This window comes from Sphingobium sp. BS19 (assembly GCF_027925545.1).
Classification (GTDB): Bacteria; Pseudomonadota; Alphaproteobacteria; order Sphingomonadales; family Sphingomonadaceae; genus Sphingobium.
On record NZ_BSEF01000017.1, the window covers coordinates 1 to 95,367 of the forward strand.

Here is a 95,367-nt window from a genome sequence, read left to right on the forward strand (position 1 = left end):
GATTTCATCGAGCCGTGGAAGACCACCACGTTGATAGGCTGGATGTGGAAGTGCGGTAACGCATGGAGCTAACCAGTCCTAATTGCTCTTTTCGCGCTTGAGAGTCCCACCATCAATGACAATGCTGGTCCAACCAGTAACGTCGTTGACGGTGATAAGGATAATCTTCGCAGCCCGATAAACAGGTCTATACAATATGTGCACGGCATCGATTAAAACCCGAACCCAATTACGCTTATGCGCCTGCTTCATTGCTTGGTGACCATAGCGTCTGTGACCCACCCGATCCCATCTCGAACTCGGCCGTGAAACCAGACCGCGCCGATGGTACTATTGCTCAAGCACTGGAAGAGTAGGTCGTCGCCAGGCATTGAAGCAGGCGCATAAACGTAAACACAGTTCGGATCAAAACCCATTCATGATGACAAAAACCTACACCTCGTAGCTTTCTAACTGGAAGAGCTTGAGGATCAAACCCAGTGTCGCGGGATGGAGCAGCCCGGTAGCTCGTCAGGCTCATAACCTGAAGGTCGTAGGTTCAAATCCTACTCCCGCAACCACCGAAACCGACATTCCACAAAGCCCCGACGCCAAAGCGTTGGGGCTTTGTGCATTCTCGGCCAACCGACGCTGTTCGATCCACTCCAGGATCCGGCCAAACTCGCCGTAGAGCATGGCGTTGACCTCACCGCGCTTCGCTCCGGGCGTGAGGTCGATGCGCTCGATCAGCGCCCGCAACGCATCGGCGGCTTCCTGGCGCTCTTCCGGCTGCGATAGTGCGTGCGTCAGTCGCTCGACCTTGCGCCGATAAATCTCGGAGATGTTGGGATGGATGTCTGGAACATCCACCGGTGCCGCAGCGAGCCGGGCGCGGATCGCATCCTCCTGCGCTTCCAATTCCAAAATCTCATCGACAAGCGCCCGTGTGCCCTTGCCTTCCTTTGCGAGTGTCACAAGGCCCTTGATCGCCTTGAGGACTTTCTGCAGGTCGGTTCGATCAGCGATTTCCGACGCGCGGCGCTGGTGGTTGATCCGGTTGCTCTCCTCGACATAGGTCCGAATGGCTTCTGCCGCGACATCGGGGGTCATCATCCGATCGCGCAGACCATCAAGGACGCGCGCTTCCAGCTTGTCGCGCGTGATGCTATGCCCGTTCGCGCAGCTTTTCGTATCAACATGGTTCGAACAGGCAAACCGCCCCTGCCCGCGAAGGGAATAAGGACCGCCGCAGCAGCCGCAGTAAACCAGGCCGGACAGCAGGCTTTTCGGGCGATGCGTGCGATTAAGAGCTGTATGGGCGGAGCGTGTTGCCTCGATGACGTCGACATATTGGATCGCGATATTCTCTTGCCTCGCCTTCACGGCCTGCCAGAGTTCTTCATCCACGATCCGCAGGTCGGGAACCTCGGTCACAATCCATTCGGATTTGGGATTGATGCGGGAGACCCGCTTGCCGGTTTGCGGGTTCTTCAGATAGCGCAGCCGGTTCCAGACGAGCTTGCCGATATAGAGTTCATTGTTGAGCAGGCCGGTGCCGCGCTTGGCGTGGCCGCGGATCGTGGTCGATGTCCAGAGCTTGCCCGTTGGTGCTGAAATCCCGGAGTCATTCAGGCGGCAGGCAATTGCGTGGGGGCTGAGCCCGTTGGCGAACTGTCGGAAAACCTGGCGAATGACTTCAGCTTCGGCGGCATTGATGCTGCGCTCACCGTGGACCGGTTCGCCTTCGCTGGAGAAGCGCCGCACGACGTCATAGCCAAAGCAAAGCCCGCCCCCGGATTTGCCCTTCTCGACGCGGCCGCGCAGACCGCGATGGGTCTTCTTTGCAAGATCCTTGAGGAACAGCGCGTTCATAGTGCCCTTGAGGCCGACATGCAGTTCAGAAACTTCACCCTCGGCCAGGGTGACGATCTTCACACCGGCGAACTGGAGATTCTTGTAAAGCGTGGCGACGTCGGCCTGGTCGCGCGACACCCGATCCAACGCCTCGGCTAGCAGAATGTCGAAGCGCCCCATCTGAGCATCCTGCAAAAGTGACTGGATGCCAGGACGGAGTATGACGCTCGCGCCCGAGATCGCTGCATCTTTATAATTAGCGACAATCCGCCAGCCTTCGCGCGCCGCCTGTTCACGGCATATCAAAAACTGATCGTCGATCGATGCAGGGCTCTGCTTATCGTCGGAATAGCGGGCATAAAGCGCTACGCGGGGCATTTGGAGTCTCCAGAGATGAGCTTTGGGGCAGTCTACAGATTTGACCATTCTTGCCAATCTTGGGCCACGATCAAAATTGGAGCGCGATTCTATACTGCCCTGCGGTCGGCCAACGTCGATGGGCGGGGCTTGGAGATCGTGATCAATCGACCCTCGCGGCGTGCTACCGTAGGCTTTAGTCGGCTATCTGCCGACATATATTTACGACGCTGGTGCAGTCCGTCTTCTGCTAATCCGGCGGGATTCGATCAACTTATGCCGTTCGCCAGCTAGCGCGTGAACGCCATTCTCGTCGGAACCCATCATTCCGTTTCCATCAACTGGTCTGGCACCAGTGCCCCTAAATGCGGACATTCGCACCGGCGGCGGCGTGGGCTGAATCTTGACATTGGTTCATCACTAACTGTGCTTCTTCGATACAATCGTTCATGATGCGTAGTGACCACAATACTGAGCTGGGCCACGCCTTGCGCATCGGCCATCTTCTTGTACTAGTGCACTGATGACGAGCCCTGAATCCGACCTAGCCGAACAACTTTCTTCAATCGATAGCATTAAGATATATCTGACGGGGCTTGTCGATGCTGCATTTGATGATCGCAAAGGAGCCCCCGTACGCTTGACCTTCGTCGGCGGAGAATTTGCCAAGCGTGTTGGCGTACCGTTCGAACGCCATCTGAACGCCCTGGCAGACTGCGAAAAGGTTGTTTTGCCAAAGACCCGGCGTCGCCTTGCCACTTTTGTCGAGGCCTATTGCCAAGACACCTTCGTAATCACCGAGGACCCAGCCGGGGTCTATTTCGTCGCGCCGCTCGGCGCCGGCGGTTCGGATACGAATGTTGTTTCGGACGTAGCGCCGCTACGCTTCCACCGTGCAGTCTGGGCGGCGTTCATTCGTCCACTCGATGGCAAGCGCCGCTTCCTGAACCTCGAAAAAGTTGGCTTCACCGATGCTACTGAGATGCCGGCGCTAGGCAAATGGCTCGAAATTGCCGAAAATTATGTCCTAGGCGCGCCGTCCGACGCACCGGTCGACGGCATCGAGGTCCAGCGCCGCGTGGAGCAGTGGGCGAGCGATGTTGGTGCGCCGGTTTCGAAGCTAATCATGGCAGCAAAGCCTGTACGCGCGGTCGCGCATCCGCGCGGGGGCTCCGGCCAGCTCGAACAATTGCTCGCGATTGTCGATATTTTGCCGCCTGCAGTAGCTGCTGGCTGGTCAATCCCCGTCGCCGTGCTCAAGCATCTTCGCGACGCTCGCTAGGCTGGCGCTCTTCGATGGTCCCGCTAAAGCGGCTTTACTTGCTTTGCGGCTTCGACGATCCTGGTGTCGAGCGCCAAGCATCCGAGCTTCAGAAATCCTATCAGGCCGGATCTGTGCGCATCATCGGCCGGACCTATCCAGTGAAAGCGCAGAAGCGCGCCGCGTATTTGCGCGGGCTGGTCCACGCTGCCAACAACGTAATCTTCGGCGAAGGCAGCGCGACCAATTTCTGCCGTAAGCTGGACCAACCTTGTGCGCTGGAAGCGAGTAAGGGCAAGCGAAGTCGAGCCACCTGCGAGCACGCCAAAACCAACGTCAGCGCCTGTGCGCGCTCGCGCCCGCAGATTGTCGTCCTTATCTGCTCCGACCAAATGTTCGACGAAGCATTCGACCATCTCGGGCGCGGCGTCCTGTTTCTACGCCTTGCTAGCCCCCAGCTCCCCGCGACTAAGGATCTCAAGGCTGCGATCGATGACTTTGAACCCATCGTTGAGGGCGTGATGGCTGCCGTAACTCAGCGCGTCAAATCGCTCTATGCGCCACTAGCACCTGATCGTAATTTTCAGCGGGTTGGCGGCCACGCTATCGCTAAGGCAGTACAGGCTGACCCCGCACGCTTTGCAGAAATTCTCTCCGATTATCATGTAGCGCTCTATCGTAGCGATTTCGCCAATCCGAAAAAGCCCGGTATTACCGGCGCCTATATGCTCGATGCGGATACCGGCTTTCAGCAGGATCATTTCCACAAGACTGTTCAGACGATCGGCCTAGAAAGTCGCAAAGACGGCTTCCATCTGCTCAATGCATATCACGTCTACGGGGTAAAGAGCGACCCCGGGTTCCATTTTGACGTAATGAACGTAAATGGACGTGCAATTGGCCACATATTGCAGGATGTAGTGAGCGGGAAATCGAGCGTACGTGGAGATCTCCATTTAAACGCTACGCCCTGCGACCGGCTGGTCTAGCAGGGGGTGTTTTAGAGTCCTTCGCGAAGGACTGAGACGAGCTTCAAACCTGCGCCTGCACAGTACGATCTCCGCATATACGCACCTAACACCGGTTACCCGACCGTAACGTACCGCAGAGCGACCCACAAACAGCCCGAATCGCAATCCGAACCGACCAGTAATTCACTCATGTAAGTCTGTAGATGGCGTATACGCGGCAAATTGTCAACGTATGTCACGCTGACAGCCCTGCACCGTTCATTACAAGTCACACTTACCACTCGGAAATGGAAGCCGTCTCCACAGCCATAGCACGCGTAATGGCGTGCTCCTAGCACTGGTCGGCGGCCCGAAGGACCAGCGAAAGCGCGATCACCTCCGGATGGGTATTCTCCGTACGCGACGCACGCAGATAGAGATTGAACAGAAGGATCGTCTCGTCCCGGGTCCAGTCCGGATTGTGCCTCGCTTCCCTCCCGTTGGATCCGTCAGGCGTGGTCGCTATTTCATGCATTAAGTCAATACAGCCGCAGGCGACAGGCTTGGCAACACATATGGCGGAAAAGGCCTGGCCGATGCAATAAGCTCGTGACCTGCAAATCGCCGTCGTGTAGCGTAACCAGCATGATATGGGGCCGGGCGTAACTTGATTATTTACTTGGACAACATGGCCGCGACACCCATCGATCCGCGCGTTGTGGAGCGTCACGGCCTTGCCATGCTCTCAGCACCGGGCAATGCGAACAGTTCGGAGCACGCCGCGGGTGTGCAGGCGAAGCGTGAGCTGGACGAAGCCGCTGAGGCCCTGCTTCACACCCTTGGGAGTGATGCCGCGGACGTCACGTTCACCCCTGGCGCATCTCCAGCACTCTGGCTCGCTATCGAAGACACGATCGCTCGTGCCGGCAAACGCCTCCCTCGGATCGCCGCGACAGCGGTCGAACACCCCGCTCTCCTCTCATCATTGCACCGGGCTGAGCGGGATGGACGCGTTCACCTGACCGTGCTTCCGGTCGACGGGGTGGGGGCACCCCAAGTCGAAGCCATCGAGCGCGCTCTGAACAATGGAGTGGATCTCCTATGCACCATGGCGGTGAACAACGAGGTCGGCACCGTCACCGATCTTGAAGCCATCGGCGAGCTGGTCTCGCGCAGCGGCGCGCGACACCTGATCGATGCCAGTCAAGCCGCCGGGCGCATCAACATGAAGCACGTCGTCGCCGCCGATCTCGTCGTCGTCAGCGGAGCCAAGCTCTACGGTCCCCGTCGCGCCGGCGCACTCATAGGCACGTTGGCAACTTCGTCAGCCGCCTTGGCCCACGACGTATTCGGCAGCCCCGACGTGCCATCGGCGGCGGCGCTTGCCTTCGCTGCGCAACTGCGAGTGGAGGAGTCCGGCGACGACGAAGCGCGCCTGCTGCTGATGCGCGACGCACTTCAGGCGCACCTGCTCGATGCGGTGAAGGGGCTAAGAATCAACGGGAGTCCCAGCCAACGGCTGGCCGGGAGCCTGCACGTCTCAACCCCTCACGTGCCAGGAGATGTCGCCGTCAGCCGTCTGTGGGGTCGTGTAGCGGTATCGACCGGCGCGGCTTGCCAGTCCGGCGTGCCTGGGCCCTCGCATGTCCTTATGGCAATGGGTCTTTCCGACTGGGCGAGGGAGGGTGCGGTGCGCATCGGTTTGGGTAAGATGAACACGGAGCAGGAGGTCGAGGAGGCTGGAGCACTTATCGCCGCGGCCCTCTCTTCTGCCGAATCCGTCCGGAGATATGCATGAACGCCGTTGCCATCCGCCCCCGCTTCAGCGGGCATGAGACGTTCGCGTGCCGCTTCGCGTGGCTCCCCAAGGCGGTGCGTCTGATCGCGAGAGATCCCGCAGCACTCCAGGACGACGAGCGAGCGATCCTCGAGCTGGGCCTCGGCAAGAACATGGTGCGATCCCTGCGGTTCTGGCTCGATGCGTTCGGTGTAGCCTCGGCGCGGGGCGGCACTTGGAAGCTGTTGCCGTTCGGTGAGGCCGTGTTCGCGGAAGATGGCCTCGATCCCTACATCGAACGGGTCGAAACACAGTGGCTTCTGCACTGGCAGCTAAGCACGCCGGTAGAGAGCCCCCTCTTCGCGTGGCGCCATATCCTATACCGCCGTATGCGACCCGACTTCACTCGCTCTGAATTGCTCGCGGAGATGCGTCTCGAGGGTCAGCGGCTCGGATATGGGCATTCTGACGTGACCTTGGTCCAGCACGGCGACATCTTCCTTCACAGCTATCTTGGTTCACTGAGCTCGGCCTCGCCGGAGGACGCCCTCGACGGGCCGCTCGTAGATCTGGGTCTTGTCGCCAGGCTTGGCCGGCGACGCGGTGGTGTCGATCGGATCGAGCCTGTGTTCGCGCTATCGCGCATCCCCATCTCCGAGATCGGCGCCGCGGTCGTCGATTATGCGATCGCTAGCTTCTGGCAGGAACGGCACGGCGCGGAATCCGTCGTCTCATTCAGGGATATTGCGCACGCGGAAGGCTCCCCAGGCGCAACGTTAAGACTCGAAGCCGACGACCTGCGCGACCATCTGGACCGCACAAATGCTCTGTGGAGCTATCGGCCGTCCGGCGATTCTGGAAGCGTCACGGCCGTCCGCACACCCGACCCGGATGCAAGACTCCGGGAGATCTACGCATGAGCCGTGCGACGACCGTCGGCGATTTCCTAGGCCAGCCCGGAATGTTCTACCGGTCGGTGGCGCTGGAAAGAGATGTCAGCGATCCAGCTGCGGGACGCTCGTTCGTCTTGACGCCTTGGCTCGAGCGCGTCGCCTCCGAAGTCATCACCGGACTGCAGGAACGCTCAACCCGCAGGGCCTGGCGCGTGATCGGCGACTTTGGAGTGGGTAAGTCTGCGCTGGCCCTGGCGCTAGTCCAGGCACTCGACCCTCGGCTGAGCGACCAAGCAATGCCGGTGTGCCAGCTTGCTGAGTCCATTGGCGGCGCGCCCCGCATGTTTCCGCTTCTCGTTACCGGGTCGCGTGACGGGCTTGCGTCTGCCCTGACATCCTCAATCCGCAAGGCCGTCGCCACGAAGGGCCTACTCGGCACGAAAGCATCAGGGGAGGTGCTAGCGGTCGAGGATCCCTTCGCAGCGATCGTTGAGTTGCGCGACAGGCTGCACGCCACAGGCCAGTTCGATGGCCTGCTACTTGTCGTCGACGAGATGGGCAAGTTCGTTGAGAATACGGGCGATGACGATGGCGCCGACGTTTACCAGCTGCAGGCGCTAGCCGAGGCGGCCTCTCGCTCTGGGGACGTGCCGCTCTCTGTAATCCTCATCCTCCATAAGGGCTTCCAATCTTACGGCGAGGACTGGCGCGCCGCGCGACGGACCGAGTGGCAGAAGGTAGCCGAGCGTTTCGAGGAACTGGTATTCGACCATCCCCTCTCGCATACGGCCGCCCTTCTGTCCGCGGCGCTGGGCGTCGAGGAAGCTTTACTGCCAGCAAAGGTCCGCAAGGCGCACGACGATGCCGTCCGGCGCGTCCGCGCACTTGGTTGGCTTGGACCTCGTAACGGCGCCGCCGCAGCCGGCTGCTGGCCGGTCCATCCCTCCGCTGTCCCGGTCATGGCGCGGTTCTTCGCGACCTTCGGCCAGAACGAGCGCTCACTGTTCGGTTTCGCCGCAAGCGAGGAGCCGAACAGCCTCAGGGCGTTCGCCGCAGCGACGCCGGTGGTCGATGGCCTCTACGGGATTCACCATTTCTTCGACTATGTCGCCTCGTCCTTCGGTCATCGTCTTACCTCACGTGCAGGAACGGGCGAGTGGGATCGCATCGGTGCGGTCCTTGAACGGGCGGCTGATGCAGACCCGATCGAGACCGCGGTCCTCAAGACCATCGGCGTTCTGAATCTGCTCGATGCCCCCGACCTAGCGGCGACCATGGATAGCGTTCGAGACGTCCTCGTACCGGCGTTCTCTGCGGACGAAGTCGGGAGCGCAATCCGTCGGCTGGCGGATGGAGGACTGCTGTTTCAACGCCCAGGGCGCTTGGAGCTACGTCTATGGACGAGCCGCCGTGTCGACCTTTCGGCGATCTGGGCTGACGCGGAGCGCGAGGTCGATGCGAAGCAGGTTCTGCGCGAACTTCCCAGGCATCTGTCGGCCCTGCCCATCCGCGCGCACGTCTTGGCGCGCCGGCACTCGGTGACGACAGGAACCAACCGGCGGTTCGCGGTTAGGTGCACCTATGCCTCCGCCCTCGCGGGGTATGCCGGACATGGCGATGCGGACGGCGGTCTGGTTGCGGTGATCTGCGGCAGTGACGATGAGCTGCGCATCGCGCGCGCATGGGCGGCAGAGGTCACCGCGGAGCATTCGACGATGCTGGCTGCGGCTGTCCCGACGAATGGTGAGTTTGGTCAACCGATGATCGACCTGCTTCGTCACAGATGGGTGGTGGCAAACGCAGCTGAACTGAAAGAGGACGCCTACGCGGCCGCGGAGATCGAACGAACAGTCGCTGAGCTGGAGAGGAAGCTTTGCGCCTCGATTGAATCGGCGCTGGGGTTGCGAGGCCATGCTCCGAGCGATCCACTGGACCTGTTCTGGAATGGCAAGGCGCAGCCGCTGCTGAATCCTGCCCACGTCCGCATCTCGACGCTGTGCGACGCGGTCTACTCTGAGGCGCCGAAAGTCGAGAACGAACTCGTAAACCGACACGCGCTGACGACGGCCGGTGCCGGCGCGCGACAGCGCCTGATAGACTCTATGTTCGATCGGCCGCTCGATCCCGAGCTGGGATTCAAGCCAAACAAGAATCCTCCCGAGCGCGCGCTCTATCTCTCGTTACTGCGGCGAGGAAATGTGCATCGCGAGGAGGGCGGTGTTTGGACTTTAGCCCCTCCACCCCTCGACGCCGATCCATTGCGGCTACGTCCCGCGCTTGACGCGATGCAGGCTCGGCTCGCGAACGATGGCGACCGTGTGGCGCTCATCGACCTCTATGCCGAGATCGAAGCGAAACCCTTTGGTGTCCGGCGTGGCCTGTGCTCGCTGCTTCTCGCCATAAACCTAGTCGCGGCGGGATATCGAGTGGCGTTGTTCGAGCGCGGAACCTACTGCACGAGGCTCGACGGCGCCGCGTTTATGCGCATGCTCAAATCGCCCGAACACTTCACCCTCCAGTGGGTGTCGCTCGAGGGGGTCCGCGCCGACGTCTTCCACCGGATCGCGGCCCTTCTCGGTCAGCCACCCGTGGAAAGTGGCATCAGGACCGTAGTTGATCCGCTGATCAAATTTGGCGTGGAGCTGCCTTTCCACGTCCAACATTCATCTGCACTGAGCATCGAGGCGCGCAACGTCAGAAAGGTCCTTTCCCAGGCGCGGAGTCCCATCGACCTAGTGTTCGATGAGCTGCCAATTGCTTGTGGCAGTGAACCGTTCGCGCCGAATGCCCGTCCCGATCGCGAGCTTGCGACCCGGTTCGTGAAGCGACTCGATGCCGCAGTGACGGAGTTGCGCAGCTGCTACCCCAAGTTGCTTGAAGGAATGCGGATCGAGGCGCTCGCGGCGCTGGACGCACCGGACCGTGCCGCGATCATCGACCGAGCCGCAGGGCTCGTCTTCAGAATTCGCGAGCAGCAGCTGCGGACGTTCGCCACCAGGCTGGCCGACGGCGCGCTTGGCGAAGACTCGTGGACTGAGGCTCTCGGCGGCGCCATTATCGGCAAACCTCCCTCGCGCTGGCTCGACCATGACGTCGAGATGTGGCGATCGCGCCTCGCGGACTTGGCTGCGCACTTCCGGCGCGTCGAGGCCGCCGCCTTTGGCGAGAACGCTTCCAAGCGCAAGGCAGTTCGCGTCTCCTTGACCCGCGCGGACGGCGAGGAACGATCGGTCATCGTCGATCTTGATGAGCTGAGCTCCGACCAAGTCATCGCGATCCACAGCATCGAGCGGATGGCGGCGGATGCTAACCTAAGCTTGGACACCGTCGCCGCGTTGCTGTCGCTCGAGAGCATGCAGCATGACGACCAGGTCGTCCCCGAACCGAATGCAAGGACGGCCAGTTGAAGACTCGTCACATCCTCAGCCTCTCCGGCGGCAAGGACAGCGCGGCGCTCGCCGTCTATCTTCGCGACCGCGTCAGCGATATGGAATATATCTTCCACGACACGGGCAAGGAACTGCCCGAGACCTACGACTACATGGCGAGACTGGAGAGCATCTTGGGGCAGCCCGTTACGCGGACCACCCCGGAGGACACTTTCGAACACTGGCTTGCGGTTTACGGTGACATGCTGCCTTCGAACCACCGGCGGTGGTGCACGAAGATGCTGAAGCTGAAGCCATTCGAGAATTACATCGGCGACGATCCGACGATCAACTATGTCGGCCTGCGCGCCGACGAGAACCGGACCGGCTACATCAGCACCAAGCCAAACATCACTGCCGTCTACCCGTTTCAGGAGGACGGCCTCGTCCGCGCCGACATCATGCGGATACTCGAGGACAGCGGTCTCGGCCTTCCGCCCTACATGGAGTGGGGCCGCTCGCGGTCAGGTTGCTACTTCTGCTTCTACCAGCAGAAGATCGAATGGGTCCGACTCAAGCGCAAGCATCCTGACCTGTTCGAGAAGGCCAAATGGTATGAGGAGCGCAGCGCACTAGTCAGCGACGGCTTCACATGGTGCAGCAGGGAGTCGCTTGCAGAATTAGAGCGTCCGGAGCGCATGGAGGCGATCGAGCGCAACTGGGAGAAATCCAATGCGAACCGCGTAGCTCGCCGAGAAAACCTGCCGCTTTCCGCAGTGATTGCCGGTGCCGAAGTCGATGACGTCGAGCCGGAGGGCTGTCTGATCTGCTCGTTATGATCGGACGGTCCCTTATCGGAGGAGCTTATCGATGCGATTGCCTTGCCAAATGATAAACCTCATCCTTGGGGTTTACGCGGCTGATTACGGACTTCATTATCGCAGTGGGGCCGATACTAGGGAATGCGGCATCTTGCTCTTAGGCAAGGCTCGGCTGGGGTGGACAATAATCAATGGCGTTTAAGTTTGCCGCTCGGACAGTCCTGGAACTTGGCAAAGAACTGATCAGTTCGGATGAAGTCGCAATTTACGAGCTGATCAAGAATGCTGTCGATGCCGATTCTCCAAAGATCGAGATCGAAGCGCAAATCGTGCTGCGGCATAGCAGTTACGCTCTGGCGTTAGAGGAATTGGACGAAGGCGCTGCTCCAGAGGACGTGCTTGAAATCGTGCGCGATGGCTTGATCGATAGCGCTCCGCGTGCTGCAGTTGCGGAGTTCATGGTTCGCCTCGAGCGATACCAGGGTGATGCGAACCGTTTCAGAGTGGCGCTGATAGCCAGTTATGCGCGCTACAACTGGATAAAGGTCACCGATCGTGGCGGCGGCATGTCGCTGGAGGACCTAGACAAGGTCTTCCTTACTATCGGAACGCGCTCACGCCGCGCTGAAAATATGGAGGGTGCTCAGTTTCTGGGCGACAAGGGCGTGGGTCGCCTATCAACGATGCGCCTAGGCGACCGTTTGCTTGTTACCTCCGAGACTGCGGAACAGCCTTTTATCGGTCGGCTTCGAATAAATTGGGGTCTGTTCTCCCACGAGCGCGAGGTCCCGATCGAAGAAATCAATATCTATCCCGTCGCGGGACCAAAAAAGGGGAAGCCAAGCGACCAGGGAACTGTCGTGCAGGTGTCGATGCTCAATGCAGACTGGACGCCTGGCCGTTTTGACGATGTGATCCGTGGGCGCGTTGCGAGGATGATAAATCCGTTTACTGGCCTCGCGCAGGATAAGCTGATCGTCCGTTACAATGGCAGCCGCGTCTTGGTGCCTTCCGTCCCGCAGAAGCTGTTAGATGCAGCGCATGCGGTCTGCACGATCCGGTTCTCGTTCGAGAAGAGCGAGAATGGGCAGAGCGAGCCAGTCCTCAAGGTTTCGACGCATTACCGGATGCGCGACAAGGCGCTCTCCGCGACATATCGTGGCGCCGAAATCTACTCCATGGCTCAGCGCGATTCAAAAAAGCGTGGAAAAAAGGGCCATGCGGCTTTCGAGAATATTCGGATCCGTCCTCAAGCGTTGATCGATCTCGGGCCTTTCGAAGCAGATATATATTGGTATAATCGCCTCGTCGTTGACGCGATCGAAGGCCTGACAGAAAAGCAGCAGGCTACCAGAAACCTAATCACCGAGTGGGCCGGTGGTCCCATGCTTTTTCGTCACGGCTACAGAGTTCTACCTTATGGTGAGCCCGGCGATGACTGGTTGGCGCTGGATCGCAACGCGTTCGGCGAATCCGGCTTCAAGCTTAACAGAGGCCAGGTAATCGGCCAGGTTTTGATCCATTCGTCACATTTGGCGCTGAGCGAGCAGACGAATCGCCAAGGCCTCATCGAATCGGATGCGGAAGCTGCCTTGCGCAAGATGCTCATGGTGGCGGTTCACATCGACATGCGTCAATTGATCAACTCTGCCGATACGCTGGAAAAGACCTCAAAACGCGACGAGATTGCCAATGCTCAGCAGTTTCGTCGCACGCATGACGAACTCGGCGATGCGTTGAAAAATCTGCAGAGCAACCTGTCTGGCGACCAGCTTCCGTTGGCTCGTGAGGTAGGCCTCAAGGCGCGCGATCTGATGGATCAGTGCTCGACAATGGTCGCGACGTTGGACAAGTCGGTTGCTCGCTCAGAAAGCGACCGAGAAAAGTTCCTCCATCTGGCTGGCATTGGCCTGATGACTGAGTTTATTTTTCACGAGCTTGATCGAGCGGTCAGGCATACGCTTCGCGTTCTGGCGTCTGCTGCCGCACAAGACAAGCAAGCCGCTATGCGTTCGCTTGAGGATCAACTGGTGACACTCCAGAAGCGCGTCTCTGCGTTTGACGAAATGACGGGCGAGAAGCGCCAGTCGAAATCCACTTTCAATGTAAATGAAGTAATTGCCTTTGTACTTGCCGGGCATGACGAGCAATTTCGGCGGCACATGATCAAAGTCCATTTCGATCCCGAACGCCCACTCATCATTAAGGCCGTTCGTGGCATGGTGGTCCAGATAATCGAAAATCTTGTCGCCAACGCTGTCTACTGGCTAAAGATGCAATATGAATACCAGACGGGCTTTAACCCCGAACTGTGGATCGAGGTAGACCCAGACCTGAAAGCGGTAACCGTGGAGGACAACGGTCCCGGTGTTGATCCAGAGCGCTCCGAGACGATATTTCAGCCCTTCATTAGTTCGAAGCCGCCGGGCCAGGGGCGGGGTCTGGGGCTCTATATCTCGCGCGAACTCGCGGAATATCACGGTTGGACCCTCTACCTCGACAAAGAAGTAGGCCGCCATCGCAAGGAGCGGCTCAGTATGTTCGTCCTCGATATGGGTACCAACAAATGATCGCAGACACGCGCATAATCACCGCCATCAAGGCGAGCGGCATCAAGAACATTTTGCTGCTAGACGACGCCTTCGACGTTCCTGCTCTCGATGAGGGCGATTATGGTCCGCTTTATGAATTTCTCGAGAGTGCCGATGGGAAGAACCTAATTGTCGAGCTGGGGGTCGATGAAGACTCGCTGCGATCCGCCCTTTCCCAAATGAACAATGGCGAATATGTCGAAGACGAATTGATTAGTGTCGTCTCGAAGCTGCATCGCCAGTATATCCTGACGCGAGACCCGCGATTTGATCCCAACGGGGTATTCTCAACAAGGCTGAGCAACAATCTACAAGACGTCGATCCGCTGCTGGAAATGCTTGGTCGCTGTAAGGACGTAAAATTGTCGCTCGTGGGCCGCAATACGCCTCATGGCGATGCGGAGGCGCCCTTGCCAGACCTGATCTTCGCGGACTTCTATCTAGATGGCGACATAACCTCGGGCATGGAGCCGACGGAGGAAGAAGGCAAATTAGCCAAATCCGCATCGATCCAGCGTCTCGAAGAGTTGCTGAAGCCGTCAACGGCGGCAAAGCGGCATCCTTCGGTGATCCTGATGTCGTCCAAGAATGTGCGCGCCCAAGCCGAAGACTACCGTCGTGGTATATCAGGCGACGAGGGTAAGGTCTTCGCAAGCCGCTTCGGTTTCATTATGAAATCTGAGATCGTCAAACTCGCGAAGGCGGCCGACGAGGCGCCGCAGAAGCCAGCGAGCATTGAGGTTTCGGACCCTTCGGCAGATGTGCTGCTGGACATCATTCAGTCGCATCCATTCGGAGGAAAGCTGCACGACGCACTCAAATTCTGGCTCGATAGCGTAGAAAAAGGCAGGCTCGCGATGAAAAGCGACATCGAGCAGCTCACGCTCAAAGAGTTTGCTTATCTTGTCCGATTCCGGTTGGACCAAGAAGGGCTAAGCCTCTTCGATTACCTTGAATGGTTCTTCGGCGAATGCCTTCTAGGCGCAATCGGTGTCGCTGCAGCCGATGTCATCAAGCGCCCCACACGTGAGCAGCTCGACAAACATGCGGCGCTGATCGACGGTGCATATGACAAGGACAGAACGACCAAGATCGCGGAACTCTACCATCTCGCGCGAGTCGATCCGCGGCCCGCAACGAACAAGGAAATGCGATTAGGCGACCTTTACATTGATCCCGTCAAGAGGGGTATTCCGACGCTTTGGGCATTGCTCACGCCGGACTGCGACTTAGTTGTTCGAGGAAACGGGAAAATGGCCGCCCAGCAGATTTTGACCGTCAAAGGTCAGTTGTTACCGTATGACGCGCCTAAATCGTCACTTGCAGAATTTATTATCATCAAGGGCGTACAATATAGTGTTGAGTGGCAGCTAAAGGACCTGAAAACGCGGGACTCGGTGGCCGGCCTCGAATTTGTTGGAACGCTAAGGCCGATTTATGCGCAGGATCTCCAACGCAGGGCGCTGCAGGATCTGGCAAGGATTGGCCTCGGAGTTGCACCTGTGATCCGTATGGCAGGGACGGTCGCGCTAATGGTGAAGTTGCACGACAAGCTTACGAAAATCGACATTGGAGATGCGGATTTTTGCAAATGCGACATTTACCCCAGCCGCGGCGGTTCAGACGCGACGCGCGCGGTTCTTACTCGCAAGGCGGCGGATAACTTATTAGCGCGGATGGGCAAGCTCGATCGAGATTCCCTTGGCGACGAGGCAAAGAGCAGCATTCGAACTATCCTTAGCAGATCTGGCTCGGATGGATTGCGGCGGGCACTGACAACAGGTGTCGCACTCGAGCAAGAGGTCGCTGGCGGCGTCGTCGTGACCGAAAAGATGACTGCCGCAAAAGGATGGTGCGGAATTGTTGTTGAGATGGACGTGGCGGGCAACGCTTAAGATTGAGAGATGCTTTCAAGGTAAGATCGACCACTTGGCGTCATCTTAGACAGACCGTCCGCTATCGGGCCTTGCCGAGCAGCGCTTGGGCGGCTGAAACAGGCGCGTTTCTGCCGCAGAATTGTTGTCTGCTCAAGCGCTCCAAATGTCGGCTTCCCTGATTTTGTCTCTCGAAGCGGACATTCTGGACAGTCTCAACATATGCATTCACCCCACTCCCATTTGAAACCCTTAACCTGCGCGCAAAGATGCGGCATACCCAGATCGTCGTGCCATTTCGCGGCACGCTGCAACAGGCCCAACCCACTGACCCGGCCCCGAATACACGGAAGAATGCCGGCGCTAAGACAAAGGCCTCGTTCCCACAGCCAGGCCTCAATCTCGGCAAGAGTGACTTTGCCCGAATTGCCTACATTCATTATTTTACCCCGCGTCAATGTTGCAACCCGCTTCGGAAGTAGCCGGTCGCGCTCGGCAGGGTCCGCTTCCGGCTCGATGACTAAATGTCGTAACACGTTGTTGGCCCGGCCTGACAATGCGGCACGGTTGGTTTGAATAGCTTCCTCCCGGGCACGCACCTCCTCACGTGACATGACATCGCGCACCCGGCCGATGCTGATCCCAAATGCTGCGGCAATTTCGCGCTGTTTCATGCCTTTGGCTTTCATGGCAATCATACGCTTTCCGCGCTCCTCTGCATCGCTTGGCTTCTGTCTGGGTTGCCGCATCGCAGGGCGTTTCACCTCGATAATGCGAACACCGTCCCAGAAGCGAATGCTGTGCAATGACTCATATCTGATCGCATTCATTGCCCATGTTTTCGCAGCGTCAACATCTGGCACGTCAACCAGCCTCATCGATGGCTCGCCCTCGTTAAAGATAAGATAGAATGCAAACGCAGGCACAAGATCGTCCTTCGGAAAGACCGTGATTTTCAGATAAAATCATTCCGTGGGCAAGATCGCAATTGCACCGCCGTTCGGCGCAAAAATACGCCGACACCAGCAAGGAGTATCAGCATATTTGCCGTAACATTCGCCCGAAAATGGTTCATCTGATGTTGAAAGGGCTGGACAGGCAAACCTCATTCGCACGATTTTGGCGGGACGTCCGTGCGCTTCTCTCGCTGCTGTCGCTCCTGATCAAGTTCGCGCGCGATCTGACGACCCAGGAGGCGGGCAAGTCGCAGGATGGCGGCATCCGCTTCGGTAGAAAGACTGGGAGGTGCATCTCGACTGGGCCGCTTCTTCTTCATCGCGGCTGGGTCCAGGATTTGAAGTACGCCCATTTGTTGGAACCGTAAAACAAAGCCCGATGGAGGGGGGGAGGAAAGGAGGGGGCAAGATACTTGCGGTGGCCATGGGCGATTGGTCCACAGTGATCGAGGCGGATCGGTTTCCAGTCGGATGAACCTGTGCTATTTTTCCAGATGGAAAGGCTCTGCAGATGCAGGATTTTGATCACGTCGAACAGGCAGATGAGGCGCGCGCGCCATCGCCGCGTGCCGCCGATTGGTTTTGGCGACCATGGTATGCGAAGCTCTATTGGGCAACGGCGCTGCTGTACTGGATTAGCCTCGAGATCATGATAACCATCCCGTATGACCGGACGAATACCTCCGTGGCCAACACCATGGTGCTGCTCATTTTCGTCTTCAATCCGATCACGGTCGTGGCGGCTCTCGGCTATGGATTTTTGAAAGCCAAGGTTGCTTGCGGAGAATGGGTGATTACGCCAGGACCGGCTTCGCAAAGACCTGTCATGGATCCCTATACCGATCCATCCGATCCGAGATCGGGCGATATGCATCTTCGACACATCGGCGTGATTCAGGACTGACATCATGGATCCCGGCGCTCCTTGAAGCTGGCATCCCCGTCCGCCATTCCGTGGTCGCGATCGAAAAGCAACCGCCCCGAACTGAGGATCGACGACTGCTCCATCGAGGTGACCGGACCGGTGACATCGACCGTACCCCGTCCTGAATCGGCCTGCTGCAAATACCGGTTACGAATCCCGTCATTGCCGAGAACCCGTTCGCCCAGTTCTCTGGCGAATGCCTCTTCTGGACGCCCTGAGCGAGAGGCTGCTTTCTCTGCGGACGCGATCGCCTCCCGAACATCATAATTCACGACGTCGATTGATGATCGGGCCGAGACGGCCGCTATCCCTCTATCGGAAATGTCAGCGTTCACTCTGCCGCTCAACGAGCCTGTGGCGCTACCTTTGCCACTGTCTTTTTCTGCGCCGCCTCTACCACCGGTACCAACTCCCCTAGATGCTGAAGCTGTGAGATCACCCGAGATGCTCTGGCTATCCGCTGTCGAATGCTCCGCGGACCTCGAGAGCGACCGTTGCCACCCGGTCTGAACCATGATCGCGGTGACATCGCGTTCCAGTGTATCGGCAACTTGCGGTTTCAGCCGCCAGTCACCCCGCCGATCCATCTCGAACCCGCCGCGCAACCAGTCGGCCATGGCGGCCTGGCCTTGCGCGCCGCTGCCCAGGAAATGCTCGATCGTGTCAGGCCCCGCCTGCTTGCCGGCTTCGAACCGCGTACTGGTGTCGTTGCGCGCAGATTGGCTGAACCCGGTGCTGCTGGAGACGAGCAGATCATTATGCGCAAAGCTGAACCGGGCGTGCCCGCCATTGGCGATCGCGCCAAGCTGGCTTTCGTTGATGAGTCCCCCGCGCCACAACTGTGCGGCCAGTTCCGGCGTCAGGTTGAGGCCGATGTCGCCATTCTGATCCATCGCGATCTGGCGCTTCGACAGCTCCACGCCATGAGTGCGCAACAGAGCCTGGGTGCGGGTGAGCCGCTCCTTGTCGACGATGCCGGTCAGTCGCTCGTTGCGTGCGCGATCGGCGATGCCTTCCGCACCGCCTTGCGCCATATCGACTTGGTTTCCGGCAGTGCCCGCCAGCGCGCGGATGAAAGAATCCAGACGCGCGGCTTCGCGCGCCGACACGCCAGCCGCAGCAGCGCCTTGTGCAAAACCGGCATTATCCGCCTGACGCCGCTGCTCACCGATCTGGGCGGAGCTGCGCACGCCATCAGGACCGATCTCGCGCTGGGCATCAAGCTTGCCCGACCGCTCGGCAAAATCATAACCGGCGGCTTCGCGTGTGCGGCCATAGACGCTGGTCCCTTCACGGGTCGCCTCGGCCGTAGCGCCGTCTGCGGTTCCCACCTGCACGGCGGCATTATAGCTTTCCAGGGCGCGGAGCACCTGGGCCTCGTTGCGCCCGGTCGAACGCGACAACTGGCTAATCGCGGTCGATCGCGCTTCACCCGAAAGCGCATTGATGAACCCGATGCGCCGGCTGGTCTCGGTGACGGAAAGGCCGAGCATCCCTGCGGCCTCGCGCTGCCCCTGATTATGCCCGGTGCGATGGGCCTGTTCCGTCGCGACATTGCCGCGCTCGACCGCCGCAACCCTGTCGCCGGCATAGTCCCGTCGTCCTTCCATCGCGCCAGCCTGCGTCTGCGCGGCAGTCAGGTCATTGCGCAGCATCTGTTCCTGATCGAAGGCGTTGGCCGTGATCTTGGCGAAGGTTGGATCAGCACCGGCCTGGGCGATCACGGTCGACGCCTTGAGCGCCGCATCCTTTGCATCATAGCCACTGCGTTCAAAATGCCGCTGCGCGCCCGACTGCATCATCTCATAGGCTTGGCTGTCGCCGAACGCCTTCCACTGCACCATATTCTGCGCGAACGCGGCAAAAGCGCGTTCGCCGCCCTGGCCTTCGCCGAAATAGCTCGTGCCAAGCTTGCGCAGCGCATCTCCCTGCGCAAAATTGTGGATCGCCGAGGTCGCCGCATTGGCCCGGATCGCACTGGCCGTGGCAGGATCGTTCAAATCCCGCCCGGCAAGGGCAGGAGAGAGCCCGCCCAGTTCCCGCGCGGCATCGGCCCGGCCAAGCCCGAACGCCGCAGTTCCGGTCGCGCCGCCGCCATGTTCTCCGATGACCGACCCGGCTGAAGAAAATGCGCGATCGAGCCCAAAACTGCTGCGCTCGCCAAAATCGCCGAACCCCGCTGATGTGGAGCGTCGCGCCATCGTGCCACCGGCCGAAGCTTGCGCTTCGAGCGCGGAGGCGTAGCCCTCGCTTGTCCCGACGGTTGCCGCCGCCATGCTGCCCTGGCCCTGGACACCCAGCATACCCGACGTGAAGGCGGTGAACATATTGCCCGAGAAGCGGAACACAGTGAACACGAACGCGCCTGCCAAGCCCGCCGCTGCTGTTCGGAACGAGCCGAAGATAGCGAGCGCCTTCATCGCGGCCGATGGCGCAAGGATCCAGCTATCGGCCGCGACGTTGGTCGCGCGCAGTTCGGCCAACACGTCCATCGCCCGGCCCAGGGTCAGCTGGTAGATGCCGGCATCGATCACGCCCCACAGCGCGACGAAGACGAACAGGCCCAGCGCAAAGCTTGCGACCCGCAGGTTGATCGGCGTCAGGATGAACAGCAGCGCGATCGGCATCATCATCAGCATGATCGCGAACACCGAAGCCCGGATGGTCGGCATCCACTCATTGGCCGTCGAAAGCGTCGCAAGCCCGTTGGACTCGATCGCCCGGTTCGCCATTACCCGCGCGGTCGCCGCCGGTGAATCCTCGAACAGGACGTCGCCGACGGTCTGGCCGAGCAGGATGTTGGTGAGGAATTTTTGCCGGCTCATGGATTGGCCGAGCATCATGTCACCCAGCGCATCGATCTGCTGGCGGCAGCGATCGCGCTGGCTCGCCTGGTTCACATCGAACCCGGTGCGCGCGCAGACCTGGTCGCTATAGGCATCGAACAATGTGGCATCCGACAGGCGGTCGGCGATATACGCCCAGGCTGCATCGCAGCTCATCGTCGTTCCCGCTTTGTCGCTCGGCGTGAAGACGGTCGAGAAGGTCGCAGGGCCCGCCATCGCCGCAAAGGAGGCAGGGAGGTCGGTCGAGGTCCGGAACAGCTGATCGTCATCGACGCCATAGGCCGGAGACACACGCGCCACTGGATAGCATTGGCGCACATAATCCTTCACGCTCGCGTCGAGGAAGGTATCGACGATCGGGCTGCGCGGCGACACTGCGTTGAGGAACAGGTCGAACGCATGGCCGCCTGCGCCAAATTCCAGCTTGGCATTGGGATCGGTGGTGTTGTCATCGATGGTTTCAGCCAGCGCCCGTTCCATCAGATTGGTGACGCCAGCCACCAGCACGATGAGATTGGGAACGTCGCCGACCGGCTGATAGGCATTGCGTACCCGGTCATAGATATGGACGGTGCCGGTCGTGGCGATCATGCCTGCAAATAGGCCGATGCCGACCAGCATCTGGAACCCGAAGGCGACCAGGCCCATGCCCGATCCCCGGATACTGGCGATGACCGCGCCGAACGCGATGCCGGCCACCGCGATGATGACGACCAGCGTCTCATAGCGGGGATCACCAAAGATCATCGCCACCAGGTGAAACGCATCGACGGTTTCGGAGAAGCCGTCCCAGGTGTGATAGCTCGCATCGATGGCCAGAGCGGGTGAGGCACTCAGCAGGCCGAACAGGACGCATGCCAGGCGAATGAGTTGGCGCATGGCTCGCCTCACCGGTTGCGGTTGGCGTTGGCGCCCGCGGCGTCGCGGGCATCGCGGTCACGCTGGCGCACGACCCCGGCATAGCTTGCCGACAGGTTCGCCTGGCTCATGGCAGCCATATAGGACTGGCGCATCTGCGCGCGCTGGCGCAGCACCTCATCGCGCAGCTCGCGGAGCTGCTCGATGCCCTTGGTCAGAATGCGGGTCTGGCAGATGTTGGTGTTTTCCGCGTCTGCCGCGCCAGCTATGGTCGCGCCGCGCTCGGCGTTCTGGAGCGCGAAGTCGATAGAGCGGGTGAGATCGTTGAGCATCTGATAGGCAAGGGTCAGGGCGACCAGTTCGTCGGTATCGGCGATCACGCTGTCGGTGAGGCCCTGCCGCACGCCCCATTCGAGCAGGCGATAGACCGGCAAGGTCCGCACATTGGCGATAAACTGCTTTTCCTCAGATGTGAGCGCCGCGCGTGTCCGGATCTTGACGGCGATCGCGTCCATCCGCTCGCGCGCCAGCACCAGTGCGCCGCGCCCGGCGCCGTTCACCGAGCAGTCCGAGACGGTCGCGGGAATGTTGAGCGCCCGGGTCGGTACGCGCCCGGTCAGGAAATCATCGGCGCTTTCGGTGTCCTGGCGCGGGCAGGCGGGGATGGCCGAGAAAAGCGGCACTTTGTCGTTAGCGTCCCAGCGCATATAGACGTCGCCCACGCGCGCCCGCATCACGCCTGCCCAGTCGGACGCGCCGACGCGCGCGGCGGCATGGGCGAGCAGTGAGCCGGTCTTGAAGATGTCGGTGACCTCGGCCGGGCAGTTGGCGAGGGCATCTTTCAGATCTTCGGTCGGATTGCCCTTATTCGCCTGGATCTTCTCGCGGCTCTGCTGCCAGCTATTGGCATAGCCTTCGCGGATCGACTTGTAGCCGGTCATCTCCTCGACTATCCCCGACATGTTATCGTCGCCTTTGGCGATCTGGACCATGCGGTTGGCGAGACGGCAGTCGTTCACCTGGATGGAATTGAGATAATTGGTGGCGGCTTCCATCTTCGAGATGATGTTGCCCATCTTCTCATCCAGGGTTTCGAGCAGATATTGAAAAGCCACGGCCGGCGCGGCCTGCAGAATCGTTTCCAGCTTCTGGACCAGATAGTCGGGGTCGAGAAACGACATGCCGCCTAAAAACATGTCGATGCCGCCGCAGCCCGCCTTCACCTTGGGCAGGGTCAGGCTCATGAGATAATCGTCGTGCACATCGACCCGGCCCGACATGCCGCCTGCGGTCACATAGCCGCGGGTCTGGTCCTCGAAGCTGCCGGGCGAAGTATAGGTGACATTATCGAACCAGCTTTCGGCCCAGCCTTGCGCATAGGCAGGGGCGGCGTGACCGCACGAGGCGACAATGATGGAGAGCGTAAGGATCAGACGATGTGGATGATGTCCCATGGCAGGCTTCCTCATGAAAATGGACAAGCGACGCCGCCCCGCCATGATCAGCGTCGCTTTCGGCTGGAGGAGGTCGGCGCCCTCACGCCGACGATCCCGGTAAATTTCGACATGGCGCGCACGCCGACTGCTGCCCTGGTGCCCGTCAGCATCCGGGCGGCAAGCCAGGCATTGCGTGCGATATTGGCGCCATGATCGGTACCGATCGCGATCGGCACCATGCGGTTAGGGTCGCTAAGCGGGCGCGCCCAAGCGACCGGGTTTCCGACCCACGGCAGGCCCAGGCGCCCGGAACGCAGCATGGCTTCCTCTTGCCCCAGCGCCCGAACCTGCCAGCCGTAGCGGGCGCGGAACGTGGACAACTTTCTCCACAGATCGCCGCAGGGCAGGCAGCCTGGCGATGTGCTCATCTCGATAGTGTAGAGCGCGGCCTGGCCACGCAGCATGACGTCGAAATCGGCAGGAAAGTCGCGCGTGGCCGGCACGCGCGCGAGCCAAAGCCGCATGTCCGCAGCTGTCGAGACCGGATGAATGGCCGCTCGCCTCGCCAGATCCCGATCTGTGTGCAGCGCATCGGCCATTGATTGCATCTGCGCCCAGACCGCCATCAGCACCCAGGCGAACCGGGCTTTCCCGAAGCGCGTCACGGCCTGGGCTCCCGGGCGTCGATGAGGTCGCCGCCGATCACGCGCGGATCAGTTGAAGAGACCGGCCCGTTGGCGAGCGCATCGAAGAAGCCATCTTCCTCGCCGGCTCCCGTCAGCCATTGTTCGGGCCGGATATCGCCGCTCAGTAGTCTCACGGCCTGATAGGCCATCTGCGCGAGATTGGGATAGGTTTCGACCCCCGCGGCGATCACCATGCGCTGGGGACTGTTGCGGCGAACGATCATGGTTGTCGGCGTCACCTCGACCCCGAAGCGCTGTTTGAGGTCAGGCCTCCTATCAAGATCCATGAGGCTGACCTGCCAGCCCATTTCGTCCTGGAACCGCTGGACGATCGGCCATTGCACCTTGCAATAGCCGCAGGACTCCCGGGCGAACATGACGAGCGCAAATTCGCCGGCATGCGCGCGCAGATAGTGGCGGCGGACCTGATCCTTTTGCGCGCCGAGCGCATCGCGGGCTTCGCCTACCATCGGATTGGCGGCGCGGGCATTGAGTTCGGGGTGGGTCAGCATGGCAAGCTGGGTGACGCCGGCAAAGGCGCGCGCCTTGCGCCGGGCGAAGTCCTGCAGCCGCCAGAAATCCGCGACCGCGTCGATGGTCAACACCGTCGCGGCATAATCGCGCTGCTGTTCGATCAGCTTGGCGATCCGGGGCGGCGCCCATCTGGCCAATTCAACCATCGGCGGAATGACGGGTTTGGGGACGGCATCATCTGGAGCCTTTTCCGCAACGTCGGATCTGGGCGTCTCATACCACCAATAGCCGCGCGCCCCGCGATCGCCCGTACCGGACGATGTGGCCTGCGCACCTGCGAAGCTGACCGGCAGCAGCAGGAGCGGGGCGGCCAGCGGGAGGAGGCGCTTCACAGCAGCTTCTCCATGCGGGTAAGCCGCTCGATCGCGACCGGGCCATAATAGCGGCTATCATATCCATCGGGATGGCTTGAGCCGACGAAGATCATGCCATCGGGAATGCGCGGACTTTGCGGCCGCCAGTGGTCGAGCGCCTTGCCGCTGCGCGCTACAGGCTTGGCGACGCCCATGAGCTGGCCATTGCAATGATAGAAACCGTTGCGGCCCGTACCCAGGGTGGCGGGCTTCTCGACCATGACGATCCGGTCGCCGGGCATGCACAAGGCATATTTGGTGACAGCGACAGGTGCGGGGCCAGCGACCGGGTCGGAGAGCATGAACGAGACGAGGTCGCCGCGGCGGACCGGGCCGGGCGAGCGGTGCACAACCCAGGCATCGATAGAGGGCGTCATGACCAGAGTGATCTGCGGCATCGCCCACCAGGCGAAGAGACCAATCGGCAGGACGATCCCATAGGCTTTGAAGAGCTGCCCCGGGCGCGCCGGTTGCCCCAGACCGCTCGCGCCCAGCGCAACGGCGGCGCGCAGCGGCAGATCCTTAAGTTCGTGCCAGACCCGGTTACCGGCGCGCCATGCGAGCAAGAGCATCCTGCACCTCCGCCTTGCCGCCAAGGCGGCCATATTCCTCCAGGAGCCCGGACAGGGCGGCGTCGCCCAGCACGAGATGCGCCGCGCGGGGGCTGGCCTCGTCGCGCTCGCAATAGGGCTTGGTCGGATCGCCAGGGATCATCGCCAGCGCGGGTACCTGTGTGACGCGATGTTGCCGGAAGACCAGCGGATCGACGATCAGCTGCACGTCGCGCATGGCGCAGGCCGGACCTTCGCAGCCCTGATCGATACGCAGGATCGCGGCAGACAATTTCGCCATCGGCGCTACCTGCCGCATCCCGCCTGGCATGCCGCGAAAGGCCATCACGCCGCCAACACGTTCAAGCTGCCCTGCATAGGTGCGCAAAGTTTCGACCGGCATGGACGATGACACGAACAGGACCGGGACCCGGTTCTTCCCACCGTTGGCTGACATGACCCCGGCCAATGCCGCCTCTTCGGGTTGTTCGAGGCCGAGCGCTTGGGCGATCCGGTGACTTGCAACGGCTCGCTCGGTCTCCAGCGCTTGGCGTGCGGCCGCAACATCGGACTGCACACGGTCCGCCATGGCCGGGTCATGCTTGTGCTGGCTCATCCCCTTAAAAGCTCGCCGTTGCGCCGCTGCGTCAGTTTTGGCGGGCAGAACGGGCGAAGGCGGCGCGGATGCCCTGGTTTTGCCGACAGCGCGCTTTACGCGTTCGAGCGCCGCGTCGCCCTGGTCCTCAATCCGCGTCCGCGCATTATCGCTCGTCGGCTGACCGGCCGGGGTCTGCGGTTGGCTCGCCTGGAGCCATGCGGGCGCAAACACGATCCCGGCCAGAAGCAGGGCGCGCCTAGTTATTGATCGTCTGCATATGGGCATCGATCTTGTCCTTCATATCGATCTGGATGTCGGATTGGGCACGCGCCTCGATTTCCGTGTAATATTCGGAGAGGTCCATTTTGCTGAAATCGAGCGCCTGGAATTCTTCCGGTGTAAAACCGCGGCAATAGGGCTGCTTGGCGGTGCCCCAGCCAATGGCGCTAAAGGCCTTCAGTTGCGGGCGACCCTGTTCCTGGATGATACGGCCAAGCTTGGTGTTGAAGCAGCAATGGCCCCGAGCCTTCTGCACGCAGATGCCAAGGATGCTCGATGAACAATAGCTGCCGACCTCATGGCACATGCCCGAACCGCGCAGCATGCCCACTTCCATATCCTGTTGGTCGCAACCCTGGAGCAGCAGATCGATCATGACATTGACCGCAAGGCTGATCGCGATCGATGTGGGATCGATGCCGACGATGATCGCATTGGCGCCCGCGCTCGCCGCCTGGCTTGCGGTCGCGCCGGCCCTGAAGGCGGTGTAGGCTGCTTTCATGCCGGTGAAGACGCCCTTGGCGACCGCGATCTTCGTCGTGATCGACGAGATCGAACCGCCCATGCCGTCCTTCACGATTTTCCCCTTGTCCTTGCAGCAATTCTGGAAGGTCGTGCTGAGACCGGCAGGGCGGCAACGCGCCGCACGACCGGAAAAAATCTCGATCGTGCCAAGGCAAGTACCATCGGCATCGACGCCGCCGTCGGCCTCGACGCCCGGATCATCCACCACGGGCTCCTCGACGATGGGATTGGCGCCAGTGTCGATACAGGCATTGGCCGAGCAGCTTGGCGCGCCGCCGCTCGCGGGCACCGCGCAGGCATGCTGATCGCCCAGCGGGCAATGCATGACACCTGTCCCATCGGCCTCACAAAGGGTTTCGCCAATGGGGCACATCCATCCGCCCGCGCCGGTGAGGTGACAGCTTGCCGTTTCGCCGTCGTCGGCCGCGTCGCCATTGCCATTGCGATCGACCGCGCAGAGCTGCTGGGCGAATGCGGCGCTGGGCATCAGCGGGACACCGCCAACGAGAAGGATCATCCCTAAGAGCAAGATGCGTCCGCGCCTCATCGCACGGCACTCGTGCAGACCATGTCGGCGCCGCCCAGGCGTACCGTCTGCATCATCACCACCGCTTCGGGGAAATCATCGATGCAGCCACAGCCCTGGACCAGTTCCTCGCCCTCGCCCGCGGGGCAGACATTGCTGTCCTGGCAGGCGTGATAGAAACTATCCCAGCCTATGGGGTCGGTCTGCTTCGCGCCCGTCACGCCATCGGGTGCGACGGCTGCGTTGGCCTGCGGCTTGCGGGTCTTGCAGATCGGCTCGCAGGCATTGACGGTGCCCAACACCGGCAAGGAAAAATTGCGGGTCGTCAGGCTTTCGCTGCCATCGGCATGCTTCACCCGGTCAGCGAGCAAAGTCTCGGTCGAATGATCGATGATATAAGCGCCGCGCGAGAGATCGGGCTGCGGGGCAGCGCCTAAATCGACCGTGCAGGCGTAGCGGCGCTGGCGCTCGAAGAAGGCGCGGCTGACCTGCGTCGCGCAGGCGCCGGTGCCGATCAACCGGGTCTGGGGCAGGGGGCTAAGCCCGGTCTTGACGCCGTTGCGATAGGTGACGACGCCATCGACCTCTTCGTCGTCGAGGCGGCATTTATCATTGGCAGCATAGCCCGAACAGGTGTCGACAAGCTGCTCGCTCGTCTTGCAACCCGCGTCCACCGTCGCTTCGATTGCGGCATAAGCTTCGCCGCCATCGGCGACCGCGACACGCAGCCAGATATCGTGATCGCCTTGCGTGAGCTTTCCTGTGAGATCGAGATTGGGATCGACATAGAAGGCGCTCTTCTTCTCGCATTTGCCCGGTGGCGGTCCGGTTCCACTCCAGCCATCGGGACCTGAACCGACCAGTTCGCCATCGATCCGTATCTGCGCCCAGTCGTCACCGCCAAAGCGAGTCAGAAGTACCTGCTGTAGCCTTTGGGCATCCTTGACCCGCAGCGTCATATGAAAATCGATGAGGGTGCAGGATCCACCTGTGAGGCTGTTGTCGACGGGCGAACCCATGACAAAGGTGCGGCTGCTTGGATTTGCAGCAGAGGTTGCGTAGCCGCCCGACACGCGATCGATGATCATTTCGGCGGTTACTTCTTCCTGTGCGATCTGCCGGGTAATGGTGCAGCTTTTGATGACCTGCGACGTGCCGGTTCCAGCCGAAGACGCGGACAGCGCTTGGAAAACACTGCTCGTCTGCGCGGCACCATAGGCGTCGCTCGCCATGGCGCCCGGATTGGCCTTGTAGGCTGTGGCGCCAATCCGGGGCTGCGCCGTACAGGATGTGGTTTGCGCGCCGGTATAGCGGATGAGCGGGCCATCGATGGACGCCTGCGCGATGCCGATACGCGGATCGGCCGTGGTAAGCGCGCCGACCACGCCGCCGCCCAGATCCTTGAGGATCGAGGCCATATTGCCCCAGACCAGATTGCTGCCACAGCTATTATTGACGCAGTAACAACCGGCCAGATCGGTCAGCTCGACCTGGGCCAGCTTCAAAGATCCGGACGCGGACGCGTCCCAGCGGAAAAAACGGCACGCGTCCCAGCGGCCCGGCGTGCAGGAGATGATCCCGTTCGCGCAAATCCCCGAGGTGGGAACAGGAACGGTCAATGCCTCATCGAACCTCCCGTCGAGATCGCTGTCGCGCGCAATGCTGAGCGTGCCGATATCGCCGGTGGCGTTTGGTTGGGCGAGCAGTTCGAGCAGTGTCGCGCTCTTCTGGCAGGCAAGGTTGGGCGTGAAAGTCTTTGAGGAATCCACGGTGGCGATCGGCGCTCCGGCCATACCCGGCGTCACATAATGGCCAAGCAGCGCGTCGCTGTCCGCGCTCTTAGCCCGCGCGGAGGCCGCCGCAGCGCGGGCGCGGTCCTGCGCCGTTTGCGCATGAAGCGGGGCAGGCAGGGCGAGCGCTGCGACAAGGACGAGGGTGCCTGGCCTCATGGCCAGTTCTCGCCCGGGGTAATCTGCCGCGACCCGCGCCGCAGCCGGAACAGCAAAACCGCTGGAACAAGCCCGGCACGCTCTGCCCGGAATACAGCTTGGCCTTCAAAAACGGTCAGCGTGGCCACGACCACATGCAGCGAGGAGGGGCACGCCGCATGATCGTCTGCATTTGTGGCCACGCCGACCGTCCGACCAATGCCGCAGGAGGGATGCGACACTGGCCTGACCGCAGGGGGTACGCCTGGCCTGGTGGAATGACGGGCAGACCATCGGCTGGGGCCAGGCGCTGCCATGCGGATCGGGACAGGCGATCTGCTCATGGCGTCGAAACCCCGGCGCAGCAGATCGTCTTTTCAAACAGCATGAACTGCGCATTGTCCTTGCCCGGCGCATGCTTGGCGCTGGTCCAAAGCGTGCCGGGCCGCCCGACATTGACGCACTGGCCGCCCTTGACCGGTTCCATGAGCTGGAACTTGTAGCGGCTCTTGGTCCAGACCGGTTGCGGGATGAACGAGCAGCCGTCCGCTGAACTCACGGTAAGGGCGCCAAGCCGCCCCATCATGAAGACGCCGCGCGCGGCGAGCCCCGCCCAGGCCTCGACGCTGTCGCCAAAATGGATGTCGCCGGCTACCGGATAAGTGGCGCCCCAGGACCCCATGCACCAGAAGAGCGGATCGACGACCTTGCCGGCCGCGGCCGCGGCGCTGTCGGCCATGCAGGCAAGGCCTGCGGCCGGATTGCCGAACAGGATCGCCTCGGGCTGGATGATCGCGCCCAGCGTTGCAGACTGCCAGGTCGGCAGCACCTCGGTGATCAGCGCCACGTCGAAGCCGTCATCCTCGACGCAGGGCAGGTCGGTGAACATGTCGAGCATCTTCCAGACCGGCGCGATATAATAATGCATCTGGGCGAACATCTTGCGGGTATTGGTGCCGTCCGCGATGCTGGTCTGGCTGCCCTGCAGCCTGCCGCCGGTCGGCATGAGGTCAGCGCCCAGCGCCATCATGCAGCCCGGCTCCGTCGCCACGTCGACCATGCGATTGGGCGACCAGAAACTGACCTTCACGCCGAACCAGAAGGTCACGCCCTTGCGGCAGGCACATAAGGGTTTGGAGGCGGACTGCGCATCGAGCGCCTTGCCGAGCGGATCGCTCGGACCCACCTTCACGCCGCCGATGGTGATCGGGAAGATGCAGTTCCAGCGCACCTTGGTGATCGGGTTGAAGACCGTGCCCGCCTCACATTTGGAGGCATAAGCGGGCGAGGCGAGCGCCAGTGCTGCAAAGGCCGAACCGCATATCAGGATTTTTCGGATCGCGAGCATGTTCATCGCGCGATGCTCCGCGGACTGGGGGGCATGGCGACCTCGGTCAGCACCAGCTTTTGCCCCGTCTGGGCGACGATCACCGGCGCGACCGTGAGGCCGAGCCGTGCCTTTACGCGCTCTTCAAGCAGGAACAGCGCCCGACCGTGACGCTCACCCAATGTGATCGCATCGGCATCTGTATCTCCCGCCTGGGAAAGACCACCGGCGGCAAGCAGGATGAAGTCGGCGGGCCTTGCGGTACGCAGCGCCCAGGCCAGATCGCGCGGATGCACGACGATGAGCCGCTGGGGCAGCGCAACATAGGCAAGGGGATTGAAGCTATACCCTTTGGCATAGAGGAGTTTTCCGCCCGGCAGCCGGATATCCTGATCGAGCGTGTAGAAGGGCACTACCGTCCGGTTGCGATCGGCGCGGGCGATACCGAGCGCGGCAGGTTGCATTGCCGACCAGCGCTCGCGCGGCCCAAAAGCGGTTTTCATGTCTGGAACATGCGCGGCGCGGCCTTCGATCTCGCTCAGCGCATCGGGTTCGGCGATCGGCCAGGTGCGGCCGATGGTGCTGGTCGCAGCCGGTACGGACACGGGCGTCATCAGCCCCGTCATCAGCGCCAATGGCGCCAGGGCCGACAGGGCAGGAAGGCGACCGCCAGGGCATATGGATCTAGCGACCATGGCGCCGTCTCCAATATGGCGGACGGTTCTCGCGCCCCTCGCCGATCGCGGCGCTGATAAGGGCCGCTGTCGCAATGATCGCTATGGCCGCGCCAAGAAGGCGAACGACCGCGGGCATGGCGGGCAATTGCCAGGCGATACAGGACTGCACGAGCGCAAGGCCCTGGCTGCCGACCAGGAGGCGGATGGGCCCTGGCGCGGGCGTGCTTGAGAAGATGCCGTTCACGCCCGCCTCCACCGCTGGATGAAATCACGAAGGCGTTGGGCGATTGCGTCCCAGGGAATGAGGATCAGGCCCGTGGAGCTGGCGCCCATTCCGGCGCAGATGCCGATGAAGATGGCTTCGACCAGCGGAACCTGGAGGATCCACGCCGCCGCGAATGCGCAAAACACGGCATTGGCTATGCCGCCGGTTACCAGCAGGGCGTAGCACAGCCGCGCAAAGCGGCGTTCCGCCTGGATGACCGTGACGATCGCCTGCGCAACCGCGTCGATACCAAGCGCCCGGTCGCTCACGCCGCGCGCATAGGCGAGAAGCCCATGGACATCGTCTCCTACGTCAAGACCATGATCGAAGCCATTGGCGTGATCTGCCTTCATCGCGCCCTCCATTGCCTGAAGCGCGAGCACAGCATCCCGCATGCGCCCGACAGGCCGATCAGCAGCATGCCGCTCGCACAGCAGGCGGTAGCCACGAGGATGCCCGCGCGAATGGTCTGGAGCGGCGGCTGATCGAGCGCGATCCCGGCTGCGATGACGAGACTGCCCATCATGCAGGTTTCGATGGCCACCAGCCGCACGCGCCACTGGAAGGCGGCGGCCTCGGCGCGCCTCGCGACGCGCGCCTCGATCATCGCCTCGATCGCCGGGTCGTTTTCCCAGTCGAGCGCCAATTGATCGGGATGGGCCACAGGCTTGTGCGTCATGCCGCCCTCCCGTCCGGGCGGATATCTCCGCCCAGCACCTGCGCGGGATCGACACCGGCCAGGTCGCACACCGCCTCAAGCGGATTGCGACCCGCCCGCACGAGCGCCTCGAACGCGGCGACCTCATTGGGCGCAGAGGTGTTGATCCAGTAGCTGAAGGGATCGACCACCAGCCGCGCTATCCCCAGGCCCAGCGGACTGTCGATGAACACTTCGGAATAATTGGGTTTGGCGTTCCTGACCGATTTCAGGAGATCGAGGACGAAGCCCGAATAATCGAGGATCTTGTTGTCCACCGCCTTGTCATAAGTGGAGCCCTGCAACAGGAATTTGGTGGCGGCATTTTCCAGGATCACCTGTCCGGTGCCGCCAAAGAGCATGAGGTCGTTCATACTCTGGAGCACGATGCCAAAGCTGCCCTGATATTTGCGTGCGCGCCGATAGCCCTGGCCAAAAGCCTCGGCGAGGCGGGAGAGATCCTGCCCGTCGCTGCGGGTCATGAACTGGGCTGCCTCGTCGCACAGCACGAAACGGGGTTTGTCGCGCGCCGAGAGATAAAGCTCCTGGGTGACCGCGTTCACCACCACCATCACGATCACGTTGAAGAGATCCGGGAGCGCCTTTAAACGTTCGAGCTCCAGCACCACGAACTCGTCGCGCGAGATGTCGAGCGTCGAGGGACCGTTGAAGAAATGGCCATAAGCACCCTGCGACCCGAAATCGCGCAGGTTGAACGCCAATTCGCGCGCGACCGGCACGAGATGGTCGACCCGGTCGAGATCGGAAACGGCATTGGCGGGATAGTGCCCGAGCCAGTCGCGCACCGCGTCGATGCCGTCTTCGCCCCGCCCGCTATCGACCGTCCACTGCACGGCGGACTTGAGCAGGTTCCATTCCGAGGTTGTCACCGGCTTGCGGGTAGAGGCGTTCGCCATTTCCGCGACGATGGCGACGGCCATCGCGATAGCCGATTGCTTGTCCTCGCCATCGAGCGCGAGCCCCATGTCGAAGGGATTAAGCACCAGGCGCTCCTCGCCGATGTCGATATAACGGCCAGAGCAGAGCGTGCAAAGCTTGCGGTAACTGCCACCGATATCGATGATGCGGATGAGCGCGCCTTGCGCATAATATTGCTGGCACAGATTATTGAGCAGGAAGCTCTTGCCCGCGCCGCTCTCGGCCGAGACGATGAAATTATAATTATTGATCCGCGGGTCGAAGAGATCGAGCGTGATGAGCTGGCCCTTGCGTCCGACATAGAGAAGGGCCGGGCGGCCGCCGCCGCGAAAATCGGTCTGCACCGGCGCCATCAGGCTGGCGGCTTTGACTGGCATGCGAAAATCGCGCTCCAGCAGCTTCAATGTCTGCTTCTCGGGATAGAGGCCGAAGGGCAGGCTGGCCGCGAGCAGCACGGGCAGCAGATAGCTTTCCTCCTGCACCATGAAGGGCAGGGGTTCTGATTCCCACAATCGCTTGGCGCGGGCGGCCAGTTCTCGCGCCTGGGCGCGGTCACGGCCGAACACCCACATCGTCGGGATTACCGAGACGAAGCGGCTGTTCGACGCCTCATCGAGAATCCAGCCAATCTCCTCGATCTGCTTGCCGACCTCGACCGCAAAGCTGCCGGCCGCCTTTTGCGCCGAGAGGATCTGCGCGCGCTTGTGAATCTCGAACTGCGAATGGTCGAACAGGACCGAGAGGCAATAGAGGAACGGCCCGCCAATTTGGTCGCTATCCTCGGCGCTCCCGCGCATCCCGCCCATGAGCCGGTTGGCACGTTCGGCGGTAATCCGGCGCGCCGGTGCCTTGGGCGTGAGGCAACGGGCCACCTGGTTGCCCAGAAACACTTCCGGGCCCTCGAAGCAGAGGTCCGGGCCGGCCTCGATAATCTGCCGCGCGATCGATGGCGCGGGCATGCCGCCCATGCTTTCACTGAGGAACACACCCGGCGCGGCTGCGAACACGCCGTTGAAAATCCGGCGATAGAAGCTGACAAGCGCGTCGGGCGGCAGACGCCGGATGCCCATCTTCGCCAGCTGCTCTTCGACCTGGCGGCGCAGGTCCGCGCCGAGCTTCACCCGCGTCTTTATCGAGAGGAACAACCGGAAGTCGCGCACCGGGATGGCATGGAGCGCATCGAGGCCCCTGGTTCCGCCGCGCAGATAGTCGGCGGTGCGCCGGGCCGAGGCCTGGACCAGCGGGTCGGGACGGACCTTCATATCGAGATAGGCGTCGAGCGCCGGATCGATCAGCGGATCGGCAAAGGTGATGAGCTGGAGAACCGTCCCTTCGGGAAAATGGATATTGAGCAGCCCCAGCAACGCCTGTTGCACATGGGCGAACATATAGGCGGAAGGGACAAGCTCCCAGGCCTGGCCCCAGCCATCGTCGATGCAGAGGAAAGCTTCCTCCTCCTCGACCCAGGCGACCATCGGCAGGAAATCCGAATAGGCGTCGCGGGTCACGGCGGCGCGCAGGCGCTGATAGCTCAGACCCTTGTGGGCGGGCCGCGCGGTCATGGCCGCTTCTCCGGATGGACGGCCAGCGGGGTGGCCTCTGCGGTTGGCGCGTCTGCGCTGCCCGGCTCGCGCTCGCGCAGCGTGCGCAGCACCGGTGGCGCAGGCGTTCGCCCGCCCGGTTCCACCAGATAGTCGCCCACGACCCAGGCCGGGCGATCGATGATCGAATAGACATAGCGCGCCATATAAAGCCGGTCGGGACGCTGCTTGTCCGCATAGGGGAGAATCAATGTACGGATCGTTCGCGATGGGCGCAGCATCGGCGATTGCGGCCCCTCGATCAGCGCGCCGACATGGCCCTGGCCAGGTTGCGCCATTGCCACAGCTGTCGCCGCAGCCGCGGGGCGGCCCTTGTCCCTACCGCGGGCTCGCTTCTTGTCCGGTGCGAGCAGCTTGCGGTTATGGGTGACGGCGGGATCGGATTTGGAGGCGCGGCCGGCGAGCGCATCGGCATAGGCCTGATCGGGATGGATGCATTGCCCATGGTCGCTATTCTTGCACGAGAATTTCTCGCTATAGGGCGACATCACCGAACCCATCGTCGCGCAGCCGGGCAGCGCAAGACATGGCAGGACAAGGAGGCAGGGTCGCAGCATCTTCATCATTGTGTCTCCCATGGGCGCGGACATCAGAATTTGGCTCCCGCGCCGGGTTTGATTTCGAGGGTGGTGCCCTCCTGGATCACCACGACCACATCCTTGGCGGCACCCACTTCGACGATGGGACCAGCCTGGCGGGCGAGATCGAGATAGAAGTCGGTGAGCTTGTCCGAGGATTTGGAGAGCCCGCCGGCAATGCCTGTCTTTGCAGCATCGCCCGCATCAAGCGTGCGCACTGTTCCCAGCGCCGAGGTAGAAGTGTTGCCGAACGTGCTTTCGACTGATTGCGAGATGCCGCTGATCGTCCCGGCAATGAAGGCGCGCGCCAGCGTCGCCCCGGCGCGCGTTACTACCTTGCCAGACAGGCCCTTCTTGCCGTCGGTATCGACAAAGAAGCCCTTGACCGGCTGATCGACGATCGAATGCTCGTCGAAATCCACGCAGGAGAGCGATACGAGCTGCACCTCAACCCGCTCCTTGGCGAGGCTTCCGGTGGCGTTGCCGACCACGAAGCAGCCGGCAAGGTTGGCCTTCACCTCATTGGGCAGGACCGCGGGCGCCTGCACCCGCGCGATGATCGGTTCAGGATTACTGGTCGCGTCCCGGCTTGCCAGCGCGTCGATCCCCGTCAGGAGCCGCGCCTTCATGAAACCAGGCGGTAAATAGATCGTCCGATTCTTTTTTTTGGACGATGCGGCATTGTCGGCCCCGCCCTGGGCCACGAGCTGACCGGTCGCTGTGCCGATCGCGCCAACCGTCTTTTCGACCGGCGGCGCAGGCGGGGCAGGCGGCGCAACCGGACCGGTGGGCGGCGCTGGCAGCCTGTCGGCATCCGCGCTTATGTCGCCGGTCTCGGGCGGATAGGGCAGGGCAGGAACGTTGCCGGGCAGGGCGGGCGGCAGATCGCCATCGATAGTCTGGCCGCCCGGCGCTCCGGGGGCATGGGACCCGGGAACCACCTTGCCTTCCTCGATCGCGCTGACCCTGTCGCCCAGCAGTTGCTGGCCATCGAGAACCTTTTTCAGGTCACCGCGCAGTTTCACCTCGAGGCTGTCGCCGCGCAGCCCTGCGCCCATGTTGAGCGATGCGGCAGGATCGGTGGGCTTCACCTCCTCCTTGCTGCCCGATGCGGCATAAAGGCCGATCCCGAGCGCGCCGACGGCAACACCGACGGCGAGCTGGCGCGCGCGCAGCTTCTGCCGCGCCGACATTTTGGCCCATTGCGCCTTCCAGTCGAGCAAGGCCGGGGACGGACGGCGCACGGCCTCCTCCTTTTGCCCGGCGCTCTGCGCGGCAAGATGCGTCTGATAGGGGGACAGGGTTTCGGGGGAAGGGGCGGGGGCTTCTGGGCGCTCCCTGTCCATCTCGCCGCTCATTGCCCGGCTCCCCGGCGGACCACGACAAGCCGCGCCGTTTCACCGGCATCGAGATGGACCCGGTCCAGCGTGATCGAGAAAATGCCTGTCCCCAGGACCGGATCGACCAGCAGGCGCTCGTCCAGCGTCACCGCTGCCGTGGTTCGCACATGATATTGGGATGCTGAAAGCCCGGCGCCCTCGACGGCGATGCGGCGTTGCTCGCTGATCGACAGGCCCGGAACGGTCGCGATGGCAATCGCGCTACCGGATGGCGCAACCTCGCTGAACGAAGCGGGAATGCGATCATCGAGCAGGGCCATGGTGATCGAGACGGCGCGGTCCTCATCCGCCAGCGCAGCCATCAACGCGCTATTGGCCTGCGCGCGCTGCCGGGCGCCGGGGACAAGTACTATCGTCTGCGCCGGAATTTCCGCCGGTTCGGCATAAAGCGGGTAGGTGGCGCCGTTGCAGTGCACGAAGAATTCGGAAGGCTGCGTCACATAGCTGCGTGTTATCTGGCCGCCATCGTCGATTTCGCGGGCAAGGAACTTGATCCAGGCGTCAGATCCGCCTTTCTCGACGGCAAGACCCTTCTCGGCCGAGAATTTGATATCCTCGATCTCGCCACCCTCGCACACGACATGGTTGATGTCGCGGTTGGAGAGACGGATCCGACTGGTCTGGTCGGGCAGCGCGTGGAGCGTCTGGCCTGAGGCTGGCACGGCCATTAGGAGTAGCGCGGACAGGGCGGCGCATGCGCCTATGCCGTAATTAGCGTGTTTCGACATCGAACTGCTCCTCGGAAAGACGCGTCAGCCAGAAACGGCCATTTTCGATGCCGTAGCCGATGCGTAAAATGCCCCGGAATTTGCGGATAACGCCGCCGATCACCCGGACCTTCTCGACCGGCACGACGATCTCATGGGCGGTCCATCGAACCGGCTGATCGTTGCGGATATAGGTGGCGATCGACAGCGTCGGATTGTTCGCCAGTTCATCGAGTATGGCGTTGAGGCTGTCGCGCATCGCGCCATAGGCGGACGGGTGGACAAGCCCCAGCAGCTCCTGGAATTGCCGGTCGGCTGAATAGGCCGACCATGTGCCCGAAAGCGCGACGATGTTGCGCGTCATGGCGACGATATAGGCTTCGGACGGTGTGTTGCCCGAGACATGGAGGTCGCCGGTGGCGCCGAAGGGGACGATCACGGTCCGGGCATTCTGGTTGGTCGTGTAGATGACCGCGCCCAGCACGGCGGTGACGCCGAACATGCCCGCGATCGCGACCTTCAGCAACCGGTTCTCCTCGAACAGGTTCGCCGACCCCTGCAGGTAGCGATGGATGCCGTAGCTCGCCGGTTTACCCAGCAGCGGATCCTCCTCGCTCTTTTTGCGATGCAATAGCCCCATGGCGCTCACTCGAAGAAGCGGGTCTGGGTGGGACCCGGATAATGGGGAAAGGAAACAAGGCCCCAGCGCCAGGCAAGATGGGGGAGATAACCCCTGGGCTTGGTCCGCTTCCACGGAATGAAAAGGAGAAGGGCAGCGATGAGCGCCCAGCCGACAAGTCCGCCTACGATCGCGGCCACGAATATGCTCGAGGTCGCGAGCAGGAACTCGTCCGATCCGAACCACAGGATCTGGACCGGCCGATGCAGATATTGCGGAAGGCGTTCGTCCATTTGCCCTTCTCCTCCTGCTTCATGACACCTGCGAAGGTGTCGGTTTCCAGGGACCGACCATCGATCCCCAGCCTGTTGCCGGTGCGGCATGCGCCTGGCGGGTCAGCCAGGCCGCAGCCGCGCCGCGCGTCTCAGACGACCATCCCGAAGGTCTGGAGAATGGAGTCCGCCTTGATGAGGCAGACGGCCGCGACAATGGTCGGGATGCCGATCATGATGTTCGAGAACAGGCGTGAGACGCCGAACAGGAAGGCGGCGACGCCGCCTACAAATCCCATCGGACCCTTCACACCCTGGTTCACGACGATATCGTATATGTCGTAACCAAGATCGCCCTGGGCCGGTGCCGAGAAGGCTTGGGCCGGACCACCCACCAGAGCGATCGCACCTAAAGGGAGGCCGATATTGGCCACCGCCAGGACCTTGCTGCCAAATGTACGCATCATTGCATTGCTCCAAAAAGGAGCCGTCCAACCAAAGCCTGCCGGCATCGAAGGAAGATCGGTGTCGGCCGGGGCGTCGGTGGACGGCTCCATGAGCCCGCCGCCGCCGGCATCCTGGTTCATCCGCGCAGGCCAGCTGGGGCCAGAACGGATGCCCTCCGGAAAGAGAGTGTGGTTCGCTGCGATGGCGCGCCTGCGTTCAGCGCCGCGCATCGGAAACTGCCTTTGCAAGCTTCGGCTTTGCGTGCCGATCGAGGAACGCCTCGAGCTCGGCCTGCTGGAAGCCCGATATGAGCTTGCCATCGACGATCAGCGTCGGCGTTCCTGAGACGCCGATTTTGGCGACGAGCTCAGCATCTTGCGCGACCCTGGCGCGTCCCGCTGCGCATTGGCGCAGAACGGGCGGTGTCTGTCCTGAATAGGCCGCCCGGAATGCCGCCTCGCTATCGGGGGAGCAAAAGATATGCTCCGCCTTGGCGGCTGCGGTCGGGTGGATACCGCTCACGAAGAAAATGAGACGCCTGACCGTCTTGCCTTCGGCGGCCTTGGCGCTCCAGAAGCGGTCGAGCGCTTGGCAGTAAGGACAGTCGGGGTCGGTAAATTCGATGACCGTGGGCGCATCTGCCGGGCCTATCGCCAGTGCCTTGGCAGGATCGATGGCCTTGAGACGGCGCGCCGCGCCCTGTTCCTGCGCCAGCGCGGTCAGGTTGACACCGTTGCGGTCGTAGACCGTCGCGAACAAAAGATGCTCACTGCGCGGCGCGTAGTAGATGATCCGGCCGCCGGCGGTCGCCTGATAGATCGGACCTTCGACCGGCGCTGGACCAAATTCTTCGAAGCGCAGGTTCGTGAAGGTCTGTTGCAACTTGACCTGGGCTTCATTGGCCGCGTCGCGAAGCGTAGCCGCTTCGCGCGTGATCGGGGCAGGTTCTTTTCTCTCGGACGGAGCGGCTTGCGCTCCTGCGCCATGAAGAGGCATAATAGCCGGCAGGAGTGCGACGAGCATTGCCGCGCGACTGGAACATGTTCTGGTCATAACCGCGAAATCTCCCAAAAGGGGGATCGGAACGGATGCGGGCTGCCGATCGCTCGGAAATTCTCACCCTTGCTGCCGTCTCGACAGAGGCTTGAGTGGCGGGGAAACCTTGCTTCTCGCAAGTGACAGGGAATTTCAGTTCCGGTTTAAGGTAGTTCAGTTCCGGCTATCGGAAATCCATTTCCGGAAACCGGAAGTATAGTTCCGGTTTCACCTTTTGTTCCTTTGGCGAAATGATCGACATTGCACAGCGTCGTTAGACCGGCATTTGGATCGATCGCGGAAGAATCGCTGTTTGTGGTGGGAGAGCGAATATGGGGAGTCAGCAATCCAGGGCGTACAAGCTTCAGCTTTCCGCTGAGGGCATTCACCTGTTTCTCCAGTGCCACTGCCGCTTATGTCATCTGATCGGCGATTTCTTGCCCTATGGAACGACCCTGTTCGTAGCGGTCGATCTTCTTCATCGATGCGACGAGACCGAGCTTTTATCCGAACTGCTGGATCCTCAGCTGGATCGGCTTGGTGGGCGTAATGTTCGACATGTCGGAACATCCTCCACCCTCTCGCGGCTTATCGGGGATATCGTCAGCACAGCAGTTCACTCCGAAGCCATTCATCCTTCGCCCCAGGTGTGGAAACTCTTCCTTTCAGCTCTAGTGCACATGCAGGGAACCGAGGATGCGCGGGTCATACGATCATTCCGGGATATGCCCGGCAAAACAGGACGGTCTCCTCATCGTTCTGAAGGATAGTCGCCTGCGCGATACTATTTTTCGCAAGCAGCGGAAACTGGTCTCGTAATATCGACCTTCTTGTAGTTGACGCACAGTTTTATTTACAACAAATTGCCGAGCACAGGCGATGTGATTTGTGATTTTGAGCCGCTGCCAGGGGGACCTGCAGATGACGCCTCAAAGTCCACAAACAATCGATGGCGGAATATTATCGTTGATCAAGGAGCTTTCCGGGAAGCTTATCGAGCGGCGTCGCCGCAGAGACCGGATTTCTCAACACAGCCTGGCAAAGGCCGTCGGCTGCAGCGAACGCTGGATCCGCGAACTTGAGGGTGGAGCTGGGGCACCTGCGCTTGAGGATCATATTCGCTGCGCGCATTCGCTGCGGATGACCACGCCTCATTTGTTCATTCCCTTGCTTGCAACGGAGCACAATATGGACTTGCCGCGTGAGCTTTTGCTTCAAGATGACCTGTGGGAGCTCGAGAGAGATATTCTTGAGGTCGTGAGCCGACATCAGGCCGCAGCAGTCGCGCGCCGTGCCTCGCGTGCCGGATCTGTCACGCAACCTGACCAGTACCGTTAGAAGTCGGTATGTCTCCGGAACCCGTGGTGGCTGAAAGAGCCTATCTCCTTCTCAAGTCCGATATCATGGCGGGGCGCTTCCCGCCAGGAAGCATGCTCATAGAAAGGGCGTTGGCAGCGGAATACGGCGTATCCGTGTCGCCATTCAGGGACGGAGCCCAGCGCCTGGTCGGCGAGCATATGCTCGAAATCGCCTACGGTGGTGGCTATCGCCTGCTTCATCTGACGCCAGACGGCCTGCGAGACCTTTACCGCTGGCACGGTCATCTCCTGCGCCTCGTGCTCAAGGGAACGCGCCTGTCTGTAGGCGGTGCCTCAAGGCCCTATCTTCAACCCGATATAGATGGCCAGTCATTGGCGAAGGCGGCGACTGATTTGTTTCTGTCAGTCGCACGGGCTTGTCACGACGGTGAACATGCAACGGCCCTGAAGTCTGCGACCGAACGACTCCATATGGCTCGCCTGGCGGAGTTTCGCGTGTTGCGCAACTTGACCTCGGAATTGCGGGCGGTCGAGATCGCGACCACTTCCGGTCAAGGTTCAGACCGTTTTGAGGTCCTTTGGGCTTATCACAGGCGCCGAATTCGTCGTGTCGGAAGAATTTGTGAAAGCATCACTTCATGATCATGTGGTGCAATATGAATACGTTGTCTCAGATCATATAGGCTACATTTTGGTTGAATAGCATAATAGTACCGACTGGTTGCACAAGCGAGACCTTATAAGATGGCTGATCAATTGGGGTCTGACTTACCATGATTGGGCTGCAACGAGTGCAGCAGTCCAAAGAAGGAGGTAAGTATGGAACGCGACAACCATCTGGAAGCCGACCTGGTCGACCTGGGAGCGGTGACCGAGCAGACGAAGGGCAACAACGGCGTCGACATCGACCAGGCTCAGCAGCGGCTGCAGTCCGGGCTTTCCGACGACTGAAACGGTGGCGCGCAGGCCATGCTTGCGCGCCATACAGCTAGAGAATTGCTCATGGCCTATAAGCTGCGATCGGGTGTCTCCTATGTCTGGGTCGGACCTGCCCCGGTATTTCTGGATCTCTATCATAACCGATATTTCAAATTGTCACCCAGCGGGGCAGCCGCACTTAGGCGGCTGGAACGGGGTCAGATGGCCATACCCGGCGACGCCGAGATATTGCTCGGATCCGGCCTCATTTCCGCAACAGAATACCCTTCCATCGTTGCACCAACCGGGAATATGCCCGCAATCACTGGGTCTTATTTTGACCAGGCGAGGCGTCCGTCCTTGGGACATGTCATGGTTGCCGTGATCGACCAGCTATGGGCTCTCGCCATAATACGCTGGGTCGGGCTGGCGGCGGCTGTAGCAAAGCTGGAACGCCGGATACAGCGAACGCATGGTCATGAACGTCACGATGATATTGGCCGTCTGGTCGGATCCTATCGGCTCATTGATCTGCTTCTTTCCGCTGAAAACCGTTGCTTGGTGCGATCATTCGCGCTCGCCAGGTCCCTGACGAGATATAGCGTGGTGTTCAATCTCGTGATCGGCGTCCGTACGGGGCCGTTCGGTGCACATTGCTGGATTCAGAAAGGCGAAAGAAGCGTCAGCGACCACCGCGACAAGGCACGTGAATATGTGCCGGTGCTCATCCTGTGAAGCGCGTTCGCTATCTCGCATTGTCCGGGTCCGGTAATCTCGTCCACATGCGCGCTGTCGAAGTAGCAGCGTTGGCCGGAATGGAGGTGGCTATAAATCGGCCAAATTTCCTGCTGCTTGCCGATCAACCGGTGGGAGTTTTTAGCCAGCCGGGAAGAACGGCTTTCCTGCTAGGGTGGATCTATCGCCGCGATGGCGCGAAGATGTCAGTCGATCCCCTCAATCCTGCAGATGCTCAGGACGTATTCACCATAGAAGGGGCGATCCATCTCGAGAAATATTGGGGCTCATATGTTGCGATCCTACACGATGAGGATCACGACGACATCACGGTGGTGCGTGACCCGTCGGGGGGCATGCCATGTTACTATATGAAATCGCAGGGCGTGACGGCAATTGGTTCAGATATGGCGTTGTTTCGTCAGGTCGGCCTTTTGGGCTCCGCCATCGACGATGAGCAACTGGGTCGTCATCTGTATTTCCCAAATTTGAGAACAAGTCGGACATGCCTGGCTGAACTGAATGAAATTCCGGCGGGTTTTCAATTGGACATTCAGCTTGGTAAGAGCGAGCTGGCACAACGGTGGAACCCCTGGGATTATGCCAGGCGACAGGAATATTATGGCGAACCGGCTGCGGCAATATCGGATCTGCGAGCGACACTGACCTCCACAATAGGGGCATGGGTCTCACGATTTCCAACGCTTGTCGTGGGACTATCAGGTGGACTCGATTCATCGATAGTAGCGGCAGCAGCCGTTCAGGCGGGGGCGAAGGTCACAGGCCTGACCCTTGTGACCGATGAAACTGCTGGTGATGAGCGCTATTATGCGCGCGCAATCGCAAATTTCCTGCACATCCCAATGGAGGAGGTGTTTTTCAGCGCCGACGATACAGATCTTGAAATGAGCCATGCCGCTCATTTGCCACGGCCGTTGGCCCGATCCTTCGCTCAGTCAGGAGACCAAGCCTACCTGGCTGTCGCCAGCGCGGTAAGTGCCGATGCGTTTTTCACCGGGTCGGGTGGCGACAACGTGTTCTGCTTCCAGCAATCAGTCCTTCCGATCGCAGATCGGCTCCTCTTTGAAGGCGTTGGCCGTGGGGCAATGGTGACGGCTGCAGAAGTCGCTGAGATGGCAGAGACCAGTATCATACGCTGCGCGGCCTTAGCTGCACGCCGCGCGTGGCTGCGCAAGCCACAATATCGCTGGAAACCGAAGGCTGATTTGCTGAGTCGGGATTTTGTGAGCCGCTTAGGCGCGGAATTTTCGCATTCATGGCTTGAGGTGCCAATCGGTGAGCTGCCGGGCAAGGCAGCGCACATTGCTTATCTCATCCAGATCCAAAACCATCTCGAGGGATTCAGAAGAGAAACGGTCCTGCCGATGATAAACCCCCTCATGTCTCAACCGATCGTAGAGACGTGCCTGCGCATTCCCTCCTGGTACTTTTGCATGGGAGGAGAAAATAGATCGATCGCAAGAGCGGCGTTCGACTCCCGTCTCCCTGACTCGATCCTTCACCGCAGAACGAAGGGCGGCCCTGATGGCTTCCTGCAACGACTGGTCGAACGTAATCGGAGCAAAATTAAAGATATGCTGCTGGGCGGACATCTTGCAGCGGCCAATATCATCGATCGCTCAGCAGTGGACGCCGCAATTAAGCTGGAAGGAGACAGGCACAACCATATGCATTTCCGAATCCTCGAACTCGTTGATGCAGAAGCATGGGTAGCCGCGATGAAGTCGTCATGACGATATCCTATGGTGCCAAATTTTTTTGAGCCGCCATCGCCCGCCACCGATCATAGGTTGATTTCTTTTTGGCTGACGGATCCTCCTCATGTTTCAGCCAGAATTTGAACCAGTCTATGTTCCTTTCATAGATAGCAAAACGGTGGGCAGGGCCGTTCTTGATATGGTTTTCATTCGGGAAAATATATAAATCCGTTGGGCGATTTTTTGCCTTGAGGATCCCGTAGCTCTCCATCGCCATCAAATATTCGTTGTCCGAAATCTGCATCAGGATTGGCAAACTGAATTTATCGACGTTGCGTTCGATAGACGTCGTTGACCAGAAATGCGTTTGATCATGGTTTAGGGGTGGGTACCCTATAGCGATCAGTTGCTTTGCCCATGCCGAGCCGCCATAGATTTGCGTTGACTTCGGTTCCTGAAAGCCGGTCGAAATGGATGCGGCCGCGAACCGGCCAAGAGCGTTGACCAATGCAAATTGCACGGTAGAAACTCCGTCGCTCAAACCTGTGATACCTATACGATCGGTATCAATGCCGACGTGAGATTCAACCAAGGCGATGCCGTTCATCAAGGCGGAATGCACACTGCGTCGGTCATTCCAGTCGCGTTGATTGATGGTTCTTGCATCCAGCGCTGTTCGAATCGAGCCATCCTTGATCGTCATATAGTAGTCGGCAGGTCTCTGTAGGCTTAGGACTGCAAAGCCCTGTTCAGCGAGTGGAAAAATCGGATATTCGTCTCCGACACCGCCACGCAAAAAGCCCCTCGTGAGATACTGGACCACAATCAGCGGGATTTTCGATTGGTTAGAATGCTTCTGCGGCAAGACCAAATCTCCGAAGCATTCGATGCCGATAGAGTTTTTCCAGCGCAGGCGCTTTACTCCTCCCATCTGCAATCTGCGAAACGACGGATTGGGGTCGAACAAGATTGTTCTTGCGCCGCTACCTGAGTTGATACGAATGATACGCCGCGGCTGATTGGACGCTTCGTGAAGGCAGATAAGCGTGTCGGAAGCCAACTCGCAACCGGTGATAAGGTCTTCGGTCTTCAGCGTTGCCTTCGGGGCAGATTTCATGTCCCAGCTGTAGAATTGCAACTCGCTATTGCCCCAGCCCGCCCGCCGGAGAAACAACAGCCTTTTTGCTCCCCCAATCCACCACATATTCTGAATTCCGCTCGTACAAGCGGGATCATTGCAGCGCTGGCGGCGGCCATCAGCATGTTGAATCCATAGGTCTATGGGGGATGAAAGGCTGGTCCGATCCCGCCGCACCAACTGAGCCGCGAGGCCTTTGCTCGCCGGAACTGAGCGAACAAGCGCCTGTGACGTGCGATCATCCTGACGTTCGACGCGCTCGGACATTTCTTCAATCGTCGCGAGACGCAGGTCCGTGCCGCTGGCTGTCAAAGATTGAAATCGGATCGGTATGGGGGCAGGGAGGGAAGGACGGGCTTCCCTATTAGGTACAAAGCTGTCGTCATAGAGAAAGCCGGCGCGGCCTCGCTGATCGATATCAGCCTCCAATCTCGCGGCTTCTGGCTCGTTGCCAAACAACAGCCTTCCATCGGACGACCATCGTATCTCGCGAACGGCTGTTTCAGAGGTCGTGGTAAAGACCACGCTTGCGCGATCGACCGATACGACACGGGCCTGCGGGATGCCGGAGACCTGAACCAGATATGCCAGATACTGGCCGTCTGGCGACCAATGCGGATTATTGATAAGGGGCGTACCGTTGGTTGTGCGGAAACCGCGAATGTTTTGCACATCATTGATAAGGCCGCGGCTCATGTTCAGAATTTTCAATGGTCTCTGGCTTTGGGAGTCGATGGTGACCAATGCCTGACAATAGTCATTCAACGCCGGATCTGCCCGGCTGAGGACAAAGGCGAGATGCTTGCCATCGGGTGATAGCGCCAACGGGCTTTTGGGCAGATCGGTGCCGAAGTTCGGCCCGATATCGCGCAGACCGATCAGATCGGTTGTTGTGACACCGCGATTGTCCGCATGCCCATTTGCATCATCGTCAAAAAGATTACGGCAAACCAGCGGGGTTTCAGTGGCGGCTACCTCTGCATGAGAAGCCGCCACGATTATGCCGGCGCATGTCGCCAACAGGCCAAAACACTTCACGGCCCTTCACCAGGATTTCGAGATCGAAAAGCTGATATATCGACCCCATGGTGAGTAATTCGCGGAATCGTACGGCGCCTGACTGACCTGGGTTGTCGCAATCACAGATGGCTTGTTGTTGAAGATATTTTGTGCGGAAAGTGAGATGTCCATGCCGCGAAAAATCGGCGTTGAAATGTCTATTTTCAGCCTGGCAGTCAGATCGACTGTGGTCATAGAAGCGACGTCATATGTCGCCGTCGCGCGTCGATCTTCCACGCCACCGATATAGTTCAAAACCGGGGTTAGCCTGAAAGGTCCCTGGTCCCATGTGAACCCCGCGCTGCCCCGCAGATGCGGTGGGAAAAACAAGGTGCCGGCCAGTTCGCTTTCCGGCTGCAAAGCACTCAGCCGCTGTTGACTTTCGATATAGCTCGCATTTGCCCAGAAGGAGATATCTCCCATCTGACCGATGTCGGCATGATGGCTTAGACTGATATCGACACCGTCGATTTTCTGACGTGCCGCATTGGCATATTGACTGTAAATGATTGCTCCCACTTTCGCAGGGTTCCAAGAACTGCTGGAATTGTTGAAGAACAAGGCTCCGTCGAGCGCCGCGTTGATCTCATCACCGGTCGGGTTCAGGCTAACCAGATCAGCATAAATCGGATTGCTGAGCGCCTGGGTGATGTAAGTGACCGGGGTCACGATCCGGTTCCGATAGCGGATCGAATAATAGGTTATCTCGATCTTTGAATGGGGTGAGATTGCGGGTTGAAGTATCGCTGATGCGGTCCAGTTCGTGGACCGCTCCGGTTTCAAATCAGGGTTTCCGCCGCCGCTGTACAGTCCAACTGTTCCTGCCGGAAAGCCAGTTCCGCCAAACACCCCAATATTGTAGACGCTTGCGCCGCGGACACTATGCAATTGGTAGAGCGTCGGTGCCTTGAACGACTTGCCCCACGACACCTTGAACATCATCCCATAGCCCGTCGATAGCACCGCGCCGAGCTTCGGCGTCGCCACATCCCCTATTCCAGGATAGTCCTCGTAACGAACCGCGCCATTGAGAATGAGCGATTGGAGGAACGCACCGCTATCATCTGATCTGACAATCGGAGCGTTGATTTCAAGGAACCCGTAACGGTTATCCTGACTTGCTCTGATGCTCTGGCCGTTTTCGACCAGCCGATTATAGGAGTGGAGGAAATTCTTGCGATATCCACCGCCCAGTGCAGCTTTGATCGCACCTGCGCCGAGATCGAACAACGTCCCTTGGGCGATGCCCTCGACACTAAATGCCGTGTTGCAATAACAGAGTTCGGTTCTTGTGAGAACACTGTTCCAGTAGTCATCGGACTTTGCGAGAGTTCGATCTGTGGCATACACGCCCGAAAAATTTACTTTCCAAGAATTGCTGACGTCCAGGCTGATGTTGGGTGCCACGCTAAGTGTTCTGGTTTCCGTTACTCGGCGTAAACCCTGTATTCGATAATCACCAGCTACCGACGATGCAAATGCCCGATCCGTCGTGCGTTCGCCATACAATCCATCGATGCTGAACGTCACACCTGGCACGAGGTCTTGGTGGCCGCTAAACAACATATTATGGCGATCGAAGCCTGGATACAGGGTCAGGCCCGGCGAGCGAGCCGCTGCATATCCACGTTGACTTGATAGAATCGGCGTCGAGTGCCCGAAGTCATAGGCCAAAATGAATCCGCCGGTCTTCCAGGTTGTGCCGCCGGTAACACTATAATTTTGCTGTACGTTCCCGCCATCGGTGGAAGCTCCCCAATAGGCGCGGGTTGTCAGTCCGCGATAGTCCTTGCGCAGAATGATATTGGCGACACCAGCGATGGCATCGGACCCATAAATGGCGGATGCGCCATCAGTTACAATTTCCATCCTTTCCACAGCAGCAAGAGGAATGGCCGAAATGTCGATTGACTGAACCGCTGTGTTGAATGCCAGTCGGTGGCCGTTGAGAAGCGTGATGGTTGCATCGGAACCCAGGCCGCGCAGGTTGATCGAAGTGCCTCCTCCCAGATTGCTGCCAACGCTTTCTGGTACATTCTGTCCAATTCCTGGATTTTGCCCCGCGCCTGAAGCGACCGGCAAGGCTCGGATCGCCTCACCCAGGCTATTATATCCGTTGTCGAGCATTCTTTCGCGATTGATAACCTGCATTGGCGATGGAGAGGCGACTCCCGCAATCAGCGATCCTGTAACCACGATCTCGGTATTGGCGGCATCATGGTTTACCTCCCTAGCGACTTTTGAAGATCGCTCCCGGATCAGAATGGCTCCATCACGCTCGACAGCCGTCCAAGATGTTCCCTTCAGAACGATTTCCACCGCTTCGAGCGCGGTATAAATTCCGTTGAGTGCGGGAGCCCGGTGCCCCTTGACCGCCTCAGCAGGAAAGATGATGTCGTGGCTGGTTGTGCGGCCGATGGCGCGCAATGCCGCGTCGAGATTTTGCTGTTCGAGGTTCCAGTTCAGCTTCTGCTCCGGTTCGGCCAGCGAGGGCGTGGCCGTGCTCATCAGAGCCAGAGCGAAAACCGAACTGACCGAGCGCCATCTAACCTTGCTCATCGTTGTCCCCTATATTTTCCGGCGTGGTTCAAAGCCGGTTCCATTGGGAGTAGCGACGAGCGGGTTGCGCCAATTATGATGGTATTCGACAATTTCCTTTCGAAGGCGTGGGGCAGTGGCGCGCAAGATGAATGGAACTGGGGCTGCTCATGACCATCAAGCCCAGCATGTCACCGAGATTGCGCGCCAGCCGTGCGCTATCAGAGATACGAAAACTTCCCGATACGCGAATGTCCTCTATATCGGGTGACTCGCTGACCAGCGGAATAGAAGCATAGCGGTTTGCTTCCGCGAACAAATCCCCGAGGCGAACATTAGTGAAATTCCTCAAGCCATTGGGCCAGTCGCTGTCGTTAACGTCCACCTCTCTGATCTTTGTGGGCACGGCGATGGTATCATTCTCAAGTTCAACCTGCTCACCGGGTATGAGTTGGACTGGCCGCTGGAGATGCGCCGCTCTCGCGGCGGATTCGATCTCGACGTCAACCGCGCCTCTCACCAGCCAAACAACAACGTGATTGCCCGGCAGAAGGTCGACGTCGAAAATTGTACCTCGAGCTACAACCTTCCCACGGCCGGCATGAACCGTGAAAGGCCTGCCGTCATGGGCGACGGTAAAGCGCGCGCGGCCACGCAGCAGTCGGAGGTTTCTTTGGATATCGTCAAAATTCACGAGCACCAGGCTATTTGTATCGAGCGTGATGACGGAGCCATCCTTGAGATGAAAGGATTGAATATCGCCGGTGGCGGTAACAAGCGTTGCCATGGCCTGATTGGAGGACCGTGACGCGTCTTTCGTGGCGAAATGGGTCGTTGGCTCGTCGTGAATCGGGGCACTCCGCGCCCAATGCGCGACAAGGGCCGTCGCTCCAAGCAAGCCGATCAGCAGCAGGGCATATTTTGCTGCTTTCGTGCCAGACCTGTTTTGCCGGGTGTCGACGTCAAGCGTCTCGTTTATCGTCACCGCCGCATCTTCGGGCAACTCTTTCAATCGCTTGCCGATACTGTAAGCTTCGGCGATGCGGTTATAGGCGGCACGGTGAAGCGCACCACGCGCTAGCCACGCCTCAAAATCCTTCCGTTTGATCTGAGCTTCTTCCGGATCGCGCATGATTGCGAACCAATCGGCGGCCTCCTCCCTCAGTTGTCCATGGCGACGCGGCGGATCGGTGTCTTCCATCATTCCTGTTCCAGAGCCGCGTCGATATGGGCGAGGGCGCGGGCCACATGATATTGCACAGTTGGAATGGAAATTCCCATGTTTTGCGCGATTTGCCGGTAGGTTAGTTCGTCAACACGATGCGCCAGGAAGATTTCCCGGGTTCTTTGAGGAAGCTCATCAAGCGCGCGCCGGTAGATCCGCATCACGTCTTCGGCCTCCATGCGGGCGGCCTGGTCCGGCGGTATTGCGATTTCAAAGTCCTCGCCGATCGGCACGTGAAAGGCCGAGAGGCGCGTCTCAAGTCGTTTGTAGCGATCCAGTAGGAGATTTTGCGCGATGCGCTGAAGATATGCGGCCGGTCGGGGAAGCTCGGCTCTCGCCATACACCCGACGAGACGGACAAAGGATTCCTGAACGAGATCACCTGCATCATCCCGCGAACGCAGGCGCGCCTGAAAATAGCGTCGCAGCCTCGGGGCTTCAGTTTCGTAGATATGCCGAATGTCGCTGATATCCGGTCCGGTACTTTGCTGAGCGGCATCCTCGCTCAACCCGTTTGGGGAATTGCAATTATTTGACGACATGAAATCACGATTCCTCACAGCACGGCAGAGATCCCCCGGCCCAAGCCAGGAGTTATCTTAAGTGAGGTGAGCCGTATCGCTGTCGGAACAGAGCAACGCCGGCGCTCGACCCGTATGTCGAGCTTCGAGATACCTACAGGACAATCCTGCGAGTGGCTGCCATAGTCCACTCGTTTAGCGATCATGCCTTGGTATCGGCGTTCGATCAAGCCTTGGAGAACGTCCGGTCGGCAAATATTGCTGCCCACATTTTGGGACAGGTTTCCAGCAGATCGCCTCCATCGAAGCGTTAATTGACCGGAAAGCGCATCGCATATAGATATATGCGAGGAGTTAGCCATGCAGAAAGTTGATCAATTCGATTCGTTTGATCGTCGGCGCGAAAAGCAGCGCGCCCGCGAGCAGGATGATCACGACTTGAAATCTGGTGTCATCTCGCCCGAGGCTTTGGGGCAGCGCAACGGCTTTTTCTCCGGTGTCGATTTTTCCCGCGCCTCTGTGCGCCGTTCGCGGCGGGGCGCTGCCTGAGCGACAATCACTTAGATCCAGCTGCCGTTCTCGATATTGCTTCCCACCTCGTTCTGGAGGATGGCGCATTCGTCATAGGCGGACAGGCATTGAACCTCTGGGCGGAATTTTATTCCGCAGCCGAAGAGCTTCATCTTTACCGCCCATATACCTCCAAGGACATCGACTATTTCGGACGGCGTGAAGCCGCGCAAAAGTTGGCGCAAGCGCTCGGAGGCAAGGTGCTTATCCCGGAGGTCGACAATCAGACACCCGAGACCGCGATTGTCGAAGCGGTGGTGGACGGAATATCCATCCGTATTGATTTTTTGGGGCATGTCCTTGGCGTTCGGCCCAAGGAACTGACGGCTGGCGTTGCCGAAATTATCGTGCCCTACGAACGCGCTGGCCTGGCAGGGCAGGTTGCAATCCCTGTGATGAATCCACTCCACTGTCTGCAAAGCCGGATTGCCAATCTAAATATTCTGAAACGACCCGATGATACCGCCAGACGGCAGGCTGCAGCAGCTCCGATTGTGCTACGGGAATATATCAGCCACGCCCTGCGCGACGGCGATCATCGGGAGGCGACCCGTACTCTGCAAGGGCTGTTCCGTTTCCTCTCTCAAGATCCGTCAGGACGACAGGCGCATCGTTTGGCAGCCCGGGATCCCCTCGACGTCATGGTGGCGTTCGTGGATGATGACCGTATCGACGCTCGTTATCGTGAGAAGATATTGAGACCCGCCATTGTGAAGATCGAGAGGCAGCGATCGGCGATTGGGCGCGCAATCGCTGCGCTGACCTCCCGCCGGGAGAAATAATGGGCGTTGAGATAAGAGACCAACGCCTTGCAGCTTGATGAAGTCTCATGATCGCTTTGCGCCGCTTGAAACGATGGTGTGTCTCTTCCGGCTATTCCCCTTCGAATGCCGATTTCGCCGCGGTTTCCGCATCGATTTTCAACTTTGCGATGCGTCCAGAGCACACCTCATGCACAAGTTCTCCAAGTATCTGAATCCTGCCTTGAAGCCAGATGAGCTCTTCGGATGAAATCTCAAAATGCTTCGAATGTTGGCCCTTGCGATAGGCGTCCTTCAATTTCTGATACATAGCGCGTTCGGCGTGGGTTGCACGAGGCCAGGCATCAAAGAGCCGCCTGTCCAATCCTTCCGCCATCCCTCTGAGAAAGATAATATTTGTGCTACGCGGAGCATAGAATGTGAGGGTCGTCAGAACGCATCTATAAAGTTTTTCAGTTGCTTGATGAAAATCGAATGCTGCGTCGCTGAACCAACTTCTACCCTGGCTGACCTCAGCGAGTGCAAAGCGCCTCATCGCACCCGGAAACAAATCTTCGAAATATTCTTTCGCCATAAGGTAGGCTTGTTCAGGCGTCTTTGGCTTGGCCTCCGCCAGCGATCGATCATCAGATTGATAAAGGATCACGCCATCCCTGGCGATCTCGGTGAACAGAAGCCGCCCATGAGACAGGCCATCATTCACCTGCTGCAACGTATGGACAATGAAATTGACCGGCGTGCGGATGATCTTCTCGACCTGATAGGCGTCGAAAAGGCGTTGCTCCGTCTCTTCCCAGTAGCTGACGCCGTCGGTCAGCTCCTTCTGATTGACGATCACCAGGATGTCATAGTCGGAGGTAAACTGGTTGGCGTCGAATGGTGCATCGACCCAATCGCCCCTCGCATAGGATCCGAAAAGAATGACCTTAAGGATCCTGGCGGACTTACGTCGTCCCGTCGCGTCCTGTGTCGCCTCGCGAAATCCCTGGAAAAGAATTTCCACGACGCGATCGAGTTCGCGCTGCTTGGTCATCGGCAGATGATTGAGGTCAGTCCGCATTAGTTCAATCTCTAATCCTGTTATCAAGGCCTGCCAAGCGCGTCACCGAACCCATTCTACTACGACCCCGAGGTCGAGTATCTCCCATGCCCGATCAGCTGTCACTGCGATTGCCTCCCGGCATGATGCCAGGGCCAGACAGGAACGAGCACCAAGAGACAAGCCGATACTGCGCGTCTCGCTGTGCAATTTCCCACCGACATCAGCCTGGATTCGATCGACGGGTACGACGTCAATGTCCAGCTCTGCCAGCATCGTCTGTGCATCTGCAACATTGACACCTTGGTCCGCAAGCTTTGCCAACACCTCATGGTAGTTTACCGCCGACACCAGAGCACCGCTCAATCGCTTCTCCACCTGATCGGCACCCGGTTCGCCAAACAGGAGACATAAAAGCGCCGATGCATCAAGAGCATAAACGGCATTTGCTCCGCTGTCAGTCACGGGCCGCCTCGGCCCGCCGCTCGGCGATCAACGCCTCGGAGACAAGGCCCTCTTTCGGCGCAAAAGCACGCAGGCGCTCCTGCGCCCGTCGCAAGGCGGAGCGCGCAGGTCGAATACGAACTTCTTCGCCATTGAGTTCGAACAGAACCGTGTCGCCATTCTGCAAACCCAAGGAACGGCGGATATCAGCGGGAAGGGCTATTCGCCCTCCTGCAATGACCTTGCCTCGCAGGACAGTCATGCCACTTGCATCCTCGCTGGTACTGGTGCGGCAGCTGTACGTTATTCGGCTCTTGGGTATAACGGTGTCGCCGAGGTCAAAAGCAGAGATTTCAGCCCCGAGATTGAGGCAATGTCCGATCAGAATATCGATCGCCTCCTCCACCGCCTGTTTCGTCGGGTCAGCTAGTTTCAGATCAGTGCATCGACCATCGACGGGGTCATCCCCGCGCACCAGCGCGCCTAACTCCTCCAGCCGCGTCGAGCGACGATGCGCCGTTGACGATGCATGGTCCGTGGAAAGACACGCCTGATAAATTCTTTCACCCTCGATCTCAGCAAGATAGACCTGGAGCAAAGAACCCAGATAGGGGCTGGACGATAATTTGGGCCCCATCTTCTTGAGGATTGCAGCTTGCATTTTCAGAATCGTTCGGCACGCGATTGCCCGGCAGGATAGAGGCCAGCCGCCTTGATCCCCAATTTGCGCCGATGTGTTCGACGCGGGCATCATGCATGACTTCCGACGGAGCGAGGGGAAGACCACTCTTGCGTCCATCCTCTGCCGGGCATGTCTGAAAGAAGGCCGACGCCTGTCATAAATAGCCTGCCATTCGAAAGCTCGTCGTACCTTTCCGCGCCACGACCAGATGATCGTGGACGATGACGCTGAGGCTGGACGCAGCCTTGACGATCCTTTCGGTCAAATCCCGATCCGCCCGGGACGGCTTGGAGCAACCGGAGGGATGATTGTGGACGAGGAGAATTGCCGTTGCCTCCAGGTCCAGGCAACGCTTCAGGATTTCGCGGGGCCAGGCCTGAACGGCCGACACGGTCCCGACGCCCATCACCTCGTCCGCGATCAGCTCGTTGCCCGCATTGAGGAACAGAACCCGAAACCGCTCGATCGGGTCATAGGCCATTTGCGCCCTCAAATAATCGAGCACAAACTCATCGCTGGAAAATATGGGCCGCTGCATGAGTGGCCCCTTCAGCATCTGTGTCATCGCACGCCTGAAGCTGAGGAAGGTTTGTTCGACCTCGATCGAGCCGTCCAGCAATTCGATCCTGGCCGCCGAACGCGCTGAGACAGTCTCACCAAGAGAGCCAAAGCGAGCAAAGAGGCGTTCCGAAAGTTCCTGCGCGCGATCAGGACAGGTAAGCCCGATCAGTTCTTCCAGGGCGCGTCGGCACCCAAACGTGTCAATCGTGCCTTGTGCCGCCAGGTGGCGATGATCAGGCCCAGTTGGGCGAACCAACTCCATACCGCCAGCGCCTGCATGTAGGCACGGGGAACCACGCTGGGCGCAATCATCAGTGCAACATGAATGATGACTTCGGCGCCCAGCATCCCGGCGATCCAGATCGGCCAAAAACGGGTGCTCCGAATTGAAAGCCATAGGAAAATGCCCAATATAAGCAAATCGATGATCAGGATGCCGGCTTCGACGCCCTGAAACCGGATTCCGAAAGGAGACGCGACAAACACAGTCAGGCTTGCGCCACCTAGCAGGGTGGCCGCACCGATACGCTCGGGTTGGCCACCCTTGATGAAGGCATAGGCGCTGCTCAGAAGCAGAAGAGCCAGGAACAATATTTGTCGCGTCATGACGTAGAGGAACGACAAATGTCCCGCTCCGTCAATTTCTCCCGGCGGTAGCATCATACCGCTCGGAGATGCTGTCCCTGGGCGGACGACCCTGCCCTTGCCACCTTCAGAAGGTCGCCATAGCTGGTCTCCGGCAATCCCATCGCGTCACTGGCATGTTTGAGATTGGCGTGGGTGGTGACTATCTTCTCGCGCGTTTCTGCAACGAGCAGCATAGCCGAGGCGGAGCTTTGGATGGCGTCCTGGCCGATCATGGCCGAGAGGCGGGCATCCAGTCGCGCAAGCGGCAATGCTGCATTGAGTTCGGCGATACGGGCGGCTGCGATGTCGATGGCCTCTTCGGCAGCGAATAAACGCTCGGCAACATGTTTGGCGACGGATTGGCGTTGAGCACGCATGGTTTCTCCTTCCCGCCCATCGGGGCAGGTCATGGTGATGGATTAGAGGATGTGCTGCTCTATTTTGCCACAAGGTCGTTGAGTACCAACAGCAGGGATATTCCGGCCCCTACGGCAAACAGCATCATGGGCGTGAGGATCGCGAACACGATCAGGGTGGAAGGTCCGTTCAGGTCATTGCGTTGCCTCCCGGCTGCGCGGAACGGCACGATGTCGAGCAAGGAGGAGGGCTGTTTGCGAACGCCATATCGGCGTTGTCCTTCTGCGAACAGATCCTCGAGTTCCTCTTGCGCTGGCTGTGCGTCCGCCTTGGTTTCGGTAGACGCATTTGACCCACAATGGGCTCTGCCGGGAATAGTCATCGGATAGGGGGGTATAATCTGCCCCCCCTTTCCAACCTCCCAGTCCACGAAAAGCTGGGCTGCTTTCCATCGCGAGACGTTCCCGAGTATCTGCCGGGTTTCCAGAATATGGTTGTTCACGGTATGAGGGGACAGGTTCAAGGCCCGCCCGATCTCCTTGGACGATAAGCCTTTGGCGGCTTCTCGCAGGCAATCGCCCTTACGCGCGCTGAGCCGCTCAAGCCGGTCTGAATAGTCTTCCTCGTTCAAGGGCGTGTCCCTTCGCCAGTTCGTGGCGACCGGAATTGGCGTCCTCTCAAATCATTATATTCGATTTTATTTTGCCGTCAGTATCCGGTTGCAGCCATTCTGCTTCAAACAAAAACCTTTCGAAAACATAGTCGTTCTGCATCGGGTTTAACAGATTGTTTTGCAAGCAATCCGAACCGGTCACGCTACGGCAGCGACGCCAGAGGATCATAGCTGGCGATAGGCTTGGCGCTTACGAACCCATCCCATCGTCCCCGGATACATGACGTTCGGCCGGGCGCTGCTCTGCAGCGATCGAGCCTCGCGAAGGAGAGAGGAGGCAAGGCGAGCGGAAGAGCCCAGAGGGATCCGGTTGCCATGCAATATTCTGAAATTCCTGCTCTGCTGCAAGATATTAAAGCATATCTTGTGACCGGAGGCTGGCCGCCTTCACGCCGTCGGCGTCGCGCGCATCTGCTGGAGCGTCTCGATGCCATCACAGCGCAACTGGACGCGGGGCCGCATCCAGCAGTTGCAGTCGCTAGGAGCAGACTGGAAGGCGCACCGGTGCTGCGCATCGATGCGGACGAGCCCCATATCGAGGAGACGCCGGAAGGCGTGTGGGTCAGGGGATGGATATGGGTGGAGCAGCAAGCCTTGGCGTCCTGCGATTCGATGCGAATGACGAAGCTCCGCAACGCGATTGCGGATTTGCCGCAGCAAACTCGCGCCGTTTTCCTAGCCCATTGCGTCGAGGGTTCTGCCTATCCGGCGATAGCCCGCAGGCTGAGGCTCGAAGTTGCTGAGGTCCAGTGCGAACTGGCATCGGCGCTTTTGATACTCTCGCAGGCCCTCGACGAGACATGAAGGACAATCCGCCAGTGCGGCTGACGCCGATGAAATCTCTTGAACTGGAATTTGAGGGTGCTTCCCTGTGCAGTAAGCTGGGCGGAACATGGCAGAAAGATCGAGGCCTATGTCTGTGTCCGGCCCATGATGACCATAACCCCAGCCTGTCGATCCGCGTTGGCGAGCGCGCATTGCTCTTCAAATGTTTTGCGGGCTGCGACAGGAGAGACGTCCTGCGGGCAATCCGGCATTTACGCCCGCCCCATTCGGAGCGACATATTTCGGCTTTGTCGAGCAACCTATCTTTGCCTCAAGCGGGGGCAGGTCCCGCCCTGCGCATATGGGACGCATCGGCAAAGCTCACCGGCACGCCCGCGCAAACCTATCTGTCGAAACGTGCGCTCGCGCAGCCCTGGCATGATTTGCGCTATAATTCACGCACGCCGCTGGGAAGAGGCCGGAGCGCGGAGTTCCGGCCCGCAATGATCGCAGCCGTGCGCGAGCGGCGTCGGATCGTCGCCATTCACCGCACCTTCCTCGATCCGAGAGCCGCCACCCGGGCAAGCGATCTGGCCGATCCCCGCATGATGCTCGGGCGTCCTGGTCGCGGCGCAGTACAACTTGTACCTCCCGGCCCGGTCCTCGGCCTGGCCGAAGGCATCGAAACCGCGCTGGCGGCGATGCAACTGCATGGGATTCCGGTTTGGGCGGTTCTTGGGGCGGAACGGGCCGGACACATTCTGTTACCCGACTGGCTCGATCGGCTCGTCCTGCTGTTCGACAGGGATGCGGCCGGTTGGAAGGCGAACCAAAATGCGCGCCTTGCTTATAAACGCCCTGGCCTGGAGATCATCAGCGCATGGCCACCACCGCCAAACAATGATTGGGCGGACGTCCTGGAAGGCCGGCCGCGCGCTGCCTGATCACTATGAAACGGAGGGCTGCCCTGCAATGCCAGGAACAGGGCAGCCGACGCCGTTCAACCGTTCAGACGATCCTTGATCGCCTTGGCAGGCGTGAACGTCAGCTTCTTCGAAGCCTTGATCGCGATGGTTTCGCCGGTGGCCGGATTACGGCCTTCGCGCGCCGCTATGTCCTTCACCTTGAACTTGCCGAAGCCGTTCAGGGAAATCTCGTCGCCTCTGGCCGCCGCGTCGGCGATCGCGCCGAATAGGGCGTCGACGAGTTTGCGTGCATCCGCCTTGGTCAGTCCATGATCGGCGGTGAGCGCTTCAGCCAGCTCGGAATTGTTCATAAACTTCCTCCTGAAATTATGCAGCTGCCGTGTCTAGCGCCACGGCATCGTGCCGTCACGCGTCAAAACGGCGCAAACGGAAGGAGAGGGGGAAGGGACCGGATGCGCGGTTCGATGTGCGGGCCGCAGCTTTTGCGGAGTTTGTTGCATGACCAAGCCATCCATCCTCGTCCCGGCAACCCATCTCACCAAGTCGCCCGTCAATGTGCGCAAGCGGACCGATCCGCGCGCTGACGCGGAACTCGAAGCCAGCATCGCGGGACATGGCCTCATCCAGAACCTCGTCGGGGTGCCGGTGTCCCGCAAAAAGGGTCATTATCGGATCACGGCCGGTGGCCGACGCCTTGATGCAATCCATCGCCTGATCGAGAAGGGGACGCTGCCGTCCGATCATGAGGTGCCTGTCCTTATTCTTACCAACACGAAAGACGGCCGTGAAATCAGCCTCTCTGAAAACTATGACCGGCTTCAGATGTCGCCTGCCGAAGACTGCCTGGCATTTCGCGATCTGATCGAGATCGAGGGTCGCAGCACAGCGGAAATCGCCAAGCGCTTCGGCATCGAGGAACGTTTCGTAATCGGGCGCCTGCGTCTTGCTAACCTCGCCCAGCCTATCTTCGAGGCGCTTGAAGCTGACGAAATCACCCTCGATATCGCCAAGGCCTACGCGACCACTGCCGACACCGGTCGCCAGACGGCGGCCTGGGAAGCGTTGCGCAACAGCTATTCGCGCGACAACGTCAATGAAATCCGACGGGCGCTCAATGGCTACAGCTACCGGGCGAACGATCCCAAGGCCCTGTTGGTCGGGCGGGATGCCTATATCGCAGCTGGCGGCCGTGTTGAGGACGCGGATCTGTTTTCCACCGCTGCCGACGAGCGCTGGATCGACACCCATATCCTCGATGAATTGGCCGAGGCGCAACTCACAGCTCAGGCCGAGGCGATCCGCGAGCGTGAGGGTCTGGGAGAGGTCCGCGTCGTCGCCGGTGCTCATATTCCCTATATGGAAACCTATGCGCTGCAGCCACTGACGGGCGCTGCCGAGCTGCTTACGGACAAGCAGGAAGCGCGCAAGCAGGAGATCGAGGATGAGATCGCGGATATCGAGCGCCTTGCCGAAGATGAGGATCATGAATCCCATGATGACGAGGAGCAGCGCTATGCCGCGCTTCAGGCAGAACTGACGATGATCGTTGACCGCGCGCCGGTGCTTGACGCTGAACAGAAAGCGTCTGCGCTCGCCTATGTCGTGCTCGCCGCCGATGGCACGCCGCAAATCCATCACCAGCTTTATGTCGCGCCGGTCTCCGATGAGGAGAGCGGCGAGGCCGACAATGACTGCGACGAGGGTGATGACGACGCCGGCGACGAAAGGCAGGATAACAGCATCGTCGGCGACGCTCGTCCGGCGATGAGCCAGCGCCTTCGCGAAATGCTGGCGATGATGAAGACAGAGCTGCTGGCGGTCCACGTCGCCAGCGATCCCGCGTTCGCGTTGAATCTGGGCACCTTCATCATGGTCGACCGGGAATCCCGCCTGGGATCCTTCGACATCCCGAGCGATCTACGGGCCTCCGCGCCGTCCCGACTCCTCGCCGACTTCAAGCCGACAACGGCCGCCGCCGGTGAATGGACGAAACTCGGCGAGGCGCTCGATCGCAGCTGGCTTCAACACCATACCGTTCCAGATCGCTATGAAGCCTTCTGCGCCCTTGCCGATGCAGCGCGCGCGGCCTGGCTGGGATGGGCGATCGCGCGCACGCTTCACGCGGTTCCTGCAGGACGCCGCGAGGCAGGCTTCCTCGATCATCTGGGGCGCAAGATGGGTATCGATGTCGCGGCCTGGTGGCGGCCGACGGCGCTGACCTATTTTGACAAGCTGACCAAGCCCGGCATCCTCGCTTTGTTCGAGGAGATCGGCGGACTGGAACTTCGCATGCGCTATTCCGGGTCGAAGAAGCACGATCTGGCCGCATCGGCCGAGCGGCTATTTGGTGGCGATGTCATCATCGAGCCTGAGATCCAGCAACGGGCGCTGGCCTGGCTACCTGATGAAATGCGGTTCGCCGTGCCGGAAAAATGCGCAGCGCCGACCGCGTCTGACCATAGCGGGAGCAACGTTGCGGACGGGGTGAACGAGGAAGGCGCCAGCGAAGGCGAAGAAAGCTTCGCGCAAGCCGCCTGAACACGGCCGGGGGCATGGCTTCATCCCCGCCCTCGGCTTCGGCCTTGGATAAAACTATTCAATGGTCCGAATGACTGACAGATGTCGATGTTAATTGCCTTCAGCGAGTTGCCGCTTGCCGTTTGCAGGGGCGCAGAGAATCGTCGAACTGACGGCCAAGCCGCGGTAGGCGATCATTTAATTCAGGCCGCAGCATTTCTTGTACTTGGCGCCTGACTCACAGGGGCATGGATCGTTACGCCCGGTCTTTTGGCGCTTGATGGTAACCGGTCGATCAGGGTCATTTTCAATCCGCCACTGGTGCAGCATTTCGACCCAGATCGGTATCAGGTCAGGTGCTTCCTTATCCCATCGGTCTTCCACAGTGAGAGAGAGCGTTTTCGTGCCATCGGCAAACGCGCGCAGCTCGCGGATGCCCTCGATCGCGGCGCGGCAACCGGCATCATCGTCTTCGAGGATGCGCTGCCATCCAGACGGCGCAAGATCCATCGCCTGCCCAAAGCCTTCGATCCACAACTCCCATAATGTCTCGTCCGACCGTGTGTCGATCTCCAGCACCGGTTCGAAGCTGCCCGGCTGGTCCAGGCAGGCCAGGATGACATGATAGTGGTGCATGACGAGATCGGTGAAATGTTGCAGACCGCCCATTTCGCTGAACTGCAGCATGCCCGTGCCGTCATCACCCGCCCAGATCTTCTTCAGCCATTGGCTGGGGGCAAGCAGATCGGGGCTGACGAGGATTCCGGTGAGGAAGCCGTCCAGTTGCGACAGCAGCATGCAATCCTCGCCCTGGTCAAACAGCAGCCGGTCGAGTTCGTCGAGATAGTCGGGTGGAATAGCCATGCCCTTCCATAGCCGCGCGCCGATCTCTCGTCATCGGCTCTGATCAGTCGCCCAGACAATCCAGGGAACGAAATGAAGGAGAGCGGGAAGGAACAGGAAGATTGTCCTTTTCTTGCATGAGGTGCCCATGACCTTGCCCCAACTTGCCTTGTCGCAGTCCCAGGATGCGCCCAGGCGCCTGTTCGCGGTCGCCCGTTCCCTTGCCCACCGCCTGCGCAATGGCGGCATGGTCAATCGCCAGTCGCTCAAGCGCATGATGACCCAGGCGTTCGGCGAGAACGACGCTGCTGGCGGCTGGTCGATGCGCGATGCCTATGATGCGCTCGAAACCGCGCAGGTGCTGTACCTCGCCGATCCGCAAAGCCCGCTTCTTGCAGGAACGCCTGCCGACATCTTCCAGCGACTGCGGCAGTTTGAACGGGCATTGCCCACCCAGACCTACCGCTCGGAAAAGCAGATCGACCTCCAGCAGTTCAGCACGCCCATCAGCCTCGCCTGGCTTGCTGCCATGGCAGCGCGCTGCCGCTCGGACGATATCCTGCTCGAACCCTCGGCCGGCACCGGCATGCTGGCAGTCCATGGCGCACGCGCAGGCGCGCGGCTGCTGCTCAATGAGCAGGATTCCGCACGCGCCGACCTGCTGTCCCGAAGCCTGGGCCAGATCGTGACGGGCCATGATGCCGAACATATACAGGATCTGCTGACCACCGAGCAGCTTCCCACGCTGGTGTTGATCAATCCACCCTTCAGCCGCAGTACGGGCCGCGGGATCGATCGCCATGCCGGTGCGCGCCATCTGCGCGGCGCATTGGCGTCCCTCGCACCTGGCGGGCGCTGCGTTGCTATCATGCCGGCGAGCTTTTTTCCCGAAGGCTCGGCAGCACCTGGCTACAATATAGTCGCAGAGCTTGTGCCGCCCCGCGTCGAAATCACCATATTGGGTCGCCCCTATGCCAAACATGGAACGGGGATCGATGTGCGACTATTGGTCTTCGACAAAGGATGGGTCGGCGAGCCGGAACGCCACGTCGCTGGCGACCTCGAAGCTGCACTGGCTCTTGTCCTCGCCATCCCAGATCGGCTCGATCTCCGGCAGCCGCCGCCTCTCGTTCCGCCACCAGCCGTTGCTCTGTTGCCCGCCCGACCCGTCATCAATATCCCGGCCAAAACTCTCTTTGCCCCTATGGGCGTCCATAGGCTCGCGCCGCCGTCTCGGGTCGCAGCGGTGGCAAATGATGCGCGGCCTGTCACCTACATGGTTCGGGAGGAGCCGCTTGCTCCCGGCGAGACCGTGGGCATTTATTCAGCCTGGCGGCCCGCCCGGATCGCTATTGATGGCGTTTCCAGCCATCCTGATGACCTTGTCGAATCCATCGCCATGGCCTCGGTGTTCCTGCCGGTGCCGCGCTATCGGCCCCTTCTTCAGACCCGGGCAGTTAGGGCGCTATCAGAGGCGCAGCTTGAAACCATCATTTATGCCGGTGAAGCGCATGCACGCGATCTTGTCGGCTGCTTTTCGGCCAACCTTGCCGGTGATCGCCTGATCGAGGACAGGGATGGCAAACTCTATCGGACCGGCTTTTTCATCGCCGATGGAACTGGTGTGGGCAAGGGGCGCGAGGCGGCGGGTATCATTCTTGATCAGTGGAACCGCGCCAATCGCCGCGCAATATGGATTTCCATGGCCGATCTTATCGAGGACGCCCGCCGCGACTGGACGGCGCTGGGCGGGCTTGCCATCGATATTCAGCCCATTTCAAACTTTCCGCTGGGCACGTCCATCACGATGGAAAGCGGCATCATCTTCCTGACCTATGCCGCCCTGCGCTCCGCGCGCCACGATACAGCCTCGCGCCTGCAACAGCTACTGGACTGGACCGGAGAGGATTTTGCCGGGGTGATCGTCTTCGACGAGTCTCACGCCATGGCGCACGCGGGCGGGACCGAGAATGATTTCGGAAAGGCGCAAGGCTCGGAACAGGGCCTGGCCGGCGTCCGGCTCCAAAATGCGCTTCCGCGTGCCCGCATTCTCTACATGTCTGCAACGGGCGCGGCCAGGCCAGACAATCTCTCCTATGCTGTTCGCCTGGGCCTCTGGGGACCAGGCACTGCATTTGCGACGCGCGACATGTTCATGAAGGCCATGGAAGAGGGTGGTATCGCCGCCCTTGAGGTCGTGTGCCGGGATCTCAAGGCCATGGGCCTCTACACGGCCCGGGCGTTGAGCTTTGCGGGCGTCGAATATGAGCCGTTGGAACATGCGCTGACGCCAGATCAGATTTCGATCTACGATGCTTATGCCGATAGCTGGAGCATTATTCATCGCGGATTGCGCGATGTGCTGGCCGAGATCGGCATAGTCGACAGGATATCGGGCAAGACCCAGAACGCCCGGGCGCGGGGATCAGCCCTCAGCGCCTTTGAATCCGCGAAATTGCGCTTCTTTTCCAGTCTCCTGGTCAGCATGAAAATGCCCTCGCTCATCAAGGCGATAGAGCAGGAACTGGCCTTGGATAATGCCGTGCTGGTACAACTCGCGAGCACGGGCGAGGCTATCATGGATCGGCGTCTCTCCGAACTCTCCGCGCAAGAACGAGCGATGATGGATATTCAGGTTTCGCCAAAGGAGACGTTGATTGACTATTTGAAGAATGGCTTTCCCGTGCGCCAGATGCGGGTTTTTCGGGCCGACGATGGCGCGATGCGCGCCGAACCGATGACCGATGCGCAAGGCCATCCGGTGCTTTGTCGGCAGGCGATAGCCGCACGTGACGAACTGATCGAGGAACTATGTGCGCTGCCCGGGATCCCGACCGCGCTCGATGCACTTATCGCGCATTTCGGAATCGACCGCGTTGCCGAGATTACGGGGCGCTCGCGACGCATCGTGACCGACACCACCGGTCGACAAAAAGTCGAGAGGCGTGGCGCGCGCGCCAATCTGTTCGAGGTTCAGGCGTTTCAGGATGGCCGCAAGTCCATCGCCGCCTTCTCCCTGGCCGGTAGCACGGGGCGATCCATGCATTCCGATCGGGGTTGTTCGAGCGCACATAAGCGCCGCACGCATTTTTTGCTGGAACTTGGCTTTCGCATCCTTTCGGCGGTGCAGGGCTTCGGTCGCAGCCATCGGACCAACCAGCTGACGCCACCCGTCTACCGCCCGCTTACCACCGATTGTCGCGGGGAGCGGCGTTTCCTCAGCACCATCATCCGCGGTCTGGAAGCGCTCGGCGCATTGACCAGGGGGCAGCGCCAGACGGGATCGCAGAATCTGTTCGACCCTTCCGACAACCTGGAATCGGACTATGCCCGCGATGCGCTCGTCCAATGGTTCCATCTTCTCTATGAAGGCAAGCTTCGCAGCGTCTCGCTCGCCGACTTCCAGGACATGACGGGCCTTGAACTTTGCGACGAGGGCGGGGAACTGCTGGAACGCCTGCCGCCCATTCACCGCTGGCTCAACCGCATCTTGGCGCTGCGGATCGCGACCCAGAATAGCATCTTCGAGGAATTTTTGGGGCTGGTCGAGGACCGCGTCGAGGCCGCGCGCGCAGTCGGTACGCTTGACCTGGGCATCGAGACGATCCGCGCCGAGAAAGTGCAACTTTTGTCTGACCGGCTCCTGCGCACAGATCCTGTGACCGGTGCCGAGACGAGGCTTTTGCGGCTGAAACTGCACCGACGCTCGCCGGTTACCAGTTGGGCTGCGCTGCAACTCGTCTGCAAAGGCACCGACAATATCGCGTGGCTCCATAATGCCCGTTCCGGTCGGGTTGCACTGTGTATGCCGACTTGGCCGGGACAGGACGAAGAGGGCGAATGGATCGAACGTTGCTATCTCATTCGTCCGACCGGTCAGGCGCGCATGGTTGTCGCGGCCTTGAGCGGCAGCCACTGGCACCAGATCGATCGTGACGCATTCCAGGTCTTTTGGGAACAGGAAGTAGCCGAAGCGGTGAAGAATCTCATGGTCGAAACCATCACCATGGCCACCGGCCTGCTGCTGCCAGTATGGCATAAATTGCCCGAAGATGACGTGCGCGTGTGGCGGATCGATGATGGCGCGGGGAGTTCGATCCTGGGGCGCATCATCCATCCAGCCGCTCTCGAACGGATCGAACGAGAGTTTGGCCTCGATGGCACGACAGCTCTTGGTCCCGTCGAAATCATCGATGGTGCGCGTTCCGCCGGCGGAGTGTCTATTCCAGGTCTCGGTCCGGCAAGGCTTGCCCGGGTTCATGTCAACGACAGCCCGCGCCTCGAAATACGGGACTATCGGCCAGAGGATCGGACCTGGTTGAAGGCTTGTGGCGCATTCACGGAGGTCGTCGCTTTCAAGACCAGATTGTTTTTACCGCCCGAACGGGCAGGCGAGATACTCGCGCGGATCATTGCGGAACGTGGCTGACACAAGACGGGTCAGCACTTGGTGGCTATCGCTCCGCGTTTTAGAACTCAGAGCAGGCGAAGGGCGGATCATTGGACCCACACTTCGCCTGAGCGCCTTACTCCGCGGAAGCTTTCGTTGGCGTTTCATCCGCCACATGGTTTAACTTCAACGTCCGGCGTCGGGTCCCTTTCGCCTCCGCAGATGCAGATGCTTTGGGCTTTGTGGCTTTGGCCCCGGTTTTCGTTTTGCCAACCGACTTTACGGCTTTCACAGTCATCGGCGCAAGCGTCACTTCCTGCGAGGCGGGCGATGTCTTCGTGCCGGCGCGGGGGGACTTCCGGGAAGTTGATGTCTTCCTGGCTGGTTTTGCCGACGCCATTTCGGGCAGCACTGGCTCAGGCTTAGCCTCGACTGGAACGATATCCTGCTGAGCGTCAGGCTCGGCAGCCGCGGCCTTGACCCGCCCGCGCTTGGGCTTTTCGGGGCTGGAAGGTGCCGGCACCGCTTCGACAACCGGCGCCGCTTCGACGACCGGTGCTGCCTCTTCAACTGGCGATGCTTCCTCCACCGGTGCCGTAACCTGCGTTTTTGCGCCGACCCGGCGTCCAAGTCCGAGCTTTTGCGCGACGATGCGCCGCTGTTCCGAATAGGCGGGCGCGACCATGGGATAATCCATGGGAAGATTATAGCGCTCGCGATACTCGGCCGGTGTCAGACCATTCACCGCCAGATGCCGCTTGAGGGTTTTGTATGGTTTGCCATCAAGCATGCTGATGATGTGCTCGCGTGAGCCAAGGCTCTTGCGGATCGAGACCGCGGGAACATGATCGGGCGCTACTGGCGGGGTTTCCACCTGGGCCTTTCGTTCCAACGCGCCGCGTGTCGCTTCAATGATTCCGGCAATCTCGCCGGCCGGAACCTGATTGTTGGAGAAATAGGCGCTCAGTAACTGCACCGTCATTGCGGTGAAATCAGACTGCTCGGTATCGGCCACGAAGGAACTCCCGGTTGAGGAATGAAGGGAAGATGCCGGATATCACCGGATGAGGATTGCAGCAGCTAAACGGGAATATGCTGCATTTGCAAGCCGGGAATGAAGGGCGTTCATCCGCACCGCAAAAGGAGAGGGGGAAGATCAAAGGGGGAGAACGACCGGTATCTTGTATCAAGGAAAGGCGTGCCATGTCCGACCGCGTATCCGCACATATCATGATCGGCGGAATAATTCCCCGCTCGCAATATCCCGATTTCGTCCAGGCGATCACCCACGATAATCCTGCTGTCGATTGGGACGGCACACCATTCGATCCCACATATCTTCCCGCAACCGACCCTCTCACGCTCATGGATCATGAAGTGGCCAATGGATGCTTCGAGAAAATCGAAGAAAGCTGCCGACGTCTTGGTCTCCATTATGTCCGATGGTCAGACGGATTTTGCGGAAGCTGCCCCTTTGTCCGCGTCATTTACCGGGGCCATGGCGAACCGCAAAACTTTGTCACGACGCAGGGTGACAAGAAGGTCTTTTCGATCGCGCGCATCCGGGAACTGGGAAGCATCGCGGCAATCGAAGCTGAATACAGACTGGCGCGTCTGAACCCGCCGCCGCTGGTGCTTGTCGATGAAGTGCCGAGCGATGAAGCAATGACAGAGACAATCCATGGCTGACCATTATGTTCAAGGATCCTTCGCGTTCACCTGCACGGCGCGTGAAAGCGCGCTGATCGAGGAGGCATGGCAGCACGCTTCCGATCTGCTGGCTGACCTTGCTCCAGGCGAACCGAGCGCCGAATTTCTCGCTGCGTTCATGCCGACCGATCTCGCCAATCCGTTCAACGGCCTGCTTGAGATTTTCGATGATCCCGACTTCCCGGACTTCGGTGCCGAGATCGAGATAGCGGGCGCAGCCCAGTGCATTGTCGCCATCTATGGCACGACCGACTTCCAGCCAGGTCCGATTGCTGAACTCATCCGGCGCTGTTACCAGGAGAGCTTGGAAGTAGCGCCTGTCGGGTTCGTCTGGTGCTATGGCTGTTCGCGCCCCCGCCGCGACAGCTTTGGTGGAGGATGGTGCGCGATATTCGCCGATCATGTCGAATTCGCCAGCACCCAGGAAGAACTGGCGCGACGGCTGGGCAAATCCGCCGCGACCTCAACGGCAGAAGCGTTCGATCCATGGATTGACGATCCCGAATATCCCTCGGCCGACTGGCAGGCCGAGGTCGCCAATGGCGATACGCGACTTGGCTATTGCGACTGGGTATTTGCGAGGACTGAAGCTGCTGGCAGCTAAAGTCCCATAACCGGAGCGCCGCTGGCGTAACGCGCCTCACTTCCCCCGATCTTCTTAAAGCAACAAGGATATCATGATGACCGACGCTAGCGCGCCGGGCGCGTCCGCGCGCCTCTATAGCCAAACCGAGTATGATGAACGCGGCAATTTTCATTATGAGGGCGATCTCTATCGCGCCGGTGAAGCGTTGCCATCGCTCGCGTCCCGGATCGAACGCCATCTGGCACAGCATTTTACCGGACCCGTCTTCGCGATCCGCACTGAGAAATTTTCCGGAGGGCGCAAAGTCATTGCGGAGATACTCGATTCCCCTGCCGACCTGACCGGCCGTGATGCGCAGAACGCCTTCATTGTCGAGGTGCGCGATCAGATGGAACGGTTCGGGTTCACGCGGACCAATCCGTTGCAGGATTTTTGGTCATGCAGTTTCTACTGCGAGGTCCGCATCGGCCAGGCCTATTGGTCGGCATTGGCAAAACGTCAGGGTATCCGCAATCCCGTCGACCCAGTGATATCATTGGCGGCGTTCAAGAAGCGCATCAAAGCCGGTGATCGGTTGAAGCTGATCGACGCGCCCGCCGGTCATCGACTTCTCGGGACGACCCGCGAAATCACGAAAGTGCGCTCCGGCGACCTTATCCTAGAAGGTCGTTCCTACCTGTCCTTTCCCCGGGCATCCTCCTTTGCCTGCGACGGCCGCCTGATCAGGATCGCCATCGGTTCGCAATATGGTCCCGACGATCATCTTCTCTACGAATGGCAAAAGGCTTCCTGAGTACGACCTCACTATCCGCTCAAACGCCGATCGGCCGCAAACAGCGCTTCAGAGGAAAATCCGTCGCCATCGGCCACCCGGCGCCGTTCATCTCACAATCAAGCGTGGAGGCCTGCGTGCACCAGCCGCATACCAAGGCCATGGCGGCGCTATTGCGCCGTAGCCAGCCGCGCTATGATCTCTATGCCGTCTTCGGTGACTGCATGGAGGCCATGGCGATCGCTATGGCCAACAGTGTCGATGTGCATCAACGCGAACCGCGTGAGGTTCGTTATCTGGATATCGTTAGGCGCTATCGGCCGGATGTCATCGATCTGTTTCCGCAAATATTGGGCGAACTGGTGCAGGCGCTCGAGGCTGGGCCTGGCGACGTGCCGGGCGCCCTGTTTCACGACCTCGAACTTCGCAGCAAGGCGCGTGGGCAATATTTCACACCCTATACGCTCAGTCGCTTTATGGCGCAGGCGGTTGTTGGCGATCCTGAAAATGTGAAAGAGATTATTGCCCAGCATGGCTTCGTGACCGCCATGGAACCAGCATGCGGCGCGGGATCGATGGTAATCGCGCTGGCCGAGGCTATGGGCGATATCGGCCATAACTATCAGCGTCACCTGCACGTGACGGCGATCGATATCGATCCGCGTGCGATCCACATGGCCTATGTCCAACTTTCTCTGCTTCATATCCCGGCACATCTTATGGTCGGCAACGCCCTGTCTGGTGAAATATGTGACCATTGGTTTACACCGGCCCATATTCTGGGTGGATGGGATGCCCGGCTCGCCGTTCGTCGATGTCACGAGCCCCTGGCCGCGACGGCGCCACATGTTACCAAGAAGCCAGGTCCGCCCACACCAGCGCGAGACGCGGTTCCGCCATTGCGCGAAGCAAGGGCATCGCAGCGATCCATGCCCCGACAGTTGAGCCTCTTTTGATCTCCCACATCTCACATCATAGGAGAGTGGCATGTCCCGACATGTCCATATCGACGCCCTGGGCCGGATACCGTCTGGTACAACAATCATTACCCTGGCCATCTGCGGACCGCGCGGCGGCATGCGTGCGGTCGAGGATATTTCGATTGATGAGGCCGAGAAGATGATGGCGCAGCTTCAGGCCGTCGTTGCTGCCGCCAAAGCCGAGACCGTCATCGACCCGGTGGATTGCTTCATGCAAGATGTCATCGACCGGCTCGGCGATCCGGCTCTCGCGCTCGATCCTTCGTTTCGTTCATGGTGTGCCGGAAATCATGGCCTGCTCAGTCCCCGACAGGCCGCTGAACGCTGGTGCTGCTGGCGCGTCGCCTGAGAGATCATTGCGGTCGGGATCATAGCTGGTTTGCCGGGCCTGCGTGAGAGGTCAATACAGGATGAGGCCCGTTCCTGGAATGAGCTGATCCAGAAAATCAAAATCGCGCCGGTTTCCGGTCAGCAGATCACATCCAGTCGCGGCAGCCTGTAAAAACAGCAGGGCGTCGTTCAGCAGGGCGATCGAATGCGGTTGACCGGAAAACCTTGTCACCATTCCTGCCAACATGCCGGCCTCTCCGAACACGCGCGAAGACGGCGCGCTCAGGCGATGCTCAGGGATATCGTCGATCGTCCGTCCCAGCGTCTTGAGAACCGAAGCCGTGCGTTTGTCGGCAGGATCGAGCGCGCCCATCAGGTGGGTCATCTCGGCAAGCGCGACGCGGGAATGATTGACGATCCTGTTCTCCAGCAAGGAGTCTACTTCAACTAGTGTCTTGCCCTGAAGCACATCAATATAGACGCAGGTGTCGAGCAGAAGCTCGCGGCCTATGACAGCTGCTCTGTGAGCGAGCGGCAATTCAGTTTCGGGGCGTCGCGACAGCCTGGCAGCAGATCGCTGCGGCCTGATCCTGCGCAACGAGGCCTTGCGATCAAATCCCAAGCGCAATATCCGCCGGGATCGCACCCTTCCGGCTCACAAGCCTGGCTCCAAAATCATCCTCAAGCGCCACCTTGGCGAGGGCATATTCGACGAGATCGGTGGTCGAGGCGATGCCGCTGCGCATCTTGGCGCGATCGATGAGTTCACGCGGCACGCGCGCGCCGACCGCACTGTTCGTGCCCGACAGCAAGCCCGCCGCCTTCGCAGCGGCCACGACCGCTCCATGTCGCTGGGACAGATGATCTTCGTGCTTCGCCGTCATCACAGACTCCTTTCGTTCAACATATACACTATTTTGTAAAACGCGCAAACGGCCGTCATCACTGCTGCCGTCGGTCGAGGTCTTGCGAAACCGCGATCGCATGACCCGAAAAAGGGGAGGTGAGGGGTGGGGATGTGACAGGGGCCGAGAAGCGCCTGTCGCTCTATATCTCAAGGAGACGATTTCCATGGCGACTCTTGCCCCCATGACCGACAGCCCCCGGCTCAAGGCTCCCTATCGGATCGATGTCTCGCGCGGACATATGAGCAGCCGCGTATCCTCCGAGTGGTTCTCACGCCCCGACGACGAGAAATATCTCTCGCTAACCAGCCTTTATGACGCCGTGCGCACTCGCGCGGACCGTGCGACCACGCGCATCGTCGAAAGCCGGTCGATCCGGGTCGAGGCAAAAAGCGACAATCCAGAGCGGCTGATGCTCATGGCGCCGGGCGATGATCGTCCGCTTGTGCCGACCAACTGGTCCTTCGGCCAGGTGGCAAGTCTCGTCGGTGCTCCGGCCTCCTATCTGCGCCAGTTGCCAGCCGCGCTTGCCGGCATCAATCTCCAGCATGGGCTGATCAACCACCGGGGCGAGCAGGTCAAACTGCTCCAGACCGAGAATGGCCGCCCCGAATTGCGAGCGGCTACCGGATCGGAATATGGCAGGATCTTCGACTGGGAACTGGTGCAGGCGGTGATGGCCTTTGCCGGCGATGGCGTCGGGGACACAAGGTGGAAGGTGCCCGGAACCATCGACTGGGGCAGCATGACCTATAACCCTCATGTCGATATCACCAGGGAGACGACCACACTTTACGCATCGGACCGAGACATTTTCCTGTTCCTCGTGGACGATACGCACCCCATTGAGGCGGGCAAGCTGCCTAACGGCGATCCCGACCTCTATTTTCGCGGTTTCTACGCCTGGAACAGCGAGGTTGGCTCGAAGACCCTCGGGATCGCGACCTTTTACCTACGCGGCGTATGCGCCAACCGCTGTCTGTGGGGTGTCGAGAATTTCGAGGAGGTCAACATCCGCCACTCGAAATTCGCCGCCGCCCGTTTTGCGCATCAGGCCGCGCCGGCGCTTGAGCATTTCGCAAACTCATCACCCTCGCATTTCATCTCCGGCATCAAGGCCGCCCGCGAGCGGATCGTCGCGCGCAAGGAGGAGGACCGCGAACCCTTCCTGCGCAAGCGCGGCTTTTCAAAAGCCGAGACGGCGAAAATCATCCAGACCGTGCTCGCCGAGGAAGGCCGTCCGCCTGAATCCATCTATGATTTTGTCCAGGGTATAACAGCGCTGGCCCGGTCGAAGCCGCATCAAGACAGCCGCCTCGACCTGGAAAACAAGGCCAGAAAGCTGCTCGAACAGGCGATCTGACGCCCGGCGATACCACTCCCATTCCTGCTTCACCTACTCACGGCCATCCCGGACACGCACCGGGATGGTCATCGTCATGAAAGGATGCCGCCATGCGCGCCCATTCGTCCCATTCCCTGCCACAATTTATCGTCGACATCGCCTTCTTCAGCGGCGGCGAGCAATATGCCACCGAGACCTACGTCGTTCCCGCATCCACCTGGTTCGCTGCGGAGCAACAGGCGCTGCAGATGTCCGTGAACAGCGTCTATGACGATGCGCGCATTCCCGACCTCAGCCGAACCGCTACCGTCCGCGCCGTCTGATCTCTACGCGCGATCTTTTCCAATCGGGCGCTTGTGCTGCGGAAATTAGCGGTATGAGCGCCGATCCGGCTGCTTTCGATCCCGCCTGGGTTGCTTACTGAACAGCCCACGGCTCCCGTCAACGCAGGCGCAAGTCCTCGCATCGGTATGCGCGGGCTATCCGGAGCGGCCCTGAGACCACGTCTGCGCCCTGTTCTCCGCCAAGGGTCTGAGCGCCGCCTTCTGTCCGCGCGTGCCGCGAGACCGTAGCCGAGCCCTACGTCGGTCGGGATCGTGTACGCCTCGCCACCTCACCCAGGAAACATGTTGATGACCCGCTACACGCTCTCCCATCTCGAAACCGCCGCGTGCTTGTGGGAGGCCGTCATCGAGCTTCGCGACCACCCGGCGGTCGCGCCCCATGCCGTCGATCTGGCACTCGCTCTGGGCAAAAGTGTCGATGCGCTGGGGACCGCGGCGCTGCGCCTTGTCGTGGTAGGCTGGGTCGATGCAGTGGAGGCCGCATGGCGCGCGGTCGAAGGCGAATATCCGTTGTCGTTCGACTGGGATTTCGTGCCCCGCTGGATTGCCGACGCGATCGACTGGTCGGATCCTCGCCATCCGGTTATCCGCAGAAAGGCACCCGGCCCCACTGCCCCAGTGACTTCGACTCCGCCCATAGGAGGTGACCCGGCTTCCAACCGCGAGGACCATCTCGCGCTTCTCGCGCGTGCGCGCACTGCCCTGGTAGCGCCCGATACTCTGGATCCACCGGCGCATTACGCCCTGATCAATGCTATCCGCGCCAGCGAAGACGCGATCGCCGCTTGCCCATTTCCATGGCCGATAGAGGTCCACACGGCAGTGATTGAACATCGGCATGGAATGAACATCCACGTCGCGGCCGATGAGATGGCTCTCGACGCGGAAATCGCCGCTTATTGCCGCGAATATTGGAGCGAGATCGACGATGCCCGCAATCCGAATGATCTGTCAAACACACAAGCAATATCAATCTATTTCGAATGTCATCTGTCGGAAAGCTGCACGAAGGATCGCGTGCGCCTTGCCCCAGTCGGACACCCATATCCCCTTGCTGCCGGATCGATCGAGCAAGGCCGCTATTGTGTACTGTCGACCGCACATCTGACGGTCCATACCGCCTCATGCCTCGATAAATGGGCGTCCTGGCCGCCCAGCGATCGACCGATCGACATCGCAGCTTCCGTCTATGGCTGGTTCGTGCCAACGCGCGCCATGGATGACGACCGCCGGGGGCAATTGCCGCAGGACCTGCTGCGGCTCATCGCCTTCGCGCGCACGCGCGGCTTTCAGTTCCTGCTCTTCGACTGTGACGGCAGTGACGTCGACGGACTGCCGCTCCACCATTGGTAGGGAGGTTTCCAATTTGGTCGCCCCGGCTTCCCCGCGACTATCCGAATTTCCCCGCGACCTGATTCCAGAAGCCGATCTTGCGTCCATGCACCTTGCGAAGATCGGCCAGCCAGTCCTCATGCGACACGATGTCGGTGTCGCCTGCGATACGGTCGGACAGGGCGGCCGCCGCCGCGAAGTCCCGCGCGGCATAGGGGTAATATTTCGAGCTTGCCCGGTCGAGGACGCCTGCGACCAGCCGCCTATAGAGCAGGGTCGCCCCGCCCGGATCGGCCTGCGCCAATGCCTCAGCGGCGGGACGCAGAACGTCATAAGCCCGGGCTTCAAGCTCTTCGAGCCTTTTCCTTGCCAGTCTGCCGGCGCGTTTGAGATCGGGCCAGGCAACCAGGAACGCCAGCGCCGATGTCGCCCGATCATATGCCATGGCCTGATCGAGGGCTTGCCTCTCCGCAGCGACATCCTCGAAATCGGGCAAAGCCCTGAGCCAGTCGCGCAGTACCTGCCCGTCGAGCCAGCGGTCGAAGATCGCCTTGCGCTGCGCCTGTACATCGTCCCTGCGGCCCAGTGCCTCAAAGGCCCGTAATTTGAGTTCGGCAAGCTCGCGCTCGTTATGGCTGCGCTCAACCGGCGCGTCGATCCAGTCGAGGGCTTCGACCGCACGGCCATGTGCGATCAATCGGGCGGCCACCTGCGCATTGAGCAGGGGATTGCGACGATCGGGATCGACCGTTGCAATATAGGCGTCCACATCGCCGTCGAGATCGGCGAGTTTGGGTAGCAGCCAGCCGACCTTATAGTCGAACTGTCGCCGGTCATCTCCTGTCTTGGCCGCCTGCCGCTCAAGCAGCATCCCGCGCAAAGCTGCGCGGCCCCTCTGTCCCAAGGCTGGAGAAGCCGCATCCGGCAGGTTGTCGAAGACACCGTAGCCATCACCCTCGATCAGCGTCAAAATATCCCCGGCGAGCAGTTCGACATTGGGCGCATCCGCCTGGCACCATAGCCCGCCCAGATCCTCGCCGCCCTGGCGGAATATCTCGCCGAGCGAACCGCTGCTGTCGTCGGATCTTTCGAACACCGGCTCGGCAAGGCTCAGGAACAGCCGCATGCTCTCGACCGCCTGGCTCAGCGAGTGTCCGGCTAGCGGCCCCATGATCGTTTCGCGTAACTGATCCAGCTCGCGCGCGAGTGCAGGCGCCTTGTCCCATTCGACGAAACCTCTCGAACGCCGGATGGTCTTCAGTCGCTTGTCGATCTCGTGCGCCAGCGCGCCGCTATCGTCCTTGGCCGCCAGCTCCATGCGGACGGCGCGGGCGAAGACGGCGTCACGCTCGGCCTGGGCGAGAACAAGCCGGGCAAGGCGAGCGGGTCCCAGCGCCTCGAGCGCTTCGGACGTCATCTTGCCCGAACCGCGACTGCCCTTTCCGGAGGCCGCCATCAGCCGTCCTGCCCTGATACCGACCCTGCCGTTCCCTGGATCAGGGCAAGCAGCATGGCGTGCAGTGCCTCCTCGGCCCGTTCGCGCCGTGCCGGATCGGTGGCGGCGATATCCCGGCGCATCCAGTCCGGCAGGCGCCGGAGCAAGGCGGTCAGTTGCGAATCCATATCCTTGGGCATTCCTCGTTCTTCGCAGCCGGGGACCGCTGCCGCAACAGCGGGTTGCACATCGGCCTCAACGGGCACCATGCCCTTTGACGACAAATGGAGGGGAGGAAGAGGGGAAGGGATGATGGGTTCCAGTCCGGAACCAGGGAGACCGTCATGCCCCTTCCCGCAACGATCCGTAGCGCCGTCAGCCCGGACGCGATCCGCCTCGCTTCACGCCTTTTTTCAGGCGACAGCCGGGACTGCCTTCATGAGATGTTCCAGAATGCCAGACGCGCCGGCGCCACCTGCATCGCGGTCGATCTGACCGAACAGGACGGCCGATCCCTTCTGCACATCCGCGATGATGGCTGCGGCATCGACGATCCAGCAGCCCTGCTGATGTTGGGACATTCAGGCTGGGGCGCCGACATCGCGCGCAGCGAAGACCCGGCCGGCATGGGCATGTTCAGCCTTGCCGGCCGCACGATCGAAATCCAGTCCTTCTCCCCCTCTGCCGCCACGGCCTGGAAAGTCCAGATCCCCGCGCACGCATGGGACAGCGGCGTGCCGGTTGCCATCGACCCGGCCATGATCGGTTGGGGCACGCTGATCTCGATCGAACTGCCGCCCGACTGGAAGCAAGGCTTGTCTGCGGTCGTCGCCGATGCAGCCAGTCACTATCCCTTACCGGTAACATTGAACGGGGCGCTGCTGCCCCGCGAAGACTTCCTCAAGGACGCCATGTTTGTCGAGAACGCCTGCGGCTGCCGTATCGGTGTCTATGACCGGGATCCTGATTGGCCAGGCGACCAACGCATCAATTTCCACGGGCACCGCGTCAAATGCGCCTTGCCTACGGTTCAGGAAGAAATGGATAGTGGCCGTCTCTGGACGGTCCGGATCGACATTATCAATGCCCCGGAAATTCATCTGGTGCTGCCGGCACGCAAGGAGGTGATCGACAACGCAGCATTGAAGGCCCTTCGCGACGCTGCCGAGCAGATCCTGTACCAGGCCATCGCGACCCGGCCGGACCATCGGCTGCCCTCTTCCGCCTGGCAGCGGGCCTGCGAGCTGGGCGTCACGCTGCCGCAGGCGCGCTCAGGGCTGGCGATCTGGCGGCCGCAGACCGCCGACGACTGCCATGGGCGCAGCAGCCGCATGATCGCTCCTGAAGGCGCAATGCTGATCGTGCCCTCCCTGGAGCCCGATATTGCGCAGGCGCTTGCGCTGGCTCGGGGCAAACCGCCCATCGAGGATGTACAACTCGTCGAGGCGGAAGACGCGCTGCAAGGCTACGCCTGGTATGACACGCTCCCGGTCATCAGGGATATTTCCCTGCGCATCGACCGGGAAGGCGCCGTGCATCGCTATGACGAGGATATGTGTCTCTCCGCCGATTTCGCTTGTGGCCTGGTCGACCGGATCGTCATCGAGCTGACGGTTTGTGAAACCGGTCGCGAGGACGCGCCACATAGCGTCCATTCTATCGAAATCCCGGCGCTCGTCTGCCGCAATGGCAGTTGGGATATCGAGGAGGCCATCATCCTGGCCACGCGCGATGGTGGCATAACGCCGGACCGACTGAGCCGCATGATCTATGCGACGATCTTCTGTGCGGCTGATGATGGCGACTGCGACAGCTGGGATACCCAGTCGCGATCCTTCGAGCGCGAAGCGCGGCAGCACGCTACGCATATCCTCCTTGGGGAGGACGCTGCCACCCTCGAAGCCATCAACATGAGCGCGTGGGATAATCTGAGCTGGCTGATCCCGCTCGATCGCAAGATCGTCATTCACGCCGAGCGCGGTGCCATCACGGTCGATTTCCTGCCGAATTGAAATGGCCCCTGAATTTGTTCGCCGCGCCTGTCGCCCCTGTCCCAACCCAATCAAGGAGACCGGCCATGCGCCGCTTCCCCGTCTGCGCCTGTTCGACAGCGCATCTTCCCTGCGCTGAGCATGACGCCATCGACCGGCTGATCCAACTCGCGCCGCGAAGGCGCGGCCGGATGATCGTCGATCATCCGATCTTGACCATCGAGGCGCACCAATATGGCTTCTGGGTCCATCTTGGCTTCATGGATGACTGGCCCGAGCGCCCCGATGCGCTTTCACCCGAATTCTGGGCTTTGCTGGCAGACGCCCGCAAAGCCGGAGCAAACTGGCTCAGCTTCGACCGTGATGAACCGCCTTCCGATCGGTTCCCGGTCTTCGCAACCATGCAGAGGGAGGCAACGGGCGACGCTGGGGAATCGGTCAATGCCGCAACCCCTGCTGGGAGGATCACGATCCGCTGTTCTGCATGTGGCAGCGCCGAGGTGATGCGCGACGCCTGGGCGCGCTGGGACGATGATGCCCAGGACTGGGTGCTCGGCGCCGTGTTCGACGCCGCCTTTTGCGAGGCCTGTGAAAAGGACGCGACGCTGTCCGAGCAGCCGCTCGATGGATTGCAGCACACACATCCCTGATCGCCAGGCACTCCAAGGCATTGCCGCCTTAAGCCCGCCATTCCCTCGACCAGCATCTCCGGCCGCTCTCAGCGAGCCCGGGCGAAGGAGCATATCCCATGACGATCGCCAATCATGATTTTACTCGCGACACGAAAGTCCCGCTCGGCCGCTCATCGACCAGTCCGCTCGAACTGGATCTGGGCAAACTGATGGCGGGGCGCTGTCTGATCCAGGGATCTTCGGGCGCGGGAAAAAGCCAGACGCTGCGCCGGATCATCGAAGAAGCGTTCGACTATCTCACCACCATCATTATCGACCCGGAAGGCGAGTTCGCCAACCTGGCCGCCCATATTGGCGCCACCACGGTCATCGCGCGTGACTATGCCAATGATGGCCTCACCGCCCTCGCACTTCGAACACGGCACCACCGCATCGCCCTGCATCTCGACCTTACCGATCTGGAACCCGATCATCGCATCGAGAAGGCGGCGGCCTTCTTTGCAGGGCTGCTTTCGACGCCGCGCGAACATTGGGCTCACACCGTGCTGGTGTGCATCGATGAGGCGCATCTGCTCGCGCCCCATATGGCAGCCTCGGCCCGCGACGCGGAAACCCGCCGTCTGGGGGTCGCCACCTTGACGGATATGTGCGCTCGCGGCCGCAAGCGCGGCATTGGCACGATCATTGCGACCCAGCGCCTCGCCAAGCTCGCCAGTTCGGTGGTCTCCGAACTGCATAATCATCTGATTGGCCTTAACGTCTTCGATCGCGATGTTGCGCGCGCTGCCGACCTTCTCGGGTTCGGCAGCGATCAGGCGGCGTTGCTGCGCCAGCTTCCGCCTGGAGAGTTCTTCGCCTTCGGCCCGGCGCTTGCGGCGACGCCGGTGCTCGCGAAGATTGATCCCACGATCACCCCCCATATCGGGCGCACGCCTGATCTCGTTCCTGCCGCCGATCTCGATGCGGACCAGAGCCGGACCCTGCTCGATCTTGACACCCTGCGCGAGGTCGCGCCGACCAGAGGGAACCAGGGAGCCATGCGAGGCCAGCGTGCGCTCGACGCTTTCCTCCTCGATCCGGCCGCCCCCGCCGCAGCCCGTATTGTCGGCGCGTTGGGCAACATAGCGCCCAACGCCACCACGGCTGACGATCTCGCGCGTCACCTCGCATTGCCGGCGAACGATATCGATGCCGGGCTCGACCTGCTCGCCGCGATCGGTGCGTCCGACACCATGCCACGCGGCGATACGCGGATTGCGCGGCTGTCGGCCCGGTTGCGCCTGCGTGTCGTCGATACGCCCGTTATCGGCCTAGTCTGAAGGAAGAACGCCATGACCCAGACAAGCTTCGATCTTGACGCTGATATCGTCGAGCTCACGCCGTTCATTCCTGAACGGGACATTGGCGCAACGACAGCACTTGTCGAACTCGCCTTCCGTGCCGACGCATGGCTCCCCGATGAAATACAGCGCCTGCGCGCAGCCTTCGCCGACGACTGCACGATCGATGAGATCGCGATATTGTTTGGCCGGTCCCGTGCGGGCGTGGCCACCCGCATCCATGATCTTGGCCTGCGCCGGAACTCGCGGCGATCCTGGATCGCATGGGAAGATGAGGAACTGGCGCGCTGCTATGCGCAGGAACCTACCGCGACGCTAGCGGCGCGTCTCGGCCGGGGTGTGAGCGCTCTCTATGCCCGTGCGCAACTGCTCGGTCTCTCCGAACCGGGATCGCCGCCCTACAGCGGTTGGGAAGATGCACAGCTTTGCGTCGGGTACGAGAAGGGTGTTCCCGTCGCCCAGATTGCCAGCCTCATCGGCCGTCCCTTCGCTGGCGTCATCTCCCGCGCTTCGGCGCTGGGGCTGCGCCATGCCTGCCAGCCGGACGACTGGAGCGACGCGGAAATGGCCCGCGCACTCGCACTCGCGGCCACCGGCGCGCCCTATGTCGCCATTGCCAGGGCGCTGGCGTCTGAAGGTTTTCCGGCCCGGAACAGTCGCAGCCTTGGCCAACGCCTGCGCAAACTGGGTTACGGCAGGGGGTGGGGCAGGCCCTGGATCACCGAAGAAGACGAGCTGCTGCGCTACGCCTATACCAATGGCGCGAGCCTGACGCCGTTGAGGGAACGGCTTGGCCGCGGCCCGCATTCCATCCGCTGGCGTGCAGAGGCGCTTGGCTTGCGCGGCACGCATGTCCGCCGCGACGGGTTTCGGCAGGGACCTGTCTGGACGGCCGGGGAAGAAGCCCGGCTGCGAGCGGATTATGGCAAGGTCTCGACGCGGGACATTGCCAAAGACCTTGGTCGCGGCGTGCGCGCTGTCCTCTATCATGCCAATCGCCTGGGGCTGGTGCATGGCTTCATGCGCGCGTTCAGTGCGGACGAGGATAGCGCCATCCGCAACGCCTGGACCCATGGCGTCTCGATGGTCGATGTCGCCCAGGCGCTTGGCCGCGATCCCGCCGTCATCGGTAAGCATGGCGCGCGTATCGGCTGCCGGTTCAACGATCCGGCCAGGCTCTCCCGAGGTCCCAGGACCCGGCGGGCAAATCGCACACCCGTCACGCTCCAAAGCCTGCTTGCGCTTAACGCGGCTGCGGCGGTCGATGTCGACCGGTCAATCGCTGCCTGAACATATTCCTGCATGGAGGCCATGATGCCCTCGTCCGATCTGCCCGCGCGGTTGTCACCTTGCCGGCACCGTTTATGCTCATTCGATCACGCCTATAAAATCGCCCTCAATCTTCGGCGGGACACGGGTATCCCGCATTATGTCATTCGCGGGATCGTGCCCCTTCAGGCCTATCGGGTAACGACAAGGCCACCGGTGTGGCCGGATCGCTGGCTGGCGATGGCCGCATGATCTCGCCTTGCGGACCGCTACCGCTACTCCCCCAACCTCGCGCCTCATCCACCCTCGCTGCCCCCGGCGGCCCTGCATTCGCGGCCCGTCTTGCCGGGGGTTTGCGCAGAATTGTGCGCCGGTCGCAGCGCGGCGGGTGGGGTGGAGGGGTGAGCGTCGCGCGGGAGGCATGGGGAGCGCTGTTCCTTCGACGGGCGGCGCGGGAGGGCAAGGGCGGGACAGAGAGGAGAGAAGGGACGGGGAGGGTGTCGCCGGAAAATGGATTTCGAGCGACATTCGAAAGGTCAAGACGATGAACATCGGTGAAATCTTCAATCAGAACGGCCGCCTGACGGGCTCGATCGCCACCCGCACGATCGATCTCCCGCGCATCGGGCTGCGCAAGGTCATGAGCGGGAATGAGAAGGCTCCGGTCTACGAGATCCTGGCGCTCAACGTCGCGCGTCGCTGGGTTCAGGTCGGCGCTTTGTGGGAGGCTGCGTCCAAGCGCACCGGCGAGGTTTTCCTTGCCGGCAATATCGACGACCCCAGCCTGCCCGAGCCGCTGCCGATCGCGCTCTTCCCGGCCGATCATGGCGGCTACATGGTTGCATGGCGGCGCGACACCATGCGCTCCGACTTCGGAGGCGGCATGGGTACCAGCCGCACCAACTATGACGATCGCGGCGCGCGCGATCAGGGCGGCTTCGGCGATAGCACCGCAGGGGCTGACGGCGAGCTGGCCGGTGTGGGCGCGCCGTTTGGCGAGGAGGACCCGTTCTGATCATCCGTTGATCGGAACCCGTTCCGGGCCGGGGAGGCGTCAGGCTTCCTCGGCCCTTTTCCTTTCTTCGCATGAGGAGACAGTCCATGCCGCTTCCTTGTTTTCATGACATCGCGCCGCTCTCCGATCTCTCGGCGCTCTGCGTCGCGATCATGGCCAGCCCCGCAATCCGGGACCTGCTGGCACCCCAAAACACGCTTGCGGTCCGCTCGCCGGAGATCCCTGGCGGCGTTACATGCGGCGAGATCATCGCTGCTATTTATGACCTGCTCGAAGGCACACCCTTTGCGCCCCATGCGGCGCAAATCGTCGATGCCGTCCTGACGCGCTCGACCGCTTTCGCCAGTGCACGGGCGAGCACGCACTGATCCGACATAATGGGGCAGAACGTCGTTGCGCGTTCGCGCCCCTTTTTCCTTTTCCCTGATGAGGATAAGTCCCATGACCCACGACCATTCGCGGCGTATCAGCCACTTCGCAGACCTGCCGGCGCTGTTTGCGCAGATGACGGCGACACCGGAATTCAAGCGCGCCTTTGGCGATCCCATCCCGCTTTCGATCATTGCGCCGGGCGACGCGCCGGGCGAGCATGACATGCCCGAACCGCTCCATGCGCAGGCCGACTGTGCTGGCGTGATCGCCACCATATTCGATCTTTTGACCGATACCCGCCTCGACGCGCTCGCGCCCGAGATCGCATGGGGCATGGTCAACAGTTTCCATTTCGTCGCGGGCAAGCTCGAACGGCAGGAAGACATGCTGGCCCATGAACTGCGCGACATGATCCGGCGCACGGAGCCTTCCGAGGTCTTCAATAGCGAATTGGAGGAGAAACAGCTCCTGTGCCAGTCGCTGACCGAACAGCGCGAAGCGGTCGAGTGCATGCGCGATTATGCCGCCGAAACTTTCCGGGTGCTATCGGGTCGCCCCTGGTCGCCCGCCCGCGGATCGCGTGTGTCGAAAGCCGCCACCGCCACGCAGGTGTCGATACAGGATTTCCTGCGTGCCCGGGAACTGGCCGAACGCGAGCGGTACCGACCGCGTGGACCGATCGTCATCGCCTCAGGCCATGCCGACTGGCATGACTGGCAATTGCTCTGGGACAGGCTCGATACCATCCTCGAACGCATCCCGCATATGACGCTGGTGACGACCGCGCAGCGCAAGGGCTTCGACGCGATCGTGGCCTCTTGGGCGGGCAATCGGGAGGTGCAACTTGTGACTTATTCGCTGACGGGGTCAGGGCGCGGAGCGCCCTTTGCCCGCAACCGCAAGCTGGTGGATCTGAAACCCGTCGAAGCCTTGCTGGGTGAGGGATCGGGTATTCAGGCCAACCTTTATCAGGCCCTGCGCAAGGCCAGCGTTCCGATCCATGCCTTCCGCAAGGCCGACCAGGTGCCGGTCGAAAAAGTCACTCCGCCCCAGCGCAGCCGACTTCGCCGTGCCGCCTGACATTACATCGCTCGCATTCCGTTCGGGGACAGCGCTACGCGTGCTGTCCCCTTTTTCATGGAACAGATGCTGACCCTGGCGATGAGGGCAAGCGTGGCTAGCTCTCTCCCCCGAGGACAGCGTCTGGAGGCACCCATTTGCGAATCAGGGGCATCGAGCCCCAGATTCGCAACGCCTCTTCTCTCTCAAGAATTCCAAGGGTGGCACGGGACCGCGTCGGCCTCAAGGACGACGGGGCCCCACCATTTTTCGGGGCGGGTCAGGCGGGGCGCTTCTCCTACGACCAAAGTGGCCGCCCCAAAAAATCGTGACCCCCATCGCCGGCTTCGCCGGTCGCGTTCCGCGATCCTTGACCCCGCCGCTCGGAGCCCGTGCCCAGGGGAGAACCTCTTTCGTTTCAAAAGGAGGTTCACATGACGAAGATCAACCAGTCCGACCGCACATTTTCCGACATTGCTACATTCATCACGCAGGAGACAGCGGCCACCACCGACGATTTCCACACCGCCTTCGCGTCCGATCTCGATGGTGTCCGCATCGGGCGAGGCGGTGAGGAGATGGCGACCGATATGCCCGATCCGAGGGAAGCCCAGCTCGCCGTCGAACTGATCGTCACGACACTTTTCGATGTCCTGCGGGAGACGCGATTGGAACCCGCCGCGCAACGCCTGGCATGGGGTATCGTCAACAGCTTTCATCACGTCGCCGACCAGTGGGAGGGCCAGGCCGACAAGGCGACACGGCAGGTTCAGGACCTGCTGCGTCGCGCCGATGGCAGCGAAATCCACAGCGTCGAACTCGAGCAGGCACGCTACGAACTTGAATATCTCGACGAAGCTACCGATGCGCTGCGGTGCATGCGCGACCATGCCGCCGACGTTTTTCACGCCGAAACCGGGCGGCCATGGTCCGCGCCGAGGGGCTCGCTGGTGTCGAGCAAGCGCACCGCGTCGGTGATTGCCGCCACCGATTTCCTCGCCGCCCGTCGCCAGCGCAGAACCGACGCGCACAACCCGCAGGGACCCATCGTGATCTTCTCAGGAGGCGCGGAATGCTGGTTCGACGACCGCCTCATCTGGGAGAAGCTCGACGAAGCCAAATCCCGAAATCCGATGATGGTGCTGGCGACGACTGCGCAGGACAAGGGGTGCGACGCCATGGCCGCAGCGTGGGCAGCGTCGCGCAAAATCACGCTCATAACATTCCGGCTCAGCGCAAAGCTTGGCAAACGGGCGGGGTTCGTACGCAACGAGCAGATGGTCGGATTACGTCCCGTCGAAGCGCTGGTCTGCGAAGGATCGGGATTGCAATCGCACCTTGCGCGACTGGTCAGGGAGAAGCGTATCCCGGCGCGGTTTGTGAGGCTGAGCGATCAGGAATGGGAGGCGCAATGATGCCTCAAGAGGATCGGTCCGGTTTACCGGGCCGATCCTCATTTCTTTTTTCGAGCGCAGCACTCGCCCCCGCTCAGGGACCCGCAAGCGGGCCCGTCGCGGACGCGATGCGGAACCGCCAGCGCGGTCCCGGCCTCCTGCGCGCGGCTTCGCCGTGCTCGTCGCAGGGACACCCTTCGGGTGCGGTTTGGAAGGGCTGGTCGTCGCGGAAACGTCCAATGTGACGATCAGAGGAGGGGAGGGCAGTGGCGAGGGATGCCTCCTGTGGCATTGTGATCGGGGAAGGTCGGCGCAGGTGAAGTCTCGCCGATATCCGTCGGTGTGGCGACCGGGGATGCTTCATCATTATCTGATTTGCGCCGGAAGACCGCATCGTCATCCTGCGCTCCGATACCGACAGGACTGGGTTCCTTATGCTCCACCCCTGCCGGTTATCATCAGATTGCCGCTTCGCGGCGGGTCAGGTCACTGGCGGCAACTTTTTCAGGGCCGTCAGCGCTGCGCTGCCGCCAACCCGGATAGCCTGTGTCAGAAGTTCGCGAAACTCGCGCTCCGTCAGGGTTTCTATCGGCACATCGTTCACCATGGCCGCATATTTGCCGCGCAGAGCGCGGCGGGCGGTTTCCAGATCTTCCGTCAGCTTACGCTGACGTGTTTCGAGATCGGCAAGCCGATCCCTTTCGGTCATCTTTGGCATTTCCATCGTCCTTCCCCGATGGCCTGCCCGTCACACGCAACTTTGCCATTTCGACGGGCCAAAGCAAGAGTGGCTTGCCCCTTACTGCGGAACTGGCGGGGTGAAGGGCGCGCCGACGAGGCGGCGATGAGCCTGTCGTTAAATCCCCTGAAGAAGGTAATCCCGCTCGCGGGACCGGCCCTGATGCACGTCCCCCTTTTTTACATTCTGGGAGAACAAGCCCATGAGATTTACCCCTCGATCCACCTCAATATCGACCCCTGAAAACCAGCAGAAAGGGTGCCCCGCGCCTACCGGCACGAGGCTGCGCAGCGCGAGCGCGCTGCGTAAGGCGGGACGCACGGCGCAAGGCCGTATTGTAATGGACCCTACGCACGGGTGCTGCGCGCGCATTATGCCCTGAAAACATTAAGATAAGTCTGTACTACATGTCTTACGTCGAACCGGTGGGCTGTCGTACGCGAAACACCACGCTCACTTGGTCCAACCTATCTTATTGAAACGACATCTGGAATTTGGTGATACGCGTCGTACGCCATTGCGGATCCCAGAATGTAGTGACGCCGGAACCGTCGGGGCGACGCCCGTTGAATCCTGGCCGAATTCATGGTCTTTTTGCCGCTTCAGAAAGGATAGCGCCATGCCGGAATTGAACGAGGACTATATCAGCGACCTACGCCGGGCGGTGGTAAAGGCCATCTGCGAAGTGTCGGCGCAAAGGCAGCACTCTCCGGAAGCGGGGAAGGGGGACACACTCTATATCGGCTCAGCCGAAGTCTGTCAGATGCTCACGATTTTGCTGGCCGAGTTTCTGGAGGGCGTCCCTGGTCTCGATACGCCCAGTGAGGTGCGGCGCATGTCGGACGTTGTAGCCAAGAAGATCAGACTGGGGATCGGCGAAATCCGTCGACACCGCGGGGAGACAGGCGGAACGCCGCCGCCTTCCATCATCATCAGAGGCAACTGACAGAGTCCGCTCAGCCCGTTTTCCTGTCGGCAGGTATTCTCAGCGCTAAATCTCTGGATCAATCTGGTGATAGGGCGGCTTGCACCAATATTGCCGTTCCGGTAATATGCGACCGCTTCATGATATTTTCGAAGGTCTCCGGATAAGGAGACCCTTCGCTTGCCCAAGCTAAATTTCCGCCTCGATGAATCGCTGCATGCCGCCTTGATGCGCCGTGCGCTCGGCGCGAACCTGTCCTTATCGGGGTTCATCCGTCAGCTCCTTGAACAGGCGGTCGATGAGCGCAAACGCTATGTCTTCTCCTCCCAGGATGAGATCCTCGCCACCTCGATCCAGATCCTGTCAATCGTCGCGACGTCCGTCGGCGAGCAATCTCCCAGCGCGCTCGAGCAGGGCATGGCGCAGGCCCGAATGATCCTTGCCGAACGTGGACTGCTTGGCGGCGAGGATATCCCATGAGCATCTTTCGCAACGACACGTTAGGCTCCTGGACGCGGGGCGGACAGGCGATCGTCCACAATGTCCGAATGACGACCCAGGTCTTCTACCAGACCATATTGGCCGGCTTCATCATCTGGATCATCGGCACGCTCTGGTATGCGTTCGAGAAGTCGACCGAGTATGAGCGGTTCGTTCTGGTCAAATTGGCCGAAGCCACGATCAAGGTGGATGCCGCCGCCGGGACCAATGATCCGGTGCAGTTTCGCACCCCCGAAGGCCAGGCCTACTGGACCTCGGCGGACTGGCTGGTTGCCTCCACCCTCGCGAAAAAGACCCTGCATGCATTTGAAGTCTATCTGCTGCATGGCGCACTGCTCTCTGGCCTGTTCACCCTTGTCATGCTCGCCTGGGCCTGGTTCTACTTCACCCGGACGGGTAAGGGCCTGGGCTCCAACGAATATCTGCGAGGGGCAAGGTTCGGCACGATCCGTCAGGTGAAACGCGCGCTATGGCGACAGACCAAGGGACCGCTGGTAATCGGTAATGTGCCGGTGCCTGAGGCCTATGAGCCTGAGCATATCCTGCTGTGCGGTGCGCCGGGCACAGGCAAGACAAACCTGATCGTCGGCATGCTCGACGGCATCCGCAAATCGGGTCGGCGCGCCATCGTCTATGATACCGCCGGGACCTTCGTCGAGAAATTCTATCGGCAGGGCACTGACATGTTGCTCAACCCGCTCGACCAGCGCGCGGCGCGCTGGTCGCCCTGGGTCGATGTGCCGCGCGACTACCATTATGATCAGATCGCGGAATCGACCATTCCCGACAAGCATGGCGATCCCTTCTGGGCGAAGGCGGCGCGGGGGACGCTGGTTGCGGTCATGCGCAAGTTGGCGCGCCAGAAACATACCTATGTCTCGGTCCTGCTCGACCGTCTGCTGCGCTCTAAACTGAAGGACCTCGCCGCCTTTGTCACCGGGACCGATGCCGCCGCCTTCATCAGCACCGAAGGCGAACGGACATCAGCCGGCATCCAGGCCGAACTTGCATCGGTCATGCGCAGCTTCGGCTATCTCGATGACACCGAAGACGGCTTCTCGATCCGAGACTGGGTGGAAAAGGGCGCTGATGGAAGCTGGCTCTTCATCACAGTGAAAGCCGATCAGCTTCCCTCGCTACGCCCGCTTATCACCGTCTGGCTCGACATCGCAATCAGCGCGATCATGAGCCTGACGCCAGATCGCGACCGGCGGCTCTATTGCGTGATCGATGAACTGCCGACGCTGCATAAGCTGCCGTCGCTCTCGGATTTCCTTGCCCGTGCCCGCAAATATGGCGGCTGCGGCATATTGGGCTTCCAGTCCTATCCCCAGCTCAAGGCCACTTACGGCAAGGACGATGCGGCTGCGATCACTGGCTATTGCTCGACCTGGGTGGCGCTGCGCGCGAATGACACGGATACCGCCGAGCATGTTTCGATCAACCTTGGTCAGGTCGAACAGGTCGAAGCCAATGAGGGCATGTCCTATGGGGTCAACGACATGCGCGATGGGGTCAATCTGTCGCGGATGCAGGTGACGCGGCCACTGGTCATGTCGACCGAGGTCACCAACCTGCCCAACCTGGTGGGCTTCCTGCGCTTCGGCCGCAATTTGCCCGTGGTGCGGTTCGATAGCCGGTTCAACGACGTACCCTCTTTGGGACCAGCCTTCCTCGAACGCACGACACCCCCCATTCAGATCGACAAGGCCGAGATGCTCGTTCGCATCGCTCACGCCGAAGCGCGTGTTCGTGAAGCGATGGAGCGGGAAGCCACGCAGTCATCTCCGCCAGCGACACATGTCGAGATCAAGCCAGCGAAGCCTTCGCTATCTTCAGAATCTGTCCCGAGGCCATCACCGCAGCCGGAACTGTTTACGCTTCCAGCGCCGAACATCGATCCGCAACGTGTGGAAGATTTATTGCTCAATGACGAGAATGCGGATTTGCCTGCGCCCGCCCGCAACCTTTGGACGATCCTTGCCGGCAAGCAGGGAGAAATCCGGTCCGATCTTGTCCAGCATGGCCGCGATGACGGACCGCGTGAGCGGGCGAGGCCAGCATGATCCAGCCGCAACGCCTCCATGGCACACCAGCCAATATCGCCCGCTACTACACGGTTGGCGATTACTACACCAAGGGCGGTAACGAACCGTCTGAATGGGGTGGGAAGCTGGCAGCCGATCTCGGCCTCTCCGGCGCTGTTGATCCAAAGCTGTTGCGCGACCTACTTGCTGGAAAAGTCGGCGATCAACAACTCGGACGACACCGTGCGGATGGCGAAATTCAGCATCACCCCGGTTGGGATTTTGCGGTCAATGCGCCAAAGTCGGTTTCGATCATGGGGCTGGTGGCAGGTGACGAACGCGTGCTCGCCGCCCATGAGCGCGCGGTGAACGCGGCTATCTCCTATCTGGAAGAGCAGGCGCAGTTGCGCCGCCGTGATGAAGGGAAGATCGTCCACGAAACAACGGGCCGGATCCTGGTTGCTCGTTTCACCGAGCATGGCAGCCGGGAACTCGATCCACATCTGCATACGCATCTCGTCGTGCTCAACATGACGAACCACGAGAATGGCGATCCCATGGCAAGCCTGGAAAGCCGGGTCATGTATGGCGAACAGCGCGTGGCCGGGCAGATCTATCGCAACGCGCTGGCCTTCGGTTTGCGCGAAGCGGGCTATGAAATCGATGCTGATCCGCGTTCCGGATTGTTCGAGATACGAAGCGTGCCGAAGGACCTGATCGACCATTTCTCGAAGCGCGCCGAGGCGATTGAAGACCATGCGCGCGAGCATGGTCTGGTGGGCCAGAAAGCCCAGCGTGCTTCCTTTTACGCCACCCGCAAGGCGAAGGTGAAGATCGGCGAGGCCGAACTCAGCGCGCAATGGCATCAGCGGACAGGCAAGCGTGTCGAAACGCTGCAGGAGATTGCTGCGCTGGCGCGGGGTCTGGAAGGGGAGCATCCGGCGCCCACGGAACGCGATGCGTCGCGTGCGGCTCTTTTTGGCTTGCGGCAACTGGAGACATCCGAGGCGGTCAACAATTTAGGCGATATATTGCGCACTGGTCTTGCTGCCTATGTCGGTGAAGTCCGGCTCGACGATATCCGTCCCCGGATCGCAGCACATGAGGTCCTGCGCAAATTGCTGCCGACCCATGATCAGACCGGTGACAGGGTGTTGACCCGTGGCCGCACCAGCCGGAAGTCCTGGCGTCTGGAGCTGGCATTGACCCAGCATATCGCGCTTGGCCTTGATGACGCGCGTCCAATCGCCACCAGCGATCGCTTGCTGGCCGTGCTCGACGGGACGTCGCTCAACACGCAGCAGCAGCGCGCACTTGTCGAGACGGCGCTGACGCGGGATCGGGTCACGGCGATTCACGGTGTTGCCGGTTCTGGAAAATCGACGCTGGTGAGAGTTCTCGCTGAGGCGGCCGAGCCGGGAACGTCATTGATTGCATTAGCACCCACATCATCGGCCGCTGCGGAACTGGGAAGCAAGGCGAACATCATGTCTCATACTGTCGCCAGCTTCGTCGCGCGCGGCGGGCAGGGAATCACGGACCGCCATGTGCTGGTTCTCGATGAAGCAGGGCAGCTCGGCAGCCGCCAGGCCCAGCGGATGCTGGAGATCAGCGGGACAACCGGCGCACGGCTGCTTTTCCTCGGAGACGAGAAACAGACCGGGGCGATCGAGCAGGGCAAACCCTTCTGGTTGATGCGAAGGCTGGGCTTGCCGACGGTCGAGTTGACGCAAGCCGTTCGGCAGGAAACGAAATCGATCAAGGCTGCCGTTACCGCCGCGCGCGCCGGGAACTTTGCCGAGGCATTGGCAAAGCTCGATAGCGTCAACACCGTCGACGACAATGAAAAGATGGCGGAGCAGGTCGTCAATGCCTGGATACGGCTCAAGCCGGAATCACGGGCAGGGACCAATATCCTTGTTCTCGACAATGCGACCCGGCTGATCGTCAACAGTAAGATTCGCGAAGCGCTGAAAAACGAGAATGGGCTGGCCGCCGAGGATAGTAGGTTTTCCATCCTGGCCCCAGCGGGCTCGACCAATATCCAGAAGCATATGGCCCGCTTCTACGGGGCAGGACAGGTGGTGCGTTTCGAGCGGGACATTGCAGACCTCGGTATCGCACGGCACGCCGACTATCGGGTCGCTGGACTAGGCCGGGAGGTCAATGGGCGCCAGGTTGTGCGTTTTGTCGACGATCAGGGGCGCGTCATACGCTGGGATCCGCAGACGACGAAGGCCCGCCACATCAATGTGTTCAATCCTGAAGAACGGGATATTGCGGAGGGTGACCGTATGCAGTGGCGGCTCGTCAATCGCGAACTCGGGCTACGCAATGCGGAGCGCGGCACCGCAGAAAAACTTGATGGGCCGGTAGCGACGATCCGCTGGGATCGAGATGGGCGCGTGCAGCAGGTTAATCTGTCGGAACACCGGACCTGGGATCATGGTTATGCAGAGACGGTCTATTCCGCCCAGTCCAAAACCTATCCGCGCGTTTTCGTGCTGGCGCCGGTCGAATCGCCGCTGGTCAACGCCCAGAATTTCTACACTGCCATTACCCGCGCGGCATTCGGTGCCAGGCTATGGACCAACAACGTCAAGGAACTGATTGGCAAGCTCGAGCGCCAATCAGGAGAGAAGACGTCTTCGTCGGAAGGGTTGGGCCGGTTGAAGACTGACCGCGTAGATGCCTTCTCGAAACGCCGGGAAGGCCATCTGGAAAATTTGAGGGCCGAGCAGGAGCGAGACCGAAACGAGCGGCGCGATCGGGCGCTCGAGCGACAACTCCACTATCGTGACCGCTCACCCCGTGGCGCGGCTGAGCATCTTGCCGACGGTGCCCGGAACATCGCGCAGGTGCTCGACAGGTTTCTCGCAGGCATTCTCGACCATGCGCGCGCCGAATGGACAGCGCCGAAAACCGGCATCGACCGGGAAAGCGAATCTCCTGCGCATCGACCCGGACCCTCCCATGGCCCCGAACGATAAGGTAACTGCCTATGCTTCGCTGTAAGTTTGCCGTTCAGCTGACCCAGGGAAAGCGCTTCGCGGGCGCTGTCCCACCTCTGCATGGGTTTGAATTCCGTACGTCGCGCCTGACCGGAAGGTGTAGAGTTTCCTTCAGACGCATTGGATGGACCGGGCCTGACAGCTGGACTTCTTTCGCTCGTAGCGCCGCCGCCGAGATCAGTTCGGGGAGAGCGCTCTATGCATTTCTGAAAGGTGGCCCAGTTGCGGCGCTGTCACTTTACAGTGATCCGACCAATACGATCACTACGCCTGGAACCGCTATCAGGAGGGTCGGATGAGGTCATACGGCATCCCCAGGCTGCTATGCACTGCCGTCATCACTATGGCATTGTACACCGCCCCCACACTTTCGAAGTCTTCTGACGAGGGGGACTTGCGGATCTCCGCCTGTATTCGGCGAGCCTCGCTTGGTCAGCCCTGGCTCGAGAAAACGCTTTGGGGATTGCGCGATCAGGAAGCGGGCTGGATCGGCGCTGAGGTTCGTAACATCAATGGCTCTTACGATCTTGGTCCCTTGCAGATCAACAGTTGGTGGATACCTCGCATCGCTGCGCTTGTTGGGCGTGCACCTGTTCAGGTTCGACATTGGCTGCGGTTTGATCCCTGCTTCAACGCGGAGGCTGCAAGGTGGATATTCTTATCTGCCCTGCGCTCGAACGGCAATTACTGGAAGGCGATTGGCGTCTATCACAGCCCGACGACGTGGCGGCAGAGACGCTATCGTAGTTCGGTAGCTCAGCATATGCGGACGAGATACGGAGATGCTGTCTTTCGCCCGTGAGTGACCTTGATTTGCCAGACCGAGTGCACAGAGTGTTTCGTGAGTAGCATGTGCTTTCACCCGCAGCTGGCGCAGCGGAGTCGATCCCCAAGTCGCTGTGTGGATGAACCATGCTACGTGGCGCTGCTAAGAGTCTTCTCTGATTGGGGCCCTTTGGGTCAAGCTGCTTCCTCGATTACGTGATCGTTCCCATGGATCACTCGCTTCTCTCCGCGGTCGGCGCAAGGCCGCCGCATAATGGGGTCATGGAGAGCAAGGCGTCTCAATCTGTTTCGCGACCTTCAGCTGGGCTGAGGTTCCGGACTCTAAGCGAGATCGTCTTGCCCTTCGTCCCCATGGGAACGACGCTACCCGTCTTCTCAGGCGGGATTCTGATTGTGCCTCCTCATGCTGCCTGGCCTGCAGGAACCTTCCCCCAGCGAAACTCGGTCTGATCGCTCCACATCCGATGCAGGATCACTGCGAGCTTACGGGCGACAGCGACGCGGGCCTTTGCCATCCCCCGCCGCTTGGCAATACCTATGCCCCAGGCCTTGAGCGCCGACCATTTCTTGCATCGGGTCAACAACGTATGGGCCGCCTCGTAAAGCAATGTGCGCGCGAGTTCATCGCCGCACCGGCTGACGCGTCCCTGCACATCTGTTTCACCCGATTGATATCGCCTTGGAGTCAGGCCAAGGTGGGCACCGACATCGCGAGATCGTCGGAAGCGGTCAGGTCGATCCACCGTCGCGCGAAAGGCGAGCGCCGTCAGCGGCCCCACGCCGGGCACGGTCATCAACTGTCGGCAGATCGGTTCAACTCGAACAGCCTCAAGAACACGGCGTGTCAGCCGTTCAAGTTGGCAGTGCATGGCGGCGATGATGGCCAGCAAGGGTTCTGTAATATCCGCCAGCGAAGGATCGGTTTCAGCGAGTTCGCGCACCCGCGTGGCGAACAGCTTGCGCCCTGGAGCTCCCACTTTGAGCCCGCTTTCGCGTAGTACGGCGCGAACCGCATTCTCCATGTCCCGCACTTTGCAGAGCACCGTCTGGACTTGTAACGGTTGTATAATCGCATCCCTGCAGTCAAGCGTGGTTGGCATGGGAAGGCTAATCGCGTCGGGCAGGGCGTCGACACGTTAATCAACCTTGTGCTTGTTTTTCTCAATACGGCGTGTCGCGCGAGGGTTTTCGTATGCCGGGAGCAGGGTTGTCTTCGCGGTCGGCATAAAGCCGCCGCATGATGGGTCTCCGCAGGCAAGGTCTTCCTATGTTTTGTGCGCAGTCTTTAAAAAGCTGCAGCCGTTAAAGCGGAATGACCTGACCCACGTCCGCGGCAGGGACGCCTCAATACGTCAGATGCTGACGCGCTGAGAAGTTAAGCAGGTGAATTGGTTATGCGGTGACGCCAGCCGATGTGTTGAATGCCTCTCCTGTATTGAGCATTGTGTGCATGATGACTGCCAGTTTGCGGGCCACAGCGACCGCGGCGCGCTTGAAACCCAGCCGCTCGCGCAGCCTGAGGCCCCAGTCTTTGAGGCCGCTCTGGTTGCTAGCGTGGGTACGCGTGAGAATGACCGTTGCCGCCTCGTATAAGAGGCCGCGCAGATAGTTGTCGCCTCGCCGCGAGATGTGGCCGTCATAATCCACTTCGCCTGATTGGTAACGCCGCGTGGTAAGCCCGAGCCAGGCGCCGACCGCGCGTGAAGTTTTGAAGTTTGCTGGGTCTTCGATCGCCGCAGCATAGGAGACGGCCGTGACCGCCCCGACTCCCGGGATCGTCATCAGCAACTTGATTGCCTGGCTTTGCCGGGCTGCGGCGAGCAACTGACGATCAAGTTCTGCGGCGCGCTTGCGGATGTCGCGCCAGGCCTCTAGCAAAGGCAATATGATCTGTGCCAGGCCATCCCTGCCGTCCAGAAGCTCGCGGACATTCCCGTCGAATACACGGCCTGTACCCTTGGGAACGATGATGCCAAACGTCTTCATGACCCCGCGGATCTGATTGCTCAGCTGCGTTGAGATGGTAAGCAACAGGTTGCGGGCGCCCACCAGTGTGCGGGTCAACATGGCGTCGAACGACTTCACCCTGACCGCCTTGTAAAAGCCGGCTTCTGCCAGTTGGGCCAGACCGTCAGCATCATTGGCATCAGTCTTGTTGAGCGTCTCGTTCAATATTTTCTGCGCATGACGCGCTTCGATGCAGACCGCGGGAACTCCCGCCGCCGTTAATGCATGATAGAACCATGTCGACAATGGACCTGTCTCGAATACCACCCGCTCCGCATGCGGGGCGTGTTTGCGGACTATCTGCGCCAGGATCTGGGGATCCGATGCGCACTTGCCGCGCCAGATCCGTTTTCCATCCTGACGAATGGAAATCGCGGTATCTTTTAGTGAAACGTCAAAGCCTATATACTGTTTCATGGTTGCTCTCCGTGCGATGCTTGGGCCCGGTGCCAATCGTGAGCCCGTTTTTCCATCATATCGGGGGGCAACCACCCCTGTCAGCTATATCAAAATGCTGATGCCCGGGACGAATCGCGCCGCGATTATCCCATGTTTTGTGCCGGTCACCTATCTCATTATGCCACCTTGGCTTCGAACGCGAGCGGGCTGATGCCGCCCAGATATGAATGGCGACGACGGGTGTTGTAGAAGCCATTGATGTACTGGAAGATGGCGGCTTCTGCCTGACGCCGCGTCGGCCAGCTCTGCCGCCAGATGAGTTCGGCCTTCAGGGATTTGAAGAAGGTCTCGACGGACGCATTGTCGTAGCAATTTCCCTTGCCGCTCATCGATGGACGCAGGCCATAGGCCTGCAGCTTTTTCTGATAGTCGTAAGAACAATATTGGCTGCCACGATCCGAATGAAAAAAGCAGCCTTCCGGAGGCTGGCGCAGGCGCACCGCCATATCCAGCGCTCTGATCGCCAAGTCCTTCTTCATTCTGTC

At 60.5% G+C, this 95,367-nt stretch carries 89 protein-coding genes, 1 tRNA gene, 2 rRNA genes and 2 pseudogenes; 47 read left to right on the forward strand and 47 right to left on the reverse strand.

The annotated features are described in order from the left end of the window. From QMG56_RS17635 to QMG56_RS17650, 4 genes are all read left to right on the forward strand, one after another. Window positions 1–103, forward strand: a 23S ribosomal RNA gene (locus tag QMG56_RS17635); the annotation flags it as partial. A gap of 151 nt (window positions 104–254) precedes the next feature. Beyond that, a 5S ribosomal RNA gene (gene rrf / locus QMG56_RS17640) occupies window positions 255–369 on the forward strand. A gap of 114 nt (window positions 370–483) precedes the next feature. Beyond that, a tRNA-Met gene (locus QMG56_RS17645) sits at window positions 484–560 on the forward strand. Window positions 561–606: 46 nt separating this feature from the next. Next, complete coding sequence (locus tag QMG56_RS17650) at window positions 607–777, forward strand: hypothetical protein (RefSeq protein WP_281823747.1); 171 nt, start codon at window positions 607–609, stop codon at window positions 775–777. Window positions 778–1,158: 381 nt separating this feature from the next. On the opposite strand, the pseudogene QMG56_RS17655 reads toward QMG56_RS17650, so the two are convergent. After that, window positions 1,159–2,259, reverse strand: a pseudogene (locus QMG56_RS17655) (recombinase family protein); the annotation flags it as partial. A 454-nt stretch (window positions 2,260–2,713) separates the two neighbouring features. Here QMG56_RS17655 and QMG56_RS17660 point away from each other — a divergent pair. Further along, window positions 2,714–3,472 carry a hypothetical protein gene (locus QMG56_RS17660; RefSeq protein WP_086486247.1) on the forward strand — a complete coding sequence of 253 codons (759 nt, stop codon included), beginning with the start codon at window positions 2,714–2,716 and terminating at the stop codon, window positions 3,470–3,472. A 113-nt stretch (window positions 3,473–3,585) separates the two neighbouring features. Continuing rightward, the gene (locus QMG56_RS17665) at window positions 3,586–4,440 is read left to right on the forward strand and encodes a hypothetical protein (protein ID WP_281823752.1); all 855 of its coding nucleotides are present in this window, start codon (window positions 3,586–3,588) and stop codon (window positions 4,438–4,440) included. A gap of 313 nt (window positions 4,441–4,753) precedes the next feature. On the opposite strand, the gene QMG56_RS17670 is transcribed toward QMG56_RS17665, so the two are convergent. Beyond that, window positions 4,754–4,936, reverse strand: a complete 183-nt coding sequence (locus QMG56_RS17670) for a hypothetical protein (RefSeq protein ID WP_086486249.1) — start codon at window positions 4,934–4,936, stop codon at window positions 4,754–4,756. A 144-nt stretch (window positions 4,937–5,080) separates the two neighbouring features. Between QMG56_RS17670 and QMG56_RS17675 the strand changes: the two genes are divergently transcribed. From QMG56_RS17675 to QMG56_RS17700, 6 genes are all read left to right on the forward strand, one after another. Then, a complete protein-coding gene (locus QMG56_RS17675) occupies window positions 5,081–6,199 on the forward strand; it encodes a cysteine desulfurase family protein (RefSeq protein WP_281823823.1) in 1,119 nt (372 codons plus the stop codon). Beyond that, window positions 6,196–7,098: a DUF4007 family protein gene (locus tag QMG56_RS17680; protein WP_086486251.1), complete on the forward strand. Its 903-nt coding sequence runs from the start codon at window positions 6,196–6,198 to the stop codon at window positions 7,096–7,098. The genes QMG56_RS17675 and QMG56_RS17680 overlap by 4 nt, the downstream gene beginning before the upstream one ends. Then, a complete protein-coding gene (locus tag QMG56_RS17685) occupies window positions 7,095–10,478 on the forward strand; it encodes a hypothetical protein (protein WP_281823756.1) in 3,384 nt (1,127 codons plus the stop codon). Before QMG56_RS17680 ends, QMG56_RS17685 begins: the two co-directional genes overlap by 4 nt. After that, entirely contained in the window at window positions 10,475–11,278 is an 804-nt protein-coding gene (locus QMG56_RS17690; protein WP_086486254.1) for a phosphoadenosine phosphosulfate reductase family protein, read from the forward strand. The genes QMG56_RS17685 and QMG56_RS17690 overlap by 4 nt, the downstream gene beginning before the upstream one ends. A gap of 173 nt (window positions 11,279–11,451) precedes the next feature. Continuing rightward, on the forward strand, window positions 11,452–13,830 hold the full coding sequence (locus QMG56_RS17695; protein ID WP_086486255.1) for a sensor histidine kinase: 2,379 nt from the start codon (window positions 11,452–11,454) through the stop codon (window positions 13,828–13,830). Continuing rightward, window positions 13,827–15,746: a hypothetical protein gene (locus QMG56_RS17700; protein WP_281823757.1), complete on the forward strand. Its 1,920-nt coding sequence runs from the start codon at window positions 13,827–13,829 to the stop codon at window positions 15,744–15,746. The genes QMG56_RS17695 and QMG56_RS17700 overlap by 4 nt, the downstream gene beginning before the upstream one ends. 194 nt (window positions 15,747–15,940) lie before the next feature. Here the strand turns inward: QMG56_RS17700 and QMG56_RS17705 are convergent, their stop codons facing one another. Then, window positions 15,941–16,603 carry a hypothetical protein gene (locus QMG56_RS17705; protein ID WP_086486257.1) on the reverse strand — a complete coding sequence of 221 codons (663 nt, stop codon included), beginning with the start codon at window positions 16,601–16,603 and terminating at the stop codon, window positions 15,941–15,943. A gap of 110 nt (window positions 16,604–16,713) precedes the next feature. Here QMG56_RS17705 and QMG56_RS17710 point away from each other — a divergent pair, with 110 nt between their 5' ends. Both QMG56_RS17710 and QMG56_RS17715 read left to right on the forward strand, forming a co-directional pair. Next, window positions 16,714–17,049, forward strand: a complete 336-nt coding sequence (locus QMG56_RS17710; protein ID WP_086486258.1) for a hypothetical protein — start codon at window positions 16,714–16,716, stop codon at window positions 17,047–17,049. 143 nt (window positions 17,050–17,192) lie between these two features. Next, window positions 17,193–17,585, forward strand: a complete 393-nt coding sequence (locus QMG56_RS17715; protein ID WP_086486259.1) for a hypothetical protein — start codon at window positions 17,193–17,195, stop codon at window positions 17,583–17,585. 2 nt (window positions 17,586–17,587) lie between these two features. Here QMG56_RS17715 and QMG56_RS17720 read toward each other — a convergent pair whose 3' ends face one another. The 11 genes from QMG56_RS17720 to QMG56_RS17770 form a co-directional block, all read right to left on the reverse strand. Beyond that, on the reverse strand, window positions 17,588–21,331 hold the full coding sequence (locus QMG56_RS17720) for a conjugal transfer protein TraG N-terminal domain-containing protein (protein WP_086486260.1): 3,744 nt from the start codon (window positions 21,329–21,331) through the stop codon (window positions 17,588–17,590). An 8-nt stretch (window positions 21,332–21,339) separates the two neighbouring features. After that, complete coding sequence (locus QMG56_RS17725; RefSeq protein WP_086486261.1) at window positions 21,340–22,764, reverse strand: conjugal transfer protein TraH; 1,425 nt, start codon at window positions 22,762–22,764, stop codon at window positions 21,340–21,342. Window positions 22,765–22,811: 47 nt separating this feature from the next. After that, a complete protein-coding gene (locus QMG56_RS17730) occupies window positions 22,812–23,354 on the reverse strand; it encodes a hypothetical protein (RefSeq protein ID WP_254908185.1) in 543 nt (180 codons plus the stop codon). Between the two features lie 53 nt (window positions 23,355–23,407). Then, entirely contained in the window at window positions 23,408–24,298 is an 891-nt protein-coding gene (locus tag QMG56_RS17735) for a conjugal transfer protein TraF (RefSeq protein ID WP_086486262.1), read from the reverse strand. Continuing rightward, on the reverse strand, window positions 24,295–24,891 hold the full coding sequence (locus QMG56_RS17740) for a S26 family signal peptidase (protein WP_086486263.1): 597 nt from the start codon (window positions 24,889–24,891) through the stop codon (window positions 24,295–24,297). The genes QMG56_RS17735 and QMG56_RS17740 overlap by 4 nt, the downstream gene beginning before the upstream one ends. Beyond that, the gene (locus tag QMG56_RS17745) at window positions 24,863–25,753 is read right to left on the reverse strand and encodes a type-F conjugative transfer system pilin assembly protein TrbC (RefSeq protein WP_086486264.1); all 891 of its coding nucleotides are present in this window, start codon (window positions 25,751–25,753) and stop codon (window positions 24,863–24,865) included. Before QMG56_RS17745 ends, QMG56_RS17740 begins: the two co-directional genes overlap by 29 nt. Further along, window positions 25,725–26,819 (reverse strand): conjugal transfer protein TraN, encoded by a 1,095-nt coding sequence (gene traN, locus QMG56_RS17750; RefSeq protein ID WP_086486265.1) that lies wholly within the window; start codon window positions 26,817–26,819, stop codon window positions 25,725–25,727. The genes QMG56_RS17745 and traN overlap by 29 nt, the downstream gene beginning before the upstream one ends. Continuing rightward, on the reverse strand, window positions 26,816–28,747 hold the full coding sequence (locus QMG56_RS17755) for a hypothetical protein (RefSeq protein WP_086486266.1): 1,932 nt from the start codon (window positions 28,745–28,747) through the stop codon (window positions 26,816–26,818). Before QMG56_RS17755 ends, traN begins: the two co-directional genes overlap by 4 nt. Beyond that, window positions 28,744–28,929 carry a hypothetical protein gene (locus QMG56_RS17760; protein WP_281823765.1) on the reverse strand — a complete coding sequence of 62 codons (186 nt, stop codon included), beginning with the start codon at window positions 28,927–28,929 and terminating at the stop codon, window positions 28,744–28,746. Before QMG56_RS17760 ends, QMG56_RS17755 begins: the two co-directional genes overlap by 4 nt. Window positions 28,930–29,066: 137 nt before the next feature. Further along, entirely contained in the window at window positions 29,067–30,080 is a 1,014-nt protein-coding gene (locus QMG56_RS17765; protein WP_140159638.1) for a TraU family protein, read from the reverse strand. Next, window positions 30,077–30,748: a conjugal transfer protein TraW gene (locus QMG56_RS17770; RefSeq protein WP_375713723.1), complete on the reverse strand. Its 672-nt coding sequence runs from the start codon at window positions 30,746–30,748 to the stop codon at window positions 30,077–30,079. Before QMG56_RS17770 ends, QMG56_RS17765 begins: the two co-directional genes overlap by 4 nt. Between QMG56_RS17770 and QMG56_RS17775 the strand changes: the two genes are divergently transcribed. Beyond that, window positions 30,747–30,959 carry a hypothetical protein gene (locus QMG56_RS17775; protein ID WP_281823768.1) on the forward strand — a complete coding sequence of 71 codons (213 nt, stop codon included), beginning with the start codon at window positions 30,747–30,749 and terminating at the stop codon, window positions 30,957–30,959. The genes QMG56_RS17770 and QMG56_RS17775 overlap by 2 nt on opposite strands. Window positions 30,960–30,970: 11 nt before the next feature. Here the strand turns inward: QMG56_RS17775 and QMG56_RS17780 are convergent, their stop codons facing one another. The 11 genes from QMG56_RS17780 to QMG56_RS17830 form a co-directional block, all read right to left on the reverse strand. Then, window positions 30,971–31,348, reverse strand: a complete 378-nt coding sequence (locus QMG56_RS17780; protein ID WP_140159639.1) for a hypothetical protein — start codon at window positions 31,346–31,348, stop codon at window positions 30,971–30,973. Beyond that, window positions 31,345–31,674 (reverse strand): hypothetical protein, encoded by a 330-nt coding sequence (locus QMG56_RS17785; RefSeq protein WP_086486271.1) that lies wholly within the window; start codon window positions 31,672–31,674, stop codon window positions 31,345–31,347. Before QMG56_RS17785 ends, QMG56_RS17780 begins: the two co-directional genes overlap by 4 nt. Next, entirely contained in the window at window positions 31,671–34,193 is a 2,523-nt protein-coding gene (locus QMG56_RS17790) for a TraC family protein (RefSeq protein ID WP_281823771.1), read from the reverse strand. The genes QMG56_RS17785 and QMG56_RS17790 overlap by 4 nt, the downstream gene beginning before the upstream one ends. Then, window positions 34,190–34,795, reverse strand: a complete 606-nt coding sequence (locus tag QMG56_RS17795) for a TraV family lipoprotein (protein ID WP_176342172.1) — start codon at window positions 34,793–34,795, stop codon at window positions 34,190–34,192. Before QMG56_RS17795 ends, QMG56_RS17790 begins: the two co-directional genes overlap by 4 nt. A gap of 26 nt (window positions 34,796–34,821) precedes the next feature. Further along, window positions 34,822–36,168, reverse strand: a complete 1,347-nt coding sequence (locus QMG56_RS17800; protein ID WP_086486274.1) for a TraB/VirB10 family protein — start codon at window positions 36,166–36,168, stop codon at window positions 34,822–34,824. Then, the gene (locus QMG56_RS17805; protein ID WP_086486275.1) at window positions 36,165–36,938 is read right to left on the reverse strand and encodes a type-F conjugative transfer system secretin TraK; all 774 of its coding nucleotides are present in this window, start codon (window positions 36,936–36,938) and stop codon (window positions 36,165–36,167) included. Before QMG56_RS17805 ends, QMG56_RS17800 begins: the two co-directional genes overlap by 4 nt. Continuing rightward, on the reverse strand, window positions 36,922–37,557 hold the full coding sequence (locus QMG56_RS17810; RefSeq protein WP_086486439.1) for a TraE/TraK family type IV conjugative transfer system protein: 636 nt from the start codon (window positions 37,555–37,557) through the stop codon (window positions 36,922–36,924). The genes QMG56_RS17805 and QMG56_RS17810 overlap by 17 nt, the downstream gene beginning before the upstream one ends. A gap of 5 nt (window positions 37,558–37,562) precedes the next feature. Beyond that, complete coding sequence (locus tag QMG56_RS17815; protein WP_069064025.1) at window positions 37,563–37,829, reverse strand: type IV conjugative transfer system protein TraL; 267 nt, start codon at window positions 37,827–37,829, stop codon at window positions 37,563–37,565. Between the two features lie 131 nt (window positions 37,830–37,960). Next, window positions 37,961–38,275, reverse strand: coding sequence for a hypothetical protein (locus QMG56_RS17820; protein WP_171899175.1), 315 nt, complete (start codon window positions 38,273–38,275; stop codon window positions 37,961–37,963). A 196-nt stretch (window positions 38,276–38,471) separates the two neighbouring features. Then, window positions 38,472–39,308 carry a DsbC family protein gene (locus QMG56_RS17825; protein ID WP_281823776.1) on the reverse strand — a complete coding sequence of 279 codons (837 nt, stop codon included), beginning with the start codon at window positions 39,306–39,308 and terminating at the stop codon, window positions 38,472–38,474. Between the two features lie 146 nt (window positions 39,309–39,454). Further along, a complete protein-coding gene (locus tag QMG56_RS17830; protein WP_281823777.1) occupies window positions 39,455–39,697 on the reverse strand; it encodes a hypothetical protein in 243 nt (80 codons plus the stop codon). A gap of 559 nt (window positions 39,698–40,256) precedes the next feature. Between QMG56_RS17830 and QMG56_RS17835 the strand changes: the two genes are divergently transcribed. From QMG56_RS17835 to QMG56_RS17855, 5 genes are all read left to right on the forward strand, one after another. Further along, window positions 40,257–40,628, forward strand: coding sequence for a helix-turn-helix domain-containing protein (locus QMG56_RS17835; RefSeq protein ID WP_217884276.1), 372 nt, complete (start codon window positions 40,257–40,259; stop codon window positions 40,626–40,628). Window positions 40,629–40,654: 26 nt separating this feature from the next. Beyond that, entirely contained in the window at window positions 40,655–41,251 is a 597-nt protein-coding gene (locus QMG56_RS17840; RefSeq protein WP_176342159.1) for a GntR family transcriptional regulator, read from the forward strand. Between the two features lie 177 nt (window positions 41,252–41,428). Beyond that, the gene (locus QMG56_RS17845; RefSeq protein ID WP_120252424.1) at window positions 41,429–41,560 is read left to right on the forward strand and encodes a benenodin family lasso peptide; all 132 of its coding nucleotides are present in this window, start codon (window positions 41,429–41,431) and stop codon (window positions 41,558–41,560) included. A 51-nt stretch (window positions 41,561–41,611) separates the two neighbouring features. Further along, window positions 41,612–42,262 (forward strand): lasso peptide biosynthesis B2 protein, encoded by a 651-nt coding sequence (locus QMG56_RS17850; protein WP_176342160.1) that lies wholly within the window; start codon window positions 41,612–41,614, stop codon window positions 42,260–42,262. Then, on the forward strand, window positions 42,259–44,016 hold the full coding sequence (locus tag QMG56_RS17855; RefSeq protein WP_281823784.1) for an asparagine synthetase B family protein: 1,758 nt from the start codon (window positions 42,259–42,261) through the stop codon (window positions 44,014–44,016). The genes QMG56_RS17850 and QMG56_RS17855 overlap by 4 nt, the downstream gene beginning before the upstream one ends. 7 nt (window positions 44,017–44,023) lie before the next feature. Here QMG56_RS17855 and QMG56_RS17860 read toward each other — a convergent pair whose 3' ends face one another. From QMG56_RS17860 to QMG56_RS17875, 4 genes are all read right to left on the reverse strand, one after another. Next, the gene (locus tag QMG56_RS17860) at window positions 44,024–46,114 is read right to left on the reverse strand and encodes an Atxe2 family lasso peptide isopeptidase (protein ID WP_176342161.1); all 2,091 of its coding nucleotides are present in this window, start codon (window positions 46,112–46,114) and stop codon (window positions 44,024–44,026) included. 48 nt (window positions 46,115–46,162) lie between these two features. Beyond that, window positions 46,163–48,736 carry a TonB-dependent receptor gene (locus QMG56_RS17865; RefSeq protein ID WP_086486282.1) on the reverse strand — a complete coding sequence of 858 codons (2,574 nt, stop codon included), beginning with the start codon at window positions 48,734–48,736 and terminating at the stop codon, window positions 46,163–46,165. A gap of 73 nt (window positions 48,737–48,809) precedes the next feature. Then, the gene (locus tag QMG56_RS17870; RefSeq protein ID WP_086486283.1) at window positions 48,810–49,919 is read right to left on the reverse strand and encodes a FecR domain-containing protein; all 1,110 of its coding nucleotides are present in this window, start codon (window positions 49,917–49,919) and stop codon (window positions 48,810–48,812) included. Beyond that, a complete protein-coding gene (locus tag QMG56_RS17875) occupies window positions 49,916–50,449 on the reverse strand; it encodes an RNA polymerase sigma factor (protein ID WP_086486284.1) in 534 nt (177 codons plus the stop codon). Before QMG56_RS17875 ends, QMG56_RS17870 begins: the two co-directional genes overlap by 4 nt. Before the next feature lie 372 nt (window positions 50,450–50,821). On the opposite strand from QMG56_RS17875, the gene QMG56_RS17880 reads away from it, so the two are divergent. Beyond that, complete coding sequence (locus tag QMG56_RS17880) at window positions 50,822–51,010, forward strand: hypothetical protein (protein WP_130754741.1); 189 nt, start codon at window positions 50,822–50,824, stop codon at window positions 51,008–51,010. Window positions 51,011–51,099: 89 nt separating this feature from the next. Then, window positions 51,100–51,813, forward strand: a complete 714-nt coding sequence (locus QMG56_RS17885) for a hypothetical protein (protein ID WP_086486285.1) — start codon at window positions 51,100–51,102, stop codon at window positions 51,811–51,813. Window positions 51,814–51,904: 91 nt separating this feature from the next. Here the strand turns inward: QMG56_RS17885 and QMG56_RS17890 are convergent, their stop codons facing one another. The 7 genes from QMG56_RS17890 to QMG56_RS17920 form a co-directional block, all read right to left on the reverse strand. Beyond that, window positions 51,905–52,852 (reverse strand): nucleotidyltransferase domain-containing protein, encoded by a 948-nt coding sequence (locus QMG56_RS17890; RefSeq protein ID WP_281823791.1) that lies wholly within the window; start codon window positions 52,850–52,852, stop codon window positions 51,905–51,907. A 42-nt stretch (window positions 52,853–52,894) separates the two neighbouring features. Then, window positions 52,895–53,296, reverse strand: a complete 402-nt coding sequence (locus QMG56_RS17895) for a type II toxin-antitoxin system VapC family toxin (RefSeq protein WP_086486287.1) — start codon at window positions 53,294–53,296, stop codon at window positions 52,895–52,897. Beyond that, window positions 53,289–54,029, reverse strand: coding sequence for an AbrB/MazE/SpoVT family DNA-binding domain-containing protein (locus QMG56_RS17900; RefSeq protein WP_217884279.1), 741 nt, complete (start codon window positions 54,027–54,029; stop codon window positions 53,289–53,291). Before QMG56_RS17900 ends, QMG56_RS17895 begins: the two co-directional genes overlap by 8 nt. An 82-nt stretch (window positions 54,030–54,111) precedes the next feature. Beyond that, window positions 54,112–54,780: a RadC family protein gene (locus QMG56_RS17905; protein ID WP_086486288.1), complete on the reverse strand. Its 669-nt coding sequence runs from the start codon at window positions 54,778–54,780 to the stop codon at window positions 54,112–54,114. Beyond that, window positions 54,684–55,124 carry a hypothetical protein gene (locus QMG56_RS17910; protein WP_086486289.1) on the reverse strand — a complete coding sequence of 147 codons (441 nt, stop codon included), beginning with the start codon at window positions 55,122–55,124 and terminating at the stop codon, window positions 54,684–54,686. Before QMG56_RS17910 ends, QMG56_RS17905 begins: the two co-directional genes overlap by 97 nt. Window positions 55,125–55,177: 53 nt before the next feature. Then, a complete protein-coding gene (locus QMG56_RS17915) occupies window positions 55,178–55,522 on the reverse strand; it encodes a hypothetical protein (RefSeq protein ID WP_086486290.1) in 345 nt (114 codons plus the stop codon). A gap of 59 nt (window positions 55,523–55,581) precedes the next feature. Further along, window positions 55,582–56,133 carry a helix-turn-helix transcriptional regulator gene (locus tag QMG56_RS17920; protein ID WP_176342163.1) on the reverse strand — a complete coding sequence of 184 codons (552 nt, stop codon included), beginning with the start codon at window positions 56,131–56,133 and terminating at the stop codon, window positions 55,582–55,584. A gap of 357 nt (window positions 56,134–56,490) precedes the next feature. On the opposite strand from QMG56_RS17920, the gene QMG56_RS17925 reads away from it, so the two are divergent. Both QMG56_RS17925 and QMG56_RS17930 read left to right on the forward strand, forming a co-directional pair. Beyond that, window positions 56,491–56,979 carry a sigma factor-like helix-turn-helix DNA-binding protein gene (locus tag QMG56_RS17925; RefSeq protein WP_086486292.1) on the forward strand — a complete coding sequence of 163 codons (489 nt, stop codon included), beginning with the start codon at window positions 56,491–56,493 and terminating at the stop codon, window positions 56,977–56,979. Next, window positions 56,976–57,884, forward strand: a complete 909-nt coding sequence (locus QMG56_RS17930; protein WP_176342164.1) for a toprim domain-containing protein — start codon at window positions 56,976–56,978, stop codon at window positions 57,882–57,884. Before QMG56_RS17925 ends, QMG56_RS17930 begins: the two co-directional genes overlap by 4 nt. A gap of 56 nt (window positions 57,885–57,940) precedes the next feature. Here the strand turns inward: QMG56_RS17930 and QMG56_RS17935 are convergent, their stop codons facing one another. Then, window positions 57,941–58,216 (reverse strand): HU family DNA-binding protein, encoded by a 276-nt coding sequence (locus tag QMG56_RS17935; protein WP_086486293.1) that lies wholly within the window; start codon window positions 58,214–58,216, stop codon window positions 57,941–57,943. 148 nt (window positions 58,217–58,364) lie between these two features. Here QMG56_RS17935 and QMG56_RS17940 point away from each other — a divergent pair, with 148 nt between their 5' ends. Further along, a complete protein-coding gene (locus QMG56_RS17940; RefSeq protein WP_281823799.1) occupies window positions 58,365–60,404 on the forward strand; it encodes a ParB/RepB/Spo0J family partition protein in 2,040 nt (679 codons plus the stop codon). Between the two features lie 177 nt (window positions 60,405–60,581). On the opposite strand, the gene QMG56_RS17945 is transcribed toward QMG56_RS17940, so the two are convergent. Beyond that, window positions 60,582–61,247 carry a UPF0149 family protein gene (locus tag QMG56_RS17945; RefSeq protein ID WP_086486295.1) on the reverse strand — a complete coding sequence of 222 codons (666 nt, stop codon included), beginning with the start codon at window positions 61,245–61,247 and terminating at the stop codon, window positions 60,582–60,584. A gap of 127 nt (window positions 61,248–61,374) precedes the next feature. Here QMG56_RS17945 and QMG56_RS17950 point away from each other — a divergent pair, with 127 nt between their 5' ends. Beyond that, a complete protein-coding gene (locus QMG56_RS17950; RefSeq protein WP_086486296.1) occupies window positions 61,375–65,655 on the forward strand; it encodes a strawberry notch-like NTP hydrolase domain-containing protein in 4,281 nt (1,426 codons plus the stop codon). 97 nt (window positions 65,656–65,752) lie between these two features. Here the strand turns inward: QMG56_RS17950 and QMG56_RS17955 are convergent, their stop codons facing one another. Continuing rightward, window positions 65,753–66,631 (reverse strand): MucR family transcriptional regulator, encoded by an 879-nt coding sequence (locus tag QMG56_RS17955; RefSeq protein WP_281823801.1) that lies wholly within the window; start codon window positions 66,629–66,631, stop codon window positions 65,753–65,755. A gap of 188 nt (window positions 66,632–66,819) precedes the next feature. On the opposite strand from QMG56_RS17955, the gene QMG56_RS17960 reads away from it, so the two are divergent. From QMG56_RS17960 to QMG56_RS17980, 5 genes are all read left to right on the forward strand, one after another. Further along, complete coding sequence (locus QMG56_RS17960; RefSeq protein ID WP_086486297.1) at window positions 66,820–67,305, forward strand: hypothetical protein; 486 nt, start codon at window positions 66,820–66,822, stop codon at window positions 67,303–67,305. Beyond that, window positions 67,298–67,930 carry a hypothetical protein gene (locus QMG56_RS17965; protein ID WP_086486298.1) on the forward strand — a complete coding sequence of 211 codons (633 nt, stop codon included), beginning with the start codon at window positions 67,298–67,300 and terminating at the stop codon, window positions 67,928–67,930. Before QMG56_RS17960 ends, QMG56_RS17965 begins: the two co-directional genes overlap by 8 nt. Window positions 67,931–68,006: 76 nt before the next feature. After that, entirely contained in the window at window positions 68,007–68,705 is a 699-nt protein-coding gene (locus QMG56_RS17970) for a hypothetical protein (protein ID WP_086486443.1), read from the forward strand. A 116-nt stretch (window positions 68,706–68,821) separates the two neighbouring features. After that, window positions 68,822–69,640, forward strand: coding sequence for an N-6 DNA methylase (locus QMG56_RS17975; RefSeq protein ID WP_281823802.1), 819 nt, complete (start codon window positions 68,822–68,824; stop codon window positions 69,638–69,640). 31 nt (window positions 69,641–69,671) lie between these two features. Beyond that, window positions 69,672–70,013, forward strand: a complete 342-nt coding sequence (locus QMG56_RS17980) for a hypothetical protein (RefSeq protein WP_140159641.1) — start codon at window positions 69,672–69,674, stop codon at window positions 70,011–70,013. A gap of 51 nt (window positions 70,014–70,064) precedes the next feature. Here QMG56_RS17980 and QMG56_RS17985 read toward each other — a convergent pair whose 3' ends face one another. Both QMG56_RS17985 and QMG56_RS17990 read right to left on the reverse strand, forming a co-directional pair. Then, window positions 70,065–70,616, reverse strand: a complete 552-nt coding sequence (locus QMG56_RS17985; protein WP_254908152.1) for a type II toxin-antitoxin system VapC family toxin — start codon at window positions 70,614–70,616, stop codon at window positions 70,065–70,067. Further along, on the reverse strand, window positions 70,606–70,878 hold the full coding sequence (locus tag QMG56_RS17990) for a hypothetical protein (RefSeq protein ID WP_086486444.1): 273 nt from the start codon (window positions 70,876–70,878) through the stop codon (window positions 70,606–70,608). Before QMG56_RS17990 ends, QMG56_RS17985 begins: the two co-directional genes overlap by 11 nt. Before the next feature lie 187 nt (window positions 70,879–71,065). Between QMG56_RS17990 and QMG56_RS17995 the strand changes: the two genes are divergently transcribed. The 3 genes from QMG56_RS17995 (at window position 71,066) to QMG56_RS18005 (ending at window position 73,941) form a co-directional block, all read left to right on the forward strand. Next, the gene (locus QMG56_RS17995) at window positions 71,066–72,262 is read left to right on the forward strand and encodes a DUF932 domain-containing protein (RefSeq protein ID WP_176342165.1); all 1,197 of its coding nucleotides are present in this window, start codon (window positions 71,066–71,068) and stop codon (window positions 72,260–72,262) included. A gap of 92 nt (window positions 72,263–72,354) precedes the next feature. Continuing rightward, entirely contained in the window at window positions 72,355–72,567 is a 213-nt protein-coding gene (locus tag QMG56_RS18000; protein ID WP_086486302.1) for a hypothetical protein, read from the forward strand. A gap of 309 nt (window positions 72,568–72,876) precedes the next feature. Further along, window positions 72,877–73,941: a hypothetical protein gene (locus QMG56_RS18005; protein WP_086486445.1), complete on the forward strand. Its 1,065-nt coding sequence runs from the start codon at window positions 72,877–72,879 to the stop codon at window positions 73,939–73,941. Between the two features lie 37 nt (window positions 73,942–73,978). Here the strand turns inward: QMG56_RS18005 and QMG56_RS18010 are convergent, their stop codons facing one another. Next, a complete protein-coding gene (locus tag QMG56_RS18010) occupies window positions 73,979–75,376 on the reverse strand; it encodes a DUF6880 family protein (RefSeq protein WP_086486303.1) in 1,398 nt (465 codons plus the stop codon). Continuing rightward, window positions 75,376–75,555 (reverse strand): hypothetical protein, encoded by a 180-nt coding sequence (locus QMG56_RS18015; RefSeq protein WP_086486446.1) that lies wholly within the window; start codon window positions 75,553–75,555, stop codon window positions 75,376–75,378. The genes QMG56_RS18010 and QMG56_RS18015 overlap by 1 nt, the downstream gene beginning before the upstream one ends. A gap of 144 nt (window positions 75,556–75,699) precedes the next feature. On the opposite strand from QMG56_RS18015, the gene QMG56_RS18020 reads away from it, so the two are divergent. From QMG56_RS18020 to QMG56_RS18055, 8 genes are all read left to right on the forward strand, one after another. Continuing rightward, window positions 75,700–77,367 carry an ATP-binding protein gene (locus QMG56_RS18020; RefSeq protein WP_086486304.1) on the forward strand — a complete coding sequence of 556 codons (1,668 nt, stop codon included), beginning with the start codon at window positions 75,700–75,702 and terminating at the stop codon, window positions 77,365–77,367. Window positions 77,368–77,432: 65 nt separating this feature from the next. Further along, complete coding sequence (locus tag QMG56_RS18025; RefSeq protein ID WP_281823810.1) at window positions 77,433–77,996, forward strand: hypothetical protein; 564 nt, start codon at window positions 77,433–77,435, stop codon at window positions 77,994–77,996. A gap of 98 nt (window positions 77,997–78,094) precedes the next feature. After that, window positions 78,095–79,297 (forward strand): ATP-binding protein, encoded by a 1,203-nt coding sequence (locus tag QMG56_RS18030; protein ID WP_086486305.1) that lies wholly within the window; start codon window positions 78,095–78,097, stop codon window positions 79,295–79,297. 12 nt (window positions 79,298–79,309) lie between these two features. Continuing rightward, on the forward strand, window positions 79,310–80,608 hold the full coding sequence (locus QMG56_RS18035; RefSeq protein WP_086486306.1) for a hypothetical protein: 1,299 nt from the start codon (window positions 79,310–79,312) through the stop codon (window positions 80,606–80,608). 523 nt (window positions 80,609–81,131) lie between these two features. Then, a complete protein-coding gene (locus QMG56_RS18040) occupies window positions 81,132–81,602 on the forward strand; it encodes a DUF736 domain-containing protein (RefSeq protein ID WP_086486308.1) in 471 nt (156 codons plus the stop codon). 86 nt (window positions 81,603–81,688) lie between these two features. After that, window positions 81,689–81,970, forward strand: a complete 282-nt coding sequence (locus tag QMG56_RS18045; protein ID WP_086486309.1) for a hypothetical protein — start codon at window positions 81,689–81,691, stop codon at window positions 81,968–81,970. Between the two features lie 73 nt (window positions 81,971–82,043). Next, window positions 82,044–83,054, forward strand: a complete 1,011-nt coding sequence (locus tag QMG56_RS18050; RefSeq protein WP_086486310.1) for a DUF2493 domain-containing protein — start codon at window positions 82,044–82,046, stop codon at window positions 83,052–83,054. A gap of 413 nt (window positions 83,055–83,467) precedes the next feature. After that, on the forward strand, window positions 83,468–84,448 hold the full coding sequence (locus QMG56_RS18055) for a DUF2493 domain-containing protein (RefSeq protein WP_043152361.1): 981 nt from the start codon (window positions 83,468–83,470) through the stop codon (window positions 84,446–84,448). A 460-nt stretch (window positions 84,449–84,908) separates the two neighbouring features. Here QMG56_RS18055 and QMG56_RS18060 read toward each other — a convergent pair whose 3' ends face one another. Further along, window positions 84,909–85,145 carry a hypothetical protein gene (locus tag QMG56_RS18060; protein ID WP_043152386.1) on the reverse strand — a complete coding sequence of 79 codons (237 nt, stop codon included), beginning with the start codon at window positions 85,143–85,145 and terminating at the stop codon, window positions 84,909–84,911. A 640-nt stretch (window positions 85,146–85,785) separates the two neighbouring features. Here QMG56_RS18060 and QMG56_RS18065 point away from each other — a divergent pair. The 5 genes from QMG56_RS18065 to QMG56_RS18085 all read left to right on the forward strand — a co-directional run bounded on the left by QMG56_RS18065 (window position 85,786) and on the right by QMG56_RS18085 (window position 92,432). Beyond that, a complete protein-coding gene (locus tag QMG56_RS18065; RefSeq protein WP_086486311.1) occupies window positions 85,786–86,112 on the forward strand; it encodes a hypothetical protein in 327 nt (108 codons plus the stop codon). A gap of 159 nt (window positions 86,113–86,271) precedes the next feature. Further along, window positions 86,272–86,571, forward strand: coding sequence for a CopG family transcriptional regulator (locus QMG56_RS18070; protein WP_086486312.1), 300 nt, complete (start codon window positions 86,272–86,274; stop codon window positions 86,569–86,571). Further along, window positions 86,568–88,658: a type IV secretion system DNA-binding domain-containing protein gene (locus QMG56_RS18075; protein ID WP_086486313.1), complete on the forward strand. Its 2,091-nt coding sequence runs from the start codon at window positions 86,568–86,570 to the stop codon at window positions 88,656–88,658. Before QMG56_RS18070 ends, QMG56_RS18075 begins: the two co-directional genes overlap by 4 nt. After that, window positions 88,655–91,609, forward strand: coding sequence for a MobF family relaxase (mobF, locus tag QMG56_RS18080; RefSeq protein WP_086486314.1), 2,955 nt, complete (start codon window positions 88,655–88,657; stop codon window positions 91,607–91,609). The genes QMG56_RS18075 and mobF overlap by 4 nt, the downstream gene beginning before the upstream one ends. A 364-nt stretch (window positions 91,610–91,973) precedes the next feature. Next, the gene (locus tag QMG56_RS18085) at window positions 91,974–92,432 is read left to right on the forward strand and encodes a lytic transglycosylase domain-containing protein (protein WP_086486448.1); all 459 of its coding nucleotides are present in this window, start codon (window positions 91,974–91,976) and stop codon (window positions 92,430–92,432) included. Window positions 92,433–92,817: 385 nt separating this feature from the next. On the opposite strand, the pseudogene QMG56_RS18090 reads toward QMG56_RS18085, so the two are convergent. The 3 genes and pseudogenes from QMG56_RS18090 to QMG56_RS18100 all read right to left on the reverse strand — a co-directional run. Beyond that, window positions 92,818–93,459: pseudogene (locus QMG56_RS18090) on the reverse strand (IS110 family transposase); the annotation flags it as partial. 349 nt (window positions 93,460–93,808) lie between these two features. Further along, entirely contained in the window at window positions 93,809–94,840 is a 1,032-nt protein-coding gene (locus tag QMG56_RS18095; RefSeq protein ID WP_086486315.1) for an IS110 family transposase, read from the reverse strand. A 158-nt stretch (window positions 94,841–94,998) separates the two neighbouring features. After that, on the reverse strand, window positions 94,999–95,367 hold a 369-nt coding region (locus tag QMG56_RS18100), incomplete at its 5' end, for an IS3 family transposase (protein ID WP_281823821.1).

Coding starts and splice junctions, on each gene's coding strand:
- QMG56_RS17660 (WP_086486247.1), top strand. CDS start 2,714: ATGACGAGCCCTGAATCCGACCTAGCCGAACAACTTTCTTCAATCGAT.
- QMG56_RS17670 (WP_086486249.1), bottom strand. CDS start 4,936: ATGCATGAAATAGCGACCACGCCTGACGGATCCAACGGGAGGGAAGCG.
- QMG56_RS17680 (WP_086486251.1), top strand. CDS start 6,196: ATGAACGCCGTTGCCATCCGCCCCCGCTTCAGCGGGCATGAGACGTTC.
- QMG56_RS17685 (WP_281823756.1), top strand. CDS start 7,095: ATGAGCCGTGCGACGACCGTCGGCGATTTCCTAGGCCAGCCCGGAATG.
- QMG56_RS17695 (WP_086486255.1), top strand. CDS start 11,452: ATGGCGTTTAAGTTTGCCGCTCGGACAGTCCTGGAACTTGGCAAAGAA.
- QMG56_RS17700 (WP_281823757.1), top strand. CDS start 13,827: ATGATCGCAGACACGCGCATAATCACCGCCATCAAGGCGAGCGGCATC.
- QMG56_RS17705 (WP_086486257.1), bottom strand. CDS start 16,603: ATGAGGCTGGTTGACGTGCCAGATGTTGACGCTGCGAAAACATGGGCA.
- QMG56_RS17715 (WP_086486259.1), top strand. CDS start 17,193: ATGCAGGATTTTGATCACGTCGAACAGGCAGATGAGGCGCGCGCGCCA.
- QMG56_RS17720 (WP_086486260.1), bottom strand. CDS start 21,331: ATGCGCCAACTCATTCGCCTGGCATGCGTCCTGTTCGGCCTGCTGAGT.
- QMG56_RS17725 (WP_086486261.1), bottom strand. CDS start 22,764: ATGGGACATCATCCACATCGTCTGATCCTTACGCTCTCCATCATTGTC.
- QMG56_RS17730 (WP_254908185.1), bottom strand. CDS start 23,354: ATGCAATCAATGGCCGATGCGCTGCACACAGATCGGGATCTGGCGAGG.
- QMG56_RS17740 (WP_086486263.1), bottom strand. CDS start 24,891: ATGCTCTTGCTCGCATGGCGCGCCGGTAACCGGGTCTGGCACGAACTT.
- QMG56_RS17745 (WP_086486264.1), bottom strand. CDS start 25,753: ATGCCCATATGCAGACGATCAATAACTAGGCGCGCCCTGCTTCTGGCC.
- traN (WP_086486265.1), bottom strand. CDS start 26,819: ATGAGGCGCGGACGCATCTTGCTCTTAGGGATGATCCTTCTCGTTGGC.
- QMG56_RS17755 (WP_086486266.1), bottom strand. CDS start 28,747: ATGAGGCCAGGCACCCTCGTCCTTGTCGCAGCGCTCGCCCTGCCTGCC.
- QMG56_RS17765 (WP_140159638.1), bottom strand. CDS start 30,080: ATGAACATGCTCGCGATCCGAAAAATCCTGATATGCGGTTCGGCCTTT.
- QMG56_RS17775 (WP_281823768.1), top strand. CDS start 30,747: ATGGCGCCGTCTCCAATATGGCGGACGGTTCTCGCGCCCCTCGCCGAT.
- QMG56_RS17770 (WP_375713723.1), bottom strand. CDS start 30,748: ATGGTCGCTAGATCCATATGCCCTGGCGGTCGCCTTCCTGCCCTGTCG.
- QMG56_RS17780 (WP_140159639.1), bottom strand. CDS start 31,348: ATGAAGGCAGATCACGCCAATGGCTTCGATCATGGTCTTGACGTAGGA.
- QMG56_RS17785 (WP_086486271.1), bottom strand. CDS start 31,674: ATGACGCACAAGCCTGTGGCCCATCCCGATCAATTGGCGCTCGACTGG.
- QMG56_RS17790 (WP_281823771.1), bottom strand. CDS start 34,193: ATGACCGCGCGGCCCGCCCACAAGGGTCTGAGCTATCAGCGCCTGCGC.
- QMG56_RS17795 (WP_176342172.1), bottom strand. CDS start 34,795: ATGAAGATGCTGCGACCCTGCCTCCTTGTCCTGCCATGTCTTGCGCTG.
- QMG56_RS17800 (WP_086486274.1), bottom strand. CDS start 36,168: ATGAGCGGCGAGATGGACAGGGAGCGCCCAGAAGCCCCCGCCCCTTCC.
- QMG56_RS17805 (WP_086486275.1), bottom strand. CDS start 36,938: ATGTCGAAACACGCTAATTACGGCATAGGCGCATGCGCCGCCCTGTCC.
- QMG56_RS17810 (WP_086486439.1), bottom strand. CDS start 37,557: ATGGGGCTATTGCATCGCAAAAAGAGCGAGGAGGATCCGCTGCTGGGT.
- QMG56_RS17815 (WP_069064025.1), bottom strand. CDS start 37,829: ATGGACGAACGCCTTCCGCAATATCTGCATCGGCCGGTCCAGATCCTG.
- QMG56_RS17820 (WP_171899175.1), bottom strand. CDS start 38,275: ATGATGCGTACATTTGGCAGCAAGGTCCTGGCGGTGGCCAATATCGGC.
- QMG56_RS17825 (WP_281823776.1), bottom strand. CDS start 39,308: ATGACCAGAACATGTTCCAGTCGCGCGGCAATGCTCGTCGCACTCCTG.
- QMG56_RS17845 (WP_120252424.1), top strand. CDS start 41,429: ATGGAACGCGACAACCATCTGGAAGCCGACCTGGTCGACCTGGGAGCG.
- QMG56_RS17850 (WP_176342160.1), top strand. CDS start 41,612: ATGGCCTATAAGCTGCGATCGGGTGTCTCCTATGTCTGGGTCGGACCT.
- QMG56_RS17865 (WP_086486282.1), bottom strand. CDS start 48,736: ATGAGCAAGGTTAGATGGCGCTCGGTCAGTTCGGTTTTCGCTCTGGCT.
- QMG56_RS17870 (WP_086486283.1), bottom strand. CDS start 49,919: ATGATGGAAGACACCGATCCGCCGCGTCGCCATGGACAACTGAGGGAG.
- QMG56_RS17880 (WP_130754741.1), top strand. CDS start 50,822: ATGCAGAAAGTTGATCAATTCGATTCGTTTGATCGTCGGCGCGAAAAG.
- QMG56_RS17890 (WP_281823791.1), bottom strand. CDS start 52,852: ATGCGGACTGACCTCAATCATCTGCCGATGACCAAGCAGCGCGAACTC.
- QMG56_RS17900 (WP_217884279.1), bottom strand. CDS start 54,029: ATGATGCCCGCGTCGAACACATCGGCGCAAATTGGGGATCAAGGCGGC.
- QMG56_RS17905 (WP_086486288.1), bottom strand. CDS start 54,780: ATGGAGTTGGTTCGCCCAACTGGGCCTGATCATCGCCACCTGGCGGCA.
- QMG56_RS17910 (WP_086486289.1), bottom strand. CDS start 55,124: ATGACGCGACAAATATTGTTCCTGGCTCTTCTGCTTCTGAGCAGCGCC.
- QMG56_RS17915 (WP_086486290.1), bottom strand. CDS start 55,522: ATGCGTGCTCAACGCCAATCCGTCGCCAAACATGTTGCCGAGCGTTTA.
- QMG56_RS17925 (WP_086486292.1), top strand. CDS start 56,491: ATGCAATATTCTGAAATTCCTGCTCTGCTGCAAGATATTAAAGCATAT.
- QMG56_RS17930 (WP_176342164.1), top strand. CDS start 56,976: ATGAAGGACAATCCGCCAGTGCGGCTGACGCCGATGAAATCTCTTGAA.
- QMG56_RS17935 (WP_086486293.1), bottom strand. CDS start 58,216: ATGAACAATTCCGAGCTGGCTGAAGCGCTCACCGCCGATCATGGACTG.
- QMG56_RS17940 (WP_281823799.1), top strand. CDS start 58,365: ATGACCAAGCCATCCATCCTCGTCCCGGCAACCCATCTCACCAAGTCG.
- QMG56_RS17945 (WP_086486295.1), bottom strand. CDS start 61,247: ATGGCTATTCCACCCGACTATCTCGACGAACTCGACCGGCTGCTGTTT.
- QMG56_RS17950 (WP_086486296.1), top strand. CDS start 61,375: ATGACCTTGCCCCAACTTGCCTTGTCGCAGTCCCAGGATGCGCCCAGG.
- QMG56_RS17960 (WP_086486297.1), top strand. CDS start 66,820: ATGTCCGACCGCGTATCCGCACATATCATGATCGGCGGAATAATTCCC.
- QMG56_RS17965 (WP_086486298.1), top strand. CDS start 67,298: ATGGCTGACCATTATGTTCAAGGATCCTTCGCGTTCACCTGCACGGCG.
- QMG56_RS17970 (WP_086486443.1), top strand. CDS start 68,007: ATGACCGACGCTAGCGCGCCGGGCGCGTCCGCGCGCCTCTATAGCCAA.
- QMG56_RS17980 (WP_140159641.1), top strand. CDS start 69,672: ATGTCCCGACATGTCCATATCGACGCCCTGGGCCGGATACCGTCTGGT.
- QMG56_RS17990 (WP_086486444.1), bottom strand. CDS start 70,878: ATGACGGCGAAGCACGAAGATCATCTGTCCCAGCGACATGGAGCGGTC.
- QMG56_RS17995 (WP_176342165.1), top strand. CDS start 71,066: ATGGCGACTCTTGCCCCCATGACCGACAGCCCCCGGCTCAAGGCTCCC.
- QMG56_RS18000 (WP_086486302.1), top strand. CDS start 72,355: ATGCGCGCCCATTCGTCCCATTCCCTGCCACAATTTATCGTCGACATC.
- QMG56_RS18005 (WP_086486445.1), top strand. CDS start 72,877: ATGACCCGCTACACGCTCTCCCATCTCGAAACCGCCGCGTGCTTGTGG.
- QMG56_RS18010 (WP_086486303.1), bottom strand. CDS start 75,376: ATGGCGGCCTCCGGAAAGGGCAGTCGCGGTTCGGGCAAGATGACGTCC.
- QMG56_RS18015 (WP_086486446.1), bottom strand. CDS start 75,555: ATGCCCAAGGATATGGATTCGCAACTGACCGCCTTGCTCCGGCGCCTG.
- QMG56_RS18020 (WP_086486304.1), top strand. CDS start 75,700: ATGCCCCTTCCCGCAACGATCCGTAGCGCCGTCAGCCCGGACGCGATC.
- QMG56_RS18025 (WP_281823810.1), top strand. CDS start 77,433: ATGCGCCGCTTCCCCGTCTGCGCCTGTTCGACAGCGCATCTTCCCTGC.
- QMG56_RS18030 (WP_086486305.1), top strand. CDS start 78,095: ATGACGATCGCCAATCATGATTTTACTCGCGACACGAAAGTCCCGCTC.
- QMG56_RS18035 (WP_086486306.1), top strand. CDS start 79,310: ATGACCCAGACAAGCTTCGATCTTGACGCTGATATCGTCGAGCTCACG.
- QMG56_RS18040 (WP_086486308.1), top strand. CDS start 81,132: ATGAACATCGGTGAAATCTTCAATCAGAACGGCCGCCTGACGGGCTCG.
- QMG56_RS18045 (WP_086486309.1), top strand. CDS start 81,689: ATGCCGCTTCCTTGTTTTCATGACATCGCGCCGCTCTCCGATCTCTCG.
- QMG56_RS18050 (WP_086486310.1), top strand. CDS start 82,044: ATGACCCACGACCATTCGCGGCGTATCAGCCACTTCGCAGACCTGCCG.
- QMG56_RS18055 (WP_043152361.1), top strand. CDS start 83,468: ATGACGAAGATCAACCAGTCCGACCGCACATTTTCCGACATTGCTACA.
- QMG56_RS18060 (WP_043152386.1), bottom strand. CDS start 85,145: ATGCCAAAGATGACCGAAAGGGATCGGCTTGCCGATCTCGAAACACGT.
- QMG56_RS18065 (WP_086486311.1), top strand. CDS start 85,786: ATGCCGGAATTGAACGAGGACTATATCAGCGACCTACGCCGGGCGGTG.
- QMG56_RS18075 (WP_086486313.1), top strand. CDS start 86,568: ATGAGCATCTTTCGCAACGACACGTTAGGCTCCTGGACGCGGGGCGGA.
- mobF (WP_086486314.1), top strand. CDS start 88,655: ATGATCCAGCCGCAACGCCTCCATGGCACACCAGCCAATATCGCCCGC.
- QMG56_RS18085 (WP_086486448.1), top strand. CDS start 91,974: ATGGCATTGTACACCGCCCCCACACTTTCGAAGTCTTCTGACGAGGGG.
- QMG56_RS18095 (WP_086486315.1), bottom strand. CDS start 94,840: ATGAAACAGTATATAGGCTTTGACGTTTCACTAAAAGATACCGCGATT.